At 69.2% G+C, this 115,343-nt stretch carries 96 protein-coding genes (1 of these 96 running past the window's edge); 33 read left to right on the plus strand and 63 right to left on the minus strand.

From position 1 onward, the window contains the following. The first annotated feature begins 175 nt into the window (after positions 1–175). The 4 genes from DCE93_RS11910 (at position 176) to DCE93_RS11920 (ending at position 4,981) form a co-directional block, all read left to right on the plus strand. Positions 176–886: a hypothetical protein gene (locus DCE93_RS11910; RefSeq protein WP_108596064.1), complete on the plus strand. Its 711-nt coding sequence runs from the start codon at positions 176–178 to the stop codon at positions 884–886. 420 nt (positions 887–1,306) lie between these two features. Beyond that, the gene (locus tag DCE93_RS11915) at positions 1,307–2,290 is read left to right on the plus strand and encodes an SIR2 family protein (RefSeq protein WP_108596065.1); all 984 of its coding nucleotides are present in this window, start codon (positions 1,307–1,309) and stop codon (positions 2,288–2,290) included. After that, positions 2,290–2,853: a hypothetical protein gene (locus tag DCE93_RS14455; protein WP_146184991.1), complete on the plus strand. Its 564-nt coding sequence runs from the start codon at positions 2,290–2,292 to the stop codon at positions 2,851–2,853. Before DCE93_RS11915 ends, DCE93_RS14455 begins: the two co-directional genes overlap by 1 nt. After that, positions 2,804–4,981, plus strand: coding sequence for an AAA family ATPase (locus DCE93_RS11920; RefSeq protein ID WP_108596066.1), 2,178 nt, complete (start codon positions 2,804–2,806; stop codon positions 4,979–4,981). Before DCE93_RS14455 ends, DCE93_RS11920 begins: the two co-directional genes overlap by 50 nt. A gap of 197 nt (positions 4,982–5,178) precedes the next feature. Here DCE93_RS11920 and DCE93_RS11925 read toward each other — a convergent pair whose 3' ends face one another. The 3 genes from DCE93_RS11925 to DCE93_RS11935 form a co-directional block, all read right to left on the minus strand. After that, positions 5,179–6,345, minus strand: a complete 1,167-nt coding sequence (locus DCE93_RS11925) for an HNH endonuclease family protein (RefSeq protein WP_108596067.1) — start codon at positions 6,343–6,345, stop codon at positions 5,179–5,181. After that, positions 6,342–7,523 carry an adenine-specific methyltransferase EcoRI family protein gene (locus tag DCE93_RS11930; RefSeq protein WP_108596068.1) on the minus strand — a complete coding sequence of 394 codons (1,182 nt, stop codon included), beginning with the start codon at positions 7,521–7,523 and terminating at the stop codon, positions 6,342–6,344. Before DCE93_RS11930 ends, DCE93_RS11925 begins: the two co-directional genes overlap by 4 nt. Positions 7,524–7,641: 118 nt before the next feature. Beyond that, entirely contained in the window at positions 7,642–8,715 is a 1,074-nt protein-coding gene (locus tag DCE93_RS11935) for a restriction endonuclease (protein ID WP_108596069.1), read from the minus strand. Between the two features lie 178 nt (positions 8,716–8,893). Here DCE93_RS11935 and mobF point away from each other — a divergent pair, with 178 nt between their 5' ends. Both mobF and DCE93_RS11945 read left to right on the plus strand, forming a co-directional pair. Beyond that, a complete protein-coding gene (gene mobF / locus DCE93_RS11940) occupies positions 8,894–11,599 on the plus strand; it encodes a MobF family relaxase (RefSeq protein ID WP_108596070.1) in 2,706 nt (901 codons plus the stop codon). 292 nt (positions 11,600–11,891) lie between these two features. After that, entirely contained in the window at positions 11,892–14,951 is a 3,060-nt protein-coding gene (locus DCE93_RS11945; RefSeq protein WP_146184992.1) for a hypothetical protein, read from the plus strand. Positions 14,952–15,372: 421 nt separating this feature from the next. Here DCE93_RS11945 and DCE93_RS11950 read toward each other — a convergent pair whose 3' ends face one another. Then, on the minus strand, positions 15,373–16,215 hold the full coding sequence (locus tag DCE93_RS11950; RefSeq protein ID WP_146184993.1) for a hypothetical protein: 843 nt from the start codon (positions 16,213–16,215) through the stop codon (positions 15,373–15,375). Positions 16,216–16,920: 705 nt separating this feature from the next. Here DCE93_RS11950 and DCE93_RS11955 point away from each other — a divergent pair. From DCE93_RS11955 to DCE93_RS11975, 6 genes are all read left to right on the plus strand, one after another. Beyond that, a complete protein-coding gene (locus DCE93_RS11955) occupies positions 16,921–17,622 on the plus strand; it encodes a hypothetical protein (RefSeq protein WP_146184994.1) in 702 nt (233 codons plus the stop codon). 67 nt (positions 17,623–17,689) lie between these two features. After that, positions 17,690–17,848, plus strand: a complete 159-nt coding sequence (locus tag DCE93_RS14635; protein ID WP_168186218.1) for a hypothetical protein — start codon at positions 17,690–17,692, stop codon at positions 17,846–17,848. 188 nt (positions 17,849–18,036) lie between these two features. Next, positions 18,037–18,345 carry a hypothetical protein gene (locus DCE93_RS11960; protein ID WP_108596074.1) on the plus strand — a complete coding sequence of 103 codons (309 nt, stop codon included), beginning with the start codon at positions 18,037–18,039 and terminating at the stop codon, positions 18,343–18,345. A 109-nt stretch (positions 18,346–18,454) separates the two neighbouring features. After that, positions 18,455–19,021, plus strand: a complete 567-nt coding sequence (locus tag DCE93_RS11965; RefSeq protein ID WP_146184995.1) for an RNA polymerase sigma factor — start codon at positions 18,455–18,457, stop codon at positions 19,019–19,021. Then, on the plus strand, positions 19,018–20,073 hold the full coding sequence (locus DCE93_RS11970) for a hypothetical protein (protein ID WP_108596076.1): 1,056 nt from the start codon (positions 19,018–19,020) through the stop codon (positions 20,071–20,073). The genes DCE93_RS11965 and DCE93_RS11970 overlap by 4 nt, the downstream gene beginning before the upstream one ends. A gap of 336 nt (positions 20,074–20,409) precedes the next feature. Continuing rightward, complete coding sequence (locus tag DCE93_RS11975; RefSeq protein WP_108596077.1) at positions 20,410–20,841, plus strand: DUF4279 domain-containing protein; 432 nt, start codon at positions 20,410–20,412, stop codon at positions 20,839–20,841. Positions 20,842–20,941: 100 nt separating this feature from the next. Here DCE93_RS11975 and DCE93_RS14640 read toward each other — a convergent pair whose 3' ends face one another. From DCE93_RS14640 to DCE93_RS12005, 7 genes are all read right to left on the minus strand, one after another. Beyond that, entirely contained in the window at positions 20,942–21,082 is a 141-nt protein-coding gene (locus DCE93_RS14640; RefSeq protein WP_168186219.1) for a hypothetical protein, read from the minus strand. Positions 21,083–21,321: 239 nt separating this feature from the next. Then, positions 21,322–21,579, minus strand: coding sequence for a tetratricopeptide repeat protein (locus tag DCE93_RS14460; RefSeq protein ID WP_146184996.1), 258 nt, complete (start codon positions 21,577–21,579; stop codon positions 21,322–21,324). 473 nt (positions 21,580–22,052) lie between these two features. Then, complete coding sequence (locus tag DCE93_RS11985) at positions 22,053–23,165, minus strand: acyltransferase family protein (protein ID WP_108596079.1); 1,113 nt, start codon at positions 23,163–23,165, stop codon at positions 22,053–22,055. Between the two features lie 30 nt (positions 23,166–23,195). Then, positions 23,196–24,488: an O-antigen ligase family protein gene (locus tag DCE93_RS11990; RefSeq protein ID WP_108596080.1), complete on the minus strand. Its 1,293-nt coding sequence runs from the start codon at positions 24,486–24,488 to the stop codon at positions 23,196–23,198. Between the two features lie 404 nt (positions 24,489–24,892). Next, positions 24,893–25,390, minus strand: coding sequence for a DUF4383 domain-containing protein (locus tag DCE93_RS11995; protein ID WP_108596081.1), 498 nt, complete (start codon positions 25,388–25,390; stop codon positions 24,893–24,895). A gap of 121 nt (positions 25,391–25,511) precedes the next feature. Then, positions 25,512–26,261, minus strand: coding sequence for an alpha/beta fold hydrolase (locus DCE93_RS12000; RefSeq protein ID WP_108596756.1), 750 nt, complete (start codon positions 26,259–26,261; stop codon positions 25,512–25,514). Between the two features lie 112 nt (positions 26,262–26,373). Further along, positions 26,374–26,688 carry a DUF7882 family protein gene (locus DCE93_RS12005; RefSeq protein WP_108596082.1) on the minus strand — a complete coding sequence of 105 codons (315 nt, stop codon included), beginning with the start codon at positions 26,686–26,688 and terminating at the stop codon, positions 26,374–26,376. Between the two features lie 218 nt (positions 26,689–26,906). Here DCE93_RS12005 and DCE93_RS12010 point away from each other — a divergent pair, with 218 nt between their 5' ends. After that, positions 26,907–27,821, plus strand: a complete 915-nt coding sequence (locus DCE93_RS12010; RefSeq protein WP_108596083.1) for an alpha/beta fold hydrolase — start codon at positions 26,907–26,909, stop codon at positions 27,819–27,821. A 39-nt stretch (positions 27,822–27,860) separates the two neighbouring features. On the opposite strand, the gene DCE93_RS12015 is transcribed toward DCE93_RS12010, so the two are convergent. After that, positions 27,861–28,238 (minus strand): DUF2255 family protein, encoded by a 378-nt coding sequence (locus DCE93_RS12015; protein WP_108596084.1) that lies wholly within the window; start codon positions 28,236–28,238, stop codon positions 27,861–27,863. A gap of 167 nt (positions 28,239–28,405) precedes the next feature. Here DCE93_RS12015 and DCE93_RS12020 point away from each other — a divergent pair, with 167 nt between their 5' ends. Then, positions 28,406–28,618 (plus strand): hypothetical protein, encoded by a 213-nt coding sequence (locus DCE93_RS12020; RefSeq protein WP_108596085.1) that lies wholly within the window; start codon positions 28,406–28,408, stop codon positions 28,616–28,618. Between the two features lie 56 nt (positions 28,619–28,674). Here DCE93_RS12020 and DCE93_RS12025 read toward each other — a convergent pair whose 3' ends face one another. Continuing rightward, a complete protein-coding gene (locus DCE93_RS12025) occupies positions 28,675–29,697 on the minus strand; it encodes a PHP domain-containing protein (protein ID WP_108596086.1) in 1,023 nt (340 codons plus the stop codon). Positions 29,698–30,124: 427 nt separating this feature from the next. Here DCE93_RS12025 and DCE93_RS12030 point away from each other — a divergent pair, with 427 nt between their 5' ends. Further along, entirely contained in the window at positions 30,125–32,848 is a 2,724-nt protein-coding gene (locus tag DCE93_RS12030) for a lamin tail domain-containing protein (RefSeq protein ID WP_108596087.1), read from the plus strand. Between the two features lie 78 nt (positions 32,849–32,926). On the opposite strand, the gene DCE93_RS12035 is transcribed toward DCE93_RS12030, so the two are convergent. Together DCE93_RS12035 and DCE93_RS12040 are read right to left on the minus strand one after the other, a co-directional pair. After that, the gene (locus DCE93_RS12035; RefSeq protein WP_108596088.1) at positions 32,927–33,970 is read right to left on the minus strand and encodes a zinc-dependent alcohol dehydrogenase family protein; all 1,044 of its coding nucleotides are present in this window, start codon (positions 33,968–33,970) and stop codon (positions 32,927–32,929) included. Between the two features lie 83 nt (positions 33,971–34,053). Beyond that, the gene (locus tag DCE93_RS12040; protein ID WP_108596089.1) at positions 34,054–36,531 is read right to left on the minus strand and encodes an HAD-IC family P-type ATPase; all 2,478 of its coding nucleotides are present in this window, start codon (positions 36,529–36,531) and stop codon (positions 34,054–34,056) included. A 107-nt stretch (positions 36,532–36,638) separates the two neighbouring features. On the opposite strand from DCE93_RS12040, the gene DCE93_RS12045 reads away from it, so the two are divergent. Beyond that, positions 36,639–37,604, plus strand: coding sequence for an EamA family transporter (locus DCE93_RS12045; protein WP_108596090.1), 966 nt, complete (start codon positions 36,639–36,641; stop codon positions 37,602–37,604). Positions 37,605–37,907: 303 nt separating this feature from the next. Further along, positions 37,908–39,452 (plus strand): sugar transferase, encoded by a 1,545-nt coding sequence (locus tag DCE93_RS12050; RefSeq protein ID WP_108596091.1) that lies wholly within the window; start codon positions 37,908–37,910, stop codon positions 39,450–39,452. A 55-nt stretch (positions 39,453–39,507) separates the two neighbouring features. Here DCE93_RS12050 and lhgO read toward each other — a convergent pair whose 3' ends face one another. After that, positions 39,508–40,722 (minus strand): L-2-hydroxyglutarate oxidase, encoded by a 1,215-nt coding sequence (lhgO, locus tag DCE93_RS12055; RefSeq protein WP_338027575.1) that lies wholly within the window; start codon positions 40,720–40,722, stop codon positions 39,508–39,510. After that, on the minus strand, positions 40,719–41,168 hold the full coding sequence (locus DCE93_RS12060; protein WP_168186220.1) for a VanZ family protein: 450 nt from the start codon (positions 41,166–41,168) through the stop codon (positions 40,719–40,721). Before DCE93_RS12060 ends, lhgO begins: the two co-directional genes overlap by 4 nt. A 234-nt stretch (positions 41,169–41,402) precedes the next feature. Here DCE93_RS12060 and DCE93_RS12065 point away from each other — a divergent pair, with 234 nt between their 5' ends. Both DCE93_RS12065 and DCE93_RS12070 read left to right on the plus strand, forming a co-directional pair. Further along, positions 41,403–42,056, plus strand: coding sequence for an acyltransferase (locus DCE93_RS12065; protein ID WP_108596758.1), 654 nt, complete (start codon positions 41,403–41,405; stop codon positions 42,054–42,056). Between the two features lie 10 nt (positions 42,057–42,066). Continuing rightward, positions 42,067–42,993, plus strand: coding sequence for a glycosyltransferase family 2 protein (locus tag DCE93_RS12070; protein WP_108596093.1), 927 nt, complete (start codon positions 42,067–42,069; stop codon positions 42,991–42,993). Between the two features lie 74 nt (positions 42,994–43,067). On the opposite strand, the gene DCE93_RS12075 is transcribed toward DCE93_RS12070, so the two are convergent. From DCE93_RS12075 to DCE93_RS12090, 5 genes are all read right to left on the minus strand, one after another. Further along, positions 43,068–44,456 (minus strand): O-antigen ligase family protein, encoded by a 1,389-nt coding sequence (locus DCE93_RS12075; protein ID WP_168186221.1) that lies wholly within the window; start codon positions 44,454–44,456, stop codon positions 43,068–43,070. Between the two features lie 7 nt (positions 44,457–44,463). Continuing rightward, positions 44,464–45,309 carry a hypothetical protein gene (locus DCE93_RS14645; protein ID WP_168186222.1) on the minus strand — a complete coding sequence of 282 codons (846 nt, stop codon included), beginning with the start codon at positions 45,307–45,309 and terminating at the stop codon, positions 44,464–44,466. Continuing rightward, on the minus strand, positions 45,306–46,007 hold the full coding sequence (locus DCE93_RS12080; RefSeq protein WP_108596095.1) for a hypothetical protein: 702 nt from the start codon (positions 46,005–46,007) through the stop codon (positions 45,306–45,308). The genes DCE93_RS14645 and DCE93_RS12080 overlap by 4 nt, the downstream gene beginning before the upstream one ends. Before the next feature lie 84 nt (positions 46,008–46,091). Further along, positions 46,092–46,745, minus strand: a complete 654-nt coding sequence (locus tag DCE93_RS12085) for a polysaccharide deacetylase family protein (protein WP_244284165.1) — start codon at positions 46,743–46,745, stop codon at positions 46,092–46,094. Next, complete coding sequence (locus DCE93_RS12090) at positions 46,742–47,611, minus strand: glycosyltransferase family 2 protein (protein ID WP_108596096.1); 870 nt, start codon at positions 47,609–47,611, stop codon at positions 46,742–46,744. The genes DCE93_RS12085 and DCE93_RS12090 overlap by 4 nt, the downstream gene beginning before the upstream one ends. Before the next feature lie 75 nt (positions 47,612–47,686). Here DCE93_RS12090 and DCE93_RS12095 point away from each other — a divergent pair, with 75 nt between their 5' ends. Further along, positions 47,687–48,556, plus strand: a complete 870-nt coding sequence (locus tag DCE93_RS12095; RefSeq protein WP_205647432.1) for a hypothetical protein — start codon at positions 47,687–47,689, stop codon at positions 48,554–48,556. 1 nt (position 48,557) lies between these two features. Here the strand turns inward: DCE93_RS12095 and DCE93_RS12100 are convergent, their stop codons facing one another. From DCE93_RS12100 to DCE93_RS12170, 15 genes are all read right to left on the minus strand, one after another. Beyond that, positions 48,558–50,048 carry a DUF4082 domain-containing protein gene (locus DCE93_RS12100; RefSeq protein ID WP_168186223.1) on the minus strand — a complete coding sequence of 497 codons (1,491 nt, stop codon included), beginning with the start codon at positions 50,046–50,048 and terminating at the stop codon, positions 48,558–48,560. 240 nt (positions 50,049–50,288) lie between these two features. After that, positions 50,289–52,076, minus strand: coding sequence for an asparagine synthetase B family protein (locus DCE93_RS12105; RefSeq protein WP_108596098.1), 1,788 nt, complete (start codon positions 52,074–52,076; stop codon positions 50,289–50,291). A 4-nt stretch (positions 52,077–52,080) separates the two neighbouring features. Continuing rightward, positions 52,081–52,338, minus strand: coding sequence for an acyl carrier protein (locus tag DCE93_RS12110; protein ID WP_108596099.1), 258 nt, complete (start codon positions 52,336–52,338; stop codon positions 52,081–52,083). Positions 52,339–52,356: 18 nt separating this feature from the next. After that, positions 52,357–53,583, minus strand: a complete 1,227-nt coding sequence (locus DCE93_RS12115) for a pyridoxal-dependent decarboxylase, exosortase A system-associated (protein ID WP_108596100.1) — start codon at positions 53,581–53,583, stop codon at positions 52,357–52,359. Next, positions 53,580–55,184, minus strand: coding sequence for an acyl-CoA ligase (AMP-forming), exosortase A system-associated (locus DCE93_RS12120; protein ID WP_108596101.1), 1,605 nt, complete (start codon positions 55,182–55,184; stop codon positions 53,580–53,582). The genes DCE93_RS12115 and DCE93_RS12120 overlap by 4 nt, the downstream gene beginning before the upstream one ends. After that, complete coding sequence (locus DCE93_RS12125; protein ID WP_108596102.1) at positions 55,181–56,584, minus strand: glycosyltransferase family 4 protein; 1,404 nt, start codon at positions 56,582–56,584, stop codon at positions 55,181–55,183. The genes DCE93_RS12120 and DCE93_RS12125 overlap by 4 nt, the downstream gene beginning before the upstream one ends. Continuing rightward, entirely contained in the window at positions 56,581–58,101 is a 1,521-nt protein-coding gene (locus DCE93_RS12130) for a lipopolysaccharide biosynthesis protein (protein ID WP_108596103.1), read from the minus strand. The genes DCE93_RS12125 and DCE93_RS12130 overlap by 4 nt, the downstream gene beginning before the upstream one ends. Then, complete coding sequence (locus tag DCE93_RS12135) at positions 58,098–59,318, minus strand: rhamnosyltransferase WsaF family glycosyltransferase (protein ID WP_108596104.1); 1,221 nt, start codon at positions 59,316–59,318, stop codon at positions 58,098–58,100. Before DCE93_RS12135 ends, DCE93_RS12130 begins: the two co-directional genes overlap by 4 nt. Beyond that, a complete protein-coding gene (locus DCE93_RS12140; protein WP_205647433.1) occupies positions 59,315–60,514 on the minus strand; it encodes a glycosyltransferase family 2 protein in 1,200 nt (399 codons plus the stop codon). The genes DCE93_RS12135 and DCE93_RS12140 overlap by 4 nt, the downstream gene beginning before the upstream one ends. Next, the gene (locus DCE93_RS12145) at positions 60,511–61,794 is read right to left on the minus strand and encodes a glycosyltransferase family 4 protein (RefSeq protein ID WP_108596106.1); all 1,284 of its coding nucleotides are present in this window, start codon (positions 61,792–61,794) and stop codon (positions 60,511–60,513) included. The genes DCE93_RS12140 and DCE93_RS12145 overlap by 4 nt, the downstream gene beginning before the upstream one ends. Further along, entirely contained in the window at positions 61,791–62,966 is a 1,176-nt protein-coding gene (locus DCE93_RS12150; protein WP_108596107.1) for a DegT/DnrJ/EryC1/StrS family aminotransferase, read from the minus strand. Before DCE93_RS12150 ends, DCE93_RS12145 begins: the two co-directional genes overlap by 4 nt. Next, positions 62,963–63,595 (minus strand): NeuD/PglB/VioB family sugar acetyltransferase, encoded by a 633-nt coding sequence (locus DCE93_RS12155; protein WP_108596108.1) that lies wholly within the window; start codon positions 63,593–63,595, stop codon positions 62,963–62,965. Before DCE93_RS12155 ends, DCE93_RS12150 begins: the two co-directional genes overlap by 4 nt. Position 63,596: 1 nt before the next feature. After that, the gene (locus DCE93_RS12160) at positions 63,597–64,751 is read right to left on the minus strand and encodes a DegT/DnrJ/EryC1/StrS family aminotransferase (protein WP_108596761.1); all 1,155 of its coding nucleotides are present in this window, start codon (positions 64,749–64,751) and stop codon (positions 63,597–63,599) included. After that, positions 64,748–65,743, minus strand: coding sequence for an NAD-dependent epimerase/dehydratase family protein (locus tag DCE93_RS12165; RefSeq protein WP_108596109.1), 996 nt, complete (start codon positions 65,741–65,743; stop codon positions 64,748–64,750). The genes DCE93_RS12160 and DCE93_RS12165 overlap by 4 nt, the downstream gene beginning before the upstream one ends. After that, positions 65,740–66,801 carry a Gfo/Idh/MocA family protein gene (locus tag DCE93_RS12170; RefSeq protein WP_108596110.1) on the minus strand — a complete coding sequence of 354 codons (1,062 nt, stop codon included), beginning with the start codon at positions 66,799–66,801 and terminating at the stop codon, positions 65,740–65,742. Before DCE93_RS12170 ends, DCE93_RS12165 begins: the two co-directional genes overlap by 4 nt. 322 nt (positions 66,802–67,123) lie before the next feature. Between DCE93_RS12170 and DCE93_RS12175 the strand changes: the two genes are divergently transcribed. Next, positions 67,124–71,866: a DUF4082 domain-containing protein gene (locus DCE93_RS12175; protein ID WP_146184997.1), complete on the plus strand. Its 4,743-nt coding sequence runs from the start codon at positions 67,124–67,126 to the stop codon at positions 71,864–71,866. Positions 71,867–71,943: 77 nt separating this feature from the next. Here DCE93_RS12175 and DCE93_RS12180 read toward each other — a convergent pair whose 3' ends face one another. The 6 genes from DCE93_RS12180 to DCE93_RS12205 all read right to left on the minus strand — a co-directional run bounded on the left by DCE93_RS12180 (position 71,944) and on the right by DCE93_RS12205 (position 78,268). Next, the gene (locus DCE93_RS12180) at positions 71,944–72,954 is read right to left on the minus strand and encodes a TolB-like translocation protein (RefSeq protein ID WP_108596112.1); all 1,011 of its coding nucleotides are present in this window, start codon (positions 72,952–72,954) and stop codon (positions 71,944–71,946) included. Further along, a complete protein-coding gene (locus DCE93_RS12185) occupies positions 72,951–74,402 on the minus strand; it encodes an MFS transporter (protein ID WP_338027576.1) in 1,452 nt (483 codons plus the stop codon). Before DCE93_RS12185 ends, DCE93_RS12180 begins: the two co-directional genes overlap by 4 nt. Before the next feature lie 3 nt (positions 74,403–74,405). Beyond that, positions 74,406–75,059, minus strand: a complete 654-nt coding sequence (locus tag DCE93_RS12190) for a hypothetical protein (RefSeq protein ID WP_108596113.1) — start codon at positions 75,057–75,059, stop codon at positions 74,406–74,408. Between the two features lie 583 nt (positions 75,060–75,642). Then, positions 75,643–76,518 (minus strand): KPN_02809 family neutral zinc metallopeptidase, encoded by an 876-nt coding sequence (gene ypfJ / locus DCE93_RS12195; RefSeq protein ID WP_108596114.1) that lies wholly within the window; start codon positions 76,516–76,518, stop codon positions 75,643–75,645. Between the two features lie 34 nt (positions 76,519–76,552). Next, entirely contained in the window at positions 76,553–77,602 is a 1,050-nt protein-coding gene (gene pip / locus DCE93_RS12200; RefSeq protein ID WP_108596115.1) for a prolyl aminopeptidase, read from the minus strand. 9 nt (positions 77,603–77,611) lie between these two features. Then, positions 77,612–78,268 (minus strand): hypothetical protein, encoded by a 657-nt coding sequence (locus DCE93_RS12205; protein WP_146184998.1) that lies wholly within the window; start codon positions 78,266–78,268, stop codon positions 77,612–77,614. A gap of 229 nt (positions 78,269–78,497) precedes the next feature. Between DCE93_RS12205 and DCE93_RS12210 the strand changes: the two genes are divergently transcribed. Together DCE93_RS12210 and DCE93_RS12215 are read left to right on the plus strand one after the other, a co-directional pair. Further along, the gene (locus DCE93_RS12210; RefSeq protein ID WP_108596117.1) at positions 78,498–79,511 is read left to right on the plus strand and encodes a malate dehydrogenase; all 1,014 of its coding nucleotides are present in this window, start codon (positions 78,498–78,500) and stop codon (positions 79,509–79,511) included. 23 nt (positions 79,512–79,534) lie between these two features. After that, entirely contained in the window at positions 79,535–79,720 is a 186-nt protein-coding gene (locus DCE93_RS12215) for an HPP family protein (RefSeq protein WP_108596118.1), read from the plus strand. A gap of 7 nt (positions 79,721–79,727) precedes the next feature. Here the strand turns inward: DCE93_RS12215 and DCE93_RS12220 are convergent, their stop codons facing one another. The 6 genes from DCE93_RS12220 to DCE93_RS12245 form a co-directional block, all read right to left on the minus strand. Next, positions 79,728–80,513 carry a TetR/AcrR family transcriptional regulator gene (locus DCE93_RS12220; protein WP_108596119.1) on the minus strand — a complete coding sequence of 262 codons (786 nt, stop codon included), beginning with the start codon at positions 80,511–80,513 and terminating at the stop codon, positions 79,728–79,730. A 90-nt stretch (positions 80,514–80,603) separates the two neighbouring features. Next, positions 80,604–82,730 (minus strand): acyl-CoA dehydrogenase family protein, encoded by a 2,127-nt coding sequence (locus DCE93_RS12225; protein WP_108596120.1) that lies wholly within the window; start codon positions 82,728–82,730, stop codon positions 80,604–80,606. Positions 82,731–82,937: 207 nt separating this feature from the next. Continuing rightward, complete coding sequence (locus DCE93_RS12230; RefSeq protein WP_108596121.1) at positions 82,938–83,336, minus strand: DUF7144 family membrane protein; 399 nt, start codon at positions 83,334–83,336, stop codon at positions 82,938–82,940. Beyond that, positions 83,333–83,746: a DUF7144 family membrane protein gene (locus DCE93_RS12235; RefSeq protein WP_146184999.1), complete on the minus strand. Its 414-nt coding sequence runs from the start codon at positions 83,744–83,746 to the stop codon at positions 83,333–83,335. Before DCE93_RS12235 ends, DCE93_RS12230 begins: the two co-directional genes overlap by 4 nt. Positions 83,747–83,845: 99 nt before the next feature. Beyond that, complete coding sequence (recQ, locus tag DCE93_RS12240) at positions 83,846–85,888, minus strand: DNA helicase RecQ (RefSeq protein WP_108596123.1); 2,043 nt, start codon at positions 85,886–85,888, stop codon at positions 83,846–83,848. Between the two features lie 163 nt (positions 85,889–86,051). Continuing rightward, positions 86,052–90,614, minus strand: a complete 4,563-nt coding sequence (locus DCE93_RS12245) for an ExeM/NucH family extracellular endonuclease (protein WP_244284166.1) — start codon at positions 90,612–90,614, stop codon at positions 86,052–86,054. 223 nt (positions 90,615–90,837) lie between these two features. Between DCE93_RS12245 and DCE93_RS12250 the strand changes: the two genes are divergently transcribed. Continuing rightward, positions 90,838–91,755, plus strand: a complete 918-nt coding sequence (locus DCE93_RS12250) for an EamA family transporter (RefSeq protein ID WP_108596763.1) — start codon at positions 90,838–90,840, stop codon at positions 91,753–91,755. A 63-nt stretch (positions 91,756–91,818) separates the two neighbouring features. Here DCE93_RS12250 and DCE93_RS12255 read toward each other — a convergent pair whose 3' ends face one another. Further along, positions 91,819–94,305 (minus strand): DEAD/DEAH box helicase, encoded by a 2,487-nt coding sequence (locus DCE93_RS12255; protein WP_108596764.1) that lies wholly within the window; start codon positions 94,303–94,305, stop codon positions 91,819–91,821. Between the two features lie 157 nt (positions 94,306–94,462). Next, on the minus strand, positions 94,463–95,185 hold the full coding sequence (locus DCE93_RS12260; protein ID WP_108596125.1) for an LGFP repeat-containing protein: 723 nt from the start codon (positions 95,183–95,185) through the stop codon (positions 94,463–94,465). A 332-nt stretch (positions 95,186–95,517) separates the two neighbouring features. Here DCE93_RS12260 and DCE93_RS12265 point away from each other — a divergent pair, with 332 nt between their 5' ends. Further along, positions 95,518–97,638: a hypothetical protein gene (locus tag DCE93_RS12265; protein ID WP_108596126.1), complete on the plus strand. Its 2,121-nt coding sequence runs from the start codon at positions 95,518–95,520 to the stop codon at positions 97,636–97,638. Positions 97,639–97,757: 119 nt separating this feature from the next. Next, positions 97,758–100,238: a phosphoketolase family protein gene (locus tag DCE93_RS12270; protein WP_108596127.1), complete on the plus strand. Its 2,481-nt coding sequence runs from the start codon at positions 97,758–97,760 to the stop codon at positions 100,236–100,238. Between the two features lie 94 nt (positions 100,239–100,332). Here DCE93_RS12270 and DCE93_RS12275 read toward each other — a convergent pair whose 3' ends face one another. Beyond that, entirely contained in the window at positions 100,333–101,025 is a 693-nt protein-coding gene (locus DCE93_RS12275) for a hypothetical protein (RefSeq protein ID WP_108596128.1), read from the minus strand. A 403-nt stretch (positions 101,026–101,428) separates the two neighbouring features. Between DCE93_RS12275 and DCE93_RS12280 the strand changes: the two genes are divergently transcribed. After that, positions 101,429–102,820 (plus strand): MFS transporter, encoded by a 1,392-nt coding sequence (locus tag DCE93_RS12280; RefSeq protein WP_108596129.1) that lies wholly within the window; start codon positions 101,429–101,431, stop codon positions 102,818–102,820. A 25-nt stretch (positions 102,821–102,845) separates the two neighbouring features. On the opposite strand, the gene DCE93_RS12285 is transcribed toward DCE93_RS12280, so the two are convergent. After that, the gene (locus DCE93_RS12285; protein WP_108596765.1) at positions 102,846–103,835 is read right to left on the minus strand and encodes an aldo/keto reductase; all 990 of its coding nucleotides are present in this window, start codon (positions 103,833–103,835) and stop codon (positions 102,846–102,848) included. Between the two features lie 92 nt (positions 103,836–103,927). Between DCE93_RS12285 and DCE93_RS12290 the strand changes: the two genes are divergently transcribed. Next, positions 103,928–104,557, plus strand: coding sequence for a GyrI-like domain-containing protein (locus DCE93_RS12290; RefSeq protein WP_108596130.1), 630 nt, complete (start codon positions 103,928–103,930; stop codon positions 104,555–104,557). 105 nt (positions 104,558–104,662) lie between these two features. Here DCE93_RS12290 and DCE93_RS12295 read toward each other — a convergent pair whose 3' ends face one another. Genes DCE93_RS12295 through DCE93_RS12305 form a run of 3 tightly spaced genes read right to left on the minus strand, consistent with a single transcriptional unit; the run spans position 104,663 to position 106,048 of the window. Continuing rightward, positions 104,663–105,103: a VOC family protein gene (locus DCE93_RS12295; RefSeq protein ID WP_108596131.1), complete on the minus strand. Its 441-nt coding sequence runs from the start codon at positions 105,101–105,103 to the stop codon at positions 104,663–104,665. Positions 105,104–105,131: 28 nt separating this feature from the next. Further along, entirely contained in the window at positions 105,132–105,608 is a 477-nt protein-coding gene (locus tag DCE93_RS12300; RefSeq protein WP_108596132.1) for an SRPBCC family protein, read from the minus strand. Then, positions 105,605–106,048, minus strand: coding sequence for an ArsR/SmtB family transcription factor (locus DCE93_RS12305; RefSeq protein WP_108596133.1), 444 nt, complete (start codon positions 106,046–106,048; stop codon positions 105,605–105,607). Before DCE93_RS12305 ends, DCE93_RS12300 begins: the two co-directional genes overlap by 4 nt. Before the next feature lie 209 nt (positions 106,049–106,257). On the opposite strand from DCE93_RS12305, the gene DCE93_RS12310 reads away from it, so the two are divergent. Beyond that, a complete protein-coding gene (locus DCE93_RS12310; RefSeq protein ID WP_108596766.1) occupies positions 106,258–106,680 on the plus strand; it encodes a VOC family protein in 423 nt (140 codons plus the stop codon). 80 nt (positions 106,681–106,760) lie between these two features. Here DCE93_RS12310 and DCE93_RS12315 read toward each other — a convergent pair whose 3' ends face one another. From DCE93_RS12315 to DCE93_RS12330, 4 genes are all read right to left on the minus strand, one after another. Then, entirely contained in the window at positions 106,761–107,189 is a 429-nt protein-coding gene (locus tag DCE93_RS12315) for an Hsp20/alpha crystallin family protein (protein WP_108596134.1), read from the minus strand. Positions 107,190–107,388: 199 nt separating this feature from the next. Next, positions 107,389–107,757: a TFIIB-type zinc ribbon-containing protein gene (locus DCE93_RS12320; RefSeq protein WP_108596135.1), complete on the minus strand. Its 369-nt coding sequence runs from the start codon at positions 107,755–107,757 to the stop codon at positions 107,389–107,391. Positions 107,758–108,044: 287 nt separating this feature from the next. Beyond that, positions 108,045–108,251 carry a cold-shock protein gene (locus DCE93_RS12325; RefSeq protein WP_022893778.1) on the minus strand — a complete coding sequence of 69 codons (207 nt, stop codon included), beginning with the start codon at positions 108,249–108,251 and terminating at the stop codon, positions 108,045–108,047. A 140-nt stretch (positions 108,252–108,391) separates the two neighbouring features. After that, complete coding sequence (locus tag DCE93_RS12330) at positions 108,392–109,486, minus strand: fatty acid desaturase family protein (protein WP_108596136.1); 1,095 nt, start codon at positions 109,484–109,486, stop codon at positions 108,392–108,394. Between the two features lie 143 nt (positions 109,487–109,629). On the opposite strand from DCE93_RS12330, the gene DCE93_RS12335 reads away from it, so the two are divergent. Continuing rightward, positions 109,630–110,499 carry an NAD-dependent epimerase/dehydratase family protein gene (locus tag DCE93_RS12335; RefSeq protein WP_108596137.1) on the plus strand — a complete coding sequence of 290 codons (870 nt, stop codon included), beginning with the start codon at positions 109,630–109,632 and terminating at the stop codon, positions 110,497–110,499. Between the two features lie 82 nt (positions 110,500–110,581). Here DCE93_RS12335 and DCE93_RS12340 read toward each other — a convergent pair whose 3' ends face one another. Next, positions 110,582–110,785, minus strand: a complete 204-nt coding sequence (locus DCE93_RS12340; RefSeq protein ID WP_022893782.1) for a cold-shock protein — start codon at positions 110,783–110,785, stop codon at positions 110,582–110,584. 363 nt (positions 110,786–111,148) lie between these two features. Here DCE93_RS12340 and DCE93_RS12345 point away from each other — a divergent pair, with 363 nt between their 5' ends. Then, on the plus strand, positions 111,149–111,697 hold the full coding sequence (locus DCE93_RS12345; RefSeq protein WP_108596138.1) for a VanZ family protein: 549 nt from the start codon (positions 111,149–111,151) through the stop codon (positions 111,695–111,697). A gap of 57 nt (positions 111,698–111,754) precedes the next feature. Then, the gene (locus tag DCE93_RS12350) at positions 111,755–112,579 is read left to right on the plus strand and encodes a sulfite exporter TauE/SafE family protein (RefSeq protein ID WP_244284167.1); all 825 of its coding nucleotides are present in this window, start codon (positions 111,755–111,757) and stop codon (positions 112,577–112,579) included. Between the two features lie 166 nt (positions 112,580–112,745). Here DCE93_RS12350 and DCE93_RS12355 read toward each other — a convergent pair whose 3' ends face one another. Then, positions 112,746–113,984 (minus strand): RNA polymerase sigma factor, encoded by a 1,239-nt coding sequence (locus DCE93_RS12355; protein WP_108596139.1) that lies wholly within the window; start codon positions 113,982–113,984, stop codon positions 112,746–112,748. A gap of 65 nt (positions 113,985–114,049) precedes the next feature. Beyond that, a complete protein-coding gene (locus DCE93_RS12360; RefSeq protein WP_108596140.1) occupies positions 114,050–114,424 on the minus strand; it encodes a YciI family protein in 375 nt (124 codons plus the stop codon). Positions 114,425–114,584: 160 nt separating this feature from the next. Here DCE93_RS12360 and DCE93_RS12365 point away from each other — a divergent pair, with 160 nt between their 5' ends. Beyond that, on the plus strand, positions 114,585–115,343 hold the 5' portion of the coding sequence (locus DCE93_RS12365; protein ID WP_108596141.1) for a carboxylate-amine ligase. Its footprint extends 366 nt past the window's final position; the window shows 759 of its 1,125 coding nt (coding positions 1–759); its start codon is at positions 114,585–114,587; the stop codon falls past the right edge of the window.

A 115,343-nucleotide genomic window follows, 5' to 3' on the forward strand; every position in this document is an offset into this window, starting at 1 on the left:
AGCTCAGGTACTCGACCCTCCACCCGGTGTCGGCCATGACGCTCCCCCTCGACTCATCGGCCGCCGGCTGGCATCTCGTGCATGCCGACACACACGCGGCTATTTGCAAGTACCTGAGATTACCACCGCACGCGGGTTGCGGCAAGTATCTGAGTTGTTTGGCTAGACTCGACGCATGCCCGGCACCCCGCGTCGCCCAGCCGATCAGTCGCACGACGACCTCCTGCACCAAGACGACCTCCCCGAGGGCTGGTACCTGCACGTCGGCTTCCCGGGCGACCGCGCCGAGGACCCGTCGCTCGAGATCGACGAGCTGCTCGGCTACAACCGCTGGCTCATGATGGAGCACGAGCAGTACCGCGTTGCCGAGTCCGACCAGAACGAGACGATCGACGGCCGCTGGCGATACATCGTACACACTGCGACGCGCACACGCGTCATGATCCGCCTGCAGCGCCAGACGTTCGCCGTACCGGAGGAGGTGCGCATCACGGGCGTCATCTACCTCCCCTGGCGGGCCGGCGACCCGATCACGAGCCAGCTCCTCCGTGAGCTGCCGACCGCCCGCATCGAAGCCACGATCAACAAGCGTCTCTTCGCGATGAAGCGCACCGAGACGATCACCGGCGGCAAGATCGTGCTGCCCTCAGGCCACAAGGTCAGCGAGCGCGACCTGCTCAACCCGCTCGGCGAGCCGAAGAAGACGCCCGACTTCTACGAGCTGGTCGCTCTGCAGCACGGCCACCTCTCCCGGAAAGGCGACAAGAACCCGAGCGCGACGATGGCGGAGATCAACGGCGTGGCCCTCTCCACTGCTCAGGGCTGGATCACGAAGGCCCGCGAGCGCGGCTTGCTCCCGCCCGGGCGGCGCGGCCGGGCCGGGTAGCGCCAGAGCACACAACACCCGGGCGTGCAACTCGCGCTTCCGGCATCGGCCGCGCATGGTCCAATAGTGTTGGCGGGTGAGCCACATCCCTTCACCCGTCGCTGGCGGCGCGACACCCTATGCGGTGGATCTGGTTGAGCGTGGCCGATCGGGACGCCTCGCGATATACGCTGGGGCCGGGTTGAGCAGGGCTCAACCGGCCGGAATCCCGCCAGGCAATGATGTGGCCGCCCGAATCGTGGCTAGGCTCAGCCCTGCGTTCCCGGTTCTCGACAGCGTCGATTCGACAAACTTGGTTGCGGTTGCTGATGCGATTGCTGGACTCGAAGGCGGAGAGTCCGCGCTTCTCCAGGCGATCGTCAAGGTGGCAGAGTTCACGTCAGCACCCCGAACTACGCCCACCGATTGCTCTCCGCTCTGATGCTGGAAGGCATCGTGGATGTTCTTACGACAAACTGGGACAACTGCATCGAGCGGGGCAGCTCCGACGAGCGACCTTCAGCCGTGGTGACGAGCCAAGATCTATCCAATGTAACCCCACCCTCGGTTCTGAAGATTCATGGGTGCGCTACTCAGCCTCAATCCCTCCTTGTAACCTCAAATCATCTCGCTGCGCCACCTCAATGGGTGATCGACGAGACTCGCCATCGCCTTGGCGCCACGACTGTCGCATTCGTGGGAATCGGCGACATCGCCGGGTACGTCAAGCTCCGCATCGAAGAGGCCCTCCACGATGTCGGAGTCATAGACAACATCCGAGTTGTCAGCCCCGGGATCGTGAGCGGGTGGGCGTCTTCGCAGTGGGCGGGGCTCGTCCCCGACCTCGGCGCCGGCCAACGTATTGCCGCTACGGCCGACGACTTTCTCGAGCAGCTAGGGCGCGCCTATGTGCTCGGGGTGTTCGGCGACATCGCTCTCGAGTTCTCGGATCATCCGAAGTTCTTGGCCGCGGTCAAGAATGCTCAGAACTCGATCACCGCGAGCGATGCGCTGAAAGTCGTCGTATGGGCACGCCGGGCAGCGGTGACGCCCCACGCAGGAGTCTCAGTCTTCGACTCCGAGTCAATGACGACGATGCTCTGCGCTCTCGGCGTGCTTCTGCCCGACGGCTTCGCCGTAGAGGCGTCAGGGGCCGTACGCACGCCTGAAGCGTATTGGCAGGTTCTGGTCTCGTCGGGTCGCACGTCCGCATCTCGAATGCAGCGCGAGGCGCAAAACCGCCTGTCAGCGGCGCGGACTGAAGGCCGCGAAGTACCCAAGTATCTGGTCGCCGGAGGTATTGGTTGGGGGCTTGGCACGACACTTCCCTCCGACATACTGAACGAAGGGCGTGGAGACGACGTTCTCGATGGCCCGTTGAATCTGATGCCTGAGATCCTGCGAGCGGAAGAGGTGCTGGCCTGATGTCTGGTAACGGTACTGCATTCTCCGACGCCGATCTGCTGCAGTTAGCAAGCGACGTGCTACTAGAGGCAGGATTCGCGCTAGAGACCATCGACGGCGAGCCCCGCCTTGTTCTCGCCGAGAATCAATACTTCCTTGTCGCCATTGCCGCCACGCCCACAATTGAGCAGCTCCTGGTCGCCGAGAGTTTGACGGAAAGCGTTCTCGCCCACCGGCTTTCAGAAAGCGACGTCGGCGCCAAGGTCTGGGACGTCTACGTCGTCCTCCTGACCCAAGAACGCTCACTCGAGAGCGAGAGCTCCGCGCGCGCGTTGTACCAGATCAACTACGACACCTCACGTGTCCGTCGAATCGCACGTGATGCAGTGCCCCCAACCATTGATGGTGTTCGCGCTGCCCTCGCTCCGTTCGTAGCTCCACGCGAGATTACAGAACCATCTGTAACAGCGGATCCCCTAGCCCTCCTTAGGGTCGAGTTGCAAAGTAGCGGGGTAAGCGCCGACCTTTCTTCGCGTGCAGTTGCCGCCTTCGAGCAGGGAGCGTCTCTTGCCGACATACTTTGAGCCGTCGATTAGAACCCTGCGAGTCGAGGCGTTTCGAGGGTTTCGCGACTATCAAGAGTTCGACCTATCCGCCTCAGCGGTGATCGTCACTGGCCCGAACGGCACTGGCAAGACCAGCTTCTTTGACGCGCTGCAGTGGTGCCTTGTGGGCTCGATCGAGCGACTGGAGGGCCTCCGGTCCCGTAGACGCGTTGAACACATCGTCAACCAGTTCCGAGTCCCTGCCCGGGCGGTAGTGGAGTTGGATTTCGTCGCTGTGGGCAAGCACTTTACGGTCCGGCGAACCGGTGATCAATCGGGAAGCACGCTGGAGTTTCGAGAGGCCGGAGAGCCAACCCGTTTTGGCGACGAAGCTACTCGGGCCATTCACCGCGCATTGGTCGGTGAGAGCGAACTGACTCTGGAGGCCCTTCTCTCGACGTCAGGGCTAATGCAGCAAGATGTGATGCGGAGTGTTCTGGAGGCGAAGCCGGCCGAGCGTTACAGACATCTCAGCGCCGTGCTCGGCTTGAGCAGGTTGGAGGACTTCGAAGAAGCAGTACGAGAAGCTGCCCGCGATGCTAAATCGAGGGCGGAAGGCGCTCGGTCGAATCTCGAAAGGGCCGAGTCAGATCTCAAGCAGGCTCGGTCCAGTCTCGAGGCTCAGGAACGCTTGGCGCTCGCCAAACCTCAGTTCGACTCCATGCGTCAAGCCGTGCTCGATGCCATCGCATCGCCGTCGAGCAACGTACAGATCGACGTTTCGGCATTTAGCTACTTGCAGAGCGTCGAGAATTTCGCTGGTCTGGCCGAGCTCATCTCCTCGGCAATCGAAGCAGTCGAACAACTAGCTCGCAGTAGAGAACGGGCAAAGCTTCTATCGGACGAGTCGCTAGGTGGGATGGATTTCGACCTAGATTCAGCGACCGCAGCACGAGATGATGCAATTCGCAACGTTGCTCTCAAGCGGGACGCCGTTATCGAGGCGACTCGAGCGCTGGAACTAGCCCGCGAGGCCGGCGAATCGATGGCACGCCTAGCTGCAGCTGCTCTCCCCTTGCTCTCGGAGAACTGCCCCGTGTGCGGTCACCACATCGATCGAGCGCACATTGAACGTGAGTTGCTTGCGGTGTCAGCAGAGACCCGACCTGTGCTGACGCTCACCGAGGCGCTCGCGGGAGCTCGCGAGGAGTTGAAAATAGCCGAGTCTCAACTCTCCGCAGCGGAACACACCGTGCAGGAGTACACGCATGCGGCGCGACGGAGGACAGAGCGAGACCAGGCAATCGAGCGGGTCAGCCGCGACGAGATTGCAGTTCGTGCGTTCAAGCCAACCATGACCTTTGACGGGGACGGCGACCGATTGCTGGCTGAGAGCACGAGTGTCGTAGTAGATCGTCTCCAGGTCATCCGAGGGCGTATTCGGGACCTGATCTCATCGGTGGAGAGCACTGGAACCCAGTCTGGGATCGAGCGAGCACGCTCGGAGATCCAAAGTCTGGAGGACGCGATCGCTACCCGAAGAGAGCCAGCTACTTCTGAAGCGAATCGGGCGCGTGAGCTGAAAAAGCTTGCCGACGCCGCAGTGGAAGCTCGAGTTGCGGTCACCAACAAACGCTTCGATGCAGTACAACCACTCGTAGCCGACATTTACCGCCGGCTTGATCCCCACCCCGTGTTCAAGGAATTCGAGTTCGAACTCGATACCTACTATCGACGGGGCACGACCACCCCAGTAGTTCGGGATCAAGTCACCGGCGTAAGCGCAGACCCGCTACTCGTATTCTCGACGTCGCAGGCCAACATTGCGGCTCTGTCCTATTTTCTAGCGATGGGTTGGTCAGCTGGGTCAGGAGCTCTTCCCTTCATCCTTCTCGACGACCCGGTACAGTCCATGGACGACGTGAACGTGCTCGGATTCGCAGACTTGAGTCGCCACCTTCGTCAAGACCGACAACTGATCATCTCCACTCACGAACGCCGCTTCGCGAATCTTCTCGAACGCAAACTGGCGCCTCGTTCTGAGAACGAGACGACGAAGGTGATCCAGTTTGTCGCGTGGGACCGAGGTGGGCCGGTCGTAGAGCGCCGGGAAATCTCGTCGCAGCGAGAGTTGAGTTCGCTGAGACTGGTCAAGAGCGCCAGCTGATACGAACGCGGCGCCAGAGTTCCTTGGGGATCGTCGGCGATACTCGACAAGCAAGCCAAAGCGTCGCTTGAAAGAGTTGCGCACTCGTACGGATTTGATGGCTATCTCAGTGCGAGTCTGCCTGTCGCCGCCCGTATTGCCCGATCTTGTTTAGCTACTTGCGGAACTAGATCACTCCCACCGGCTCCAGAGATGAGCTATTTGTTGCCCTTGGCGCGGTTGTGCGGGACACAAAGCATCTCGCAGTTCGCGAGGTCAGTGGCGCCACCCTTCGACCAGGCGGCGACATGGTCGGCGTCCATCTCGTTCTGCTTGTAGATGCGGGACTTGTTCGCGTTCTCGCCTACCGCGCAGAGCGGGCAGTTCGACTTACCCGACTTCGTCGCAGCGTCGGTCTGCTGCTGGTACACGAGCTTCTTAGTCTTGTCGTCGAAGAGGCGTACTTCCAGCAACTCCGGGCACTGCTCCCCGCCGAGCAGGTATTCGAAAATCCCCTTGCGACTGTGCACGAACGGGTCGCCGATCAGCCGCTTGACCCCGGCGTCGATCTTCGCCGGGTCGTAGGCGGTGGTGTGGAAGGCCTCATAGAGGCGCCCCCAGGCGAGGCCCCGCATCTCCTTCTCGGGCGAGGCGGTGAAGACGCTGTCGATCCAGTCGATGACCGTCGTAAAGTAGGTCTTCAACTCGGCGATGCTCGTGTCCTGCCGGTGGCGAGCCATGTACGCATCGACTTCGAGCCCCTGCGCGACGGCTACCCAGTCGAGGGCGACGGCGAGGATTTCCTGTCGCTTCGGGTCGCCCTTCACATAGGCTGACCACTTCTGGAGGTTCGCGTTCTGCGAGTTGCTGAACTCCGCCTTCGCCTTCGTCACGAACGGCCCCGAGTAGATCGCGTTGAGCAACTCCTGAGCGTTCAGCGGAACCCCGGCGATGTTGATCGTCCGGAACCAGTCCTTGATCTCCTTCTCGGTGCCGGTGCACACGTACACGAGCAGTTCGCTGTCCATGATCTTGTCGCGCTCCTCAGCCGGGAGCGATGAGAAGGTCTGCTCCTTGCCGTCCAGGAGGATGGCGAACTTGCCGGTGACGAACCGCCCGACACTAGTGATGCGCTGTTGACCGTCCAGTACTTCGAGATTTATCCCGGCATCGTTGAAGTAGATCAGGCCGAGCGGGTAACCCTTCAGCAGAGAGTCGATGACGGCGACATCCTTCTTGCCATCGTTGTAGATGTAGTTCCGCTGGAACTCCGGCTGGATGACGAGCTGCCCGGACAGGCCGAAGAGCCCCTTCCCCTCGAACTCGTTGTAGACGAAGCCCTCGACGATCTCACGGACGGTGTAGTGCCGCAGTTCGGCCTTCATAGAGTCTCCCTTCGCCGAACAAGCACCCTCATATACGGCACGACCGGTCGACCATTGCTGTCGTAGTAGCACAGGTCGGGGTGACCCTCGCTGATTTGTCCTGTCTGACCGGACGCATAATAGGCATCGACGAACTCCTTCGACATGCCCTGAGTCTTCGTGTATCTGCTCAATCCCACGATCTCGAACTGGTCGGGGTCGTACCTATCAAGAAAGGTGATCGGCACGCCCATGACGCCCTCGCAGTCATTCGGGATGGCATCGACGAACGGAACCTCGATGGCGTCGTAGTTGTCGTAGCCCCGGTACCCGAGCCCGCGAATCTCCTTATGCCTGCTGAATTTCACGTTGTCGGCCTCGGTCATGAGCTGGAGAGGCTCGTGACGCAGGCCGTGGTCGACGTTCGTGAACCAGCACGAGTTGCCGAGTCGAGTGAAGTCATAGTTTTCGGTGCTCGGGTACCCGAGCTTTTCCGCCTTCAGGCGATCGGCTTCGGCCACCCCTGCGCCCTTCGGAACGCCGAAGACCATGTCGGTCGTGTTTCCAGTCGCTCCTTTCCACATCCGGTTCTCCTGGATCAGCGGAAAGACTTCTTTGTACGTCGTAGCGTTGCTGTTGCCGATCACCGCGAACTGCGTCCCACCAGCCACGAGCCACACGAGGAACTCCCGAAACAGGCTGAACGGGGGGTTCGTGATGATGAAATCGGCTTCGTCGCGTAAGTCGGTCACCTCTGCGCTACGGAAGTCGCCATCGCCTTCCAGGTAGGACCAGTGCAGATCGTCGATGTTGATGGTGTCGTCGGCGTCGACGTCAGTGGAGTCCAGCACGAAGAGCTTCCCGTTGAGGCGCGTCTTCGTCGGATCGAAGCGCGGGTCCTCCAGCTCGAACAGCGTCGGTGCGTACTTGTCGCGGGCGGGCGTCTTCGCAGGCTTCGCGTCCGGGGCTAAGGACGTCGAGATCAGCTTTTTGAGCCCGAAGTCCATGAAGTGCAGCGCGAAGAACTTCGTGAAGTTCGACCACTCGGGGTCGTCGCAAGGCAGCAGAACGACCTTGTCGCGGAACACATCCGGGTCATACTCGAGGTAGGCGTTCATCTCCCGCTCGATGTCCGCCCACTGGGTATAGAACTCGTCGTTCTTCGCGGCTTTCGCCGCGGTGAGGTTTTCCTTCGCCAATGCTCAACCCCCCGCACAGACGCGCGCGGTACAAAGGTCGGAAACCAGAGGAAGCATGCACTCCATATTGCCAGTGACCGCCGACGTTCTCAGGCAACGTGGCCGCGCCCGCCCGCGATCAGGCGTCGGCGGCCTCGTCGATGAGCCAGACACGCTTGAGCGGAATCTTCGCCTGAATGTCGTCCGGCAGGACTTCGTAGTGCTTGAGCAGGCGGCGGAGCACCTCTTCGGTGTCCCAGACGGCGACCTTGAGCTGCTGCGCGGCGACCTTGTCCCTGGCGTCCTTCGTGAGATCACTGAGCGTCACGAGCAGGCCGTGGTCGGCGTTGTGCTGACTCACCACCCCGCCGAGCTGGTCGAGCACCTGCGAGCCGATGGTCCCAGCCTGCGCCTTCACCTGCACGATGATCGTCGGCGCCGAGATGCCGAGCACGCCCGAGCCGGCGATGATGTCGATGCCTCCGTCCTTGCCCTTAGGCGGCACCTTGCAGGTCATACCCTCGGCTTCGAGGAGCGCGGCAACGAGGCCCTGAAATCCATAGCCGTCGAACTGCTCACGGAGGCGGCTGCGGATGCGGTCACGGGAGAACTGCTCGATGTCCTGCCCGTCGCTGGCGATTGCCTCATCCGTATCGACGACGTCGTCACCGACCTTTGGCAGCGATAGCGGAACCCCGGCGCGGGCGCCAGGATCGGTCGCTGCACCGTCGAGCACCCTGCCGAGCCGGTACGCAGCGTCGTTCCGGCTGATCTGGACGACCGTGCTGAACGCGCCGAGCGAGTAGAGCAGGTCCTGGTTGATCGCCGTCCGGGCGACGTCGGGGCGCTTCCAGTCCACCTGTCGGACGTGGTTCAGAGTGCCACTCCCGGGCAGATACTCATATCCGCCAGTGACGACACCGAAGGCGAGGCGGCTCTGCTGCTTGAGCGGGAGCACGACGATGTCGCCGACTGCCATCCGGTTGGCGAAGGCATTGAGCTGCGCGGCGTAGTTGCCGATCGCCTTCTCAGACTTCCCCGGCATCGCAGGCCCAAGGAGTGCACGCATTGCCGCAAGGTCGATTGCTGGGCGAAGGTCACCAACCTCGGAGAAGTCGACTGCGGTGTAGCTGTTGTCGAGCATCCACTGGTCGTAGGCCCAGTTCTTCGACCCACGGACCAGCCAAGCTCTCGGCTCCATCTTCCCGTTCATGCCATCAATTCTGCCCGGCCCGCCGTGGCCCTGCTGCCTGCTCCGCGGGCTGCGAGCCGAGCTGCGTACGGCGCATCCGTCGAACGATCACCCAACCGTCAAGCGTCGCTCTCCTGGAGGAATGTACGTATGCTACCGTAGGTAGTTGCAAGAACCTGAGCTAGCTCGGAGGAAGGCGATGCGAGGTGGAGTGATCCTGTACCGGGGTTCGGGGGCCGACGCGCGCCGGTACCTCGAGTCAGATCGCTCCCGCGCCGACGACTACTACCTCGAGGGCGGCACGGCGCTGGCTGAGTTCTCCGTCGTCGACGGCAATGGTGCCCTGATCGGCGAAGGCGCACTCACCCCCGACCAGTACGCCCAGTGGGTCGACTGGATCAACCCGCTCACCGGCGAATCGATGGGCACGCCCCGCCATGCCGGCGACGCTCGCCATGGATCGCCACGGTTCGCCGAGATGGTCGTCAACGCGCCGAAGTCGCTGTCGATCGCCGCGGCGCTTCACCCCGAGATATCCGATGCCCTCGATGTGGCGCAGCGCGATGCGGTCGCCGAGATCCGTGTCTGGCTCGGCCAGCACTCGGTCACGCGTGTCGGCCCGCGCGGAGCGCAGCGGGTGGTTCCGGTCGAGCAGCTCGAGACGGTCGCGGTCTCGCACAAGACCTCACGGGCCGGTGACCCGCACCGGCACATCCACTTCCAGATCGGCACCCGAGTGTGGGCGGATGCCGCGTGGCGAGGTCTCGATACAGCGGCGTTGTTTCGACAGCAAGGCGCGATTCGCGCGCTCGGCACGGCCGTGATCGCGGCGCACCCGCCGCTCGCGGCCGCGCTCGACGCGCGTGGTCTCACGCTCGATCCGGTGACAGCCGAGGTCACCGAACTGCAGCCGTTCAACGCCGCGATGAGCAAGCGTGCCGAGCAGGTTGCGCGCAACCTGGCGCACTTCGAGAAGGACTGGCGCGCGGCACATCCGGGCCAGGAACCCCGGCCAGCGGCGATGTCGCGACTAACCGCGATGGCGTGGGATCACGAGCGACCGCACAAGAAGCCGACCCAGCTCGGCAGCGAGGATGCGTGGCGACGCGAGCTCGAGGCATCCGGCTATCGACCTGATCTCGAGCGCGTGGGGGCGCAACGGGCCGTCGCGCTCGATGGGCTGAGCGTGCAGGATGTCGCATCCCGCGCGCTCGATCGATGCGCGGCCGCCGCGTCGACGTGGACGGTGCACGACATCCAGGAGCACGTGTCGCACTTCGTCACCGAGGCCGGCGTGCGTGCCGAACCAACGCCGCTGCGCGAGTTCGTCGCGCTCGTCACAGAGCTCGCCGAGGAGAACTGCCTGTCGGTGCTGCCGCCCGATGGGCCGCATCCTGAGCACGTCGCGCACCTGACGAGCGTTCACGTCATCGCGGTCGAGACCCGGCTGCGCGATCTGCTCACGGCCCGTGCCGAGCGACCGCCGCAACGCACGCCGGACCTCTCGCGCCTTGCACAGCGGCTCCGACTCGACCCGGCACAGGCGCGCGCGGCTGCGGCCGTGGCATCCGCTCAATCGCTCGTCGTCGTGGAGGGTGCAGCCGGCGCAGGCAAGACGACGATGCTCGCCGCCGCGATCAAAGCGGCGGCCATGCTGGGTCGCAAGACCCGCGTGGTCACGCCGACGAAGAAGGCTGCGGACGTTGCGCACCAGGAGCTCGGGGTTGCAGCCGACAGCGTCGCCAAGCTCGTACACGAGCACGGGTGGCGGTGGAGTCGAGACGGCGTTTGGACGCGACTCGCCATTGGCGACCACGACCCCGAGACGGATGCCGCGTACGCCGGCCCCTCGGCATCCGCTCGACTGCGCCGCGGGGAGCGAATCGTCGTTGACGAGGCGGGCATGCTCGACCAAGACACGGCGCTCGCGCTGTTGACCGTTGCCGATGAGGCGGGCGCCACCGTCGCTCTCGTCGGCGATCGTGCGCAGCTCGCCGCCGTCGGTCGAGGTGGCGTGCTCGACATGGCCGCGCAACTACTCCCCCGCGTGCATCGCATGACGGCCGTGCACCGATTCGTCGACCCCGAGTACGCCGCGCTCACCGTGCTGATGCGGCGAGGGGATCATCCGGATGCGGTCTTCGATCGACTCTGCGCGCTCGGCCTCGTTGCGATTCACGAGAGCCCGGATGCGCAGCTCGGGGCGCTTGCGCGCGCGTGGCGCGAGGGCTGTGCGATGAGCGTTGCGACGAACGACGAGGCGCGCGAGTTGAATGCGCGAGTTCGCGAGGAGCGCGTGCGGGCTGGCGATGTCGATGACAGCCGCACGGTGATGGGCAGCGACGGATTGAGCATTGGACGCGGCGACGTGATCCAGACTCGACGGAACCACTCGAGCGTGCGAGTGGCGAACCGGCAGATTTGGGTCGTACAGTACGTGGCCGAAGGTGGCGCGGTGTGGGCGACGGAGAGCAGCATCGGGCGCGTGCACGGGCGGCGCACAGTCCGGTTGCCTGCCGAGTACGTGACCGAGCACACGCACCTCGCGTACGCCTCGACCGCGTACGGGGTGCAGGGCGCGACGGTTGCCGAGTCGCACACGGTGGTCGGCGATGCGATCGGTGCCGCAGGTGTCTACGTGGGGATGACCCGCGGGTGGAGCTCCAACCGCCTGCACCTCGTCGCGGCTGACATGGATGATGCGCGGGAGCAGTTCGTCGTCGCAACGGGACGCGACCGCGCCGATCGCGGGCTCACGAACGCGACGGCCGCTGCGCGAGAGTCCGTGAGAGGGCTCACGACCGGCGCGGAGAAGCGCCACCGCACGATGCACCCGATGGACGAGACCACCTTCGGTCGAGACTCCGCGTCGAGTGCGGCGCCGGAAGCTGGGCTGCGGCGATGAGGACTCCGGCTCACTCGCCCTCGTAACAGGTTGCGCGGCTGGGACCAGATGCGGATCGCCATAGGCGACACTCCCGTCCGCGTGCGCTCCCGCTGAGCGATGGACAGCGCATTGCGGCTTGCGTTTAGCGGCTGCCTCAGGATTCCGAAAGGAATCGGCCGAGGTGGTTCATATCCTGCGCGGCTGGGTGCACTGCGATGAATCAGTGGCTCTCGCGAACGAAGATGGGCGCTCTGGTTGCGGTATCCTCGCCTCGCAGCGCGGCGGACGCCCGCCAGATGTGGGGGATGTGGTGACCGACTGGAAACCGGTGCGGATCGATTCGTTGTTGATGCGAGCGCCCGTCGCCCTGGCTAGCGCACCTGCGATACCGAACCTCGACCTTCTGCCATTCACCGCACTGGATTGGCCAACGTTCGAGAAACTTCAGCTGCGGGTCATGACGGACGTCCTCGGCCTTCGCGACCCCCGTCAGTACGGAGACCCCGGGCAAAATCAACAAGCAATCGACCTCATCGCCACCGCAGCTGACGGGACCGGGACCGCGCTGCAGAGCAAGAACTACACGTCGTTCGTTTTGAGCGACCTGAAGGCGGCAGTAAAACGCTTTCGCGATACGGAACGGCCCTTCGCGGTCGGCCACCTGGTAATCGGCGTCAGCAGCCTGGTCCGGCGCACGGAGATCATCGCCGAATTGAAGAAACTGCAAGGCGAACTGGCACCTGTCCGCCTCGATCTATGGGACGCTCAGCGCCTCTCCGATCTGCTTCGGAACCAGCACGAGATCGTTGCCCAGTTCTTTACCGTGGAGACCGCCCGGCAGTTCTGCGGTGACTTCGAAGTAAACGTCCCCATCATCCCCAACGTCGATGCCCGCATCATCAGCGATGCCGTCACAATGCCGCCGGAGACGCTCACCGGAGCACAAGAGTTGCTCGATGAGGCCGAAAAATCGACGGACCCGTCCGAGGCGATCAGCCTGATGGAACAGGCGCAGGAGAAGCTCCGAAAGGCTGGCTTCGATGCCTACGCAAGCCGCCACGAGCCGGCTCGAGCGAAGTTGATGGTTCAGGTGGGTCGGGAGCAGGAAGCTGCGCGCCAGATCCTCGACGAAGTCTGGGCGGCCCTGGACCGCGGCCGCACCGGTAACGCGCAGATCACATTCAATCGGATGCGCACGCTTGCTGAGATGCTTCCCGACTCAACGGTCCTCAGTGATTACGAGCAGGTGGGGAGCGCGGCTTTTGAGCTCTACATGCAGCCACTGGGCTACCTGCCAGAACCATCCTCGCTGCTCATCGGTGCGCACGTCGACCGCGTGCGGTTGATGCTGCTTGCAGGCGAAACGGCGCTCGCATTGGACAACCTGCACTGGCTGAGATCAGCTTCCGGTGAAATAGCCGTCCTGGCCGAGGACCGGACGCTACCAGATGTGCTGCGGGTGAGACTGCGACTACTTGTCGCCGAGGCGAAAGACGACTGGGCACCGCTGCTAGATGAAGCACGCCGAAAGCGTCTTCGCTCCGAACTGACCCCTCTGGTCACCGCCCGCTACGCGCGCTACTGCGCCATCCGCCAACAGTTTCAAGCAGCGGATGAAAACTGGGAGCAGGCCGCTTCCCTCGCGTCGCTTGTACGGCAGTGGGACGACGCCGGAACATGGCTTCTCAGCAAGCGCGCCTATCTCAGCAACTGGAGGCCATTCAGCGAAAACGACCTCATCGCCATGGAGATTGCACTGGGCGAGCAGCAGTATCCGACGCCGCCGGTGATCCCCCGCGCGGTCCGAGCATACGAAGAGGCGCATGAGGCGAGCCGGCAGGGCAATGCCCGTTCCGCTGCCATCGCCGCGCAGCGCGCCTTGCGCGACGCTGTCGCTTCCGGCGACTGGTCAGGGGAGCGAAAAGCTCGCACCGTGCTGGCGGCAGTGATGCAGGCAGCAGATGAGCCACAACGAGCAGCCATCCATTTGGCACGTGCCGGCGAGGGCAAGAAGGCGGAGGCGCTCGGGAAGGCTTACCCCAATCGGTTCATCGACGTCATCGGTGAGCTCGGGGCGGAGACTTACTGGAACGTCGGGACGGCGTACCGCCTCATCGCCACACAAGCGGATGTGGTGCCCGACGCCCGGGTGGACGAGATCGCCACACACATCATCTCGGATCTGAGGGCTGCCGGAGCCGGCAAGCTGATCGACGTCACCTTCTTCGCGTCCTCCCGTTACAACAACGCGATCAAAGCCCTCGCAGGCCTGGGTCTCCGGCTATCGAAGACCGACGCCGACGCTGCCCTCGGTCACTTCGAGGACCAACCAGAGGTTCAACCGAACCATTACCGCTATCACGACGAGGACGAGGCGGTAGCGGTCGCCCGGATAGCACGCGCGCACCCCAGCCTCGCCCCGCGCGCTATCGCACACCTAGTAGCGCTGCTGGCACGGGCCTCCGGCGCTCGGAAGAACGTGGCACTCGAGGCGCTCGCCCAGTACCCGGACCTGGCCCGGCCAGCCCTCAAAGCGGTAGACGTCGGAAACGGATGGGCTCAGGAGATGTTGGCCTACGCCGACCCCACAGATATCGACGAGACGGCAGCGGCTGCGGCGCTGGGACGTCTGACCACGCCGCTCGAACACGTTGAGGGATTGTCCACCGTCGGATCGAACGCCATCGGTGATTCCCTGCTTCTTGCCGGTCAGCCGCAGGATGCGCTGGCTCGCGTTATCCGAGAGATGATGGGTCGCGCCGACGACGCCCGTGTCAGCGGCTTCGACCGTGGAAGCTATCTGACCGCGGCTGCGAACCTCGCGCGCGGTCTCGGTGACGAGTCCAAGAAGCAGCTGTTCCCGGACGCTGCACGCCTTGCCGAGAAGTCGACCCCGTCCACCCTGGATGAGTTCGACCGACAGTTCTCTCACCCGCTGGGCACGTTCCGCTTGAATATATCCGGCAGTGACAGGCGCGGCCACGCGACCTTTCTCGCGAGCCTTCTGGTCGTCTCGGACAATGACCGCGAGGAGGTGCGGCGGCTGGCTTACCTTCTGCTCGGGTCGGATTCGGACTTCTACCCGACGCAGGCGTTGCAGAATCTCGGGGAGGTTGTAAAGGACGATATCGCTTTCCTCGCCGGACAGGGCTGGGCGATGCGCAGTCTCGCGTCCATACTCTGGGTCCGCTACGGTGGCCCGCCGCATGTCGGCGCGCGCCTGGCCGCAGACGAGGATGCGCGCGTGCGTCAAGCGCTCGCGAGTTCTCTTGCCGAGGCCCACGCTGAGCCGTCCCAGGAGTTTGTACGAGCTCAGCTCGCGACCGACCCATCATCCCGAGTGCGCCGCGCCCTCGGTGGCATGGACTGATTACAGGGCGACCCCTACCGCAGTTGAGTCCCTGCTCCTTTGGCGTGCTGATCTTCGAAGTTCGCCATCTTCCGGCGGCACCAGCCGAACCAGATGAGTGCGCCCACCAGCCCCGCGACTTCAACGACGCTGTACCAAGCGCGAGAAGCCACCGGAACGGCTCGAACGTTATCACGCCAACGAGGAGACATGCCGCACTCGAGAGCATGAGCGCGATTGGCGCCCACCCTCCGCCGTTCGATCGCCATCCACTGCGTGATCAGCGAGGTCATCAGTCTCCGGCTACTACGAGGGGATCACAATCAATGCGATATGCGCCCGACGACGCAACGGGCCACATTAGCCTCCTTGCCGACGCCGCGCGGTTACGCAGTTGGGCCGGTACGCCCGGCGCAGGCGGGACCACCACACCCGCCGACGATCACGCGGACGCTTGGTTAACGAGCGTCGTCAGACGCTCGGTCAGCTGCCTCCGCAACGTTGCACGATCGCCGGTGCCCAACCCGTACCGGAGGTAGCGAATCGACTGCAGGTCGAATGGCACGTCGGCGGGGTCCTGTGTCAAGAGAATCGTGGGGCGAGGCAACGCATGAGCGAGGCCAGCCTCGTAGAACACATTTGCATTCTTTCCCGTTAGGTCGGCTACGACGACCTGCGATCGCCAGAGTATAGACAAGACGTCACCCATGACATGGTGGTGCTCCCAAATGTTGTCCGCGCGCACACAGCTAAGGCCAGCATCGGCCACGGCCTCTTGGATCGTCTCGTAGACGACGTCAAAAGAGGCCGTGAAAGGCATCATGACCGCGACGAGCCTGGGATCACGTGGTGTGTCGGCCGGAAACTGGACCGCGGCGGACGGGCCGTAATTAGAGGACGTCTGAGCGCCGGCCTGATGTGCGAGGAGCACCTCGAAAAGGTCCACGTCCTTGACGGCCCAGTGCGTACGCCGGAGTCCCCACTCCCCGATAGCCAACTCTCCCTCAAGATCCTGGATCGTTGTGAGCGGTATTGGTGGAAACTTTGGATTCCGAACGAATGAGAATCGATGTCCGCGTCCATCCGGCTTTACCGAAGTGACCGTGCCAATGTGCGCTACCTGCTCAAACCCGTCATCGCCGACTTCCGGCATCGCGAGCACAGGCAGATCTTGGAGCGCCCTGAAGTCAGTCAGGAGCGCGCTGCGGATGGCGTTATCCGTACGTTCGAGAAACCTTCCTGCTGGGACCGTTCCGCCACTCAAGCCAACCTGCAAGCTGTACATCCATTGCCTCTCGTACCCGACCGTCTACGAACTCTAGCGATGAAGCGCGAGCAGTCCGCTCCATGGAGCGATCCGCCGAGCGGCACTCTGCGCGGGCAGCCTGAGGTCGCTGAATCGACGTTCGATGCGCCGACCGGTATGGGTAGAGCCAAGAGCATGTACATCACCGGCCCCCGACCCCGGTCGTATGGGCTGGAATCTGTGCCATTAATGTGCCATTAAATGTCCGAAAACGAACTGAAGCCAACTGAGACCATTCGAAAGAATCCCTGATCAGCGCGATATCATGCCCATAAGAATTGAGCAAAAACGGCCCAGGCTCACTGAAAATCGAAAGGTCACCGGATCGATGCCGGTCGGAGCCACCATCGAAACCCCCGGGAGACCGGGGGTTTTCTTGTTTCAGCGGGAGATTCCGCCGGGGCGACGGTGAGGCTGTGCCATTGAGGTCGGCGGGGGTTCGCCGTCTGGTTCGTTTCGATGGTTCGCCGGCTGCGCTCTTGAGCGCGTCCTTGAGAGCGGCGCCGGCACGAAGTGCGACGCCCTCGCGGTCGCGCGAGTAGCGCTCGGTGACCTGCAGGCTCGAGTGCCCGAGCGTCGCCTGCACGGTGGCGTGATGCGCACCCTCGGAGAGACCGGCACCGCTTGGTCGGCGGCCGCGGCCGATACCGTCCTGGGCCATCCGGCCGTGGCATACTCGCCATTGTGACCTGGAACGCACTCACCGTCGTCCTCGTTAGCGTGCTGACCTTCGGCGGACTCATGGTCATGCTCGAGCTCACCACACCCGGGGGGCTCATCTTCAACCGGCCCGACGCCGAGATCGCGGCGCTCGCCGATGAGGCGTTCCTCACGGCGGAGGGGCGCCAGATCTTCTTCGATGCCCGGCCACGCTTTCGCGACGAAGACGAGTTGTCGCAGGCTTGCGACCAGCGTGCGTTCGAGCCCGATGACTCCGACGGCGGCACGACGGTGGGGTGCTACACCGGGTACGACGTCATCTCGATCTTCAAGCCCGACGATGCGCGACTGCGACCGATGATGGTGACGACAGCAGCGCACGAACTGCTGCACGCCGCATATGCCCGACTGGATCCCGCAGAGCGCGATGAGGTCGATGCGCTCGTCGAGGCGGAGCTCATGCGGGTGCCCGCCGACGACGGCGTGCACGGACAGATCGCGGCTTCGGTCGGCGACCGGTCCGAGAACCGTGCCAACGAGCTGTTCGCCTACCTCGGTTCCCAGGTCGTGCTCGACGAGGGGTTCGACCCCGAGCTCGAGACCTACTACGCGCGGTACTTCACCGACCGAGATGCACTCGTCGACGTTTTCCTCGCGTTCGAGTCGACGCTCGACGGAAGCGGCGTCGAGCTCGAGAACGGCTGGGCTGATACGGGTCGCTCGTGACGTCTGACGGATCGCGAGCGCGAAAGAGAGCGCGGCTAGGGCCGGCGCCGCCACGTTGACTACAGGGATGAACGCGATCACAGCGGCAGCGATGGGGCGCCCTCATCGGATCGAGTGGCCTCTTGATGAAGAGCCCGCAACGTCGATCATTCAGGACAGCGTTCAGGACGACATCCAGGGCAATCGCATCGTCGTCGACCCAGCCGAGCAGCCCGACCCGCGCTGAACCGGATACGACCGGTTCGCCCTCGTGGCTCTCTCGGCAGCTGTTTCCCGTGCTCGAGCCCGAGCTCGCGAAGAAATCTCGCCAGGATCTGTAACGAAACCCCCTTCGTCGACAACTACCAAGGTAGAGACAGAAATGGGGTGGGGCGGATGTCGGCTGGCAAGAAGCTCATGCGGGTGGGTGGAGCTATGACGATGCTCGGCATGGTCGGCATGGTGACCGGGGCTGCGATGCTGGCGTTCTCATCGGCGTTCGGCGCCGCGGCACAGAGCAGCATCGCGCTCATGGTGGCCGCCGGTGGAGCGGCAGTGTCGATTGCGGGAGTGGCTGTCGTCTGCATCGGCCTCGTGCTGCGGCCGAGCCGCGCAGTGGAGCACGGCCGGCTCTACGTGCCTGTGCACCACCGGACGACCTACGCTCGACCGGGGCGGCGCCGCCGCGACGGAGCTCGCGCGCAGAGCCCGGTCACCGCGGAGCAGCCGGTGGTCGCAGGCTGAGGCCGGCCTGACGGGCGCAGCCTGAGCCAGAGAACGCGACCAAGAGCTAGGGTCATCGGATGCGCCGAAGCGGAAGTACGCCGGCGCCTGACGGGAATCAGAACAGCACGTGGAGACAGGCACAGACGACGCCGAGATGGTGCTCGCGCATGAGCGCGCATTCGAGACGACCTTCCGCGCCCACTACCCGACCATCTTCAACGCCGCGTACCACCGGCTGAACAACCTCCGCGACGCTGAGGATGCCGCGGCTGAGGTGTTCAGCGTCGCGTGGCGACACCGTGCTGAGGCGCCAGTCACGTACACACTGCCGTGGCTCTACGGTGTTCTTCGCAACGTCGTCGGCAGCGAGTACCGGCGACGCGAACGTGTGAGCCTTCACGACGACGACCACGAGGAAGCCGGCGCCGTCGTCGACCCAGGCTCGGCTGACGCAGCCGCAGCCGCAGCCGACGACGCGCGCCAGGTGCGACAGGCGGTCGCAACCCTCGAGCTGGCCGACCGCGAGCTGATCTGGATGGCCTACTGGGAGGACCTCACTCGCGAGGAGATGTCCGTGATCCTCGGCTGCTCACCGGCTGCGGTTCGGGTGCGCCTCCTCCGCGCGCGACACCGCTTGAAAGTCGCCCTCGACGCGCAGAATGCTGATCCGGGACCGAGGCAGAAGAAGCCATGAACGACGAAGAACTCACGAACCGAATCCGGGCGGCGCGCCCGGTGCTACCGCGCCTGGACTCGGAGCGCGCAGAGTCGACGCTCCGCTCGATCATGCGCGAAGACGAGCCCGACAGCACCCTCGCCAACCCCCTCCTGGGCATCGGCGCCACCGTGACGCCGATCACCAGCGCGAACAGCATGTCCCGCAGGCTCAGGCCGGTCTACCTCAGCGTCGCAGCCGGACTCCTCGTGCTCATCGTCGCGGCGATCGCCATGGTCGCGGTGCCTCGCGGAGGCGCGAGCACAGCGTGGGCGGCGACGCCGCCGCAGCTCGCACCCCAGCCCATTCCCGGAACCTCGAAGGAGCTGCTCATGGAGATGAGCGAGGCCGTCCGCCTGAGCGACCTGCCCGCCGCACAAGGCGGCCGGACCGTGCTCTCCCAGTCCTGGGCGCTGTCGCTCACGCCGGGGAGCGACGAGCTGCCGGTCGCGATCGTTCCCGAGGATCGCGAGTTCACGCGCCGGGCCGACGGCTCTGTGGCAATAGAGGTGCGCGCCGGCGTCCCGTACGACGCCGAAGGCAAAGAGATCATCTCGTTTCTTCAAGTCCAGCCCGGTGAGCTGGTCTGGCGCGATGACGTGCCGCCGGGCGAGTACCTGTTCATGTACCCGGACGCGCCGCCGGTGGATGCCGCAGCGTATGCGCAGTACTTCCGCGAGCACAACCCGATCAGCTCAGAACCGGCCTCCGCCGTGCCGACGACGGGCAACTACTTCAACTGGACGCAGCAGCTCTTGAACGAGTGGAACATGAACCCTGCCCAGCGCGCGGCGCTGCTGGAGTTCCTGGCGGGGCTGCCCGACATCGCGGTCGACGGCACGGTCAACGACCGTCTCGGCCGCCCGGGAGTCTCGTTCTCGACGAACTTCAGCGACGTCAGCGGCGAGTACCGCGACATGCTCGTGATCTCGCCCGAGATGGGCGTGCTCTCCTATGAGAGGGTCTACGTGGGCACCGGACGCACCGACATCGAGGCTCCCGCGGTCGTGCACTACGTCGCATGGCAGTGAGAAGCTCAGCGCGGCGCTGAGCGGCGCCGTGCTGAGAACCACAACACCGAAAGGCACACCGCTCCATGAAACTGAAGACCCGTCTCCTCGCCGTCGCAGCGGAGGCCTGAAGGGGCGATTCTGTGCTGGGTGGCTCGTACCTTCGAGATAAATCGCCGCGACTGACGCGCGATCAGGTCCGTGGAATCGAGATCGCGTACACCGGCGAGATGTGGACCCTGAAGCGTCTTGATCTACGCAACGACGTAAAGCCCGAGAATCCGCGAGCGGGTCGCTCCGCGGACCGGCGGTGACATCCGCAACGCAGCAACCGCGGATCAGTTCTATGCTCGCGTCATGATTCAGTCCGGTCGCGCGTCACTCACTGTTGTCTCAACCGAGACCGACCCCGCTCTGATCTCGGAGATCCTCGGCCTGGTCCCGACACGCGTCGCGCTTCGAGGGTCAGTGCGCCGCTCAGGTCGCCCTTTGGAGCACAACGTCTGGACGATCGACGTTGAACAAAGCCCAAACGCGGACGCGGACGCAGACGAGACGGGCACCCAGGCGCTTCGCGATCTTGTCACCGGCGCCCGACCGGCGATCGGAAAACTCTCACGCCTCCCGGATGACTGCGACGCCAAAATCTGGTGGTCCGCGGATTCTGACTCGACACAGGGCGGCTTTGTCCTGCGCGCGGAGCTTGCAGCAAGCATCGCCGAGCTCGGTGTAGACGTGTATGCGACCGTCTATCTCGAAGGGGGAGAGTCGACTGAGGCCGAGCAGTAAGTCCCACAGACCGATCCCTCATCGGTTTGAGGTCGGCTCGGTGCGAGTGTCACTGCTGCGCGAACACCGAAGCACCGGCCCGCCGTTCTGCATAGTACGACTATGCCTGCATCAGCTGCGTGACGAGCACGAAGGTGCCGGTCACGGTCACTCCGGCGAGGAGCAACGTCACCGCGGTTAAGGCGACGGCCGCACCGCGCGAGCGCCGGATCCACGCCGAGCCGGCGAATCCAAGGACCACCGCCGCAATCGAAGCGAGGCAGGCGAGTCCGCCGAATCGTGCGATTGTGACGGCGCTGCCTGCACCCAAGACAGTGAAGAGGTAGACGAGGAGAAGCGTGAAGAGTGCGAGCACCAGGAACGCGATCGCGGCAATGCTGACCAGCGACCCCCATGGATCGATCTCGGCCTGCTCGCGTCGTCGGTCGGCCAGTTCCGAGAGGAAGTCTTCAGGGATATCCCAATTGGCCGGCAGATTGCTCAGCTGGCGGATCCGTGCTTCATCAGCGTCGGCCGCGACGAGAGGTCCAAATATGCTGCCCGCTCGGCCCGGCTCGACCGGGTCAGGAAGAACTCGTACCGGCCTGCCTGCTCCGGGTGATTGGTCTCGCGGTAGATCCGCGCGATCGCTTGCCTGAGTTCTGCGTTTGCCGGGTCCTCGGCGAGATGGGCACGAAGGAGACGTCCAGCGTCGCGAACGCGTCCCGCCAGCGCGAGTGAACGTGCCGTCTCAATCACTGTTGCATCTATCGGCACTCAGCAATTATCCGCGCCATCAAGGGCACGAGCGACTCATCGATCACACCTTCACCGCGTAGTCGCGGCCAGACTCTCTCGCCGAGGTCATGAGCCGTGGATCTCCGTTGGGGATCGCCATACCGGCGGCGGGTGCGCCCGCGCCGTCATCCGTCGCGAAGTGCCTCGGCGCTCGCGAAGGCCGCCTCTCCGGGCATTTTCTGCATGGCATTGCCCCACGTGCTTCGCAAACGTGCCGTCAGCGTGTCGCCGTCAGGACGCTTCGATGAATTTCGACCCTGAGGACGTGCGGCCATTTTGTCTCTACCGCTCAGCGACGCGTTCCGCGGCTCGCTATGAGAGGGTCTACGTGGGCACTGGACGCACCGACATCGAGGCTCCCGCGGTCGTGCACTACGTCGCATGGGAATGAGACGTCGGCGAGAACCAGATCACCATGGGTCTGATGCGGACGGTCAGGCCGGTTCCGGTTGAACTCGCGGGCGAATCGATCCGACTGCTCGTGCGAGTCGGATGCTCGGCTTCTCAACGGCGACGTAGAAGATGGGTGTCACGAGCGCGGTGGCCACAACCGCTGCGACTGCGGCGAGCAGGGGGTCGCGCGGCAACGCGAACCCGGCTGCGACGATGATCGGCTCGTGTACGAGGTACAAACTGAACGAGACACGGCCGACTGTTCGTAGCGGGGCGATCTGCAGGAACCGACGAGCAGCCGACCATTCCAGCGCCATCACGACAAAGAGTGTCGCCCCTACGAGCATGATTCCCGTGGTGGCCCCGAGGAGGAATCCCGGGGCACCGAATGCCATGATGAGCCAACGCACAGATACCGCGAAGACTCCGAAGATGAGCAGCGCGATCCACACCGATCGATTCGCGCGAGAGAACCATCGGGAGATCTGCTCCTGGCGCATCGCCAAGATCACTCCGAGCAGGAACATCGGCGGGTACATCAACGCGCTCTCGTGGAAAATGCCTCCCGCCGTCGTCACTGCGATGCTCAGAGCCGCGAGCACGCCGTGTGCGGGGCGGAATTTGAACGCCACCCAGATGACCAGCGGCAAAGCCAGGGAGAAGAGGATCTCCCAGGTAAGGGACCACAGGGGCGACGCGAGGCCGCCGTTGCCGGCCACGAGCGTGAGGTCGCGCACGAGGGCCATGAAGGTGATGCTCCGGGGTCGCTCATCGAGCCAGAGGCTGGACACCTCCTCGCTTCGGGGCACCAGCAAGATGGTCGCCGCAGCAAACACGACGGCGGCCCACACCGGCAGATAGAGGCGCAACAGACGCCTCGGATAGTATCTCCGCCAGTCGTAGCCGCGCGGGGTGAGCGCGGGCAGGGTGAGCACGAAACCGCTGAGGACGAAGAATACGTATACCCCCGCCTTCCCCTCCCACAATGCGTGGATCGGCGTGTGAACCGCCAGCCACTCGAGGGAGCCGAATCGGGCAGGCTCACTGGAGTAGTGCGGTTCGGCTAGCGCGGGGAACAGCAGCAGCGAGTGGTGCACGAGTACAGTCAGGGCAGCGAGTCCTCGAAGGCCGTCGAGGGCCGTAATGCGATGCACGGGATGAGCGTATCAGCCAGCAAAAGCAGGTTACCGGAGGTTGCTGACCCTCGCCGATGGAACCGTGGGCTCTCTCGTCATCAGGTGCCGTGGATTGCAGAGCGCCACGTTCGCGACCATCAGCGGAAGCCATACCGCCCACATGTGCCCGGGTGCCTGAAGGTAGGGGTTCGTTGCATTGCCGATGAGCATGCCGAGCGCGCCGGCCGAGGTGACGAGAAAGATCGACACGAGGTCAGGGCGGACCTTCACCGCGCGAGCGATCGCGCGCACAGCGAGCACGACCACAGCCCCAACGATCAGCATGCCGACGAGCCCGACCTGGAACAACAGCAGGTGGTACTGAAGCTCGAAGTTCCACGGCCTCTCCTGAGACCGGTAATACCCTTCGATGGTCGCACCCCACCCGTGGCCGAAGTACGGGGCCTCCTGCCACGCGTCCAACAGCCTCGCCGCCTGCTCGACGCGGATCGACTGGTCGCCCCCGTCTTCGAAGAACGCGAGCACATTCTGCACAGTGCGTTGCACGACAGCGTTGCCCGCAACGGCTTGGATCAGGAACGGGCCAACCGCGAGGAGCAGCAACCCCGTGAGGACGGCGCCAGGGTGGACCCTCGTGGAGCGCCGACGCATCGCCCGCCAGACCAGCATCACCGCGGGCACAGCCAGCACAACGAGGACGATCGCGTTTCGCCCGCCGAGCATTGCCGCGGATGCTGCAATGACCGCGGCGATGACACGCACCGCACGTGGCGGAAGCAATGGGTGGTCTGGCAGGAGCGCTGCCGTGATCCACATCGGTGCCGCGGCGACGAGCGTCGACAACCCGTACAGGCGGATCGCGGTCGTCTCGTCCTCGAACGCGAATCCTGCCCCGGTCTCCTCAACCAGCCATTGCGGGACGATCTGCGGGATCACCCCGAGCTGCGTGCCGACGAACAGCACGATCAATGCGGACAAGGCGATGGTGCACCAGGCGGCAGTCGTCAGCACCGACCGAAGCATGCGTTCATCAGCGGCGAGCACCCACGCGCCGAAAATCAGCGGCGCACCGAGCCAGACGAGCGCGTTCTGCGACATGCCCGGGTTGTCCACTCCGATGACGGTCCCGTAGAGGCCCACCACCATCACGAGTCCGATCACCGAGACGACCTCGAACGACACACGCCGCCGGCCGACGATCAGAGCGACCACGGAGCTCACTGCGATCAAAGCGAGAAGTGGGTACAGGATCTCCCCGTGGCCGACCGGGCGCAGCAGGAAGTAGCCGAACGCCACCGAGGTCAACGCCCGGAACAGCCAGCTCGTCCCCCGGTCCTCCATGCGAGCAGTCTACGGCCGATGAACTTCTCGTTGAGGACGCGCTGGTTGCCGACGAACACGGAGTCGCCGAACTCGACGACGTCACCGTGGGCGGATCGGGAGACCGGGACCAGACGGCCAGGCGAGGAACCTGCCCGCGTATCCGGAGTGATTCCCCCGGCTCGCGTCACATCCTGTCATGAGAGCGGGGCCATAGGGGGCATCCCGCCTGTTCGTTTTCGTCGTCGCCGGTTCGACGTCAGACTGTCTGCGAACCGTTTCCCCTGCGGTTCTGCGCGCCGCGACGGCCTGGTGAACCCTTCTCGTCGCGGCGCGCGATTCGCACTTGAGAGACAGACGCGGCCGAAGGCGAGATCCGTTCGCCGCGGCGAGTGGATCTCTTCGACGGCATTGATCCGTTTCGATCAGCGCCCCGTACGCGTCCCTCCTGTCGTCGTGCCCGCACGGACACCGCGGTCGCGACGGCCGAGCAGCACGCCGAGCGCGATCATCGCCACGGCGAGGAATCCGTGCAGCCAGTTGTCGGCGGAGTTCAGCGGGACGAAGTTCGCAGGGTGGTCGCCCGAGAGGAAGAGCCCGTACAGGAGCAGCAGTGCGTATACGACGCCGCCCCAGATCAGGTAGTTCTTCGCGAACGCGAAGCTCGCCGCAGCGGCGAGACCCACGATGCCATAGAGCAGGTGCACGAGGTTGTGCAGGATCGACACTTGGAAGACGCCGAGAAGAAGTGCCTGCGATTCGTGGCCGGCGAACTGGATCGTCTCGAGGCCCGTCGTCAAGCCGGGGATGAACCCCGCGATGCCGACGACCACGAAGACGATGCCGAATGCGAGGGCAACCTTCTGCACGGGCGTCTCGGCGTAGCTCGTGCGATCCCCTGTGGGACGGACAGTGCTGTGCATGTCAACCTCCTCGTCGATTGCGGCGCCCGGCGAAGCGGGGGCCGCGGGACCTTGTGAGTCCCGTTTCGGTCATGTTCCCAACGACCGACGAAGTGCAGCAAGGGGGTTGACGCGCGAGCGGTCACGTCGCCGGGATCGGCGAATGTTGCTGTTTCGAATGCTCCGTGAGCCACGCCCGGACTGCTGCGGCGACGGCGCGGGGCGCGGTGTACTGCACGACATGGCGATTGCGCGGGACGATCACGAGCGATCCATGCGGGGCGTGATCCCGCAGTCGGCGACACCACTCCGTTCCGGCGATGGGGTCGTTCCCGCCGCGCACGACGAGGAGCGGCATCGCGAGGTCCTCGACGCGGCGATCGAGCCGGTACTCCACCATGTGGCGAGTCTGACGCAGGTACCACCTCGGTCCGCACCGGAGGTAGTCCGCGAACACCACGCGGTTGACGTTCGGTGGTTCGCCGACCGTGTCGACGGCGAGTGCGATCAGCTGGGCGGCGAGCGACCGGTGTCGGCTGTCGGTGACCGGGCCGATGATGACGACCCCTTTCGCCAGCTGCGGGCGGGCGGCAGCGAGTTCCACGACCCATTGGGTACCCATGGAATGGCCGACCAAGACGACGTTCGTCAGCCCCAGAAGGTCGAGCACGTCGCCGAGTGCGGCCGCCATGCCCGCCACGTCCACGTCACCGTGCGGTTTCGGGAGCCCCCCGAACCCCGGCAGGTCGATCGAGAACACGTCAGCGGTGCGGGCGAGTTCTTCGTGCAAGCGGGCAAGGGACCGGTGAGACACGCCGACCCCGTGGACGAGGACGTACGTGCACGGTTCCGATGCATCCTCTGCCGCCGTGGCGAGAACCCGGAACACCATGCCGTGCACGACGGTCGTCGTCGTCGTCCTGCCTGGTTGCTGCACGTATTCGGCCTCGATGCTGCTCTCGTCGTCAGAGGGGGGTCGCGATCATGCGCCGGCGCCGGCGCCGTCAGTCTTCCTCGGGCATGAGCGGAACGTCTTCGGCCATGATCGTCAGACCGCCGCCTTTGCTCGCCTGGTCGGCGAGTTTCTCCGCCCAGGCCATGTTCAGCCTCAGCTCTCGCCCTCCGGCGTACTCGAAATAGATCGGAACGCCGTTGTCGATCCAGATGGCACGCCGGCCCTCGCCGGAGGAGGCGGGCGCCTTCCAGGCCATGAAGAAGTTCTCTCCGCGGCGAAGCTTCACACCGATGATCAGTTGGAGGTGGGCGAGCATGCGGTCGTCCATCTCGAATGACTTGCCGTCGTAGTGAAGTTTTCCCACGTCGTCCTCCCGGAGTTTGGCCTCCGGGAGGAAACGGTACGCGAAGCCCGGCTAGCGGGTCGGAACGCGCTAGGGGGTTGATGATTGCGGTCAGCTCTGCTAGCCGCCGGGCACGCGTCAATCGACGACTGCGAGCAATCCTGGGTGATCGCAGCTCAGAAGAGAACACCCCTTGGCATTTGTTGACGACTGCGCGGGCGGCGAGGATCATCGTCGGTATGGGCACGAAGACCGCGCCCGGCCTGCGTCCCAGGCGGCTTCCCAAGCACCCGGCGTCGAGCTTGGCCGAGCGGTGGACCACCGTCGATGACATCGACGTGTTCTATCGCGAGTCGACGGTGCCACCGGATGCCCCCGCGATGATGCACCTGCACGGTTTCGGCCTCTCGGGCCGGTACCTCCTGCCGACGGCCGAACGACTCGGCGACGAGTTCCACACCTTGGTGCCCGACCTGCCGGGATTCGGTCGCAGCGGGAAGGCAGCGAACGCGCTCGACGTGCCCGACCTCGCCCACGCCGCGGTGCGGTTCCTCGATGACCGCGGCATCGATGCGGTCACGCTCGTGGGCAATTCGATGGGATGTCCCGTCATCCTCGAGTTCGCGCATCACCATCCCGAACGCATCGAACGCGCCATCCTCGTCTCACCGGCGGGCGGGATCTACAATCAGCCGCTACGCCGTGCCGTCGGGCAGCTCACGCGCGACGGCAGGCGCGAACCGCCGCGGATGATGCGGGTCGCGGTGCCGGACTACCTGCGATTCGGCGTGCCGAGCACGTTCAAGATGTTCCAGGCGCTGACCCAGTACCCGTCGCTCGAACGACTGCTCGCACTGCGGATCCCGACGCTCGTCGTCATCGGAGATCGTGACCCGCTGATGCCCGGGCCGGCCCGCGTGCAGGAGGTCGCCGCCGCCACCGACAACCACGTGCTGCTCGTGAAGATCGAGGGCGCGGCGCACGCGATCAACTTCAGCCACTCCGGTGAGCTCGCCCACCTCATCCGCCTCTTCATGGCGGATCTGCCGATCGTCGACGATCCCGACTCGCCAGGGCATGCCCGGCTGTACGAGATCCATCGGAGCCCGCACCTGCCGCCGACGATCGGTCCGGAGCCGCAGCGTCGATCCTGATCGCGATCCGGCGCGAACCCGCGGGGGCGGGCCGAACGGTCAGACCACCGGCTCGAGCCGGATCGTCGTGGCCACGACCTGAGGGCCGACGACGGTGCCGACGATCTTCGCGCCGTAGCCGTCGTACTTCGCGTGATAGGCCGCGTCGATCGCGGCGTGCACATCGGGGTCGGGTTCGGCGAACGAGACATCCCGCTCGACGCCGCCGGCACGGATGCGACCGGTGCCGCTCGCCTGCGCTCGGACGAACCACGGGTTGTCGGGTCCGTACGCCGAGCGCACGTAGAGGTCGTCGCCGACGCGCACGACCCAGATCGTGACGTACGGGCGCAGTGAGCCGTCACGTCGGCGGGAGGCGATCTGGAGCTCATCCGCCTGGTCGATGCGGTCGAGTTCCTCGACGGTCCAATCGCTCACGGTGCGTCCCCCTCCGAACCCGATGTCGCTCAGCCTGCCCGCCGAATACGGCGATTGTCAACGCATCGCGCAGCAGCGCCGTCCGACTCGGTGCGGGTTCGCACTGCACGGCCCGCGGCACCCGTCAAGGGGTTGGACCGCTCACCGCCCGATGCGAGTATCGGAACATGGACGCGCAGAATGAACCGATCGAAGACGGCCACGACGACGCGACCCTGCATGAGAAGGTCGTCGGACTCACCGCCCAGGTGAAGAGCGACCTCGAACTCGGGGCGGTCGACGACCTGCACACGATGGTGCGCCAGCGGCTCGAGGACGCGGGCCTACCCGCCGCCGAATCCGACGTCGACGCCATCGTCTCCGAGGTGCGCGCCAGGTAGCTCGCACGACGGCCGACGACGGATGCGCCCGCGACCGACTACAGTCGCGGTCGGACTCAGCCGTTGCGGTCGCGGCTCCACTCCAACAGCCGCTCGACCGGCCACGTCGTGACGATGCGTTCGGCGGGCACGCCGTTGGCCGCGGCACGCGCGGCACCGAGCTCGAGAAACGTCAGGTGCCCCGGGGCATGCGCATCGCTGTCGATCGAGAACAGGCAGCCCGCCTCGAGGGCGAGCCCGATGAGTTCGTCGGGAGGATCCTGCCGCTCGGGCCGTGAGTTGATCTCGACCGCGACGCCGTGCTCGGCGCAGGCCTCGAACACGGCGTGCGCGTCGAACGTCGACTGCGGCCGGGTGCCGCGCGAACCCTCGACGAGCCGGCCGGTGCAGTGCCCGAGCACGTTGGTGTGCGGGTCGGCGATGGCGCGCAGCATCCGCTTCGTCATCTCGGGTGCATCGGTGCGGAGCTTCGAGTGCACGCTCGCGACGACGAGGTCGAGACGGCCGAGCAGCTCGGCCGTCTGGTCGAGAGCGCCGTCGAGCAGGATGTCGACTTCGATGCCGTGCAGCAATCGGATGCCGCCGACCGTCGCCTGCACCTCGTCGATGACGCCCTGCTGCGCGATGAGGCGCTCGCCGCTGAGCCCGTTGGCGACGCGAAGGCTCGGCGAATGGTCGGTGACGGCGAGGTACTCGAGGCCGAGCGCCTCGGCGGCGCGGGCCATCGTCTCGAGACTCGTCGTTCCGTCGGACCAGTCGGTGTGGCTGTGCAGATCGCCCCGCAGCTCGGCACGGAGACCCGTCGGCGTGCCCGAGGGCGAGAGCCCCGTGCGGGTCCGCAGCTCGGCGAGGTAGGCGGGAACCGCGCCATCCGCCGCTTGCGCGATCACCGTGAACGTGGTGTCGCCGATGCCCCTGGTGCGCTGCAGCCGGCCGTCGGCGATCCGGGCTGCGACCTCATCGGCCCCGAGTGGTCGAATGACGTCGGCGGCCCGTCGGAACGCCTTCGACTTGAAGGCCGAGGCACGGTCTCGCTCGAGCAGGAACGCGATCTCCTCGAGCGCCGCCACTGGGTCCATCGCCCCATTCTGGCGCGTCTCGCGGCCGCCGACCACTGTCAGCCCCGTTGCTGCTCCGGTGACGCGCGCGTGTTCGCGGATCCCCGTATGCCAGTTCCCCCTCATCGGTGCGCCAGCTCCCTCATCGGTGCGCCAGCTCCCCCATCGGTGCGCCTACCCGCCTCGTCCATTGGCCAGTTCCGCCTCATCGGTGCGCCAGCTCCTCTCATCGGTGCGCCAGTTCCGCCTCAGTGAATGAGGGGGAACTGGCACATGCGAATTCCGGAAGCACGCGGGGGGAAAAATCCGGAAGCACGCGGCGAAGAAACGGGGCGGACAGACACCACGCGCGATGCGTCGTTCGCCCCGAGTTCACCCTGCGTTCGACGGCGTCGGCCACTGTTGCCCTGCCGCGAGCCGCCTGAGCTCGCCTGCCGAAGGAGCCCCCATGACGTCGTTCCGGCGCCGCCCCGTCTTCAGTCTTCTGGCCGCGACCGCGGCGATACTCCCGCTTCTCGCGGTCGGCGCACCGGCACATGCCGTGTCGAGTGTCGTCGGCGACGGCGTGCGCATCAACGAGGTCGAGTCCGACGGCGGCACGCCGGGCGACTGGATCGAGCTCGTCAACACCGGCGGAGCGCCGGTCGACGTCTCCGGCTGGGTGGTGAAGGACAACGAAGACAGCAGCGCCTCGAAGCTCCCGGCTGCCACCACGATCCCCGCCGGCGGCCACCTCGTGCTCGAGAAGCCGGTCATCTCCTTCGGCCTCGGCAAGGACGACCAGGCGCGACTGTACCTCGCCGACGGCACCACCCTCGTCGACTCCTACAGCTGGACGGCGCACGCGAGCACGAGCTACGGACGCTGCGCCGACGGAACCGGCGAATTCGCGGTCACCGTCACCACCACGAAGGGCGCCGCCAACGACTGCGAACCGGATGCCGCAGAGTACCTGCGTCTCAACGAGGTCGAGTCGAACGGCGGCACGCCGGGCGACTGGGTCGAGCTCGTGAACATCGGAGACTTCGAGCTCGATGCCTCGGGCCTCGTGATCAGGGACAACGACGACAGCCACGCGCTCACGGTGCCGGCCGACACGATCGTGCCCGCCCACGGGTATCTCGCGGTCGACACCGAGCCTGCGTTCGGACTCAGTGGCAATGACTCCGCACGCCTCTTCGACACCGACGGCACGACCCTCATCGACCAGACCTCGTGGACCTCGCACGCCGCCACGAGCTACGGCCGCTGCCCCGACGTGATCGGCGCCTTCGAGGCCACTCGCTCGACCACCAAGGGCGCGGCCAACGACTGCGAGCCCCCCGTCGCGGCCGACATCCGCGTCAACGAGGTGGAGTCGAGCGGCGGCGCGCCGGGCGACTGGGCCGAGCTCTTCAACCCGGGCGCCGACGCCGTCGACGTCAGCGGCTGGATCGTGAAGGACGGCGTCGACGACCACGTCGCCGTGCTCCCGGGCGGGTCGACGATCGCGGCCGGCGGCTTCCTCGTCGTCGAGGAGTCGGTGCTCGGCTACGGCCTCGGTGCCGACGACTCGGTGCGACTCCTCCTGCCCGACTCGGTGACCGTGGTCGACAGCTACTCATGGACGGCTCACGCCGCCACGAGCTACGGACGCTGCCCCGACGGCACCGGCGAGTTCGTGCTGACCGCTGCCACCACGAAGGGCGCGTCGAACGACTGCGCCGACGTCGCGCCGGGTGGACCCGGCACGCCCGCCGACGCCTGGCCGGGCGGTTCCGACGTCTCGACGGTCGACACGGCCGGCGTCTTCAACGGCAACATGAGCGGCCTCACCTTCGAGCCGGCGGACACGACGGATGCCGAGGCATCCGACACCCTCTGGGCCGTGAAGAACGGGCCCGGCACGCTCTTCCGCTTGCACGACTCCGACGGCGTCTGGGCGCCCGACAGCGGCGACTGGGCAAACGGCAAGGCCCTGCACTACGCCGACGGCACCGGTGACGTCGATGCCGAGGGCGTCGCCCTGACCGATGCTGGTGCCGCAGGCGGCATCTTCGTGTCGAGCGAGCGCAACAACGCCGCGAACGGAGTGAGCCGCCCGTCGATCCTGCGTTTCGACGCCGGCGCCAGCGGCACGAGCCTCTCGGCGACGGCCGAGTGGAACATCGCCGCCGACCTGCCGACGATCGCGCCGAACAGCGGACTCGAGGCCATCGCCTGGGTTCCCGACGCCTGGCTCGTCGAGCGCGGACTCGTCGATGCGAGCACCGGAACGGCCTACGACCCCGCCGACTACGCGGGTCACGGCAACGGCCTGTTCTTCGTCGGGCTCGAGGCGAACGGCATGGTGTACGCCTACGCCCTCGACCTCACGGGCACGGTGTACCACCGCGTCGCCGCGTTCGCGAGCGGCTTCCCGGGCGTAATGGATCTCGAATTCGAAGCCGAGACCGAACTGCTCTGGGCGGTCTGCGACGACACCTGCGACGGCCGCACGGCGACGCTCGACGTCGCCCAGTCGGGAGCCGCTGCCGGCACCTTCGCCGTGACCGCGCTCTACGAGCGACCGACCGGAATGCCGAACCTCAACAACGAGGGCTTCGCGATCGCCCCGCAGGAACGCTGCACCGACGGTTCCAAGCCCGTGATCTACGCCGACGACGCGGCGACCGGCGGGCACGCCCTGCGCGCCGGCACGATCGACTGCGTCGCGTCGGGCGAGCCCGGCACGCCGGTCACGCCCGCGGAGGAATCGCTCACCGACGGTGCGCGCGGCTCGATCACGGTGCCCGGCACCGTGCGCGCCGGGGCGACGATCACCGTCGTCGTCGGCGCACAGCTCGCCGGCGACATGCTCGACGCGTGGCTGTTCTCCACGCCCGTGCACCTCGGCACGGTGACCGTCTCGCCCGACGGCACGATTCGCGTGACCATTCCGGCGGACACCGCGGCCGGCGCGCACCGTCTCGCGGTCCTGTCGGCCGACGGCACGCTGCTCGGCTGGGACGACCTCACCGTGACGGCCGCCGGCACCGGCGGAGCCGGCACCGGCACCGCCAGTGCCGGCACCGGTGCCGCGGCGCTCGCCTCGACCGGCGCGACCGTCGCACCGCTCGTGATCGCCGCGTCGCTCGCACTGCTGCTCGGAGCGCTCGCGCTCGTGATCCGGGCACGTCGCCGAGCGAGCTGAAGCAGGGCCGCGGAGACGCGGCCTCGAACGACGAAGCGAACGGGCTCCTCTGCACGAGGGGCCCGTTCGCCGTTGGTGCTACAGCTCGACCACCGTCATGCCCGAGCCTGCTCCCCCGGCCTTGCCCATCGCGGCGAGCGCCGTCGGCACCTCGTCGAGCGTGATGCGACGCCCGACGAGCTCGATCGGGCGGAAGTCGCCCGACGCGACGGCGCTCAGCATGAACGGGTACTCGTGGGCCGCCATGCCGTGGCTGCCGAGGATCTCGAGCTCGCCGGCGATCACGGCGTCCATCGGCATCGCGGCGAGCGCGGAGTCGCCGACCATGAGCCCGATCTGCACGTGCCGCCCGCGCTTCTTGAGGCTGCGCACCGACGCGAACGACGTCTCCGTCGAGCCGAACGCGTCGACCGAGACATCCACCCCGCCGCCGGAGGCCTCGAGGATGCGCTCGGCCGCCCCCTCGCCGCCCTGCACGGGCACGGCGCCGAGGCCCTTCGCTGCGGCGAGCGCGGCATCCGACACGTCGACGCCGTAGACCTTCACGCCGGCCGCGACGGCGATCATGATGGCCGAGAGGCCCACCCCGCCGCATCCGTGCACCGCGATCTGCTCGCCGGGCGCGAGACGGCTGCGCGAGACGATGGCCCGGTAGGCGGTCGCGAACCGGCAGCCGAGCGAGGCCGCCTCGACGAAGCCGAGCGAGTCGGGCAGGCGGATCAGGTTCAACTCGGCCTCGTCGATCGCGACGTACTCGGCGAACGACCCCCAGTGGGTGAACCCGGGCTGCGACTGCGCGTCGCAGACCTGTTCGTTGCCGGAGCGGCACTCCTCGCAGCGCCCGCACGCGCAGATGAACGGTGCCGTGACCCGGTCGCCGACGGCCCAGCCGGAATCGGCGGCGAGCTCCGAGCCGAGCACGGCGATCTCGCCCGCGAACTCGTGCCCCGGCACGTGCGGCAGCGACACCGTGTCGTCGTGGCCCATCCAGGCGTGCCAGTCGCTGCGGCAGACGCCGGTCGCACGCACCCGGATGACCGCGCCGCGCGGCGGGCATTCGGGCTCCGGCACCTCCACGAGTTCGGGGTTCTCGCCGAAGGCGTTGAAGAGCACGGCGCGCACAGGAGGGCCTTTCCGTTTCGGGTCGACGGATGTCGCATGGCGCGCGGCATCGTCGCCGCAGCGCGCTCGCGACATCCGCGAGCTTATCGGCCTCCGGCGTGCCGCCTGCGACGCTCGGGCTCTGCGATCTCCGAGGCCGTGCCGAACCGGCGGCGATGCCAGAACCCGATCGCCTCGATGAGGATCCACGAGATCGGCACGACGATCGCCAGATCGACGAGCGTCTCGACCGGCAGCGGCTCGAACTCGAGGAACTGCACCGCGATGGGCACGGTCGTCACGAGCACGAGCCCCACGACCATGGCCGCGAGCACCCCGGTCTTGATCCACGTGAACGGGCGCGAGAGCACCGCGAGGATCCAGAGTCCGATCAGGGCGAGCGTGATCGTGCAGGCCGTGCGCACGACCGCCTCCTCGAAGCCGAGCGCGCGGGCGTGTCCCGAGACGACCGCGATGGCGACGGCGACGACGAGTCCCGCCGGAACGGCGAACGACAGCGACCGACGCAGGAACCCCGGCACGTAGCGTCTCGCGTTCGGCAGCAGGGCGAGGAGGAACGCGGGGATGCCGATCGTCAGCCCGTCGGTCACCGACAGCTGTCGCGGCAGGAACGGGAACGGCCAGAGCAGGACGCCGAAGATCACCGCCATCGCGATCGCATACGCGGTCTTGGAGAGGAAGAGCATCGAGACCCGTTCGATGTTCGCGATCACCCGGCGCCCCTCGACGACGACGCCCGGCATGTGCGAGAACCTGCTGTCGAGCAGCACGATGCGCGAGACCGCCTTCGTCGCCGCCGAACCCGACTCCATCGCGATGCCGATGTCGGCCTCCTTGATCGCGAGCGCGTCGTTGACCCCGTCGCCCGTCATCGCGACGGTGTGGCCCCGAGCGCGCAGCGCACGCACCATCTCGCGCTTCTGCACGGGAGTGACCCGGCCGAAGACGAGGTGCTGCTCGAGCACCTCGCCGAGCTCGTCGGGGTCGTCGGGGAGCTCACGCGCGTCGAACCCGTCGCCGGCGTCGAGGCCGACCTCGCGGGCGACCGCGGCGACCGTGCGCGGGTTGTCGCCCGAGATGATGCGCACCGCCACGCCCTCCTGAGCGAAGTAGCGGAGCGTCTCGGCAGCGTCGTCGCGCACGGCCTCGCGGAACGTCAACAGCGCGACGGGCGTGAGCCCATGGGGCAGGCGGGCGGCCTCGGCATCCGCTTCGCCGAGCGGGTCGGGGGCGTGCGCGAGCAGCAACGTGCGCCGCCCCGATTCGGCGAGCGCACCGGCGCGTTCGAGGGCAGCGGATGCCGCGGCATCCGCCGAAGCCGCATCGCGCAGCACGAACTCGGGGGCGCCGAGCACCCACGTGCCCGGGGCGCCGGCCCCCTCGCCGAAGGCGACCGCGCTCCACTTGCGCGCCGAGGAGAACTCGATGCGGGAGGCCGCCTCGAGCGGTGCCGCGAGCGGGAACTCGTCGCGCAGACTGCGCGCCGTCGCATTCGCGTCGGGCTCCGCGCCGTTCCAGGCCAACGCGAGCCGCCAGCCCGCGGGCTGGGCATCGTCGAGCGGGTGCACGCCGTCGAAGCGAACCTCGCCGCTCGTGAGCGTGCCGGTCTTGTCGAGGCAGATGAGGTCGACCCGGGCGAGGCCCTCGACGGCCGGCAGCTCCTGCACGAGCACGTTGTGCGAACCGAGCTTCACGGCGCCGAAGGCGAAGGCGATGCTCGTCATGAGCACGAGGCCGAGCGGGATCATCGCGATCACGGCGGCGACGGATGCCACGGCCGCGTCGCGCCATTGCCCTGTCTCGATGGCGCGGCTCCAGCCGCCCGCAGCCACCATGTTGGCGTTCACGACGATGATCATGATCGGGAAGATCGCCCAAGCGATCCACTTCAGGATGCGGTCGATCGAGCTGCGGAGCTCGGAGCCGACGAGCGAGAACCGCTTCGCCTCGGCGGTGAGCTTCGATGCGTAGGCGGCATCGCCGACGTCGGTGACGATCGCCCGGCCCTGCCCGCCGACGACGATCGAACCCGAGAGCACCCGGTCGCCCGGCGCCTTGTCGATGGGTTCGGATTCGCCCGTGAGCAGCGACTCGTCGACCTCGAGGCGCACGCCGTCGACGAGCCGGCCGTCGGCCGTGACCTGGTCGCCCGAGCGCAGCACGAGCACGTCGTCTTCGACCACTCCGCGCACGTCGATCTCGCCCTCGACGCCGTCGCGCACGACGCGGGCGCGCGGCGCATGCAGCAGGGCGAGCCGGTCGAGGGCGCGCTTGGCCCGATACTCCTGCACGACGCCGATCGCCGCGTTCGTGATCGCCGCGATGCCGAAGAGCGCGTCCTGCCAGCGGCCGAGGATCAGGAGGAGCAGGAACCCGGTGACGACGATGCCGTTGAAGAGGGTGAAGACGTTGGCCCGGAGGATGCTCCAGATGCTGCGACTCGACGCGTCGTCGGCGACGTTCGCCCGGCCGTCGCGCACGCGGGCCTCGACGTCGGCGGCGGTGAGGCCGCGGCCCGGATCCGTCACGGCCTGCTGCGCTGCGAGCTGCTCATCACCCATCGACGCCCCCGTTCGACCCGCCCCGGATCGAGTCTCGCACAGCGTTCCGATGGGCGGGAGGGTGGCGGGCGAGAGACGTCGGCACGCGGATTGTGTAACAATATGCCATGCGATTCGTGACCGCCGTGCTGCTCGCGGCCGTCTGCTTCGGCACCACGGGCACCGCGCAGGCGCTCGGCCCCGAGGCGAGCGCCGCCTCGGTCGGCGCCGCTCGCATCCTGATCGGCGGCGGCGCCCTCGGGCTCGTCGCGCTGATCCTGCACTTCGCCGGACGCCGGCACGGTGCGGCCGGGACACCCGCCGCGCCGGCGCCCGGCGTCGGCACGCGGCATCCGCTGCCCGCCTGGCTGCTCGTCGCCATCGGCGCCGCGGGCGTGCTCGCCTATCAGCCCGCCTTCTTCGCCGGCACCGCCGCGAACGGGGTGGCCGTCGGCACGGTCGTCGCGCTCGGTTCGGCGCCCGTCATCACGGGCGCGCTCGACTGGGCGATCCGACGCCGGTATCCCGGGCACCGCTGGGCGATCGCGACGGCGATCGCGACCGTCGGCGTCGGCATCCTCGCCGCCGCCACCGGTGGCGGTGAAGGCGGGTCGGTCGGGTCCGAGCCGCTCGGCCTCGCCGCCTCGCTCGGCGCCGGCGCCTCGTACGCGGTCTACACCCTCGCGGCGAAGGCGCTGCTCGATCGCGGCTGGAGCAGCTCCTCGAGCATGGGTGCGCTCTTCGGCACGGCAGCGCTCTTCAGCATCCCGGTCTTCGCGGCGACGGATGCCTCGTGGCTCGCGACCGGCCCCGGCCTCGCGATGGCGCTCTGGCTCGGGCTCGTCACGACGACCGTCGCCTACCTGCTCTTCGGCTACGGGCTCGGCGGTCTCGCGCCGGCCACGGTCTCGACCCTGACGCTCGCCGAGCCGCTGACCGCCGCCATCCTCGGCGTCGCCCTGCTCGGCGAGGCGCTCACGCCCGGAGCGCTGCTCGGCCTCCTCGTGCTCGCCGCGGGCATCGTCGTGCTCGCGTCCTCCGGCGGGAGCCGTCGCGGCCGTCGGGGCCGTCGGGCGAGCGTCGCAACCGGCTGAGCCGCGGGGTGAGCCGCGGGTGAAACCACCCCCCGATCGGGGGAGACCCCGAAAGGGGGCTGCTGCGCTCGCGCGATCACTCGTAGTCTCGCAACTGCGGGACGAGCAATGCTCATGCTCGGTCGGAACTCCTTACCCAGGGCCCGACGCCTCGCAGTACCCGATAGCGCCCAACGCATACCCGAAATGCAGGTGGATACCCGTGAGCGATTCGCTTCAGCGACGGCATTTTCGGCCGTCTTCGCCCCGAATCCGACGTGCCCGAACCCGTTCCCTGCTGCGGCAGAGTCGCGGGGGCATCCGATGACCTCCACCCGCGCGATCCCGTCCCGGCGTGCGCCGGCCCAGCGCGGACGCGCCCAGTGGCGATCGCGGGAACTCGGAGACGTGGAGGCCCCGCCGCGGCTGCGCCGTGTCAGCGAGGCGGCCATCGAGCCCACCGCGTGGGATCGCCGGTTCAGGACCCGGCTCGTCATCACCGACGCGATCGTGGTCGTCGCGAGCGTCGTCGTGTCACTCGGCGCCGCCATCGTGTTCGAACCCGCGGCAACCGCCTCGCCGCTCGCGTTCGGTGTCATCGCCGCGTTCACGGTCGCCACCTGGTTGACCTTCCTCGCGGCCGCGCACACTCGCGACGAACGGGTGCTCGGCATGGGGGCCTCCGAATACCGTCAGGTCGCGAACTCCACCGCGCTCGCCTTCGGCCTGCTCGCGCTCGTCTTCGTCATCACCCGAGTCGAGTTCGCACGGTCGTTCGTGCTCGTGGCGCTTCCGATCGGCCTCCTCGGCATCCTGATCGACCGCTGGCTGTGGCGCAAGTGGCTGCTGCGCCGCCGGGACCGCGGCGACTACCTCTCGCGCGCGATCATCGCCGGCTCCCGGCGAGAGGTCGAGTACGTGGCCCGGCAGATCCTCGAACGCTCAGGCGCGGGCTACCACGTCGTGGGCGCCGCCATCGACGCCCCCGGCCAGTCCTTCATCGATGCCGGCGGCGAGCGCGTTCCGATCGTCGCGGGCCTCGACGAGGTCGCGCAGAGCGCACGGGACCTCGGCGCCGACGCGGTGATCCTCGCGGGCCTCACCCGTGACGAAGACGACTACGTGCGCCGGCTCAGCTGGCAGCTCGAGGGCACTCGGGCCGACCTCGTGCTCTCGAGTCGACTGACGGACGTCGCCGGCCCGCGCATCCACTTCCGGCCGATCGACGGCCTGCCGCTCATCCAGGTCGAGATCCCCCAGTTCGACGGGGGCAAGCACGCGCTCAAGCGCGGGTTCGACATCTTCGCCTCCGCGCTCGGCCTCCTCGCGATCGCACCCGTGCTGATCGGCATCGCACTGGCGATCAGGCTCGATGGTCCGGGTTCGATCCTCTACACGCAGGAGCGCGTCGGCCGCGACGGCAAGACGTTCAAGCTCATGAAGTTCCGCTCGATGATCCCCGACGCCGATCGGGTGCGGGCCGAACTCCTCGAGCGGAACGAGGCATCAGGCCTGCTGTTCAAGCTCAAGGACGACCCCAGGGTCACCCGCACCGGGCGCTTCCTGCGGAAGCACTCGCTCGACGAGCTCCCCCAGCTCTGGAACGTGCTGCGGGGTGACATGAGCATGGTCGGGCCCCGGCCGCCGCTCGCGGAAGAGGTCAACGGATACGCCGAGCACGTGCACCGCAGACTGCTCATCAAGCCGGGCCTCACGGGGCTCTGGCAGGTAAGCGGCCGGTCGGACCTCGATTGGGACGAGAGCGTGCGGCTCGACCTCTACTACGTCGAGAACTGGTCGCTCACCGGCGACCTCATGCTCATCTGGCGCACGGTGCGCGTGGTCGTTCGGCCGGTCGGCGCGTACTAGACGGTCGGCGCGTACCAGAGCGGCGCCGCCCCGCGGCCGAGCGCGAGCCGGCGGGTCAGGCCGCCTGCTCCACCAGTCGCTCGGCGATGAGGCGGCCGATCGGAATCGCCGACGTCGCCGCCGGTGACGGCGCATTGCAGACGTGCAGTTGCCGGGCCGTGCGCTCGAAGAGGAAGTCCTCCACGAGCGTGCCGTCACGGCGCACGGCCTGCGCCCGAACGCCGGCGAACCGTTCGCCGAGGTCGTCGAGGCGCAGCTCTGGCGCATAGCGACGGCACTCTGCGAGGTAGCTCCGGCGCAACAGCGAGTTGCGTGCCTCGACCACCGCGGCGCGACGGTGGCGAACCGCCATGCGCCAGAACCCCGGGTACCGGAGGTAGTCGAACGTATCGGCCGGCGAGATCGCGCCCCGCCGGTAGCCCTCGCGGGCGAAGCCGAGCACCGCGTTCGGCCCCACGGTGATGCGGCCGTCGATCGTCGGGCTGAGATGCACGCCGAGGAAGGGCATCGACGGGTCGGGCACGGGGTAGATCAGGTGTCGCACGAGCTCGGCTCGCCCGTCGAGCTCGAAGTACTCCCCGCGGAACGGGATGATCCGGAAGTCGGCTGGAAGCCCGCCGAGCCGGGCGATGCGGTCGGCCTGCAGGCCGGCACACGCGACCAGCCGCTCGGCACGGTACTCGGCGCCGTCGGCCGTGCGGACGCGCACCTCGCCGCCGCCCGCCCCGCTGCGTTCGTCGATCGACACGACGTCGGCGCCGAAGACCACGCGCACGCCCGACGCCTCGAGCTGGGCCTGCATGGTTCGCGCGACGAGACCGTAATCGACGATGCCAGTTCCGGGCGACAGCACGGCGGCGCGACCGCTGATGTTCGGCTCGAGCTCGGAGAGGGCCTCGGCACCGATGCGCTCGATCTCGATGCCGTTCGCGGCGGCTCGAGCGGCGAGCGCGCCCAGGCGCTCGACCTCCAACTCGTCGGTCGCGACGACGAGCTTGCCGATGCGGCCGAGCGGAACGCCGTTCGCCTCGCAGAACTCGATCGTCGCGAGCCGGCCCTCGCGACAGAGTTCGGCCTTCAGGGAACCGGGTGCGTAGTAGAGGCCCGCATGCACGACCCCGGAATTGTGGCCCGTCTGTCCGGTCGCGACGGCGTCGGCCTTCTCGAGGATCGTGATCTTCGCGTCCGGAGTGCGCTCGAGCACGGCGCGGGCCGTGGCGAGACCCACGATGCCCGCCCCGATGATGAGGAGCTCGTCGATGTCGCTCACCGCGAAGCATCCGTTGCCGCTCCGACACCGGTGCGGGCCTCGGCCCTCGATCGTCGCACGGCGGTGATGATGGCGGCGATGAACGTGCCGACGACGGCTCCCAGCACATTGGCCACGACGTCGCGAAGGCTCGCCACACGCGACGGGAGGAACACCTGCACCAGCTCGGCACCGGCCGAGAAGGCGACGGCGAGGGTGAATCCGAGCCAGAATCGACGCACTGCGAGACCCAGGATCACCCCGATCGGAACGAAGAGGGCGACGTTGGCGGCGAACTCGATCATGCCGTCTCGAATGCCGAGCCATCCCAGCTGCTCGCGAGCCCACAGCCCGATCGCCCCGACCGAGCCGCCGAAGGAGACCGGAAGGAGGAGCAGGAGGGCGGCGAGCACGACGTACCCGATGAGCGCCCAGCGCAGCCATCGCGGACGTTCCAGTTCCAACATTCGCCTCGTCTCGCGTCGCCCCTGGCAGCGATCGGCGCGCGGCACGATCCCTGCCATCCTCCAGCTTCGTGCCAACGGGCCGCGCGCGGCATCCCCACTCTGAGGGTGACCCGCTTTGGGGGAGGTGGAACGACGGCATTCCGCGTATCGTCGCTCGAAGCAGCCATCGGTCCATGCGCCGAACGGCGTCGGACACCCGAATCCCGCCGAAGGAGCCTCCCGATCATGCCGGCGATGCCTGATGACGTGAACCTCGATCACGAGCCGGAAGTGCGCGTCGCGGCGAGCGCCCAGATCGACCCCGACTGCTCGATCGGCGACGGCACGACCGTCTGGCACCTGACCCAGATCCGCGAGCGCGCGGTGATCGGCGAACAGTGCACCATCGGTCGGGGCGTGTACATCGGGCCCGGCGTCGTCGTCGGCGACCGCTGCAAGGTGCAGAACGACGCCCTCGTCTACGAACCCGCCTTCCTCGAGGACGGCGTCTTCATCGGCCCCGCGGTCGTGCTCACCAACGACGAGTACCCGCGCGCGGTCAATCCCGATGGAACCGCCAAGACCTCCGACGACTGGAACAGCGTCGGCGTGACCGTGCGCCGCGGGGCCTCCATCGGCGCCCGCGCCGTCTGCGTCGCTCCGATCACGATCGGTCAATGGGCCCTCGTCGCGGCCGGGGCGGTCGTGGTGCACGACGTGCCGGACTACGCGCTCATGGTCGGCGTGCCCGCCCGCAGAGTCGGCTGGGTCGGCACGGCGGGTGTGCCGCTGCGGCATGACGGCGGCGACCAGTGGATCTGCCCGCGCACCGGGGAGCGCTACGAGGAATCCGACGGAGTCCTCTCGATCGCGCCGGTGAACGGCCGGCATCCGCTCCGACCCGTCTGAGACGCGCGCCATGACCGAGCCCAGCATCGCCATCTGCGTCGTCACCTACAACAGCGCCGACCTCATCGAGGAGTTCGTCGGATCGCTCGCGGCGGGCGCCATCGGCACGGACTGGCACCTCGTCGTCGCCGACAACGCCTCGGCCGACGGCACGATCGCCGAGCTCGAGCGCTGGGCCCCCGATGCCACGGTCGTCGAGGTGGGCGAGAACCGCGGCTACGCCGCGGGCGTCAACGCCGCCGTTCGCGCCGCCGGACCACGGGACGCCTACCTCATCGTGAACGCGGACGTGCGGTTGAGTGCCGGATGCCTCGCCGTGCTCTACGCCCGACTCTCGCCCGAGATCGGGATCGCGGTGCCTCGACTGCTCGACGCCGAAGGCGAACTGATCTGGTCGTTGCGGCGAGAGCCGACGCTCGCGAGGGCATGGGCCGACGCGCTGGTCGGCGCCGAACGGGTCGGCGCCTCGCCCGTGTTCGGCGAGATCGTGACCGACCGACGGCTCTACGATGCGGCCCGCAGCACCGACTGGGCCGAGGGTTCGACGCAGCTCGTCAGCTCGGCGTGCTGGGCGGCGTGCGGCGACTGGGACGAGTCGTACTTCCTCTACTCCGAGGAGACCGAGTTCGACCTGCGTGCGAGGGACCTCGGCTTCGCGACCTGGTACGAGCCGCGGGCGACCGCGATCCACCTCGAGGGCGGGTCCGCGGACTCTCCGCGTCAGTGGTCGTTGCTCGTCGCCAACCGGGTTCGACTGTTCCGGGCACGGAACGGCCCGGCGGCGACCGCGGTCTTCTGGCTTGCGACCGTCGTGCGGGAATCGACGCGGACGCTGCTCGGCAAGCGGGCGAGCAGGGCGGCGATCCAGGATCTGCTGAGTCCGCGGCGCCTCCGCCAGACGCGGAGTCCGGAATGGCTGGGGGGCGTCCGCGTCTGAGGCTCGCCGCTCGCCGCTCGCTGGTCGCTGCTCGCTGCTCGCTGCTCGCTGCTCGATCGGCGTGCGCCGCGCGATCAGCTCAGACGACGATTCGCCGCTGGAACGAGGGCCGAACCGAGCGCCGCATCCGCGGCACCGATCGTTCGGACGCTGCCGCACAGGCCGATGATGAGGAACAGCAGGCCGCCGGCCATCGGGAAGGCCAGTCCGTCGAAGAAGGCGAAGAGCAGCGCGACCGTGAACACGGATGCCGCCAGCGCGTGCCCGATCAGGCGCACATCCGCCTGCCCCGACTGACGACGAGCGACCATCGCGCTCCAGATGGCCGTGAAGATCACCGCCGCGAAGGCCAGGACGCCGAGGATCCCGAGCTCGACCGCGATGAGCACCCACTGGTTGTCGAAGATGTAGTACCGCGGCAGGAACGTGCCGAATCCCGCCCCGTAGAAGGGCGAGGCCGCCACGAACTCGGGGGCGCGCTCGAGGCCGCCGGTTCGGGACTGCGTGCTCGGGTCGTTCGCGGCGCCGACGAACAGCGACGACGTCAGCGAGAAGAGGCCGGGCACGGCGACGATCACGGCGACGACGAGCGTGGCCCCGCCGCCGATGACCCAGCCACGCGCGCGCCGCGGGAACGCCGGGATCATGAGGAGCGAGGCCACGGCCAGTCCGATGATCGCCGACCGCGAGACGCCGAGCAGGGCCGAGATCGCGATGAGCGCCACCGGCACCCACCAGATCACCGACCCCTTGCCGCGTTCGAAACGGAAGCCGTGCGAGATCCCGGCCGCGATCACGAACGGCAACGCGGCGTTCAGCGCCGTCGCGTACTCGAGGGGATGCAGCGCGGTGCCCGAAGAGCGGGCGAACCCGCCGCGTTCGGCGACGCTCCCGTCACCGCCCTCGATGCCGCTGAGCCCCGGGATCGACCCGAAGAAGTCGATGAACGACTGACCGGACACCGCCTGCGCCACGCCGAGCCCCGCGAGCAGGCCGGCGGCGATGCCGATCCGGCGGAGCATCCGCTTGAGGTCGTTCATGGTGCGGATGCCGTCCATCGCCGTGAACAGCACGCCGGCCCACGACAGCAGACGGATGACAGCCGTGGTGGCCGGGCTGATCTGGTCGGCGGGCTGGCCGCGGAGCATCGCGGCGGCGAAGCTCACGAGCGCGATCACGAGGAGCGCGACGAACGCGAACCGGATGGGCTGCGATACCGGCGCCACGTCGAGCGCCTGCGCCTGCAGTCGCGAGATGACCCACCAGCCGAACAGCACGACGCCCCACACGAGCGATGGGCGTCCGAGTTCGCCGAGCGCCGTGATCCTGATCGCCGAGGGCACCGCCATCAGCAAGACCAGGTAGACGGTCAGGAGCGTGACGGCGTCCACGCCGCGCCAGGCGATGATGCCCTGGTGCTCGAGCGCTCGGACCGGCCGCCACGGGGCCTCCGGTGCCACCATGTCGGCCTCAGCTCGACCGTGGCGTGGGGGGCGATGCCGGCCACCCTTCGAGCACGGAGGAGTCGTCGTCGCCGTCGGAGTCGTCGGACCTGTCGGACTCGTCGGGGTCGTCGGCGGGCCGGGACCTCGCCGACGTTCGAGGGGGACGCGGCGCATGGTCGTCGCTCGGCCCCGCTGCGTCGTCGTCATCGCCGCCACCGGGTGTTCCGGGGTCGGGGTGGTCGGCACCCATCCAGTCGACGGCCGCCCGACGCCGGCGCCCGCGGATGCTGAGCCCATCGACGAGGGCGGCGAGGAGGAGGGCGAGCACCGCGATGACGACGCCCACCCCGGCACTCGCGACGATTCGGCTGCGCTGCTGCAGCACGCTCTCGTCGTCGATCGTGAGCGGCACGACCGTGATGCGATTGTCGGGGAGGATCTGTTCGCTCTCCTGCAGCTCGTCGAGCACGATCGCCGTGCGATCGACGAGCTCGGCCAAGACCTCCTCGGCGACCTCATCCGACTTCGCGGTCACGGTGATGAGGATCACCGGTCCGGACGTGGAGCTGTCTCGCAAGATCTCGACCTCGACGTCGGGATGCTCCTTCGTGATCTCGCCGATCACGTTCTCCGCTCCGACCGCGCGCACGAGCACGTCCGCGGGCTGGGAGAGTCCGCCGAGGAAGAGATACGGGTTTCCGCCCTCGGGCAGGCTGACCGCACCGGGGAGGAGCAGCTGCGTCGCGCTCCGCTCGTAGCCGGGGCTCACGAGGAACCACGCCGCGAACGCGGCGCAGGCGGCGATGATGATGCCGGGAAAGACGATGTACCAGCGTCTCCAGAGGCCGCGTAGGGTTTCGGCGAGGTTCACGTTGTCTGCCCTTCCAAGAGTCGGCTGGAGGGGCGCCCTGCGGGCGCCCTCCGCCGGGTCCTTCTGGCCGAGCGCCATCGCTCGACCGTCACGCAGAGCCACCCGCTCACGATGAGCGCTGCGGCGAGCATCGCCACACCCGCGGACACCATGCCGCTTCGTGTCGCGGCGACGTGCTCGATGTTGAGGGTGAGGGGGACGACGGCGGCCGTGATCCGCGAGCCGGGCGCCGCCACCGCCGACTGCTGGGTCTCGGCGACCTCCAGCACCCGGTCGACCAGTTCGGTCTGCTTCGCCTCGACCCATTCGCGGGTGCGCCCGACGATCTGGATGTCGATCTCGGCTCGGGGATAGTACGGCATCCACTGGTTGCCCGCGTTCGGCAGCCCGACGATCACGCCCTCGCGGACTCCGGCGCCGTAGAACGGTGCATCGTCGGTCGAGTACCGCGCCGGCGGGCGGCCGTTGTTGATCTCTTGGGCGACGGTCCCGGCGAACGCGATGATGCTCGTGTCCCTGATTCCGTTCGACGGCTGCAGGCTGGTCGCCGCCGGCAGCATGAACGAGACGACCGTGCGGGTCGTGTAGATGCCTCCGTCTTGGGCCAGCATGACCGTGAGGAGGCCGGTGCCGGTGAGCAGGAGGAGCGGAATGTACCAGTGCCGGAGCATGGCGATCAGAATCTCTCGAACGGTCACGATCGCCTCCTCCCACCTGTCATCGCGGTACTAGGGTACCGACACCGGCCGTAAAACCGATCATGCCTCAAATCGGCGGGCTGATCAGCGAATCCGCTTCACCATGCTGGCGATCGCATTGCGAGCGTCCCGGGGCCCCGGCGAGTGCGAGACGATCTGCCGGATCGTCTCCGCCGTGTCGTGTTCGGTCACGCTGTATCGCGGCTGGAGCCAGGCGGAACTTCGCGCCGGGAATCGGTCGCTCGTGTAGACCGTGCGGTACCCGGCGTGCCTCAGCCGCCCGAGCAGTCGCCGGTCGTACCGACCGAGCGGCAATGCCGCCTCCTCGATCGGCCCCCTGCTCGCCTCGGCGAGCGCCTCGCGGGCGTCGAGGAGCTCGCGCCGCGCCTCGTCGTCGTCGAGCCCGCGCCACGGCACGTGCGACCACCCGTGATTGCCGATCGCCATGCCCGCGTCGCGCAACTCGCGGAGGTCGCCCGGGCCGAGGCTCGCCGGATCGTCGAGTCTCCCGGCGAGCGCGAAGAAGGTGGCCCGCAGGCCGCGTTCCCGCAATGCGGGGAGGCCGACCTCGAGGTCGGATCGGTTTCCGTCGTCGAAGCTGAGACGGACGTGAGGATGCGCCTGGACGACGTCGAGCACGTCATGGAAGACGTCACGCGCCATCCAGTAGTGCGCCTCGCCGGGCTCGCGCTCCCGCCCGGGGGTTCCGATGCCGTGGAAGCACACGTGGATCGTCACGACTGGGTTCCTTCGACGGGGCTGCCCGCCCGGCCTCGAGTGCTCTCGTCACGCCCCCAGGCGCCGGCCTTCGCCGCACGTCGCGCGAGCAGGGCCGCGGTCACCGTGATCGCCAGGTAGGGGATGGCGGCGAACGCGAGCCGCGGTGCGGGCAGCACCACGTCGCGCAGCCAGGCCCAACGGTCGGACGGGCGCACCTGCACGTCGACCTGACCGGAGGCCGCAGCCGCACGCAGCTGCGCGTTGCCGCGCCGCACCCGCACCAGCCGGCGGAGCAGGTCACGGGTCGTGAACGGGGTTTCGACGACGACTTCGACGTCGCCGGCCTCGACCTTCTCGCCGTCCGTGAACTGGGAGTCGAGGAACAGGTCGTCGGCGATCAGTGCGGGGAACGTCGTGAACCTGGCGCGACCGGCCTCCGACACGGCGATCGTGCCACGGCCGAAGAGACCGCGGCGGAACGCCGGGAGTCGCTCGTTGATGGTGAAGTACGCACGAACCGGCCAGGGCCGGCCGCCGATGTCGAGTCGCCGCCGGGGCACGACCACGAGCGCAGCCGGGTTCTCGGAGAATCGTTCGAGGATCGCCGCGAGGCCGCCCTCGGGCACGACGATGTCGGCATCGAGGTAGATGCGAGGAAAGCCGGTCGCGATCGCATCGCCGGCGTTGAGCGCTCCGGCCTTACCCGGCTCCGGCCGGTCGACGACGGTGACCCCCGGCCGATCCGCCACCTGCGCAGTCCGATCCGTGCAGCCGTTCGCGACGACGATGACGTCCCAGTCGACGACGTCCTGCCGAAGGACGGCATCGAGGACGGGCCCCAGAACCCGTTCCTCGTTGTGCGCGGCGATCACGACGCTCGGCATCGGATTCCTCCCTGATCATCGACTCAAGGAGCAGGATACCGGGGCGCCCTCACGGGTGCGGGTACGATTCGGAACATGGATCGTGCCTCGGTCGAACTGCGACCCATCCGCGATGAGGATGCCGAGGTCATCGCAGCATTCCTCCATGCGCATCTCAACACTCGCGTGCCCGTCGCCGGCTGGCGGAGGCTCCTGTCGCCGCCCTGGGAGACCGACTCCCCCAACCACGGTTTCCAGCTCGTCTCCGACTCGGCCGTGGTGGGCGTCTACGTGGCCGTGTACTCGCGGCGCCCGGGCGACCACGGGCGGTTGCCGGTCTGCAACCTCGCCGCGTTCTGCGTGCTGGAGCCGTATCGGGTGCACAGCTTCCGGCTGCTTCGCGCGATCATCGGGCAACGCGGATACGACTTCACCGACCTGTCTCCGAGCGGCAACGTCGTCGCGCTCAACGAGCGACTCGGCTTCGCGCGGCTCGACGGCCGCACGCGTCTGACGCTCAACCTGCCCGCGCCGGGCCGGCGGGGCATCCGCGTGTCGGATGACCCGGCGGTGATCGAGCGCGTGCTCGACGGGCAGGACGCCGTCGTGTACCGGGACCATCGCGCCGGCGCCGCCCGGCACCTGGTCGTCGTCGGCGACGACGGCGAATACAGCTACCTCATCGTGCGCAAGGACCGCCGGAAGGGCATCCCCGTCTTCGCGACGCCGATCCATGTCGGCGGCAGCCGCCGGCTGCTCCGCGACGCCTGGCCCCGGGTGCGATCCCACCTGCTGCTGCGGCACGGTGCGATCGCCACGCTCGCCGAGCGGCGGGTCCTCGGTTTCGAACCCTCGCTCGGCGTCGACGTGAGCGCCCCCCGGCCGAGGATGTTCCTCAGTCGGGGGGCGCGTACAGAAGCGGAGGTCGACTACCTCTACAGCGAGCTCGCGCTCGTCGAGTGGTAGCTCAGTTCGCTGCGCGAACCGCCGTTCCGTCTTCCCAGGTGTTGTTGGTCCACACGTTGCCGGGCTTCGAGGAGTCGAACGACGTGATGGGGCCGAAGGCGCCGCACTTGCCGTTGCTCCCGCGCTGCCAGACGTTGTTCGTGAACCTGATGTTGTTGGTTCCGCTGGAGTACGGCTTGCCGGCAGACGACCCGCCGTAGGCGCAGTATCCGCCCGAGCCCGCGATGAACAGGTTCCCGTCGATCGTGTTGTTCTCGACCACCGCGAAGTCGCCGTAGCCGGTCAGCGCGGCCGAGCAGCCGGCGTCCGGCGGAACGTCGGGGGCGTCGCAGGCGATCGTGTTGCCACGGATCACGCTGTTCGCACCCATGCGCACACCCGACTCGTGGTACACGCCGGTGTCGTCGCGGAACTGGCCGTGCAGGTACGACTTCTCGACCGTGCAGTCGAGCGCGCAGTTGACCGAGCGGTTGCCGCCGGTCACGTGCACGCGCGTCGCGGTGAACATGCCGTCGCCGATGCCGGTGCCCGGGCGGGCGCCGATGTTGACATTGCTGTCGGTGATCGTGAACGACGAACGGCCGTCCATTCCGCCGCTCACGGTGCCGTTGATCACCGAATTGCTGATCACGACCCCTTGGGCCCGGATCGAGAGCGAGCAGTTGACGGTGCTCGCGTTGATGACCGTGCCTGCGGTCGTGATCGTGCACGGGCCGGAGTACGGAGTGAGCGCGGTGCCCGCGGGCACTCCGGTGTTGGCCGCCGACGGGAATCCGGTGGACGGCTTCGGTGTCGGAGCCGGTGTCGGGGTCGGAGTGGGCGTCGGGGTCGGAGTGGCCGTCGGCGTCGGCGTGGGCGCCGGCGTTGCCGTCGGAGTCGGGGTGGCCGTCGGCGTCGGAGTCGGCGTTGCCGTCGGCGACGGGGTCGGCTTCACGGCGGCCGGCTCGTACAGGACGTCGACCCAGTACTGGCTGTTCTTGTACGTCTGGGTCGGGAACTTCGTGCTCCGCCCGTAGGCGTACACCCCGCCGCTGCCCTCGATGCGCAAGGCCGCACTCGTGCTCGTGCTCTTGTAGTCGTGCGTCGCCGCATACCGCCCGTTGGGGGCGTAGTAGGAGACGACGTAGCTCTTGCCGGCCGCCAGGGCCACACCCGGGGCGAACCGGGCGGTCTGCCAACCCGACGAGGTCTCGCCGCTGAACGTCACGCTCGCGAGCTTGACGCCGTTCGACGACCAGAGGGATCCATTGTGCGACGACGTCGCCCCCGGAACCTTCCAGAAGCGCATGCCGGTGGCCGTGCCGTTCTCGACGACAGTGAACTTCGTACCGACCTCGACGCCGGCGCTGTCGGTGTGATCGACGAGACGTGTCGGCTCCGTGCCGAGCAGGACCGCTGCCGAGGCGGGAGTCGTCGGCGCCCATGGCAGAGCCGGTGCGATCAGCACGGCGCCGATCGCGAAGACTGCAAGCACGCGGGCGAGACGGGACATTCGTGGTGTGGGGGCGACATGACGTGCTCTGAAATGAGAGCGGCGCATAAAACGTCCTTTTCGAATCTGGGGTCCTGCACATCTGCCGCCGCGTGATCCGCTGGGATCGTCGCCGAGGTACTCGCGTGCTGAGCAGCCGGTACCCCGAACGGGGGCACACGGACTCAATTAGACCCGATGGTGTTCCACCCGCGCAAGGATACTTGAGCAGTTCTCAAAGAAAATGGCGACGCCCTCAGTTCAGTCCGTCGAGCCCCCTGCGACGATGAGGTTCGTCAGGAACCCCACGGAACTCGGCCGAGGCTGTGAATCACCTCCAAGCATGGAATCGACCCAGTCTCGTCGGACGAAGTCGAAGATCGGCGCGTCCGACACGAGTTCGGGATGCGACCGCCAGTGCTCGACGACCTTGTCGGCGAGCACGGCACCTCCGGCCGGGGGCCGGTTGCCCCGCCGCAGGCGTTGCACGACCTTCTTCGCAGCCCGACGACCGGTGCCCACCGCGCGGGTGGTCAGTCGCCACGGACTCGGATCGGCGTAGGAGACCGGCGCCGGTCGGCCCTCCAGCGGGATGCGGCCCAGTTCGGGGTCGAGTTCCACCTGCAGACGGGCGAGGAACCTCGAGTGGGCCTTGTCGTCAGGCCGCAGTCGCGATGCGATGGAGATGAACTGCTCGTCGAGCATGGGGTTCAGCACCACCCGCTGATACCCGACGGCGGTGTCCGTGGCTCCGGCCCATCGCTGCATCCGGTGCCGAACGTAGAGCTCGTCGGTCGCGCGGAACCACTCGGCTCCGGCGGCGGTCATCGCGGCGTACACCTCGGCTTCCGCAGCCCGACGGGCCCATTCCGCATATTCCGCATCGAGCATGCCCGGCTCGACCGCTTCGTTCGCGAACATCCGCCACGCCGCGAGCTGCGCGACATCCGCTCGCGTGTAGGCGCGATCGTGCACGGGCCCGACGTAATAGAAGCCGCGGGCGACCTCGCCGCCGAGACCCGAGATGCGCACGCCCTGGTCGAACGCGCCCTCGGCGACGGTGAGGGCCGCGAGGGCGATCGGATCGCTCATCGCGTCGAGCTTGATCGATGCGGCCCGCGCGTGCGCCCAGGCCTCGGCCGGTTCGAGCCCCGCGAGGTCTGCGAGGTCGTGGACCTCGTGCCGAAGCCCGTCTCGTGCGGCGAGTGCCGACGCGACGACGACATCGCCGCTCCCCGCGATGCCCAGCGTCATCGCCCGAAGGCCGCGGCGGCGGGCCGGCGGCACCGCACTCAGGAGGATGCGGGAGTCCTGCCCGCCGGTGAGCTGCAGCACCGCGTCGGGATGGTCGTCGAGCAGCGCCTCGAGCGACGTCCGCAGCAGTGCGGCGGCCGAGCTGACGGCCTCGTCGATCGACAGCTCCTCATCGCGACGGCCGGCGGCGGCCTGGAGTCGGACCCCGTCGGCGTTCAGCTCGGCCGTCGCCCCCGGGGGCAGCTTGTCGATGCCCTGGAACACGGTGCGCTGGCCGAGCTGCCAGCCGAGCAGCGACTGCACGGCCACCGCGGTCGAGTCGAATGCCGTCCGCCCTGCCCGACCCGCCCGGGCCGCCAGGATCGCCGAAGTCGAGAGGACCGACGTGCCCGTGTGCCCGGGCGTGCTGTGGAAGAGCTGCCGGAATCCCATCGAGTCGGCGATCATCGACACCCCCGCCGCACTCGCGCGCACCGCGGCGAACGGAGGCAGCAACCGGGCCAGCGCACGGGGGTCATCACGCAGGGCGCCGGCGATCTCGTCGGCGGGGACTTCACCGCGTGCCCGCCGCCGCACCTGGGACAGCGCGAAGGATGCCTCGCCGGACGAGCCGGAGGAGCTGGACGAGCCGGGCGAGCCTGACGAGCCCGGCTCGAGCGGCTCGATGCCCCAGTACGCGAGCTCCGCCGGACCGGCGAGGATGCGGGCGGTCTGCGACGCATCGCCGACCGCACCGTCGAGCGCCGCGCCACGACTGATGGCGAGGAAACCCGGGAGCGCGCCGTGCGGACCCATGGGACTACCGGGAGGCGAGCTTCGCGTCGACGAACTCGGTCAACGCGCCGACCGTGTCGAAGAGCTCGGCACCGAACTCGTCATCGTCGATCGTGATGTCGAAGCGGTCTTCGATCGCGGCGACGAGCTGCACCACGCCGAAGGAATCGAGCTCGGGAAGAGCCCCGAACAGCGTGGTCTCGGGCGTGAGGTCCTCGGGGCGATGCTGCAGCTCGAGGGTGTCGATCAGCACGGCGCGGACGTCATCCATGGTGTCGGTCATTTCGCTCCTTGTTCGGGGTCAGACGAGCACTTCGGCGGGCGCAGGGTGCCCGAGGAAGGCGGTGGGGCTGGCGGTGAGGCCGTACGCTCCGGCTTGGAAGATGACGACGAGATCGTCGATCTGCGCAGCCGGAAGCTCCACGTCGTCGCCGAGCAGGTCGAGCGGGGTGCACAGGCACCCCACGACGGTGACCGTCTCCGAAGATGGAGCGCCGGCCCGGTTGCCCACGATGAGCGGATAGTTCCGCCGGATGGCCTGGCCGAAGTTGCCGGATGCCGCGAGCTGGTGATGCATCCCGCCGTCGACGACGAGGTAGGTCTTACCCCGCGACACCTTGCGATCGACCACCTGCGTCACGTACACGCCGCATTCTCCGACGAGGTAGCGGCCGAGTTCGATGACCGGGGTCGCGTCGGGAAACCGCTCGGCGATCGGACCGTCGACGAGTGCGTGCAGGTCGCTCGCGACCGCGTCGAGGTCGAGCGGCCGGTCGCGTTCGACGTAGGGGATGCCGAATCCGCCGCCCAGGTTCAGGTAGCGCACGGGCGCGGCGAGATGCTCGGCCAGCGTGCCGATGAGGTCGACGGTGCGCCGCTGCGCCTCCCCGATGATCGCGGCGTTCAGGTTCTGCGAGCCGGCGAAGACGTGGAAGCCGACGACATCGATGCCCGAGGCGGCGTACTCCCGGAGCACGCCGGGCACCTGCTCGGCGTCGATGCCGAACTGCTGGGGCCCTCCGCCCATGCGCATGCCCGAGCCCTTCACCGCGAAGTCGGGATTGACGCGCACGGCGACCCGCGGAACGAGACCGAGTCGTTCGCCCGCCTCCGCCACCCGCCCGAACTCCGTTCCGGACTCGACCTCGACGATCACCCCGGCCGCGACGGCCTGACGGATCTCGGCGGCCGTCTTGCCCGGACCGGCGAAGCTGACCTGCGCGGCGGGGATGCCGGTGTCGAGGGCCGCGCGCAGCTCGAGCGCCGAGGCGACGTCGATCCGGTCGACGCGACCCGCCAGGTGCTGGACGACCGCCGGCATCGGGTTCGCCTTCATCGCGTAGCTGAGCTCCACCCGGGCGGGCAGCGCGGCGCGCAGCCGATCGACGCGCTCGTCGAGCCGGCCGCGATCGTAGGCGAAGAACGGCGTCGACCCGACGCGAGCGGCCAGTCGCGACAGCGGTATGCCGCCGAGCTGCAACTCCCCGCCGATCGTGCCGAATCCCTCGAGATGCTCCTCGGGCGTCATCCGGAGACCTCCACCGTGGTCAGGAGCTCCGTGCGAATCAGAGCCCGATCGAACTTGCCGTTCGGCGACCGAGGCAACTCGTCGCGCACCTCGATCTGCGACGGGACCATGTAGAAGGGAAGCAGCCGGCGCAACGCGGCGATGAGGCCATCGCCGTCGAGAGGCGCGCTCGTCGCCGTCGCGGCGAGCGCGATCCGCTGGCCTAGCGCCTCGTCTTCGACGCCGATCGCGACGACATCGCGAACGAGTCCGGTGCGGTACGCGGCATCCTCGATCTCGGACGGGCTCACCCGGTACCCGGAGGTCTTGATCATCTCGTCTCTGCGCCCGACGAAGTACAGGAAGCCCTCCTCATCGGCCACCACGGTGTCGCCCGACCACACGACCGTCTCGGGCGTGCGCCACGACTGCGCGAGGCCCGGCAGCGGGCGGAAGCGCTCGGCCGTTCGCACCGGATCGTTCCAGTAGCCGAGCGCGACCAGTGCGCCGCGGTGCACGAGCTCACCCTCTTCACCGGGTTCGCACGGCGATCCGTCGGGGCGCAGCACGAGGATCTCCGCGTTCGGGATCGCCTTGCCGATCGAGTCGGGGCGCCGCTCGACCTCGGCCGGATCGAGGTACGTCGAACGGAACGCCTCGGTCAGCCCGTACATCAGGTACGGGTCGGCCTCCGTGAAGATGCCGCGCAGCTCGTCGAGCGTCGTCCGGGGCATCCGCCCGCCCGTGTTCGCCCAGTAGCGGAGGCGCCGGGCCGCAGCCTCCGGCCACGGGACATCCGCGAGCTGCCGCCAGAGCGGGGGCACGCACGTGAGCCCCGTGACGCCGTAGCGCTCGCAGAGCTTCGGCACCTCGCGCGGGAGCAGGTAGTTCATCAGCACGCAGTGCGCGCCGACCGCGAAGGCCGTCGTCACCTGGCTGAGGCCGGCATCGAAGCTCAGCGGCAGCACGCTCAGGATGACGTCGTCAGCCGTGTTGCCGAGGTAGCCGCTCACGCTCTCGGCGCCGGCGATGAGGTTGCGGTGGCTCAGCACGACGCCCTTCGGGGCGCCCGTGCTGCCCGAGGTGTAGAGGATCGCCGCAGGGTCGAGGTCGATCGAGCTCGACCGCACCGAGCGGGGTTCGAGGTCGACGTCGGATGCATCCGCCCAGCCGTGCAGCCGGAGGCTCGCGTCGGAGCTCGCGCGCGCGCTCGCCTGCGCGTCGCCGACCACGACGACGTCGGCGACGGAGGAGTCGGGAAGCACCGACTCGAGCTGCGCGAGGCGGTCGGCGGAGGTGATGAGCACCCGTGCGCCGCTGTCGCCGAGGATGTGGCTCACCTGCGCCGGCTTCAGCACGTGGTTGATCGGCACGAACACGCCGTCGGCGGCGGAGACCGCGAAGATCGACACCACGGTCTCGATGCGCTTCTCGAGGTAGATCGCCACGCGTTCGCCTCGCTGCACGCCCAGCTCGACCAGGCTCGCAGCGACGCCCGCCACCGACCGGCGAACCTCGCGGTAGTCGAGTGTGCGGTCGCGGTACGTGAGGGCGGGCGAATCGGGGGCCGCAGCCGCGGCCCCGTCGAGGAGGTGGTGGAGACTGGTGCGGGCCGCCGTCATGGTGCGCTCCGTTCGACGAGGTAGCGATCGAACTCGGCCGGGTCGTCGAGGTCGACATAGCGGCGTCCCTGCGGATCGCTCCCGGGCTGCGAGGCTCCCGCGGGAACCGCCGGGCCGGGGCGCGAGAACCCCGAGAGCTCGTCGTACACGGTGACGTACGCCTCGGCCTGCGGCCGCCAGTCGAGGAGCGTGGCGACACGCTCGCGCGCACGCCGGCCCAGTCCGGTGCGCAGCGCCGGGTCGTCGATCAGGCGCTCGACGGCATCAGCGAACGCCCCGATGTCACCGGATGGCGTGTAGAGCAGCGCGTCGCCGCCCGAGACCCGCGTCTCGGCGAGATCGAACGAGACCGCCGGCAGCCCGTACGCCATGTACTCCATCGTCTTGTTCATCGTGGAGTGGTCGTTGAGCGGGGTCTTCAGGTCTGGGCAGAGGCCGATGTCCGAACGGCTGAGGTGCTCGGCGATCGCCACTCGATCCACCCGGCCGGTGAACGTCACCCGGTCGTCGAGCCCGAGCGCGGTCGACTGCGCCTTCAGGTCTTCGAGGCAGTCGCCGAATCCCAGCATCGTCGCGGTCACGTTCGTGCGGCCGCGACGACGCACCAGCTCGTCGATGACGAGCAGTGCCTGGTCGACCCCGTCCTGCGGACCCATGATGCCAAGGTAGACCAGGTTGATCTCGCCGGCCGGTCGCGGACGCTCCGGATGGATCGGGCGCATCTGCGCGGTGTCGGGCCCGCTGCGCACGACCGTGACTTCTGCCGGCGTACGACTCCCGCGTCGCACGGCGACCCGCTTGTAGGACTCGTTCGTGGAGATGATGCGGTGGGCGGCCCGGAACGTGCGCCGCTCGAGCCAGCGCAGACCGCGGTACTCGAGCAACCGCAGCCCGCCCTTCGGTTCGCCGAACCGCGAGATGAAGAGCTCGGGGTTCAGGTCGTGGTGATCGAAGACGAACTTCACGCCGAACGGACGCCACAGCAGGGCCAGGAGCCAGTACGTGTCGGGCGGGTTGCAGGCCTGCATGATGTCGAAGCGGCCGTTGCGCCGAACCCGGAGCGAGAGCCACGCCGTGCGGACCCAGCTGTAGGCGAACTCCCACGCGAATCCGAGAAGCCCCTCCGCCTCGGGCGCCGGCGCGTACTTGTAGATGTCGACGCCGTCGAGATGCTGCCGGGCCGGGTCCCCCGGGCCCTTCGGGCAGATCACGCTGACGCGGTATCCCCGTGCGACGAGCGCCTGGCACTCGAGCCACACGCGGCGGTCGAGCGGCACCGGGAGGTTCTGCACGATGATCAGCACGTGCGGCGGCCGGGCGGCGCGCCACCGGGCGCTCCCCTGCTCGACGCGGGCGGGGTCGCCGGCGGTGAGTGTCGTGGATCGGTCGGTTCGGGTCATGATCCCTCCTTCGTCGCGAGTCGGAGACGGCCGGTGCCCGACCGGCGCGATCGTCTGAGGAATCCGGCGACCTCGTCGATCACCGGCCGCACGAGCAGCCGGACGACCACGAGGTGCACCAGCAGCACGGTCAGGCCGACCAGCACCAGCCGGACGAACGAGTTCAGCTCGCCGGTCAGGGTGAGCACGCCCCATCCGGCCGCCCCCGAGACGAGCACCGACACCGCCGGGAAGATGAACGGCGCCGCCGTCATGCCGGGCGACGCCTGGATGAGCCGCGCGACCAGGAACCATCGACTCGCGGTCGCGACGACGGCGACGGCGAGGAAGCCGAACGCCACCGCCACGAGGCCCGATCGTGCGGTCAGCGCCGTGACGGTGACGGTGATCGCGTCGATGACGAGCGCGTACGTGAACCAGCGCCCCGGCTTGCCGAGTCCGTAGAAGAGCCCGTGGTCGAGTGTCGCGCCCACGACCATGATGCCGGCCAGCGCGAGCACCTGGGCCACCGGGATGCTCTCCTGCCAGCCGTCGCCGAAGATGATCGGGATGATGAGCGGAGCACCGACCGCGATGAACGTCAGCGGCGGCGTCAGCAGCGCGTACGTCATCCGCAGGGCGCGCAGGTACGCCGCCTGCAGGCGCCCGACGGAGTCGCGGATCTTCGCGAACGCGACCGTCGAGACGGGCACCACCGCGGCCCCGGTGAGGTCTTGGACGATCTGCACCAGGCGCTGGGCGATGTTGAGGTACCCGAGCGCCGCGATGCCGAGGACTCCCGAGATGATCGCGGCCTCCGCCCATGCCCGGCACATCGCGACGAACTCGACGCCGAGCACCTGGGAACCGAATCGGGTCATGGTGGTGAACTCGGCGCGTGAGAACAGGAAGGCGGGCCGCCATCCCGCCGCGAACCACGCCAGCACGGCGACGACGAGCTGCGTTGCGAGCGCCTGGCCGACCAGCGCCCAGACGCCGAGCCCGGTGAGCGTCATCGCGATGGCGACGACCTGGGCCACGAGCGCGGCGATCGTGCCCTGGATCGCCAGCGCACGGAACCGCATCTCGCGGCGGAGCAGTGCGGTGGGGACCGACGAGACCGCGGTGAACACCACCGCGATCGACATGACCTGGAGCACCGGCACGAATTCGTCGGAGTCGAAGACGAGGCCGAACAGCGGCGCGACGGCGACGATCACCCCGCAGAGCAACGCCCCGGCCAGCGCCGAGAACCAGAACGCGGTGCTCAGCATGCGCCGGTCGGTGCGGTCGACCTGCACGATGTACGCGGCGAAGCCGAGGTCGGCCAGCAGGTAGAAGAAGGGCAGCACGGTCGAGGCGGCCGCGACCGTGCCGAAGTCCTCGGGGCCGAGGAATCGGGTGAGGATCGCGATGGTCACGAAGCCAGAGAGGCGCACGGCCCATTTCTGCACGGTGAGCCAGACCGCCCCGGTCGCCGCACTCCGGCCGACGGAGCCGGCCGGCCCGGCGGAATCGCGGGATTCCGGCTCGGTCATGACCCGTACACCTCGTGCTCGATCACGCGGACGACGTCGGCCTGCGCCTTCGCCCAGCCGAACTGCCGTACCGATCGGGATGCCGCGAGCGCCGCCGAAGCCCGATCTGCGCGGGTCACCGCAGCGCTGAGCGCCTCGGCGATGCCGTTCGGCGTGGGCGTGGCCCATCCGACATGCTCGTTCACGAGGTCGGCGCGCGAGTGCAGCGAATCGTTCACGATCGGGATCGTGCCCGCGGCGAGCATCTCCTCGGCGACGAGCGAGATGTTCGTGAACGACATCGCGAGGCCCGCGATGCTCCGGTTGTAGAGCTCGTTGAGCTCCGCGGGGGCGAGCCGGCCGTGCTGGGTCGCGGGGAACCGGAGATCCTTCACCTCCGAGCCGTAGAGGTGGATCTCGATGTCGGGATGCAGCTCGTGGAAGCGCTGCAGCGCGAGGCGTGCGAGCCAGAACCCGCGACGCGGCACACTCGGTCGTGCGTACAGCACGACCCCGGTGCGCTCGCGTCCGGGAAGCGGCCGGTACACCGAGGTGTCGCATCCGAACTCGGTCACGTCGGGGGTGATGCCGACTTCGGATCGGAGCAGCTCGGCGACCATGTCGCCGAGGGCGATGCAGCGGAAGCCGAAACGATAGCTGTCTTCTGCGAGCTCGTACATCGACCCGCGCGGATAGAAGAACGGCTCGAAGTCCTGGATGAAGTACAACCGCTGCATCGGCGAGGTCCCGCGGCGGGCGAGCACATGCGCGGTGTCCCACGAGGAGGCGATGCAGGCGTCGAGCCCGGGGATCCCGGCGGCGGCGTCGTGCACCCCGGCACGGATCTGCGGCCACCAGGTTCGGATGATGCGCTCGTGAGCCTTGACGTCGCCGCCGTACCGGTCGTAGAGGTAGAGCTCGCAGGTGTGACCCGCCTGCTCGGCCGCTTCGATCATGCGGAACAGGGTCGTGTGCCCTCCCGAGCCCGCGGCCGGGGGCACCATGAGCCATCCGATGCGGAGCGGCTGCGAACGTGACGGTCGCTCCGCGGGGACCGGCAGGTCGACGCGGGTGGAGTCGGCGATGTCGTCGTCGAGCAGCGGCTCGACCAGGCTGGCCGCGTCCAGACGCTCGTACGCGTGCCGGGCGAACCGCTGGGCGAGCGCCCGCGGTCCCTCGTTCCGTGCGACGGCGAACGCCCGGGTGACCTTCGCACCGAGCTCGCTGCCCCCGCTCATGCGACGTCTCCCGCGTTCGACGTGATGCCCGACCCGGGCGTCGCGGGCAGCCCCGCCCTGTGGGTCGCCGGCCGACCCGCGTCGTACGCGGCATCGCGAGGGCGAGCACGGACCGGCTCGAACACGCCGGCCCGGTGCCAGCGGTGCATGCGGAGCCGTCGTCTGACCCAGCGCCGGCCGCGGGGCACGACGCCGAGCGCGATCGCCGCTGCTGCGGGCATCGCCGAGGCCGACCGACGATCGAGTCCCCGCCACACGCTGGTGGAACGGATCTCGGGATCGACCTCCGCCGCGAACGCCAGGAGGCGCACCGCCTGATCGGTGGCCCGTCCGCGATCGAGCAGTCGACGTGCTTCCGCGATCGCCTCGAGCGCGATCGCCCGGCGGGATGCCGCGTGCAGTTCGGCTCCGCGCTCGAATGCCCCTCCGAGGCCGTCGAACAGCAGGTCGAACGCGTCGCGGATCTCCGCGAGGATCACGAGGGGATCCTCGGCGCGCGTGGAGAGGCTGCCGGGATGCTCGCGGTGCCACGCCTGGTCGGCACCGACGATGTACGCGATGTCGGAGTGGGCGGCGATCCGGAGCCACATCTCCATGTCGTGCGTGTGCGCGAGCGGCAGCTGGCCGCCGACCACGTCGACCACGCTGCGCCGCATGACCACCTCGGGCGAGGTGATGACGTTCGTGCCGTCGACGCAGCGGGCGGCGAGCCAGTCGCTGCCCGCCCACACCGTCCACTCGAGCGGGTCGGTCCTGGCAGGGGGCGGGACGTCGCCCGAGAAGTGGATCGGATGCCCGTACACGAGGCCGACGCCGGGAAGGTACTGCATCACGGCGACGGCGCGGCGGAGCGAACCCGGCGTGAGCAGGTCGTCGGCATCGAGCCGCACGAGGTACTCGCCCGTCGCCTGCTCCAGTCCCCGGTTGAAGGTCGCGACCGCGCCCAGGTTGCGGGGGTTGGCGAGCACGCGGACCCTCGGGTCGTTCGCGGCGATCTGCTCGGCGACCGCGAGGCTGTCATCGGTGGAGGCGTCGTCGACGACGACGACGTCCACCGAGACCGACTCCTGGCCCAGCACGCTCGCGACCGCCTGCGGGAGGAAGCGGGCGTAGTTGTAGCACGGGATCACCACGGTGACCGTGGCACCGTCGATCTGCGTGCGCGGGGCGCGACGCTCGGCTGTGGACGCGTTCACGACCATGACGGCCCGACCCGGGTCGGCGGCTTCGGCGCCGGAGCGAAGCGGTCGACCAGCGGAATCGCTCGCACGCGGCGCTTCGCCCCGCGCACGACCCGGCCGGCCTCGATCCGCGCGAGGAACATCGTCATCGACGCGGAGCCGCGGATCCGCTCCCGCATCGGGTGGCTGCGGCCAGCGACCCGGCGATAGATCTGTTCGAGCTCGTCTGCAGCGCGCTCGATATCGTAGTGGTCCAGCACGACGCGCCGCCCGAGCTCGCCGTTGCGGGCCATGTCGGCCGGATGAGCGATGAGCTCGTCGAGCAGGCGTGCCAGCTCGGGGGCGCCGTCGGTTCCGTCGCCGAGACCGAACCAGCCCTGCCATCTGAACGTCTCGACCGTGCCCGCGTCGAGGGTGCTCCAGAAGCCCGCCTCCCCTTGCACGATGACCGGCTTGCCGAACGACATCGCGCGGAGGATCGAGCCGCCCATTCCGAGCACGACGTCGGCGGCGTCGTACGCGGGTCTCGGGTCCATCATGAGGCCGGCGAGGGTGACCAGTCGGCGCGGAGCCGACGCGTTGACCTCGTCCACGAGCGCCTGCACCGCTTCCCGGTCGGGGCCGTCGCCGACGACGAGCAGGTGGGCGCGGTGCCGCTCGTCGAGCAGGGCCATGGCCCGGATCGCTTCGAGCACCCCGCCGAGCTTGAGACCCTGCGCGAGCCTGCCGACGAGCACGATGAGCGTCTCATCCGACGGGATCCCCCACCGCTCGCGAACGGTCTGCGTGCGACCATCGTGTTCGACGAAGGGTGCGATCCCCGGGGTGTTCGCGGCGACGTCGATCGGCGGCTCCATGAGGTAGACCTCGGGACGCCACTTCGATTCGGCCTCGTACAGCTCGTTCGTGCCCACGACGACCGGCACCGACGCCGGGATGTACTTGGGGACGACCATCGAGAGCACCGTCGAGACCACCGGTGTGCCCGCCATCCAGCCGGGCCCGTACATCGTGTCGAGGGTCGCGCTCCACTCGTAGGAGTGCACGACGTCGAACCGGCGGGATCTGACTAGGTCGACGAGCCGCGCGGCAGACGCCGGCGACGGGGTCATCCGCCGGGTCGACGGAGCGAGGATCAGTTCGAGGCCGCGGCGGTGCACCTCCTCGACCAGTTCGCCGGGCGGCGCGTACAGCACGACCTCATGACCTCGACGGCGCACGGCGTCGGCCAGCTCGATCGCGTTGAGCTGACTGCCACCGACCTCCATGAGATGCGGGTGGACGAGGATCTTCATCGGATCGCCCCGCCCTTCGCCGATCTCCCGTTCAGGGTGGCCGGAGCGGCGAGGCCGGGTTTCGGCGCCGCTCGGATGCAGGACTCCAGCGCCTCCGCGACGCGCCCCTGCTGCTCGGCGCTCAGGTGCGGGAACATCGGAAGGGAGAGGATGCGCAGAGCGGCCGCCTCGGCAACGGGGAACTGGCCCGCGCGATAGCCCAGGGACTCGTATGCAGCGGTGAGGTGGATCGGCGTCGGGTAGTGGATGGCCGCGCCGACGCCTTCGGCCGCGAGTCCGGCGAGCACGCGCTCGCGCTCCTCGAGCTGCACGACGTAGAGGTGCCAGACATCCTCGTTGCCGGGACGCGTCGCCGGAAGGCGCACGCCCTCGAGGTCGCCGAGCAGCTCGGCGTAGCGGGCGGCGGCCGCACGTCGCGCGGTGTTCCAGCCGTCGAGACGCCGGAGCTTGGCGCGGAGCACCGGAGCCTGCACCGCGTCGAGGCGCGAGTTCATGCCGGCGCGGTCGTGCACGTACTTGACGGAGCTGCCGTGCGCCGCGAAGTTGCGAACGAAGTCGGCGACGGCGGGATCGCTCGTCAGCACGGCCCCGGCGTCGCCCGCCGCGCCGAGGTTCTTGCCCGGGTAGAAGCTCGTGGCCGCGACGCGTCCGAGCCCGCCGGCCCGACCTGCCGGCGACGACGCCCCCTGCGACTGGGCGGCGTCCTCGACGATCACCAGGCCGTGTCTCGCCGCGATCGGCGCCAGCGCCTCGACGGGGGCCGTCTGTCCGTAGAGGTGCACCGGGATGATCGCACGCGTGCGTGCGGTCACCGCCGCCTCGACGGCGGCGGGGTCGATGAGGAGGTGCTCCTCGTCGACGTCGACGAGCACGGGCGTGGCACCGGCGTGGGTCACGGCCTCGGCGGTCGCGATGAAGGTGTTGACGGGAAGGATCACCTCGTCGCCCTGGCCCACCCCGACGGCGCGCAGCGCGAGCTCCAGCGCGTCGGTGCCGTTGCCGACGCCCACGCAGTGGTCGACGCCGATGTAGGCGGCGTACTCGCGCTCGAAGGCCTCGACCTCAGGGCCGCCGACGAAGGCCGCCGCCTCGAACTGGGCCCGCCAGACGGGCAGCACCTCGTCGGCGATCTCCGCCTGCTGCGCTGCGATATCGAGGAATGGGATCTTCACGCGGTCACTCCCAGCTGTCGCGCGGGCACGCCCGCCCAGGTCTGGCCTTCCGGCACATCGGCGAGCACGACGGCGCCCATGCCGACGCTCGCGCCGGCACCGAGCACGCGTCCCGGATGCACGGAGGCGTTCATCCCGAGGGTCGCGCCACGGCCGATGCGAACGCCGCCGCCGAGCGAGACGCCCGAGGCGAGCGTCGCGAAGTCCTCGACGAGGCAGTCGTGGGTGATGGTCACCTGCGGCATCGCGACGACGTGCGCGCCGATGACGGCGTCGGCGGTCAGCGACACGTTCGCGAGCAGGATCGACCCCTCGCCGACCGGGCAGCCGCCGGGGTTGCGCACCGACGGATCGATGACGGTGGCGTACCTCGACGAATCCACCCCCGCTCGGGACATCCGCTCGACGATCGCGGCCCGGGCGAGGCCCGAGCCGACGCACACGAGCACCTCGGCGTCGGGAGAGAGCGCGACGTCGTCGATGCCGCCGAGCACCGGCACCCCGTCGATGGTGCGCGGCAGCGCCGCGTGCCGGTCGTCGAGCACGCCGAGCAGCTCGCGGTTCGCCTCGCGCAGCACGGGAACGACCTCCCGGAAGAGGCCGCTCGCCCCGACGAGCAGCACAGCCATGTCAGCGTTCTCCTGCCTCGCGGATCACCCGGGCGACGCGCTCGAGTTCCTCACCGGTCAGCTGGTGGAAGAGCGGCAGGATGAGCGTGCGGTCGGTGAGCTGCTCGGTGATCGGGAGCGGCGCACCGCCGGTGTCGCGGTCGGCGTACGCGGGCTGGCGGTGGGCGGCCATGATGCCGCGCCGGGCTGAGATCCCGGCCTCGGCGAGGGCGAGCAGCAGTGCCTCGCGGTCGAGCGGGTACTCCGGCGCCACCTCGAGCCAGAGCGACTGGAAGTTGCTCGTTCCCCATGCGGGATCGTCCACGAGCCGGATGCCGGGGACGCCGGAGAGCAGCTCTCGATAGCGCGCAGCGTTCGCCCGACGCCGCTCGACGACCTCGGCGAGCTTGCCGAGCTGCACGAGCCCGACCGCGGCCTGGAGGTCGGTCATGCGGTAGTTGAAGCCGATCTCGCCGTACTCCTCCGCCGGCGAGACGAGGCTCGCGTGACGGTCGGCCGCCGACACGCTCATCGAGTGCTCGCGGAGCCGGCGTGCGCGGGCCGCCCATTCGGGATTGCTCGTCGTGAGCATGCCGCCCTCGCCCGTGGTGAGGATCTTGCGCGGGTGGAACGACCAGGTCGCGAGCTCCGCGCCCGCCCCCACGGGACGCCCGTCGTAGCTGGAACCGGCGCCGCACGCGGCATCCTCGATGACGACGATGCCCTTCGGGTCGCAGAGCGCACGAATCGGGCCGAGCTCGACCGGGACGCCGCCCTGGTCGACGATGATGACCGCTCGCGTCGCCGGGGTGAGCGCCGCGGCGAGCGTGCCCGCGGTCACGTTGCCGGTCGCGGCATCCACGTCGGCGAAGACGGGCCGGGCGCCGACGTAGGTGGGGGCGTTGGAGGTCGCGATGAACGAGAACGACGGCACGACGACGTCGTCACCGGGGCCGATGCCCGCGACGACGAGCGCGAGGTGCAGGGCGGTCGTGCAGTTCGAGACGGCGACGGCATCGCCGGCCTGCATCGTCTCGGCGAAGGCGCGCTCGAACGCGGCGACCTTCGGCCCCTGGGCGACCCAGCCCGACTCGATGACCTCCGTCACGGCGGCGACCTCGTCGGCGCCGAGCCACGGCTTCATGACGTTGAGCCTGGTCACCTGCGCGGTACTCATGTCGCACTCACCGACCGGCCCGCCGCGATCTCGTCGCGGAGGGGCGCCCACCAGTCGACCAGGAGCCGGAGCCCCTCTTCGAGACCGATCGTCGCCTCGAACCCGAGGTCCCGCTTCGCCGCGGCGGTGTCGGCGAGGCGACGCACGACGCCGTTCACCGCGCGCTCCGGCCCGTGCTCGACGCCGAGCTCGGAGCCCATGACGTGCAGCAGTGCCTCGGCGAGCTCGAGCAGGCTCGTCTCAGAGCCGCTGCCGATGTTGTACACGCCCTCGACGACGTCGCTCGTCGCAGCGAGCACGTTGGCCCTCGCGATGTCGGGGACGCACACGAAGTCCATCGTCTGCGCACCGTCGCCGAAGATGAGGGGCGGAACGCCGTCGGCGATGCGCTCCATCCACCGCACGAGCACCTCGGTGTACACGCCGTGCACGTCCATCCTCGGCCCGTACACGTTGAAGTAGCGCAGCAGCACGTAGTCGAGTCCGTACATCGCACGGAAGCTGCGCAGCATCCCCTCGTTGAACGACTTCGCCGCCCCGTAGAACGTGTCGTTGTTGTGATGGTGGTGGCGTTCCCCGGTCGGGAACTCCTCCGCCATGCCGTAGACCGAGGCGCTCGATGCCGAGACGAGCTTGGCGACCTTGTGCTCCACGGCGGCCTCGTAGACGTTGAACGTGCCGTCGACGAGCACCTCCAGCGCGAGCCTCGGTTCCTCCGCGCACTGCGTGATCCGGATCGCGGCCTGGTGGAACACCACGTCCTTGCCGCGGGTGGCGTCGTGCACGAGGTCGCGGTCTCGGATGTCGCCGTCGATGAGTTCGACCCGACCCGACGCGATCGCCGGCTCGAGGTTCGCGAGTCGTCCGCGCACCAGGTTGTCGATGATGTCGACGCGGGCCACGCCCGCTTCGAGCAGCTGGTCGACGAGCGTCGAGCCGATCGTGCCGGCGCCGCCGGTCACGAGCACCGTCGCTCCGCTGAGTTCGCTCATGCCAAGTCTCCTGCCAGTTCCTTCTCGGGCTCGAGGCGGCTGGGGTCGCCGCCGCTCTCGAGGCTCCGGCTGGCCGCCTCGAGCACCGCCAGCACGCGAAGGCCGGCCTCGCCATCGGTTCTCGCGTGGCGACCCTCGCGAATGGCGGTGGCGAATTCGGACGCCATCGCGTCGAGCGCCTCGCGCTCCGACAGGGCCGGGGCCCAGGTGTCGCCGAGACGGTACGAGACCGTCGCGGCCCGTCGCTCGAGCCCGTCGAGCGCCTGCGTCTCGAGATCGATGCCGCGGTCGTAGACGCTGAGGCGCTGCTGCGGGTTCAGGTCGTCCCAGACGAGGGTGCGGCGCGAGCCGCCGATGATCATCTTGCGGATCTTCGTCGGGCTCAGCCAGTTCACGTGCACATGGGCCACCGCGCCACTTGGCAGCGGCAGCGTGAGGTAGCCGATGCAGGCCTTGCCTGCGCCGAGCGGATCGGCGCCGTGCGCCGCCGCCGACAGCGGCTTGAGTCCGCCCGGCAGTACGAAGTCGATGATCGAGAGGTCGTGGGGGGCGAGGTCCCAGAACACGTCGACGTCGGGCTGCACGAGTCCGAGATTGATGCGCACCGAGTCGACGAAGAGGATGTCGCCCAGCTCGCCTGCCTCGATGAGCTCCCGGATCTTCAGCACCGCCGGCGTGTAGCAGTAGGTGTGATCCGTCATGAGCACGACGCCCGCCGTGCGTGCGGCGGCCACCATCTCGCGGGCCTTCTGCTTCGAGTCGGCGAGCGGCTTCTCGACGACCACGTGCTTGCCCGCGGCGATGGCCGCGAGGGCGACGGCGTGGTGGGTTCGCGCGGGCGTCGCGATGGCGACGGCGTCGATGGAGGGGTCGGCGAGAACGGCGGCGAGGTCGGTCACCGCTTCGGCGCCGGCGAATCGGTGCGCGAGTTGCTCGGCGCGGGCGAGGTCGAGATCGCAGATCGCTGCGAGACGCCAATCGGGGCTGCCGGCGAAGTTCCGGGCGAGGTTCGGCCCCCAGTAGCCCGCGCCGACGACGGCGACGGAGAGGGTGTTCATAGGGTGGGCTCCTTGTCGGTTCGGGTCGGAGCTGCGCCGGGTCGATCGCGATTCACTAGGGGGTGATCGGGTGCGATCTCACCGGAGGAGTCGCACGCCGGGCTGCGCACGACCGAACCTGATTCTGTCTCGCCCGGGCTCGAGGCCGGCAGTCCCAGTAAGGGGGGTTCCTGCGCGAAGGGCCGCGTCCGCCGCCCGAACGGCGGGGCCCGACCCCGAACTGGGGGGCGCATCGGCACGCGGATCCGCGATAGGACGGACTCGTCACCCCCCTCGACCCTCGGGGTGCCCGTCACCTCCACCCGCCATCTGGGGACAGCCGATGACCGTTGCCCGACCGCCCGCACCCGACATGCAGTCCGCCCTGCGGCGACGTCTTCGTCGCCTCGCGGCCACCATCGCCCTCACCACGCTGCTCGCCTCCGCCGGCCTCGTCGCCGCCACCGGGGCATCGGCCGAGACCTGCGCCAACCCCGTCTCCTGCGAGAACCTCGTCCCAGGGGCCGAGCCCGAGGAATGGGACCTCGAGTCCGGCGCCGGCGATCCGTCGATCCAGGGCTTCGCGACCGACATCAGCGTCGACGTCGGCAATCGCATCGACTTCAAGATCGACACCGACGCCGCCGCGTACACGATCGACGTCTACCGCACCGGTTGGTATCAGGGCCTCGGGGCGCGCAAGTGGGACGCCGTCGAACCGAGCGCCGCCCTGCCGCAGCACCAGCCCGAGTGCATCCCCGAGGGGGCCACCGAGCTCTACGATTGCGGCAGCTGGGCGGTGTCGGCGAGCTGGGACGTGCCGTCGAACGCCGTCTCGGGCGTCTACATCGCACTGCTCACGCGAGGCGACACCGGCGGCCGCAGCCACATCACCTTCGTGGTGCGCGATTCGGCGAGCACGAGCGACATCCTGTTCCAGACCTCGGACACGACGTGGCACGCGTACAACACCTACGGCGGCGCGAGCTTCTACCAGGGCGGTGCCAACGGGCGCGCCTACAAGCTGAGCTACAACCGCCCGTTCTCGACCCGCGAAGGCACCACCGCGCGCGACTTCTACTTCGCGTCCGAGTACCCGATGGTGCGATTCCTCGAGCGAAACGGCTACGACGTCTCGTATGCGAGCGGCGTGGACACCGCCCGCTTCGGCCAGAACCTGCTCCAGCACGAGGTGTTCCTCTCAGTCGGGCACGACGAGTACTGGTCGGGCGAGCAGCGCAGCAACATCGAGGCGGCACGCGACGCCGGCGTGAACATCCAGTTCCTCGGCGGCAACGTCGCCTACTGGCGCACGAGGCACGAGCCCTCGATCGACGGCTCCTCGACGCCGTACCGAACGCTCGTCAGCTACAAGGAGACCTGGTCGAACGCCAAGATCGACCCCTCGGCCGAGTGGACCGGCACCTGGCGAGATCCGCGATTCGCCTCGCAGGCGAGCGGTGCCGGCAGGCCCGAGAACGCCCTCCTCGGCACCATGTACATGTCGAACTACTCCGACCTGCCCGTCACGGTTTCCGATTCCGAGGGCAAGACCCGGCTCTGGCGCAACACCGGACTGGAGTCGCAGCAGGCCGGCACTTCCACGGCGCTCGCCCCGCACACGGTGGGATACGAATCCGACGAGGACGTCGACAACGGTCACCGCCCGCCGGGTCTCATCCGGCTCTCGACGACCGTCGGATCGGTCCCCGAGTACCTCCAGGACTTCGGCAACGTCGTCGCGCCCGGCGAGACCGAGCACCACGTCACGCTCTACCGCGCGCCGAGCGGTGCGCTCGTCTTCTCCTCCGGCAGCGTCCAGTGGTCGTGGGGGCTCGACGAGACCCACGACGGCGACGGCGCGCCGGCCGACCTTCGCATGCAACAGGCCGAAGTGAATCTCCTCGCCGACATGGGTGCGCAGGCCGCGACGTTGCAGAGCGACCTGGAGCCGGCGGTGAAGAGCACCGACACCACGCCGCCGACCGTGGAGATCAGCGCTCCGGCATCCGGGGCGAACGTCGCGAACGGGTCGTCGATCGAGATCTCGGGTACGGCGAGCGACGTCGGCGGCGTCGTCGCCGGCGTGGAGGTGTCGACCGACGGCGGCGGCACGTGGCATCCGGCCGTAGGCGCCTCGACGTGGAGCTACGAGTTCATCGTGCACCGCATGGGCGACGTCGCCGTGCAGGTGCGCGCGATCGACGACAGCGCCAACTACCCGGCGACCGGGGCCTCGGTCGTCGTGCACGCGACCGGCCCGTACTCGGCGTTCGGCTCGGAGGCCCCGAAGCGGGTCGACGCGGGCGACCCCTCGCCGGTCGAGCTCGGGCTGCGGTTCGTGCCGACGACCGACGGATTCGTGCAGGGCGTGCGCTTCTTCAAGAGCGAGGCGAACACCGGCACCCACACCGGTTCCCTGTGGGGGCCCGACGGCGCGCAGCTCGCGACCGGCACCTTCGCGAACGAGACGTCGAGCGGATGGCAGACGCTGACGTTCGACACGCCGGTACCGCTCGATGCCGGGCAGACCTACACGGCGTCGTACTGGGCGCCGAACGGCCACTACGCGGCCGACGACCACGCGTTCAGCGCGGGGCCGCTCGACCGCGACCCCCTGTTCCTCCCGGGCGGCTTCGGCAACCCGGTCGCCGGCGTCTACGGCGTGCAGGGAACACGGCCCATCTCGACCTGGGGCGACACCAACTACTTCGTCGACGTGGTCTTCGAGACCGGCGAGACCTCCCCGCTCTCCGCGACGTCGCGTTGGCCGCTGCCCGGCTCGACGAGCGTCGCTGCGGGCGCGACCGTCTCGGCGACCTTCACGAAGGCCGTGACCGAGTACTCGGTGGCCGTGCGCAACGAGCTCGGCGAGTCCGTCGCCGGTGCCACCGCGTACGACGGGGCGACGCGAACGGTCACCTTCACGCCCGCCGCCGCACTCGACGGCTTCGTCACGTACACGGTGGAGCTCTCCGCGCGAACGGCGAGCGGCGTGCCGCTCACGAGCGGTGCCACCTGGAGCTTCCGCACTGCGAAGCCCGATGCCGCGCCGGGCCAGTGCCCGTGCGGGATCTTCCCGGAATCGACGCTGCCCGGCATCCTCGAGGATCCCGAGACGGTGCCGGTCGTGCTCGGCACGGCGTTCACGCCCACCATCGACGGCGTCGTGACGGGCGTGTCGTTCTACAAGTCGATCGGCAACGCGGGTCCGCACACCGGCAGCCTGTGGACGGCCGCCGGCGAGCAGCTCGCGAGCGGCGCCTTCACCTCCCAGGTGACGAGTGGATGGCACACCCTCACGTTCGACGAACCGGTTCCGGTCACCGCCGGGACCGAGTACGTCGCTGCGTACCGAGCGCCCGCCGGGCGGTACTCCGCGACGATCGGCGCCTTCGCCGCGCCGAAGACGGTCGGCCCGCTCACGACGGCCGCCGGCGCCGGCGCCTACAGCTACAGCGGCGACTTCCCGGCCAGCCGGAGCACCACGAGCTATCTCGTCGACGTCGTCTTCGATGCCGCGCCGCCCTCGATCGCGGTCACGTCGGTGACCCCGGCGGCGAACGCGGTGGGCGTCGACCCGAACGCCGACGTCTCGGTGACCTTCAGCGCACCGATCGCCGCCGGCGCCGCGCTCACCGCGACGGCGGGCGGGCAGTCGATCGCGGGCTCGCTCGCGTTGTCTGCCGACGGCACCTCGCTCACGTTCGATGCCGCGGCCGCGCTGCCGTCGGGCGCGACGGTGACGGCGTCGTTCTCGGGGGCGACCGCGCAGAGCGGCGGCGGAACCGTGCCGGCGCGCACGTGGGCCTTCACGGTGGCCGAGGCGACGCCCGACGGCACGGTGAGCCTCCTCACCGGCGCGACGCCCGACGTGGCCGCCGCCGGCGACGATCCCGCCTCGGTCGAACTCGGAATGGCCTTCACCACGGCCGTCCGCGGTGAGGTGCTCGGCGTTCGGTTCCACAAGGGGGCCGGCAACGTCGGCACGCACACGGGTTCGCTGTGGGATGCCACGACCGGCGCCGAGCTCGCCTCGGTGACCTTCGCCGACGAGTCGTCGACGGGCTGGCAGCAGGCGCTCTTCGACGAACCGGTCGAGATCCTGCCGGGCCGCGAGTACGTCGTGTCGTACCTGGCCCCGAACGGCCACTACTCGTACACGCCCGGATTCTTCGCGACCTCCGCGACGAGCGGACCGCTCGTCGCCCCGGCAGACGTCAACGGGCGGTACCGCTACGGCGACGGCACCGCCATCCCGGCCTTCTCGTGGAACCGCACGAACTACTTCGTCGATGTCGTGTTCGATCCGGCCGATACCGTCGTCCCGCCCGCCGTCACCTCGTCGAGCCCCATCGGCGGCGCCACGCTGATCGCGACCTCCACCGCCGTCTCCGCGGTGCTCACCGGCGACATCGCCTCCCCGCCGCAGCTCGCGCTCACGGGGCCGAACGGGGCGGTCGCGGGTTCGTCGACCTGGAACGCCGCGAGTTCGACGCTCACGTTCACTCCGGCCGCCGCGCTCGCCGGCGGCACGGGCCACACCGCGACGGTCACGATCGGCGGGCAGCCGGTCGCCGACGGCGAGTGGACGTTCACGACCGTCGACGCGGCCCCGATCGGCGCGATCTTCGACGACGCCACGCCGACGAACACCAGCTGGAACGACGCGACCGCCGTGCAGCTCGGCGTGCGGTTCAGCGTGACCGAGCCCGTGAGCGTCGCCGGCATCCGCTTCTTCAAAGTCCAGGGCGACTCCGCGACCTCGCACCAGGTGCTGCTCTGGGGCACCGACACGGGCAACCCGATCACGACGGCCGTGTCGAGCGACGAGACCGCGTCGGGCTGGCACACCGTGCGGTTCGACTCGGCGGTCGAGCTGACGCCGGGGGTCGAGTACCGCGCGACGTACCTCACGACGACCGGGCGCTACGCCGCCGACGTCAACGCCCTCATCGGCTCGATGCAGAGCGGTCCGTTCGTCACGGTGCCGGGCGGCGGCGTCTACGTCTACAGCTCGGGTGCGAGCTACCCCTGGTCGACCGCCGGCCACAACTACTGGGCGGACGTCGTGCTGGTCGGCTGACCCGGGCCGGCCGTCGCGTCACGCGCGGCGTCGGGCGAGGCGTCCAGCGAGCGTCACCCCACGAAGACCCCCGGGAGTCACCGAACGACCGACGGCGACGACCCATGCGCGATGAAGAGAACCGGCGCATTCGATCCATCGGCGGCGACCGCCCAGACATCGCTCTCGCCGGCCGCGCCGTCGCGGGGCATGCCGTAGAGGAGCGTGTCGTCGTCGAGCCACTCCACCTGGTCGTCGACGTTCCGGTGCTCGGGCAGCACGGTCTCGCGGCCGGTCGCGAGATCGAGCACCGCGATGGTCCAGCGGGTCTCCGGCGCGGTTCCGGCGACCTGCTTGAAGGCGATGCGCGTGCCGTCGGGAGAGATCGACGGGCACTCGACGCCATCGCGGATCGCCACGAGCGTGCGGTCGCCCACGTCGCCGCGAACCAGCCAGGTGCGGCCGCCCGACGCTGCCGTCGCATAGAACTCGTCGCCGCCCGGCACGAATGTGACGCCCCAGAAGTTGCGGTCGGCGCTCGTGAGCGCCGCCCCGTTGACCGTGAAGTCGAACCCCTCGAGGTTGCCGTGCTCGGTGCCGTCGGCACCCGTGATCACGGTCGCGGTCGAGAAGTCGATCGTCGCGTACGAGTGGCCGGTCACGAAGGCGGTCGACGCCCAGTACCGGGAGTCGTCGGCGATTCGCGTGCGGCTCGGCACTCCGGGCAGCGGCACGCTCCACACCTCGTCGAACGCGGCGTCGGTGACCTGCCACTCGAAGGTGGTCACGATGCCCCGGATGGTGCGCAGGCACGACACGTAGTCGGATGTCGCGTCGACGCGATCGCACGCGAGGTCGTGCACGGCGCGGGGAGCGGCCGGATCGTCTGCCGGCACCGCGGCGAGCAGGCCGTAGTCCTCGCCCGCGGCCGTCGAGCGGAAGAGGACCTGCCCGGGCTCGACCCGGTCGAGGGCGACCGAGTCGACCTCGCTGGGGGCGTTCGTGCGCGCCTCGAACCGCACGAACGCCGTGACGCCGTACGCGAGCGCACCGCCGATGAGCACGACGGCGGCCACGATCACGAGGCCCCACTTGAACCGCTGCGTCACAGCGTGCGCTCCGGGGCCTCGTCGTCGATCTGCTCGCCCGTCTGCTCGCGGGTCTGCGCATCGGCGTGCGCCGTGGGTTCACCTGCGCGCGCCGCCCCGCGGCCGAACAGCACCCACGCGGCGATCGGGATGGCGACCGCGAGCAGGATCGCGACGAGCACGACCGCCTCGACCCGGCCGACCAGGAACCAGAGCAGCCCGAAGCCCGTCGAGGCGACCAGCCGGGTGAGGGCGACGACGGTCTGCGCCGCGGCGATGCCGCTCGCGCGCGACTCGGCGGGTGTCGCCCGGCTCGCGAGTGCGGCGAGCACGCCGTCGGTCGCCGCATAGAAGGCGCCGAGCAGGCCGAGGCACGCGATCGTCACGCCCCAGCCCGCGACCGGGATCGCGGCGAGGATGTACGTCGCGAGGAGCGCGAGGTGTCCGATCACGAAGACCCGCGCGGTGCCGACGCGATCGCTCAGCCGCCCGAGCGGCACGGCGAGGGCGAGGAAGGCCACGTTCGTGCCGACGTACAGCAGCGGGAACCACTCGGCGGCGAATGCGCTCCGGCTTTGCAGCACGAGGAAGATGAACCCGTCGCCGACCGTGAGCAGCCCGAAGAGGCCTGCGACGACGAGCACGCGGCGCAGCTGCGGGTTCGCGAGATGACGCCAGCGGAACGGCGCCGGCGCGTTGTCGCGACCTGCGCCCTCCGCCCGCGGGTGCCGGTTCGGCACGAACAGCCCGAGCACGATCACGCCGAGCACGGCGAAGGCGAGGGAGATCACGAAGACCGTCGTGTAGCCGTCGGGGATCAGCAGCAGCACGATGAACGCGAGCAGCGGGCCGATCGCCGCACCGACCGTGTCGAGCATTCGGTGCACGCCGAACGAGCGTCCGAGATTCTCGGGCTCGGACGACGCCGAGATGAGCGCGTCGCGTGGTGCCGTGCGGGCGCCCTTGCCGAGTCGATCGACGACGACGACCGTCGTGAGCGCGGCGAACCCGCTCGCGAAGAGCAACCCGACCCGGGCGATCGCCGAGATCCCGTACCCGAACATGGCGACCCACTTCGGGCTGTCGCCGCGGTCGGCCGCGTATCCGGCCGCGATGCGCACCACCGCGCTGACGCCCTGGTAGAGGCCGTCGATGAAGCCGTATGCGACGGTCGAGAGCCCGATGACGCCGGTGATGTAGAGCGGCAGGATCGCCGACGTCGCCTCCGAGGAGATGTCGGTGAACATGCTCACGATGCCGAGGGCGATGACGACCGACGACACTCGGGCCGACGCCGTGCGCACGGTCCGTCCGGCGGGCGACGACCGGGTCGTCTCGCCGAGGGCGCCCTCGGCGGGTGCTGACGCACCGCCCTCGACCTCGCCCCCGACCTCGCCGTCGACCTCGCCCTCTATCTCGGCATCCGGGCGTTTCAGCTTCCCGCGCAGATCCGAGAATGAGAGGTACACGCGCTATCCCTTCGCAGCGGTGAGCGTTCCGAAGACGGTATAGCGCGTGCCGGCGCCGGCGCCGGTCACCGTCACGACGAGCGAGTCGTTCTCGCGAACGAACGCGAGCGCGCGCGATCCGCCCACCGCGGGCGAATCGGTGCCCTGCAGTCCGAGCGCGCCGAGCCGGGCGACGTAGAAGTCGAGCACGGCCTGCGGCGCGACATCCGCTTCGGCCTCGAGCGCCGCCTGCATGCGGTCGCCCGCGATGCTGACCGAGCTCGTCACGATCTCCGAGCCGTCGAAGACCGGCACCTTCGCGGGAAACCCTTCGACGATGGCCCCGGTCGCCGCGGCGGTCGGCGGGAGCGGCATCGTCACGAGCGGTGCGTACTCCACCGGCGCCGGGAGCCCGGCCGACCCGGTGATCGGCGGCAGCACCTCGGTCGCGATGCCGTCGTCTCCCGATGAGCCGCGCTCTTCGGCGTCGTCGGGATCGTCACTGCCGGCTTCGGAACCCGACGCGGGATCGTCTGAGGTGCCCGGTGCCGACGTCGATTCGGCCGCCACCTCGCGCCGGTCACCGGCTGCGACGTTGTCGAGCACGAGGGCTGCGCCGAGGATGACGACCGCAGCCGCCACGACCGCGATGAGCACACGCCGCATGGTGGCGGTCATATCCCCTCCTCGTCGTCCCATCGGAGAACATCGCGCCGCGCCTGATCGGCGTGCGGACGAGCGAGTGGTTCGGGTGCTGACTTCGGGAGTCGTGGTCGGTTCGGTGCTCGTTGCGCAGGGTGCACTCCACGGTCAACAGCAGGGTAGCGATCACCGCCGGCCGCACGCTCCCCCCAAAGCTGGGGTCGCAAAAGCCGGGGTCGCAAGGCCCGCGCCGCCCGCGCCGCCCGCGAGCTTCAGCGCCTGAGGGCGGGTGCTGCCAGCGGGCGCCGCGCACGGGCAGACGATCGGGGGCCCGGCGCGCTCGTCCGGATCGGCTGCGCGTACCAGTGGTCGGCTCCCCGCCCGCAGGCGCACGGCGTCGCGATCACCTCGTCGAGGCCGACGGGCCGGAAGAGTTCGCGGTGCGGAATCGGGTGGTCGGATCGTTGCATGGGTCGTTGCATGGGTCGGGTCCCTCGCGTCGACGACGCGCGTTTCGGGCACGCGCCGCTTCGTTGACGGCGCGCATTCGGGCGCGCGCCTCTTAATAGAGAGACGCGGTCACCCTCGGATCATGACGCCGGCGACGCGAGGAATCTCCCTAGAGCCCGGCGCCGCCCACCGAGAAGGTGTCGCACGCCCCGGCCCCCTGCTCGAAACCGGTCTCGAACCACCGCACGCGCTGCTCGCTCGTGCCGTGCGTGAAGGTGTGCGGCGTCACCTGGCCCTGCGTCGCCTGCTGGATGCGGTCGTCGCCGACGGCCGACGCCGCACTGAGCGCGTCCTGGTACTGCGCCCTCGTGATCGTCTGCAGGAAGGGCACGCCGCTGTCGTCGGGCACCTGCGATGCGCTCGCCGCCCATGCACCGGCGTAGCAGTCGGCTTGAAGCTCGACGCGGACCGCGTTCGACGTCGGTCCGGTCTGGCCGTCCTGCGAGCGCTCGAGGGTGCCGTCGATGTTCTGCACGTGATGGCCCCACTCGTGCGCGATGACGTACATTTCGGCGAGCGGACCCGCGTTCGCCCCGAACCGGTTGCGCAGCTCGTCGTAGAAGCTCACGTCGAGGTAGATGGTCTGGTCGGGCGGGCAGTAGAACGGCCCGGTCGCCGACGAGGCGCTGCCGCAGCCCGTCGTGGTCGCCTGGTCGAAGAGGATGAGGTTCTGCGGCGAGGAGTACGCGAGTCCGAGTTCCGGTGCCTCGGTCTGCCAATAGGCCTCGAGCGACGCCGACGCCCCCTTCATGCGGCACTCGACGTTCTCGTTCGCATCCTGACCGGTGAGGCACTGCTCGAGCCCCGAGTCGCTCGCCTCGGGCTGGCCGCCTCCGGCGAGGCCGGTCAGGTCGATCCCGAGGAACTGCGAGAGCAGGAACAGGGCGATCACGCCCACTCCGCCGCCCGCGACGGCGATGCCGGTGTTGCGTCCGCGTTTGGAGGCCTTGCCGCCACTGATGTTCGCGTCGGGATTGAACGTCATCCTCCGACGCTACTGCGTGACGGGGTGGTCCGCGCTAGCGCTTCCCCTCGTCATCGTCGTCATCGTCATCATCGTCGTCATCGTCGTCATCGTCGTCGCGATGCACGGCGTCGCCCCCGAAGCCGTCGCCCCCGGCGAAGCGATCGGTCGCCGTGATCAACGCGTCGAGGATCCCCGGCTCGTCGAAGGCGTGACCGGCGTCGTCGACGATGGTGAGCTCCGCCTCGGGCCATGCCCGGTGCAGATCCCACGCGGTCATCGCGGGAGTGCACATGTCGTAGCGTCCTTGAATGATGACGGCGGGGATGCCACGGAGCCGCGAGGCATCCCGGATCAACTGACCCTCCTCCCACCACCCGCCGTGCCGGAAGTAGTGGTTCTCGATGCGCGCGAACGCCGTCGCGTACTCGGGTGCCGTGAACCTGGCGATGTTCGCCGCCTGCGGCAACAGAGTGATGGTCGAAGACTCCCACCGTGCCCACGCGATGGCCGCCGGTTCGTGCACCTCGGGGTTCGGGTCGGCGAGCAGCCGCGCGTACGCCTCGATGAGGTGAGTGCGCTCGAGCAACGGGATCGGCGCGATGAACTCCTCCCACAGATCGGGGAAGACCGCGGATGCGCCGCCCTCGTAGAACCAGTCGAGCTCCTGCCGCCGCAGCGTGAAGATGCCGCGCAGCACGAGTTCGGTCACCCGCTCGGGGTGGGTCTGCGCGTAGGCGAGGGCCAGCGCGCTTCCCCAAGAGCCGCCGAACACCTGCCACTGATCGATGCTGAGATGGCCGCGCAGCCGCTCCATGTCGGCGACCAGGTGCCACGTCGTGTTCGCGCCGAGGTTCGCCGCGGGTTCGCTCGCGTGCGGGATCGACAGCCCGCATCCGCGCTGGTCGAAGAGCACGATCCGGTACCGCTCGGGGTCGAAGAGGCGGCGGTGCTGCGGCGTCGTTCCGGCACCCGGTCCCCCGTGCAGGAACACCACGGGCTTCCCCTGCCGGTTGCCCGACACCTCCCAGTAGATGTGCTGGCCGTCCCCCACATCGAGCATGCCGGTGTCCAGCGGCTCGATCTCCGGATACATCTCTCTCATGGCGCCACGCTAGCGATCGGCGGATGCCTCGGCCGGGAGCCGCGCCGAGGGCCCGGCCCTGCCCGTCACACGACGGCCCCGGGGGGCGCGCCGGAACGGGATCGAGCCCGCCAGGCAGTACACGGTCAGGAGTGCAGCGAAGTAGACCGTCAGCCACGCCCCGCGCGGCCGGGCGAGCGCGAACGCCGGCCCTGCGGCACCCGGCAGCACGGTGACGAACACCACGACGGGCACGATGGCGAGAAGGCCGCCGAGGAGCCTCGACCACAGCGGCCCGGTGCCCGAGAGGGCGACACCGCCGACGGCCGCGATCACCGTGAGCGCGAGGCCCATGACGGCCGCGGCGCCGGCGTCGCTCCAGGTGGCGACGCCGGTCAGGCCGGCGAGGCCGAACAGGAGAGGCGCGAGGGCGAACCACCGCCGCCACGGCGGCCCGTCGAAGCGGCGCAGATGCTCGGCCCAGCCGTAGAGACCGCCGACGACCGCCGCGGGGGCGAGGATCTGCACGAACGTGCCCGACCACTCGACGGTCGACGACACCCCCGCAATGGTCGACATCAGTCCGCGAAGGCTCGCCGCCCAGGTCGTTCCGAGCATGGCGCCGAGCGCGACGAGGCGCCACGGCGCGTCGATTGGTGACGCAGGTGACACGGCACGTTCCGTCATTCCCGACTCACTCCCCATGCTTGAAGGCACGGGTGCAGGGCTCCCGAGTGGGCGTCACGCTACTCGGCTCGGGTGCGCGGCGTGAATCCCCAGTTCGGGGCCGCGGGCTTGCCCGCACCGGGTCGTCGGTCACCGCCGACCCGGCGGCCTCCGAGCGAGCCGGCAGACCGCGGAGCGAGCCGGCAGACCGCGGAGCGAGCGCCCTCCGGGCAGCGGTTAGGCTCGGAGCATGGCTGCGAAGAAGCCGATCACCGTCACGCTCACGGGCGCCGGCGGCCAGATCGGGTACGCCCTCTTGTTCCGCATCGCCTCGGGCGCCATGCTCGGGCCCGACACACCCGTGCGGCTGAACCTGCTCGAGATCCCGCAGGGCGTTCGCGCCGCCGAGGGCGCGGCCCTCGAACTGCAGGACTCCGCCTTTCCGCTGCTCTCCCACGTCGAGGTCTACGACGACGCACGGTCGGCGTTCCACGGGGCGAACGTCGCGCTGCTCGTCGGCGCGCGACCGCGTTCCGCCGGCATGGAACGAGGCGATCTCCTCACCGCGAACGGCGGCATCTTCGGGCCGCAGGGTGCGGCGATCAATGCGGCCGCGGCCGACGACGTCCGCGTCATCGTGGTCGGCAACCCCGCGAACACCAACGCGCTCATCGCGGCCTCGCATGCGCCGGATGTCCCGGCCGAGCGGTTCACCGCCCTCACCCGACTCGACCACAACCGCGCGCTCGGCCAGCTCGCCGCCACCGTCGACACGCCCGTCGGCGACATCCGCCGCGTCACGATCTGGGGCAATCACTCGGCGACCCAGTTCCCCGACATCGCCCATGCCACGGCCGCGGGTGATTCGGTGCCGGCGCTGCTCGCCGCCCGCCTGGGCGGCACCGATTCGGCCAGGGAATGGCTCGTCGACGAGTTCATCCCGCGGGTGGCCAAGCGCGGCGCCGAGATCATCGAGGTGCGCGGCTCGTCGTCGGTCGCGTCGGCGGCGAGCGCCACGATCGATCACATGCGCGACTGGGTGGCGGGCACGCCGAACGGGTGGACGAGTGCCGCCGTCGTCTCCGACGGCTCCTACGGAGTGCCCGAGGGGCTCGTCTCCTCGTTTCCGGTGGAGTCGGTCGACGGCACCTGGCGCATCGTGCCCGACCTCGAGCTCGACGAGTTCGCCCGGCACCGCATCGCGGCATCCGTCGCCGAACTCGTGGAGGAGCGCGACGCGGTGCGCTCGCTCGGCCTCATCTGAGCCGACGACCGTAGGCTTGGCGCATGGCCCAACGCATGACTCCCGCACGTCGCACGCAACTCATCGTCGGACTCGTCGTGGGCGCGATCGTCGGGGTCGGCATCAGCCTGTGGACAGGCTTCTGGCTCTGGCTCGCCGCCGGACTCGTGGTCGGCCTCGCCGCCGGGGCGCTGATGAAGCCGCCGTCGGAGCAGCCGCCGGCGAAGTGACCCGTCGTCAGGCGATCACGGCGCGCGAAGCCGACGCCGACGCCGACGCCGCGTAGTCCTCGATGCCGTCGATCACGCGGGCGAGCCCGAAGGTGAAGGCTTCGAGCGGATCGGCGAGCACCTCGCCGGCCGCCTGACCGACCCGGCCCGAGATCGGGTACCGCGAGGGATCCATGATCTGCTCGAGCAACGGCGCATTGCGCTCCCACCACTCGATGTCGGATTCGGCGCTCGACCGGCGGTGTCGCTGCGCGTCGAGGTGCGCGCGTGCCGGACCGCTGACGAACCCGAGCAGCAGGGTGATGACCCGGTCCATGTCGAGGTCGGCGAGTCCGAGTCCGTCGATCGCGTCGAGGCACCACTCCCAGTGGTCGGAGACGTTGGGGCCGAGCGGCGGCCGGCTCGTGTCAATCGCGAGCAGCCAGGGATGCCGCAGGTATTCGTCCCACTGCAGCCGGGCGATCACGGTGAGGCGTTCGCGCAGTCCGCCTTGCAGCACGGGAAGCGCCACCTCTCCGGCGACCTGGTCGACCATGAGGTCGATGAGCTCGGCCTTGCCCGGCACGTAGGTGTAGACCGACATCGGCTTCAGGCCGAGTCGATCGGCGATGCGCCGCATCGAGAGGGCCTCGATCCCCTCGTCGTCGGCGATCTGGATCGCCGACTCGACGACGTCGTCGACGCTCGAACGCTGCTTCGGGCCGCGGGAGCCGAGCGGCTCGCCGAGCCGCCCGCGCCACAGGAGCCGGAGTGTGCGGTCGGGTTCGCCGCGCCCGGCGGATTCGGTCGACATCGCGCCAGCCTACATTCTTCGTATGGTGTACGGGGTACAGCGAAGGCCGGGTTCCCGCGGGAACCCGGCCTTCGCCCTGCAGCCTCTGTGCTACTTCTTCGACTTCTCGGGCACGGGCATGGTGCCCGCCGCACGCTGCGCCGCGTAGTAGGCGCGCGCCTCGTCCTGCCGCTCCAGCTCGGCACCCGAGGCGATCTTCGCGCGCAGGTGCTCGGGGCCGTAGCCGAACGCATCGACCAGGTCTTGCGCATGCGGCCGCAGGCGCTCGATGAGCCGGTCGATGTAGGCGCTGACCGCCTTCGCGCGCTTCGGCGAGAGCCGCCCGTTGATGAGATACCACGCGAGGTGCTTCTCGATGAGGCCGAGGCCGAAGAGGTCGCGCACCCAGGTGAGCACCTGCTTCGTGCCGGGGTCGTTCGTCTTGGCGAGCGCCCGCGTGAACGCCTCCCACTGCAGCAGTTCGCCGTGCGCGCGGGCCGCCTCGATGAGCTCGTTCTGGTTGCGGTTGAACGCCGCTGCGGCGTCGGCCTTCGGCAGCTTCCGCGCATCGCGAAGCCGCCCGGCGATCTCGGCGATCATGGCCTCGACCCGGTCGGTGAGCAGCTCCCGCTGAACCCGCTCGTCGCGGAGCCCCGCGACCGAACGCGCGGTCGAGCCGAAGTCGCCGATGGTCTGCGCGAGGCTGCGCAGGCCCGTGCCGTGGTACGCGCGATCGGCGGTCTGCTGCACGACGAAGCGCGCCATCGCACCGGCGTCGGCCTTCGCGAACTGCTTCGAGTAGTCGGTGAGCAGTCGCTTGGCGACGAGCTGCAACAGCACGTTGTTGTCGCCCTCGAAGGTGACGTAGACGTCGAGATCCTGCCGCAGCCCGACCATGCGGTTCTCGGCGAGGAAGCCCGCACCGCCGGATGCCTCGCGGGCCTCCTGCAGCGTCTCGAGCGCGTGCCACGTGGAGAGCGGCTTCAGCGCTGCGGCGATCGTCTCGAGGTCTTGGCGGTCGTCGTCTGTGTCGGCCGCGCCCGAGAACACCGCGTCGAACTTCACGAGGAACTCGTCGTGCGCGAAGACCTGCGCGTACGTCGTCGCGAGCTTCGGCAGCAGACGGCGCTGGTGGCGCTGGTAGTCGAGCAGCACCTCTTCGTCGGTGTCGCTCGCCGCGTTGAACTGGCGGCGCTGGTTGCCGTAGGTGATCGCGATCGTGAGGGCCATCGCGGCCGCGGTGGTCGCAGCGCCGTCGAGCGAGACGCGGCCCTGCACGAGGGTGCCGAGCATCGTGAAGAACCGTCGGCCCGGGCTCGCGATCGGGCTCGAGTAGGTGCCGTCTTCGGCGACCGAGCCGTAGCGGTTCAACAGGTTCTCACGCGGAACCCGCACGTTCGTGAAGTGCAGGCGCCCGTTGTCGATGCCGTTGAGGCCGCCCTTCAGTCCGTCGTCTTCACCGCCGATGCCCTTGAGGAAGCCGCCCTTCGCGTTGCGCAGCGACATGTAGAAGGCGTGCACGCCGTGGTTGACGCCCTTCGTGATGAGCTGGGCGAAGACCACCGCCGCGGTGCCGTGCAGGGCGGCGTTGCCGAGGTAGTCCTTCCAGGCGCCGCGGAACGGCGTGTTGATCACGAACTGCTGCTTGGCTTCGTCGTACGTGGCCGTGGTGCCGATCGCCGCGACATCCGAGCCGTGGCCGGTCTCGGTCATCGCGAACGCGCCGGGCACCTCGAGCGACATGATGTCGGGCAGGAAGGTCGTGTGATGGTATTCGGTGCCGAGGTGCAGCACGGCCGCACCGAAGAGCCCCCACTGCACCCCCGACTTGATCTGCAGGCTCGGGTCGGCGATCACGAGTTCCTCGAACGCGGCGATGTTGCCGCCGTGGTCGTCATGGCCGCCGAGCGCCGTCGGGAACGCACGGTGCACCGCACCATGCCCGACCAGGATCTTCAGCTGACCGAGCACGCGCTCGCGGTGCTCGGCCATCGTCTGGCCCTCGATGCGCTGCAGATCGGGTTGCGCGGCGCGGTCGCGCGCGTCGAGCCGGATGTCGGCCCAGGTGCCCAGCAGCTGACGGCCGAGCGCTGCCACGTCGATCGTCGGGTGCGTCGGCGCGGCAGACTGCGGGGCGGATGCCGCGGAGCCGGCCGGCTTCGGCCGCGCCGTGCCGGCCGAGCGGTCGGGCGCGATCGTCTGCTTGTTCGAAGTCGTGCGGGGTGCCGTGTCAACCATCGTCGGTATCTCGTCCTTCGTGTGCGGTCTGGGCTTCATTGCCACGGTAGGTCGGGGCGCGGCATCGCGGAAACCCTGCATCCGTGCCCTACAAACCCGCCCGGGCCCCCCTCGATGTGAGCTGTCCGCACTCTACAAACCGGCCACGCGGCATCGATGGGATACCGACAAGCTCTGCCACGCCGACACCACAAGCGAGCACACGCCTCACTCGCGGAAGAACGCGTTCGCCCGGCCCGACCACAACAGGGCGAGCACGATCACCGAGATCAGCATGCTGAAGTACTCGCCGATCGCCCCGGCCGGGTACGCGATCGCGAGGAAGATCGAGCTCGCGATGGAGAGCACCTGGAAGATCGTCACCACGACGCGTGCGCCGGCGCTGCCGCGAAGCAGCCCGCCCGCCACCGCGATGACGATGGCACCGATCAGGATCGTGACGATCGCCGAGGCGATGAGCTGACTGGCGCCGCCGAACTGCTCGACGGTCGCCGCGGCGCTCGTCTGGAAGAGCAGGATCGTGCCGCCGACGATGTCGAGCAGGCCCGAGATCCAGGAGAGCACCGCGACGAGCGTGACCCCGCCCGGGCGCCGCGCCCCCGTCACGCGCGGCTCTCGCTGTTGAAGTACGCGCTGGCCCGATGCGTCCAGAGCAGCAGGACCACCGCGAGCGAGACCGCGATGCCGAGCCATTCTCCGACCGCTGCGCCGAGGTACGCGAAGGCGAGGAAGAGCGAGCCGATGATCGAGAGCACCTCGAGCACGGTGATGATCATGCGCGCCACCCAGTTGCCGCGGAGCAGGCCCGCGGCGACGACCACCACGATGAGGCCGAGCACGATCGAGCCGATCGCCGCGGAGTAGAGCGGTCCGGTGCCGCCCAGCCCGTCGGCCACGGAGTCGGCGCCGGCCTGGAACAAGAGGATCGTTCCCGAGATGATGTCGAGTGCGCCGGCGATCCAGGCGAGGATCGCGACGACCGTCACCCCTGCCGGTCGAGTCGTTTGGTCGGACATGCGAACCCCCTCGTCCCGCGAGCCGCCGACACGGCGCCTCTGCGCTGATGCTAGCGCTGTCGAGGCGCGGATGTCTCCCCCGACGGGGTGCGCAGAGCTTCAGGCGGCCCCGACCACGGCGAGCAGCGCCTGCCCGTAGGCCTCGCGCTTCTTCACGCCGATGCCGGTGATGCCGTCGAGCTCGGCGAGGCTCGCAGGCCTGGCGACGGCGACGGCGCGCAGGGTGACGTCGCCGAAGACGATGTAGGCCGGCACGCCCTGCTCTTTCGCCTCACCCGCACGCCAGGAGCGGAGCAGCTCGAAGAGCTCGGCCTGCGCCGGTTCGAGGTCGGCGGCGGCCGGCGCCGCCCTCGGGCCGCGGGACCGCGCCGCGCGCTCGGGTTCGGTGCGGAGCCTGACCGTGCGCTGGCCCGAGAGCACTTCGGCCGCGGCATCCGTCACCGTCAGCGTGCCGTACTCGCCGTGGGTGGCGAGCAGGCCCTGGGCGAGCAGCTGCCGCACGACTCCGCGCCACTGCTGGTCGCTGAGGTCTCCGCCGATGCTCCACGTGGCGAGGGCATCGTGGCCGTACTGGCGCACCCGCGGCGTCTCTTTGCCGCGCAGGATGTCGATGAGATGACCGGCGCCGAACTTCTGCCGTCGCTCGCGCTGCAGTCGCACGATCGTCGACATGAGCTTCTGCGCGGGCACGGTGCCGTCCCACGAGGCGGGCGGCTCGAGGCAGGTGTCGCAGTTGCCGCACGGCGTGCTCGGCTGGCCGAAATAGCCGAGCAGGTTCTGGCGGCGGCACTGCACGGTCTCGCAGAGGGCGAGCATGGCCTCGAGGTGCTGCCCGAGCCGGCGCCGGTGCGCGAGGTCGCCCGGGCTCTCGTCGATCATGCGGCGCTGCTGCACGACGTCTTGCAGGCCGTAGGCGAGCCACGCGGTCGCCGGGGCGCCGTCGCGGCCGGCACGACCGGTCTCCTGGTAGTAGCCCTCGACGGACTTCGGCAGGTCGACGTGGGCGACGAAACGCACGTCGGGCTTGTCGATGCCCATGCCGAAGGCGATCGTCGCGACCACGACGACGCCCTCTTCGCGCAGGAACCGCTCCTGGGTTCGACGGCGCACACCGGCATCGAGACCCGCGTGGTACGGCAGCGCGTTGATGCCGTGCTCGGCGAGGAATGCGGCGATCTTCTCGGTGCTCGCCCGCGAGAGCGCGTAGACGATGCCCGAGACGGGGTCGCCCGCGGCATCCCGCCCCTCGCTGCGGATGAACTCGAGCAGCTGCTTTCGCACCTCGAGCTTCGGGTCGATGCGGTACTGGATGTTCGGCCGGTCGAAGCTCGAGACGAAGTGCTCGGCACCGCCGAGGCTCAGTCGCTCGGTGATCTCGCGGTGGGTGGCCTCGGTCGCCGTGGCGGTGAGGGCGATGCGGGGCACATCGGGCCACCGTTCGGCGAGCTCGGAGAGCGCGAGGTAGTCGGGGCGGAAATCGTGCCCCCACTGGGCGACGCAGTGCGCCTCGTCGATCGCGAAGAGCGCGACAGTGCCCTGCTCGAGGAATCGCTTGGTCTGCTCGCCACCGAGTCGCTCGGGGGCGACGTAGAGCAGGTCGAGCTCGCCCGCGAGGTACGCGCGCTCGACCTCGGCGCGCTCAGGGGACTGCTGGCTCGAGTTGAGGTAGGCGGCGCGCACGCCGTTGCGCACGAGTGCATCGACCTGGTCGTGCATGAGCGCGATGAGCGGCGAGACGACGACGCCCGTGCCCTCGCGCAGGAGCGACGGGATCTGGTAGCAGAGGCTCTTGCCGCCGCCGGTCGGCATGAGCACGACGGCGTCGCCGCCGCCGGCGACCTGGGCGATGATCTGCGCCTGCTCGCCGCGGAAGCTGTCGTAGCCGAAGACCGTGTGGAGGGCCTCGGCCGCGGAATCGAACCGCGCTGCGGCAGCGCGGCGCGGCGCGGTGAGCGAACCGGGCGGGCGAGCGGCGGCGCCGCCCCCGCGGTTCGACACCCCGCGGTTCGGCGCCGGCGAGATGGCCGGCCCGCGACCCGAATCGTCGACCGGCGGCACCCACTCGTCGTCGGGCGGCGGAGCCAGCTCGTCGGGATCCCACGGGACCTCGTCGGCCCAGTCGGGTTCCGTGTTCCAGCTCATCCGTCGAGTGTAACGAGCCTCGCCGAGCGCGCCGCCCGTGCGCCGCAGACCGGGCGCACGGGCGAGCTCGAACGTTGGGGAGGACGGGTCGAGCCGTTCCTCGACGCGAGCGGGGCGGCGGTCATGCGACCGCCGCCCCGCTCGTTCGTCTGGCCGGTCGGGGCTACCAGACGAGGATCGGCACCGCGAACGACCGGGAATCGGTGTACGGCGCTGCACCATCGAAGTTCGAGCGCAGCAGGTGCAGACCGCGGGCGAGCTTCGGCAGGTTCACCGTGAACCGACCCTTGTCGGCGGCATCGATCTCGACCGTCGCGATGACCTTCGATCCGTCGGTGATGGTCACCGTGCCGACCGCCTTCGAGCCGTCGTGCGCGATCACCACGCCCTGGTACTTGATCTGCGTGCCGGCCTTGGCGATCAGCTTGTTCGGCACGCCGACGATCGTCGTGCCGACCTCGGCGACCGGAGCCTCGATCGTGATCGGCACGTCGATGCTCGTGCCGGTCGACGCCACCGAGATGGTCAGCAGCTGCGCTCCATCGATGCCCTCGGGCACGGTGATCGAAACGGTCGCACGACCGACCTCGTCGGTCGTGTTCACGAGCGTGCGGGAGACCGGCGCGGTGCCCAGCACCGTGCCGCCGATCGAGACCGAGACCTCGCCGGCCGCGACCTCGTTCGTCGAGAAGTCGAGCGAGCTGAGCGCGAGCGAGAGGGTCTCACCGGGCACGTAGGCCGAGCCGTTGGCCGGGGCCGGCAGCACGAGTCCGACCGAGCGCTGCGCGACGTCGGGCGTCGCCGAGCCGTTCGCCGCGAACCAGTCGACCATCGACTGCAGGTCGACCCGGCCGGTGTCGGCGCGGTTCGTGCCCTCACGCAGGGTGACGAAGTTGTCGCCGCCCGTCGAGAGGAACGAGTTCGCCACGACGCGGTAGGTGGCCGCAGGGTCGATCTCGGTGCCGTTCAGGAGCACATGCGTGACGCGCGAGCCTGCGGCGGCAGTCGGGTCGTAGACGACCTCGACCTCCTTGTTCACACCGAGCTTCAGGAACGGACGCGAGGAACCGGCGGGCTGCCACTGCTCCTCGAGCACCTTCTTGACCTGCGCCCCCGTGAGGTCGAGCGTGATGAGCGTGTTCGCGAAGGGCTGCACGCTCGCAGCCTCCTGGAACGTGACGTTGCCGGCAGGGTCTTCGGCGCCGGTCGAGGCGAACTTCAGGTCGGTGCGCAGACCACCCGGGTTCATGAAGGCGATGTCGGCCGCGGCATCCTGCTTCGCGGCCCACAACTGCACATCGGCGACGAAGTTGCCGAGCGTCGACTCGCCGCCGCGGTTCTCGTCGAGGATGACGTTGCCGTTCGCATCGAGCACCGGGTTGCCGTTCACGTCGAGACGCGGGTGGCGGGCCCGGTTGAAGTCGGCCGTGATGTCGCCGACCTTCTGCTTGCCGAGCACGTCGGAGACGACCTTCGCGTCGGCGACGATCTTCGCGACCGCGGGAACCGACGGGTAGAGCGGCGTGCTGCCGTTCATGAGCGGCTTCAGCTCGTTGGTGATCGAGAGGAGCTCCTTGGTGACCGAGTCGACCTGAAGCTGCATCAGGCCGAAGCGCTCGCCGTACTGGCCGGCCGAGACGACCGGGCGGCCGCCGACGACGTGGTTGTACGGCAGGTGCGTGTGGGCCGAGACGATCGCCGCGACATCCGAGTCGACGCCCGAGACGATCTGCGCGAAGGCCGAGCCGTCGCTCAGGCTCGCGATGTCGGTGCTCGTGGCACCCTCGTGCACGAGCAGGATCAGCACGTCGGCCTCGCCGTTGGCGGGGTCGCCGTCTTTCAGGTCGTCGGCCACGGCGTTCACCGAGTCGACGATGCCGCGCACCTCGAGGTCGGCGATGCCGGCGGGGCTCACGAGCGAGTCGAGCTCTTCGGTCACCGCGCCGATGAAGCCGACGGTCACGCCGTCGAACGTCTCGGTGTAGTACGGCGCGAGTGCCGTGTCGTCGGTGCCCTTCAGGAACACGTTCGCGCTGATGTACTCCCAGTCGGCGCGGTCCTGCACCTGGTCGCGGAGGTCGGCCCAGCCCTGGTCCAACTCGTGGTTGCCGGCGGCGCTCACATCGAGGCCGGCGGCGTTGAGCGCGTCGATGGTGGGGTTGTCCTTCTGGATGAAGGAGGTGAACGTCGAGGCGCCGATGAGGTCGCCCGCGGCCGCGAAGACCGTGTTCGGGTTCGCCGCCCGGACCTGCTCGACCGCTCCGGCGAGCACTGCCGCGCCCGCAGCGGGTGCGGCCTGCTCGATGCGGCCGTGGAAGTCGTTGATCGTCACCACGGAGATGTCGACCACGTCTTCGAGCTCGGCGAGATCGATGCCGATGAGCGTCGGGTCGTGGTCGCTCGAGCGGAAGACCGATCCGTCGTCGGCCGCGGCGAACGGGTACTGGCGCGTGCCCCACTCGGGCGCGTTGATCGCCCAGCGGCCGATGCCGGTGACGGCTTCGAGCCCCTTGCCGTTGCCGAGCGCGTGGTCGAGCGAGCCGAGCTCGCCGTCGAAGGTGTAGGTGTACTCGCCCGGCGCGAGCGTGGGCAGCAGGTCGGTGTACCCGGCGCCGGTCAGCACCTGGATCGGGTCCTCCTGGGCGTAGGCGTTGAAGTCGCCGAGGAGGAACACCTCACCGGCCTGGGCTTCGAGCTGACCCGCGAGCGTGAGCAGCGAGTTCGCCTGCGCGACCCGGTTGGCGTTGAAGTGCCCCTGGCCGTCGGCGGGCTCTGCGCCGCTGCCGCTCTTGGACTTGAAGTGGTTCGCGATGACCGAGAGGTCGGTGCCGTTCTCGAGCTCGAACACCTGGGCGATGGGCTCGCGTGCGTTGCCCCACACGGCCTCGTCGGTGATCGTCTGCGCGTCGCCCTTGGGTGCGACGGCGTCGGAGCGGTAGATGATCGCGTTCTGGATGACGTCGGTCGTGGCCGGCGTGAGCGCGGCCGGCGTGGGCACGAAGTCCCAGACGTCCGAACCCTCGGCGTCGTTGAGCGCGGCCACGAGCGTCGCGATGGCCTCGTCGGCGGTGCCGTCGAGCTTCAGCGAGTTCTCGATCTCCTGCAGCGCGACGATCTCGGCGTCGAGCGAGGTGATCGCCTCGACGATCTTCTCCTCCTGCAGCTCGAACTGGGCGAGCGTCTCGGCGCCACGGGCCTCGGGGTTCTGCGTGGTGAGGGTCGTGAAGTAGTTGAGCACGTTGAACACGCCGATCTGCACGTCGCCGCCGACCTCGGGTGCGCCGGCCGGCCGCGGGTTCTGCGTCTCGAACGCGGGCTTCACGGATGCGTCGCTCGCGCTGTCGATCGGGGTCGTCGGCTGCAGGCGCCACGCGTTGAAGCCGTAGCTCAGCACGAACGGCGTCTGGGGGAACACGACGCGGTCGCCGTTGCGCACGATCGCTTCCTCGGTCAGGTACGGCTGCTCGTTCGGGTGAGCGGCGGCATCTGCGCGGGTGTTCCAGCCGTCGTCGAGCACGAGCAGCCGGCCGCGGTTGGCCACGGCGATCTCGGTGGCGGCGGGGCCGGCATCGACCTGCTCGGTGCTCTTCACGGGCAGGCTGTCACCTGCGGCGAGCCACAGCGAGCCGAAGCTCGAGGCCTCGTGGGTGCTCGAGACGAGGTACGAGCCGGTCGGCGCGACGAGCATGCTCTCAAGCGACTCGCGGGCGGCGCCGACGGTCGTGTCGGGCAGCGGCGTCGCCGCGGGAACACCGGCCGCGGGGGTCACGACCTCGACGCCCGAGGCGCTCGTCGTGATCTGGGTGAGCCCGAAGTACTCGCTCACGGTGCCCGTCACGCGGACGAGGTCGCCCACCGCGCCGACGGCCGGCATCTGGAAGACGAAGACCGCATCGGAGGCGCCGGGCACGTCGTCGGCGACGGGCGTCTGGATCGTCACGCCGTTGTAGCCGCCGGCGCGGTGGTCGGCGGTGATGACGCCTTCGACGATGACGGTCTCACCGACGAGCGGGCTCACGTCGCCCGCGCCCTGCACCTCGCCGATCGTCGCCTCGTTCTCGACGGGGGGCTCGGTGTCGCCATCGGATGCCTGCGGCGTGACCGTAGCGGAGAAGACGAAGTCGGCGGAGTTGACATCGGTGTCGACGAAGTCGGTGCGCACGATGCTGCCGGGAGTGCTGTTGCTGCCCTGGTAGGCGGCCGCGGCGCCTTCGAAGTTGAGGGAGGTGCCGTAGCCGACGTAGTCGACGACCTGCGCGTTGTTCACGATGGAGCCGGTGCCCGGGTTGATCGCCCCGGCGACGTTCGAGAGGAAGATCGAGCCGGTGGTGCCGCTCGGCGCCCAGCCGAACGCGGCATCCGTGGCCGGCAGCGCGGCGCCGCTCGCCCCGTTGCTGTTGAGGCCGATGAGGTAGTAGCTGTTCGCCTCGATCTCGCCGGCGAGCGCACCGACGCTGCTCGCAGCTCCCGTGCTCGTCGCGGCGCGGTACTGCAGCGACCATCCGTCGAGCGAGACCGCCGAGTCGGTGGGGTTGTACAGCTCGACGAACTTGTTCGTGAACGGCTGGTTCGCACTGCCGCCCCGCGTGTACACCTCGTTGATGACGACGCCGGAGCCGTCGACGGCCGCGACGGCCGGCGGAGCGCCGAGCAGCCCGGCGACGAGGGCTCCGATCGAAGCGGCCGAAACGGCCGCGAGACGTTGGATGGTGCGGCGACGATGCATGACTCTCCCCTGAGCGGTCGGGTTCCCAGCGGGGCGTCGCTGACGCGCGCCTTGCATGGGGGACATTGCCCGTAGCCTACGAGCGCGTCGTACCCGTGCCAAGGGCCGGGCACGATTCATCCGCGCGATTTCACGCTTCGTTCACGGATGTCAGCAGATGAGCATTCCGGGCCGGTTCAGCTGCTCCAATGAGCGGCGCGACGCCCCCGATACGCTGACGAGCATGCTCACCGCCGTCTTCTCGCTCACGGGGGCGCTCGTCTTCGGTGCGGCCGACTTCCTCGGCGGGCTCGCCGCGAAGCGCGTCAGCGCGGTGCTCGCGACGGCGGTCGCATCCGGCGTCGGCTTCGTCGTGCTCGCCGCGGCGTACCCCCTGTTCGGCGGCGCATGGAACCTCCACGACGTCTGGTGGGGCGCACTCTCCGGCGTCGCGGGCGCCGTCGCGATCTCGCTGCTCTATGCGTGCCTCGCGATCGGGCCGATGTCGATCCTGTCTCCGCTGACGGCCGTCGTCTCGGCGATCGTGCCCATGGTCTGGGGCCTCTTCGGCGGCGAGCGCTTCACCGCGCTCGGATACTGGGCGCTCGGCCTCGCGCTGCTCGCGGTCGTGCTCGTCGGCTTCGTGCCCGAGAAGGGCGCCGTGCGGCCGAGCTTCCGCGGCATCCTGATGGCGATCGGCTCGGGCATCGCGATCGGCGGCTTCTACATCACCATCGACCAGACCTCCGACGAGAGCGGCGTCGTGCCGCTCCTCATGAACCGCGGCGTCAACGCGGCGATCATGTTCACGGTCGTCGGGGCCGTTGCGCTCGTCGGCGTCGCGCGGAGACGAGCGGCCACGGGCGAGCGGATGCCGCAGCAGTCGTCGCTCGGAGCGTCGGCCGCCTCGCAGGGCGGGTCTGCGACCGCGACCGGCATCCGCCTCGCGATCGCATGCGGGGTGGTCGACGTCGTCGCGAACGGCCTGCTGCTCGCGGGGATCCGCGCGGGCGACCTGTCGGTCGCTGCGGTGCTCGGGGCGATGTATCCGGCGGGCACGATCCTGCTCGCGGCGCTCGTGCTCGGGGAGCGCATCGCGCCGGTGCAGTGGGTCGGTCTCGTGCTCGCCCTCGCCGCGGCGGGCCTGCTCGCGCTCGCCTGAGCGGGGGCGGGGCACGAGCGGGACGGGAGCCGAAGGCGGGCGGGAGGGGAGCGGGGCCGGCGACTAGAGCCGCACGACCTCGGTGACCCGCACGACCGCCGCGCCCTCCTCGGCGGAGGCATCGAGGTCGACCTCGGCGCGGATGCGCCAGTCGTGGTCGCCGGCGGGGTCGTCGATCGTCTGCTCGACGCGCCACATGCCGCTCGCGGCATCCGTCTCGTCGATCGTGACGAGCCGCGGCGATCGCGCGGCCGGTCCGGTGCCGATCGCGTCGTGCTCGGCGTAGTAGCGGTCGAGCGCCTCGGGCCAGCCGACCTCGGGGTCGAGCTCGGCGAGTTCGTCGTCGCGCTCGAGCGCCGCGAGCTGCACGCGGCGGAAGAGCTCGTTGCGCACGAGCACGGTGAAGGCGCGCCGGTTGGTCACGACCGACGGCGGGGCGGGCGGCACGACCGCGGCCTCGTCTTCGGGCAGGTGGGCGGAGGGATCGACGAGTTCGTTCCACTCGTCGACGAGGCTCGAGTCGACCTGGCGCACGAGCTCGCCGAGCCACTCGATGATGTCGAGCAGCTCTTCGTTCTTCGCCTCGGTCGGCACGGTCTGGCGGATCGCCCGGTACGCGTCGGAGAGGTAGCGCAGCACGAGCCCCTCGCTGCGGGCGAGCTGGTAGAAGCCGACGTATTCCCCGAATGACATGCTGCGCTCGAACATGTCGCGCACGACCGACTTCGGCGACAGCTCGAAGTCGCGCACCCACGGCTGGCTCGACGCGAACACCTCGAACGACTGCGCGAGCAGCTCTTCGAGCGGCTTCGGCCAGGTGACCTGCTCGACGAGCTCCATGCGCTCGTCGTACTCGATGCCGTCCTGCTTCATGCGGCCGATGGCCTCGCCGCGCGCCTTGAACTGCTGCTGCGAGAGGATCGGGCGCGGGTCGTCGAGCGTCGACTCGATGACGCTCACGACGTCGAGCGCGTAGTGGCCCGTGCCGACGCCGGTCTCGGCGGTGGCGTCGGGGTCGAGCAGCTCGATCGCGGCGAGCGCGAACGGCGACAGCGGCTGGTTGAGCGCGAAGTTCGGCTGCAGGTCGACCGTGAGCCGAACGATCGGCATGCTCGCACCGTCGGGCGCGGGCACGAGCTCGACGACGCCGGCGTCGCGCAGGGTTCGGAAGATCTCGAGCGCCCGCCGGGCGAGCTCGAACTGCCTGGCCCGCGGTTCGTGGTTGTCGAACACGAGCGAGCGGATGTCGCCGATCACGTCTCCCCCGCGGCCGATCACGTTGATCAGCATCGCCGCGGTGAGCTTCAGCTGCGGCACGAGCGGCTCTGGCTCGGCAGAGACGAGCCGTTCGTAGGATCCCTCGCCCCACGTGATCTGCCCGGCCGGCGCCTTCTTGCGCACGATCTTCTTGAGCTTCTTCGGGTCGTCGCCCGCCTTGCGGACAGCGGCCTCGTTCTCGATCTCATGCTCGGGCGCGAGCACCACCACGGTGCCGGCGGTGTCGTAGCCGGCCCGCCCGGCGCGCCCCGCGATCTGGTGGAACTCGCGGGCGGTGAGCTGCCGCATCCGCTGCCCGTCGAACTTGGAGAGCGCGGTGATGAGCACCGTGCGGATGGGCACGTTGATGCCGACGCCGAGCGTGTCGGTGCCGCAGATGACCCGCAGCAGCCCGCGCTGCGCGAGCGTCTCGACGAGCCGGCGGTAGCGCGGCAGCATGCCCGCGTGATGCACCCCGATGCCCGAGCGCACGAGCCGCGAGAGGGTCTTGCCGAACGCCGTCGTGAAGCGGAAGCCGCCGATCGCCTCGGCGATCTCGTCGCGCTGCTCGCGCGTGATGACGCGGATCGACGACAGCGCCTGCGCCCGCTCCATCGCCGCGGCCTGCGAGAAGTGCACGATGTAGACCGGCGCCTGCCGGGTCTCGATGAGCTCCTCGACCGTCTCCTGCACGGGCGTCTTCGCGTACGAGAAGTGCAGCGGCACCGGGCGGTCGACGCCGGTGACGAGGGCGGTCTCACGGCCGGTGCGCCGCTTCAGGTCGGCGGCGATCGCGGTGACGTCGCCGAGGGTCGCCGACATCAGCACGAACTGCGCCCGGTGCAGGATGAGCAGCGGCACCTGCCAGGCCCAGCCGCGCTCGGGGTCGCCATAGTAGTGGAACTCGTCCATGACGACCTGGTCGACGTCGGCGTCGGGGCCGTGGCGCAGGGCGAGGTTCGCGAGGATCTCGGCCGTGCAGCAGATGATCGGGGCATCCGGATTCACCGAGCTGTCGCCCGTGACCATGCCGACGTTCGCCGCCCCGAAGATCTCGGCGAGCTGGAAGAACTTCTCGGAGACGAGCGCCTTGATGGGCGCCGTGTAGTAGCTGCGACCGCCCCGGGCGATGGATGCCGCGTGCGCGGCGACCGCGACGAGCGACTTGCCGGTGCCCGTGGGCGTCGAGAGAACGACGTTCGCGCCCGAGACGATCTCGATGACCGCCTCGTCTTGGGCGGGGTAGAGCGAAAGACCCCGGCCCTCGGCCCAGCCGACGAACACGTCGTACATCGCATCCGCGTCGTACGGGCTCGGGGCGAGCTCGGGCAGCGTCAGGGTCACCCGTCGAGTCTGTCACGCGGCCGGGACACCTCGTGTCGCACGGGCGACACGATATCCGCGGTCGCGTGCGACACGAGTGGTCCGGCGGCGGCGCGGCCGGGCCGCCTCAGGCCCCCGGGGCGAAGTCGGGCCGGATGCGATCGAGGGTGTCGCGGCCGGCGCCCGGGAGCGACTCCCCTGCACCGATGACGACGACCGGCCCGGTCGACGACGACCACTCGACCCGGCCGTGCTCGAACTCGCCGTGCAGCAGACCCGATTCGGGATCGAGCTCGACGTCGCCGACGGGCATGCCGAGCGGCGACCGCTCCCAGCCGAGCAACGCCCAGATGTCGCGCACCATGCCGTACACGATCGCGGGGCCGTGCACGGGGGTCCAGTAGATCGAGCCGCCCTCGAAGTGGGCGAACCCGCCCGCGATCCGCGCGCCGGACTCCGACGCTCGGAGAGGCTGCTCGTCGGTCGTCGGGAAGCCGAGGAACGAGGCCTCGGCGCCGACCGCCTGCCAGTGCTCGGCGATGAGCCCGTGCACCTCGTGGGCGCCGGTCCGCTCCGACCAGTACACGCCGCCGCGCTCGAAGTCGCGACGATACATCTCACCGACCCCGATGCGCGTGTGCGGCGCGGTGGCCTCGCCGAGCCAGGGATGCTCCGCGTGCTTGGCGCTGATCGCCGGCACCGCGAGCAGCAGCCGGTTGGCGGGGTCGTAGCGCACGGCGGTGCGGAAGTCGCTCCAGCTCAGTGCGCGATCGAGATGGGCCGAACGCAGTTCGCGCCGGGCGGGCAGGGCATCGCCGTGGCGCGTGGGTCGCGTCAGCTGCTCGTTCATCGCTCGACTCTTCTCTGCTGGTGCGCCATGGGCGCTGAAACGGGGGAAGCCGGCCTGCACGTCGTTTCGGGACTCGGTGCTGACCGGCTATCCGATCGCCACTCCGCGGTGACAGTTCCCCCTGCGGTCCACGGAGTGGTGATCGCTCTCCACGATATGAACGGCGATGGATGCCGCGAATCAGGGCTAGCCCTGAAGTTCGAGTCATCGATCGGGCCGACGGGTTCGAGAGGTCAGGGGTGACCCTGACGCCGAGCTCCGCGACGGCACAGGCGACAACCGGGCAGCGAGCCGCTAGCGTTCGCTCAGACGCTCTCGCCCGAGGAGAATCAATGCGGATCGCACCCAGCCCGGCTGCACCGGCCCCCGCTTCCCCCATCGACGCCAACGCTGACGCCGACGCCCGCGACGCCGCGGCATCCGATGCCGGCACCTTCGACCGTGCACTCGTCGTCGTGCACGGCATGGGCAACGCCTACCGCAGCCAGATCCTGCTCGAGTGGGCGGAACCGCTGCTCGGCCGCATGGACTGGCTCGCGAGGGACAAGGTCATCGGCGCCGCCGAGCGGCATGGCGTCGAGATCCACGGGTCCGACCTCTCGGGCGAGCTGCCGATGGTCACGGCGACCGTGCGCTACCCGGGCCCGCGAGCCCAGGCGAGCGGCGAGGCATCCGACGCCGACGACGACGTGGTGCTGAAGATCGCGATCCTCGAGGCGCGCTGGTCGGAATCGTTCGTGCCGATGAGCCGCGGGCAGGTCTTCCAGTGGGCCGTCGTCTTCATGTGGCGCACCGTCTGGCGGGTGCTCGACCTCTTCCTCGGCACGATGGTGCTCGTGCCCTGGTACACCCTCGTGCGGCACTGGACGAAGTCGCCCGCCGAACCCCGCGAACTGCCCAAGGCCGTCGACCTCGTCATCGACCTCGTGCGGCTCACCGTGTGCTGCGTCGCCTTCGCGGTCACCTGGGTCTTCCTCGTGCTGCTCGCGGTGGTGCTGACGCCGATCCTGCCGCTCATCAGTCCGCTGCTGCTCATCCCGTGGTTCAAGAACGTGGCGCAGGGCGTCATCGACGGGGTCATCGAATCGATCGGCGACGTCGCGGCGTGGAAGCAGCGGCCGCTGCGCGCCTCGGCGATGCGCCTCGTGGTGCGCAACGCCCTCACCCGCGCCAAGGAACTCGTCGGCGACGGCGACGTGCACCTCTTCGCGCACTCGCAGGGGGCCGCCGTGGCGACGTTCACCCTGTTCGAAGAACTCGAGCCGAGCGACTACAACGTCACCCGGCTCACCACCGTTGGCGCGGCGGTCGTGCTGCTCGGGCGCGAGCAGTGGCTCGGCCGCCCCGACGAGTACACGCCCGTGGCCAGGTGGATCGAGCGCAACACCGGCGTCGACGACGACCGCAAGGTGCGCTGGGCGAACCACTGGGCGATCTGGGATCCCTTCTCGGCCGGCCCCATCGCCGACTCGGCACCGGGCCGGCGCGAACGCTGGCGCAACGCCTACTTCCCGGGGCGGGCGACGGCGATGGGACCCGAGGAGCACGCGGTGCACAACACGAGCCAGCCCTTCCTCGACCACTCGGTGTACTTCGAGAACACCGTCCAGGTGGTGGAGCCGACCGCTCGGCTCCTGCTCGGTCCGGAGTTCCCGGCGGCACCGTCTGCCGTCGCCTACGTCGAGAACCGGCTCTCGGTGATCGACAAGAAGTCGCTCGGCACGAACCTGCTCGCCTCGGTCGTGATCGCCGGCATCCTGCCCGGACTCCCCGGCGTCTACGCCCTCTTCGCCACCCTCGCGAGCTGGATCGCGGGCGCGATCGGCTTCGTCATCGGGGTGTTCCCCGGTGGTCAGGACGTCGAGGAGGCGGTGCCGGCCGCGATCGCCGCGGCGTCGATCGTCACCGATCCCGAGGGCCTCGGCCCCTGGAGCTGGCTCATCGCGTCGGGCTTCACCCTCGCCGTGCTGATCTGGCTCAACCAGGTGCTCTCGACCGTCACCCGGCGCTCGCGCGAGTGGGACCGGTGCCCGATCGAACCGCGGCACTGGCTCGTGCTGAGCTCGATCCCCCGCGCGGCGTACGTCGCCGGGGCATTCCTCTGCGTCTGGTTCGCGATCCTCGCGTGGGCGAACCCGCCACTCGAGTGGCTGCTGGTCGACGCCGTGATCCTCCTCATCGGCGCGGTGTTCGTGTTCGTCGAGCCGCTCTACTCACCGGTGCCCGTCGTCGTCGCCGCTCGCGTCGACGCCGACGAGGCGAGATCGCCGACCATCGCCGCGGCCACGACGCCGATGAAGCTCCGCGACGCGGTGCGCACCGAGGAGTTCCGGCGCGATCTCGCGGCGCGGCGCCGGCTGCTCAGTCCGCAGGGCTGGCGGGCACGGCTCTGGGCGCGCTGGTTCCACGCCTGGCGGGCGGCGACGGTCACCGCCGACGAACCGTCGGCCTGAGCACGCATCCTCCCGTCGCCGGCGCAGCGCCGCCTGCCCCGGTTCGTCGCTCGCCTTCCTTCCGCATCGCCGTGCTTCGACCTAGGCTCGAAGGGCACGCTGAGTCGACGGGGGAAGACATGGCCCAAGCAGGCGAGCAGCATCAGCAGCACCAGCACGACCCGCGGGTCGCGTCGAGCGAGCGCCGGCGCGAGGCATCCGTACCGCTCGAAATCGTCGACGCGTGGTGGCGCGCCGCCAACTACCTGAGCGTCGGCCAGATCTACCTGATGGCGAACCCGCTGCTGGCCCGCCCCCTCGAACCGGCCGACATCAAGCCGCGGCTGCTCGGGCACTGGGGCACCTCCCCCGGCCTGAACCTCGTGTACGCGCACCTCAATCGCGCGATCGTCGAGCGCGGCACGCCCACGATCTACGTGTGCGGGCCTGGCCACGGCGGGCCCGCGATGGTCGCGAACACGTGGCTCGACGGCACCTACTCCGAACTCTTCCCGGCGGTGAGCGCCGACGTCGAGGGCATGGGCCGCCTGTTCCGGCAGTTCTCCTTCCCCGGCGGAATCCCGTCGCACGCGGCGCCCGAGACGCCCGGCTCGATCAACGAGGGCGGCGAACTCGGCTACTCGCTCATGCACGCCTACGGCGCGGCACTCGACAATCCGGGGCTCGTGGTCGCCTGCGTCATCGGCGACGGCGAGGCCGAGACCGGCCCCCTCGCGGCGAGCTGGCGCGGTCACTCCTTCCTGAACCCCGTGACCGACGGCGCGGTGCTGCCGATCCTGCACCTGAACGGCTACAAGATCGCGAACCCGACCCTGCTCGCGCGCATCCCCGAAGCCGAGCTCGTCGACTTCTTCCGCGGCAACGGCTACGAACCGCTGCTCGTCGCCGGCGGGTTCGACGGCGAGGACCCGATGGCGGTGCACGGCCGCATGGCCGACGCGATCGACGTCGCCTACGAGCGCATCGCCGCCATTCGAGTGGATGCCGCGGCGGGCGCGTTCGCCGACGTGGCGCCCCGCTGGCCGGCGATCGTGCTGCGCACCCCGAAGGGCTGGACGGGACCCGGCGTGGTCGACGGCGTGCAGGTCGAGGGCACGTTCCACGCCCATCAGGTGCCGCTCGCGGGCGTGCGCGAGAACCCCGAGCACCTCGCGATGCTCGAGGCGTGGCTGCGCTCCTACCGGCCGGAGGAGCTCTTCGACGGCGAGGGCCGCCCCGTCGCCGAGCTCGCTGCCGCGCGCCCCGACGGGGCGCTGCGCATGAGCGCGAACGAGAGCGCCCACGTCAACGGCGGCATCGCGGCCCCGCTCGAGCTGCCGGCGATCGAACCGCTCGCGATCGAGGTCGCACCCGGCAAGCGCGGCACCACCGGCGAGGCCACGAGGGTCTTCGGCTCCTGGCTCGCCGAGGTGATGCGCAGGAACCCCGACGATTTCCGCCTCTTCGGCCCCGACGAGGTGGCCTCGAACCGGCTCGGCGCCGTCTTCGAGGTCACCGATCGGGTGTGGGCCGAGGCGCTGCATCCGCTCGACGACCACCTCGGGCGCTCGGGCCGGGTGGTCGAAGCGCTCAGCGAGCACCTCATGCAGGGGCTGCTCGAGGGGTACCTGCTGACGGGGCGGCACGGGCTCATCACGAGCTACGAGGCGTTCATCCACATCGTCGACTCGATGTTCAACCAGCACGCGAAGTGGCTCGAGTCGGCAAAGCAGGTGCCATGGCGCGGGGATGTCGCAAGCCTCACCTACCTGCTCTCGTCGCACGTGTGGCGGCAGGACCACAACGGCTTCTCGCATCAGGATCCGGGCTTCCTGAACGTCGTCGTCAACAAGCAGGCCGAGATCGTGCGCGTGTACCTGCCGCCCGACGCGAACACCCTGCTCGAGGTCATGCGGCACGCCTTCGACACGCAGAACCGGGTCAACGTCGTCGTCGCGGGCAAGCAGCCGCAACCGCAGTGGCTCTCGCACACCGAGGCGCGAGCGCACGTCGAGGCCGGTCTCGGCGTGTGGGAGTGGGCGGGCAACGAACCTGGCTTCGAGCGAGCGGATGCCGCGGCATCCGTGCCCGACGTCGTCATCGCGTGCGCCGGCGACGTGCCGACGACCGAGGCGATCGCGGCGGCGCAATTGCTGCGCGGGCGGTTGCCCGAGCTGCGGGTGCGGCTCGTCAACGTCGTCGACCTGATGCGACTGCAGGACCCGTCTCACCACCCCCACGGGCTGCCCGACCGGGCGTTCGACGCGATCTTCACTCGCTCGGCGCCCGTGATCTTCGCGTTCCACGGCTACCCGCCGCTGATCCACCAGCTCGCCTACCGGCGCACGAACCACACGAACCTGCACGTGCGGGGCTTCATCGAGCGGGGCACCACGACGACCCCGTTCGACATGCTGCACCTGAACGACCTCGACCGGTACCGGCTCGCGCTCGACGTGCTGCACCGCGTTCCGGGGCTCCACAGCCGGCCGGGTGTCGCCGAGATCGCCGACGAGTGGCACGCCGCCCGGAACGCCGCGCGGGAGCATGCGTACGAGTACGGCGCCGACCCCGAGTGGATCACCGGGTGGCGGTTCGCTCCGCGGGCCGCCGCCGAGTGATCCTGCCGCGCACCGCGTCGGCGGGGCGGCCGGCGAACCCCCGTCAGGCCGATGGGCGCCCGGTCGCCCGGACGCCCATCGGAATCGGTCGCTGCTACGCGGCGCAGCCCCACACGTACTTGCCGTTGTAGTACACCGGGTGCATCTCCTTGCCGGTGCAGGGTCCGCAGTCCTCGTCGCGCGGAGCGGCGGGCAGGCCCGGGTAGAACTCGGCGGTGTACGGGTCGGCGGCCGCGGCGGTGCCGGCGCTCGCCCCACCGGCATCGGAGCCCACCGAGACATCCGCCGACCAGGAGTCGTCGGCAGCCTCGGCGGCGGCCTGCTCTGCCGCCACTCGAGCGGCTTCCGCCGCTGCCGCGGCCTCGGCGGCGAGCCGGGCGGCGACGGCCTCGCGATGCGCGGCGAGGGCCGACGAGACGGCGACCTGCTCGGTGCGCAGTGCGCGGACGGCGCTCGTGACGGCGACGGCCGACCCGCCGACGCCGACCTGGCCGATCACGCTCCGGCGAAGGGACGCCAGCGCAGTGACCCCGCCGTCACCGAGCTCGGCGCCCGCCTCGGCGGCGAGTGCCTGTGCGTCGCGGACGGCGCCCGCGGCGAGACTCGCCGCTGCGGCATCCCGGATGCCGGTGACGTCGACTCCCGCCGCACCGATGCCCACCCGATCACCGACCTGGGCGATGGCGAGCTCTTTCGCGCGGGTGAGTTCGGCCGCCTGCGCGCTCTGCGCCTGGGCGGCGACCCCGAGGGTGACGACGATCAGGCCGACGAACGCCAAGCCGAGCATCCGGTTCACTCGAACCCGACCGGGCACCCCCGCGTGCTCGAGAAGCCCTGCCCCACTCTGTTCGAACGGTGAAACTCGTTGAGTGATCATTCGATTCCTTCCTTCGTACGGACCGAGCGTTCGGAACTGCGCCCGCCGTGGCGACGGGTCGAAGGGAGGAAGGCGGCGACGATCTCACAGGTTCGCGCAGCGCACCGCGGTAGCGATCGCCTGCGTCGCACCGAATTCGTCACTGTCAGCCCCCCGCTAACACCACATTCGTGCAGCGTAGCGACGTTGCACCCCGTTCGGGGGGAATTTCACGGGTTTCGATGCGGAGTGTCGATGCGGAGTGTCGATGCGGAGTGTCGATGCGGAGCGTCACAGATCAATGGGAAATGTTCTTTCGCGATAAAGTCACCACGTGTCGATCACGAACGTCTCCAGCGCCCGTTGGTCGCTCATGGTCCAGTTCGCCCTGTTCGGTCTCGTCATGTCGGCGTGGACGAGCCGGATGCCCTCCGTGCAGGCCTCGCTCGGCATCGGGGCGCTGCAACTCGGGTCTCTGCTCATCGTCGGCGGCATCGGCGCGCTCATCGGCGCGCTGGTCGTCGGCGCCGTCATCGCGAGATTCGGCAGCCGCACGACCCTGCTCGCCGGCACGATCATCAATGCGGTCGGGTTCGGCCTCGATGCCATCGGCCTGGCGAACGCCGACCTCACGGCATTCATCGCCGGCCTCTTCGTCAACGGCCTCTGCGGGGCCCTCATCAACGTGCCGATCAACATCAACGCGGCAGCGGTCGAGCAGCACGTCGGGCGCGCGGTGCTGCCGCACTTCCATGCGGCGTTCTCGATCGGCGCGGCGGGCGGAGCGCTCGTGGGCGCCGGCTTCGCATTCGCCGAGGTGCACATCGCGACGCAGATCGTCATCGTCACGGTGATCGTGACGGCGGTGCGGCTCTGGCTGCTGCGCGCGTCGACCGCGCTCACGGCGCACCGCCCCGTCGCCACTGCGACGGGATCAGTCGGCGCTGTGACGGGCTCCGTCGCTGCTGTCACGGGCTCGGTCTCTGCTGTCACGGGCTCGGTCGCCGCGCAGTCGACCGGCGACCGCACCGGCGGGGCGGTGCGCTCGGCTCTCGCGGCATGGCGTGAACCGCGCACGCTGCTGCTCGGCGTCGTACTGCTCGCCGCGTCGCTCGCCGAGGGGTCGGCGACCACGTGGCTCTCCCTCGCGGTCGTCGACGGGTTCGCCGCCGCCGAGGCGGTCGGCGCGGTCGCCTTCGGCACCTTCGTCGGCGCCATGACGGTGTTCCGCTTCCTCGGCACGCGGCTCATCGATCGCTTCGGCCGGGTCGCGGTGCTCCGCGCCTCCGGGGCCTCGTCGCTCCTCGGCCTCGCGCTCTTCGGCTTGGGTCCGAACCTCACGGTGGCCTGGATCGGCATCGTGCTCTGGGGATTCGGCGCAGCGCTCGCCAACCCGATCGCGATCGCCGCGGCATCCGACGACCCGGCCAAGGCCGGCCAGCGCGTGTCGGTCGTGACCTCGTTCTCGACGATCGCCTCCCTCGGCGCCCCGCCGCTGCTCGGCATGCTCGCCGATGCTGTCGGCGCCCGCCACGCACTGCTCGTCATCGGCGCAGCCGTCATCGTGAGCTTCGCCGTCGCCGGTCAGGTGCGCAAGCAGCCCCCCGGGCGGGCAGGCGCGCCCGGCGCGGAGAGCGCTCAGGATCACTCCCTTCGCACGGGAGCGGCGATATCCGGTGTCCAGCGCGATACGAGTGGTCCCGACGGGAACGGGCCGGGCGCGTAGCGCGGCGGGCGGGGCGCGGCGCGCGTTACCAGCGGGCGTGCACCGAAGGTCGGATCTCCCGGTCGTAGAGCTCGTGCACGGCCGCGTCGACGGTCGGCGGCAGGCTCAGCGACCCGGCCGCGGCGTTCGCCCGCGCCTGCTGAGGTGAGCGCGCCCCGGGGATCACCGAACTGACGCCCGGCTGCGCGGCGACCCACGCGAGGGCGAGCTGCGCGGCCGAGGCGGACGGCGCCGCGTCGCGGCCGATCGCGGTGAACTCCGCTGCCGCGCGCACCCCCGTCTCGTAGTCGACGCCCGAGAAGGTCTCGCCGACGTCGAACGACTCGCCGTGCCGGTTGAAGCTGCGGTGGTCGTTCGCGGCGAAGATCGTGTCGCTCGTGTAGCGGCCAGAGAGCAGGCCGCTCGCGAGGGGCACCCGGGCGATGATGCCGACCCCGGCAGCGGCGGCCGTGGGAAGCACCTCGTCGAGCGGCTTCAGCCGGAACGCGTTCAGGATGATCTGCACCGAGGCCACGTGCGGCCGGGCGATGGCGGTGAGCGCCTCCTCGACCCGTTCGACGCTGACCCCGTAGTTCGCGATCGCGCCGTCGGCGACGAGCGTGTCGAGTGCGTCGGAGATGCGATCGTCGGAGTACACCGAGGTCGGCGGGCAGTGCAGTTGCACGAGGTCGAGCGTGTCGACCCCGAGGTTGGCCCGAGAGCGGTCGGTCCACTCCCGGAAGTTCGCGAGCGAGTAGTTGGCGTGCTCCTGCGGCATCCGTCGGCCCATCTTCGTGGCGACGGTGACGCCCGAGTCGGGGTTCGAGCGCAGCCACCTGCCGATCAGGGCCTCGCTGCGGCCGTCGCCGTAGACGTCGGCGGTGTCGAAGAAGGTGACGCCGGCCTCGCGGGCGGCATCGAGCACCGCGAGCGCGTCGGCTTCATCGATCTCGCCCCAATCGGCGCCGAGTTGCCAGGTGCCGAGGCCGATGACCGAGACGGTGCGACCGGTGCGGCCGAGGGTGCGAGTCTGCATGATGCTCCAGTCGTCGGATGCGCGGGCGGATCGAAGCATCCCGACGACAGCGTAGCGACCGCCGTGTCGGTGGTGTGAGCGAAAGTGGGGCCATGCCTGACACGCACGAGGTGAAGCGCAAGTACGACGTCAAGCGCGAACTCGCGTGCTACACCGCCCCGCGCGGCCGCTTCGAGCTCATCGACATGCCAGAGCTCGGGTACTGCATGGTCGACGGGCACGGCGATCCCAACACCGCCCCCGAGTACGCGGCCGCCGTCGAGGCGCTCTACGCCGTCTCGTTCACGGCGAAGTTCCAGTGCAAGCGCGAGCTCGATCGCGACTACGTCGTCGGACCCCTCGAGGGCCTCTGGAGCGCCGACGACCCGGCGACGTTCATCACCCGCGAGAAGTCGGCCTGGTCGTGGACGATGATGATCTGGCAACCCGACTGGCTGCCTCCCGAACTCATCGCCGAGGCGATCGGGCGCGCGACCGCGAAGGCGCCTGCGGCCGAACGGGTGCGCTTCGAGCGGCTCGCCGAAGGGCGATCGGTGCAGACGCTGCACCTCGGTTCCTACGACGACGAGGGTCCGACCCTCGCACGCCTGCACGACGAGTTCATGCCCGAGCACCGCCTGCGGTTCAACGGCCGGCACCACGAGGTGTACCTCGGCGACCCGCGGCGCACCGCGCCCGAGAAGCTGCGCACCATCCTGCGACAGCCGGTCGCGCCGGCCTGAGCTGCGCCGCTCAGCACGGGTCGCGCAGAACCGGTGTCGGGCGCCGCCGAGGGGATGCCGCGGGGGCCCGCCACCAGATGGTGGCGAGCCCCGCGGCATCCCCGTTCAGAGCTCTTGTTCGGCGCCGAAGCGCTGACGCGCCTCGACCGGGATGAGCGGCTTCTCGGCACGGGCCCGGATCTGCTGCACCGCCCACGTGTTGCCGTCGGGGTCGGCGAAGCCGAAGAACGTGCCGCCGTCGCGTTCGTCGAAGACGGTGATCGCACTGGCCTCGACGCCGCGGCCGATGAGCTCGGCACGGGCCGCCTCGGCGTCGGCGACGACGAGCTGTAGACCGTGCAGCGATCCGGGAGCCATCTCGTTCTGCGACGGCAGCGAGCCGATCACGATCGAGCAGCCCGAGCCGGGCGGGGTGAGCTGCGCGATGTGCATGTGCTCGTTGCGGGTGTCGTGGTCGAGCGCGAATCCGAGCTGGTCGCGGTAGAACGCGATCGAGCGGTCGAGGTCGCTCACCGGCACGATGACGACTTCCAGGGTCCAGTCCATGGTGTGCTCCGTTTCGTGAGGCATCGGCTCAGGCCGCGAGCAGGCCCTCGAGCCGCTCGTAGCCCTCGCGAACGCCGAGCTCCATGTTGCTCTGGATCATGCCGTCGCGGGCCTCGAGGCTCGGGTAGGTGGAGTGGATGCTGAGGCGGGTGCGACCGCCGCCGAGATCTTCGAACCGCAGGGACTCGATGGCCACGACGTCGGGGAAGCCCTCGTACTCGAAGGTCTGGATCGCGAACTCGTTCTCACGCACCGAGTGGAACGTGCCGTTGAACGCATAGGCCTCCTCACCTCCGGGCTGGGTGTGCAGGTAGCGGTAGCCGCCCTGCGGCACGAAGTCCCAGCGTTCGATGGTCATCTCGTAGCCGTTCGGCCCGAGCCACTGCTTCACGAGCTCGGGGTCGCGGTGCGCGTTGAACACGGCGGCCACTGGCACGTCGAACTCGCGCTCGATGTCGATGAAGGGCAGCCCCTCGGGGGCGGTGATGGTGACGGGGTTCGTCATTGTCCTGTCTCTTTCGTGATGGGGCCGGTCTGCTGGCCGGCTGATGGGGTGTCGCCGCGATGCTCGATGGGCACATCGAGGGCGACGGACGCCGCGGCGTCATGGCCGGGGTCTTGAGCGAGCAGCGCGTCCAATGCGCGGAACTGCTGCTCGTGGATCAGCCGGTATCGGTCGATCCACGCGGTGAGGGCTTCGAGCGTGGCCGCGTCGAGGTGCACGGGGCGGCGTTGCGCGTCACGCGTTCTGGTGACGAGCCCCGCGCTCTCGAGCACCTGGATGTGCTTCGAAACGGCCTGCTTGGTGATCGCGAACGGTTCGGCGAGCTCGTTGACCGTGGCCGGCCCCCGGCTCAGTCGGGCGATGATGCCCCGGCGCACCGGGTCGGCCAGCGCCATGAAGGCGCGGTCGAGACGGTCGTCTGCGCTGGGATCGAGGATCATCGCTCGCCTTTCTCAACTCGTTCTTTGATCAACCTTTTGGTTGATTACAAGGTATGACGAACGGATGCCGCTGTCAACCCTTGATCCGACCGCCGAGAGATCCTTCCGGCCGCCGCGAGTGCATCGTGCCGCCGGGAGATGCTTCTTGCCGCCGGACGCGCGAACGAGGAGGATCGGCCAGTACGCACGAGTCGAAAGGTCACAGGCGCATCATGGTCACGCTCAACCCGTATCTCAACTTCCGCGACAACGCGAAGGAGGCGATGGAGTTCTACCAGTCGGTCTTCGGCGGTGAACTCACGTCGAGCACCTTCGCCGAATACGGCCAGGCCGACAACCCGGCCGACGCCGACAAGATCATGCACAGCCAGCTCGAGGCCGAGGGCGGCCTGGTGCTGATGGGCGCGGACACCCCGAGCTACCTGGAGTACACGGGCGCCGGCAACGTCTCGGTCTCGCTCTCGGGCGGCGCCGAGCAGAATGCCGAGCTGCGCGGCTACTGGGAGAAGCTCTCGAACAGCGGCGCCGTCACCGTGCCACTCGAGGTCGCTCCGTGGGGCGACGCCTTCGGCATGTGCGTCGACGGCTACGGCATCGCCTGGCTCGTGAACATCGGCGGCAGCACGGCGTAGCCTCCGACGCGGTTCGGGGCATGCAGCGGGCCCGCATCGTCGTGCGATGCGGGCCCGCTGTCGGTGCGTTCGGCGTCAGCTCACTTGTTCGACGCGACCTGCTGCCGTTCAGGCGCGCTCACCACTTCGACCTTGCGCGGCTTCGCGCGTTCGCTCATGGGGATGATCACGCTCAGCACGCCGTTGTCGTAGTGCGCGCTGATGCCTGCGGTGTCGATGCCCTCGCCGAGGGTGATCTGACGAAGGAACGAGCCGCTCGGCCGCTCGTGCGCGAGCCACTTCACGTCGCCATCCGTGCGCAGCGTGCGCTCGGCGCGAATCGTGAGCAGTTGGCCGTCGACATCCACGTCGACCGATCCGGGGTCCACGCCCGGCAGGTCGGCGGCGAGCACGTAGTGATCGCCGTCGCGGTGCAGGTCGATCGGCATGACTCGCGGCCCTTGGCGAGAATCGAGCATGTCCGCAGCGAGGCGGTCGAGCTCACGGAACGGGTCCCACATCATGGCCATTGACTTCTCCTCCCTGGAGCCGCCGGAGCGGCTGCTTCAAGAGTTGAGTCACTTCGACTCAACTACGTCGATTTTAGCACTCTGTTTTCGAGAGTGCCAAGGCCGCGGGGACGGAATGCGCGACGAATTCTGCGGCCGCAACGCCAGCCGAAAGCAGCGCTCTGGTACTCGCGCACGCTCGGCATCCGTTCGCACAGGATCAGTCGAAGAGTTCGGAGAGCCAGCTCTCCTTTTTCTTCTTGCGCGGGTAGCCCTGGTCGCCGTACCCACGGTTGTCATGTCCACGGGCGTCATGTCCACGGTTGTCATACCCGCGGTTGTCATACGGCTGCTGGTACGAAGGCTGTCCGTACGCGGGGGCCGGCGGCTGTATGGGTGCGGCAGCAGGCGCGGCCTGCGGAGCAGATGCGGCCTGGGGCTGCCCGCCGAACTCGCGCGCGCCACGCTCGACGATCTTGTCGAGCTCGCCCCGGTCGAGCCAGACGCCGCGGCAGTTCGGGCAGTAGTCGATCTCGATGCCGCTGCGCTCACTCATCACGAGCAGGGTTCCGTCACTGGGGCACTGCATGGGGGCTCCTCCTTCGGGGCCGACCGGATCGATCGGGCTGTCGGCGTGCCCGAGCCTAGGGAGCGAAGCTTTGAAGACGCCCTGCGGTCTCGATACGGCCGGTCGGCCGGCCACTCGACCGACGGAGACTGGCGGGCCTGATCGACCGAGCGACCTGACCCCCAAACGCAGCGAGCGGATGCCGCGGCGCCTGCCTCACGAAGAGGCGGCTGCCGCGACATCCGCTCGTGGACCGGGTGTCGACACGCTCAGCGCGCCGACCCCCCGATCGAAAGGGATTCGAGAACTTACGAAATGACCGTGATGTTCTCGGCCTGCAGGCCCTTGGGGCCGCGAGCGGTCTCGAATTCGACCTTCTGGTTCTCCTCGAGCGAGCGGTAGCCGCCCGATGCGATCGCGCTGAAGTGCGCGAAGACGTCGGCCGAGCCGTCGTCAGGAGCGATGAAGCCGAAGCCCTTGTCGGCGTTGAACCACTTGACGGTTCCGGTTGCCATATTCTTTTCCTTCTGTAAAGCCGAGCCGCCGAAACGGCTGCGACGTGCACGACCTCAGGTCGTGCGGGGTTCCGACGGCGACGTCCGCCGCCGGAAGTGTGTGGGTGCGGGTCTCGACGAGTGCGAGCCGCACGGGATGATCAGACTCGACGGAATTGGTTCACCATCGGGCAATCGAAGGGATCGCGGGCGGAGAGGCCCACGCGGTTGAGGTATTCGATGACGATACCGTACGACTTCATGAGCGTCGTCTCGGTGTAGGGCACGTCGAGGGTGCGGCAGTGCTCACGCACGATCTCGCGCGCCCTGGCGAGGTGCGGCCGCGGCATGTTCGGGAACAGGTGGTGCTCGACCTGGTAGTTGAGTCCGCCGAGGAGGGCGCTCGCCCACAGGCCGCCCGAGACGTTGCGCGAGGTGAGCACCTGCTTCGAGAAGAAGTCGAGCTTCGCGTCGGCCGGGATGATCGGCATGCCCTTGTGGTTCGGCGCGAACGAGGCGCCCATGTAGACGCCGAACACGGCGAGCTGCACGCCGAGGAAGGCGAAGGCCATGCCGAGCGGCAGCACCCAGAAGATCGCTCCGAGGTACACCGTGAACCGCACGGCGATGAGACTCAGCTCGATCCAGCGGCCTTTGACAGGGCCCCGCTCGAAGAGCGTGCGGATCGAGCGGTAGTGCAGGTTCAGGCCCTCGAGCATGAGCAGCGGGAAGAAGAGGTACCCCTGCTTGCGCGTGATCAGGGCGAGCAGCCCGCGCTGCTTCGCGGCATCGGTCTCGGTGAACGAGATCGTGTCGAAGTCGATGTCGGGGTCTTTGCCGATCTTGTTCGGGTTGGCGTGGTGACGCGTGTGCTTCGTCATCCACCACGAGTAGCTGATGCCCACGACCCCGGCGGCGAGGATGCGGCCGACGCGGTCGTTGTTGGGGCCCGACTCCAGCACCTGACGGTGCGAGGCCTCGTGGGCGAGGAAGGCGAACTGCGTGAAGATCAGGCCGAGCGCGCCGGCGATGAGCAGCTGGAACCAGGAGTCGCCGAGCAGGATGAAGCCGGTGACGGCGCCGCCGAGGGCGAGAACGAGGAGGGAGACGAGAGCGAGGTAGAACCAGCGAGTGCGGTTCAGCAGGCCTGATTCTCGCACGACCCGGGAGAGTGCGGTGTAGCTCCGCGTGATATCCGCGGATCCGGTGCGGGGCTTCGTCGCCCGAATCGCACCGAGAGTTTCAGTGTCAGAGATGTTGCTTGGTCCCGACTGGTAATCGACTTCCCAGCCGTGTCACGCGGGTAGAACACCCGCTGCAGATGATTCGACTCTAGCCGATTCCCATGGGAAGGCGCTGAGAACATTCAGACTCGGCGCGCCGATGACAGACTGGGCGCATGCGCATCGTCGTCACCGGAGGCTCGGGAAAGCTCGGCCGCACCGTCGTCCGCACCCTCAGCGACGAGGGACACGAGGTCGTGAACCTCGATCAGCAGGGGACCCCCTGGACCTTCACGCGGATCGATCTCACCGACTACGGCCAGGTGATCGACGCCATCGCCGGCGTCGACGATCGCCACACCGGCGTCGACGCGATCGTGCACCTCGCGGCGATCCCGGCACCGGGGCTCTCGAGCGACATCGCGACCTTCCACAACAACATCACCTCGACGTTCAACGTGTTCCAAGCGGCACGCCGACTCGGCATCACGCGCATCGTGTACGCCTCGAGCGAGACGGTGCTGGGCCTTCCGTTCGACGTGCCGCCGCCCTACATCCCCGTCGACGAGGAGTACCCCGCGCGTCCGGAGAGCACGTACTCGCTCGTCAAGCACCTCGAGGAACAACTGGCGATCGAGCTCGTGCGCTGGAATCCCGAGCTCTCGATCACCGCGCTGCGCTTCTCGAACGTCATGGACCCCGCCGACTACGCGGCCTTCCCGTCGTTCGACGCCGACGCGATGCTGCGCAAGTGGAACCTCTGGGGCTACATCGACGGACGCGACGGCGCGCAGGCCGTGAGCCTCGCGCTCGCGAACGCCGGGCCGGGTTTCGAGCGGTACATCATCGCCGCGGCCGACACGGTGATGTCGCGGTCCAACGACGAACTCGTCGCCGAGGTGTTCCCCGGCGTCGAGGTGCGCGGCGAACTCGGCGTCAACGACACCCTGCTCTCCATCGAGAAGGCGCGGCGTCACCTCGGGTTCGAGCCGAAGCATTCATGGCGCGATGAGGTGGATGCCGCGGCATCCTCACCAGCGGACTAATCGTGCACTGACCGCGCGCCGCGAAAGGCGAACGCCCCCGCAGCGCGTGCTGCGGGGGCGTTCTCGTGGTGCGCTCCGAGGCTTAGAGGCCGCGGATGTTCTCGGCCTGCAGACCCTTCGGGCCCTGTGCGACCTCGAACTCGACCTTCTGGCCCTCTTCGAGCGAACGGTAGCCGTTGCCCGAGATGGCGCTGAAGTGCGCGAAGACGTCGGCCGAGCCGTCGTCGGGAGCGATGAAGCCGAAGCCCTTTTCGGCGTTGAACCACTTGACGGTTCCGGTTGCCATACTGCTGTCCTTCTGTCGTATGGGCTGCTGGTGCAAGCCCGATGCGATCGACGGTCGATCGCTGCCCCGCTGGCGGGTTGCCGACGGAGCGGGGGGCGAGGGGCGGAATGCACTCCGGCATCCGTCGTCTCGTATCGGGTCATGCCACGCGGATCGGTCCGCCTCCGGGCAATCAGATGGAGGCACGGGCGAGCGCCCGCTTGATGGAGGAATCAGTGAACACACCCTATCGGGTAGCGTTCAGGTTCACACGCTACGCGATCGAATCGTGACCTGGGAAGAGTTTCGGCCGAATTCTTCGCCACGAACCGACACTCGGCGAAATGCCAGCGGGCCTCCAGCGAGAAGGTGGACAATCGGGGGATGAACCGCCGCCCCCTCGGTCTCGTCGCTGCTGCATACGCGACGGCCGTGCTGTGGGCGACGATCGGACCGGCGCCGTGGCGCACATCAGGGCACCAGCTCGACGGCGGCATCCTGAACCCGGCGGCCTGGACCGCACCGGTCACCTGGACGACCGGATACCTCGCCGAGATCGCGTTCAACGTGGCGATCTTCGTTCCCGTCGGCATGCTGGCAGCATTGCTCATCTCGCGCCGCCGGTGGCCGCTCGCGATGCTCGCCGGCTTCGGCTTCACGGCCGTCATCGAGCTCGTGCAGGTGCCGGAACCCGAACGCATCTCCGACCCGCGCGACCTCGTGATGAACACGGCGGGCGCGGTGCTCGGCGTCGTGATCGTGATGGTCGCCCGCGGCGTGCGACGTGCGGGTCTCGTCGCCGAGTCGCTCCGCGAGAGCCGCCTCACCCCGGTGACGGATGCCGAGTTCGACCCGATGCCCGAGCCTGCGCCCACGCCCACGCCCGAGCACGAGCCCGCCCTCGCAGCCGCGCTGCCCGATCGGGCCGCGTGACTCTGCGCGGGCGCCCGCACAGAAGAGCTCAGGGCCTCCCGCCAGTACAGTAGGCGGGTGACCACCGCCGACTCGCCCGCCGCGGCCGACCGACGCGTCACCTGGCTGCGCCTCGCGCTGATCGGCGCGATCGGCGGGCTGCTGTCGGGCATGTTCGGCGTCGGCGGCGGCATCCTCATGGTGCCGTTGTTCGTGACCTTCGCCGGCATGGACCAACGCCGGGCCTCGGCCACCTCGCTCGCCGCGATCGTGCCGACGGCGATCGCCGGCTCGATCGCCTACTTCGCGAGCGGCGAGGTCGACCTGATTCCGGCCTTCTTCGTGGCGGCGGGCGGCATCATCGGCTCGTGGGCCGGAGCCCGGCTGCTTCGCCGTCTGCCGCTCGGCTGGCTGCGCTGGATGTTCATCGCCCTGCTCGTCGCCGTCGCGGTGCGCATGCTCCTCGTCGTGCCCGAACGCACAGCCGCGCATCTCGAGCTCGACGCGCTCACGATCCTCGGCATGGTCGCGCTCGGTCTCGTGATCGGCGTCGCCTCCGGCCTCTTCGGCATCGGCGGCGGCCTCGTCATGGTGCCGGCGTTCATCCTCTTCTTCGGCATGAGCGACCTGGTCGCCAAGGGCACCTCGCTCGCCGTGATGATCCCCACCGCGGTCAGCGGCACCATCACGAACGCCCGCGGCGGCGTCGTCGACCTTCGCGCCGGCATCATCGCCGGCATCGCGGCGACCGCGGCATCGTTCGGTGGCGTCGCGCTCGCACACCTGCTCTCGCCCGAGTGGTCGACGTGGTTGTTCTCGGCGCTTGTTGTGATCGCGGCGGTGCAGCTCGCCGTGCGCGCCATCCGGCTGCAGAAGAAGGAGCGGAACGACCGGGTCGCGTGAGCCCCGGCCCGCTCGTCGCATTCGCCCTGCTCTCGCTCTGCTCTCGCTCTGCTCTCGCTCTGCTCTCGCTCTGCTCTCGCTCTGCTCTCGCTCTGCTCTCGCTCTGCTCTCGAGCATCGTCTCGGGATCGCGAACTTGATGCTCCCGCGCTGACCGCGTTCCGCGCTTAGCTCCGCGCCCGCAGCCGCTCGGCCTTCGACGCGAGGTAGCGCTGCTCCGGGCCGTTCAGGGTGCGGCGGGCCGCCTCGGCGAACGCGAGCGATGCGGCATCCGCGGCGCCCGATCGTTCGAGCAGGTGGGCGCGCACCGCCCAGGTGCGGTGATGCTCGGCGAGCGCGGCGCCCGCGGCCCCTGCAGCCGATTCGGATGCCTCGAGCGCCGCCAACCCCGCCTGCGGCCCTTCGACCATGGCGAGCGCGACGATGCGCCCGAGCGCGACCATGGGGCCGGGCGCGAGGCGATCGAGCAGCTCGTAGAGGCCGAGGATCTCGATCCAGTCGGTGTCGACGCTCGACGGAGCCTCGTCGTGCACGGCCGCGATCGCCGCCTGCAACTGGTACGGGCCGATCGGGGCGTGATCGAGCACCTCGGTGATGAGGGCGACGCCCTCGTCGATCATGCCGCGATCCCAGCGGGCGCGGTCCTGCTCGTCGAGCGGCACGAGCCCGCCGGCCCCGTCGGACCGGGCGGCCCGGCGCGCATCGGTGAGCAGCATGAGGGCGAGGAGCCCGGTCGTCTCCCCCGAAGCGTCGGGATCGGACGCCTGCAGCTGCCTGGTGAGCCGGATCGCCTCGGCAGAGAGGTCGACGCGCGCGAGCTCGTCGCCCGAGCTCGCCGTGTGGCCCTCGGTGAAGATCAGGTAGAGCACCTGCCGCAGCGCCGCGAGGCGCCCGTCGAGTTCGGTCGGCTGCGGCATCCGGAAGCCCTCGCCGCTCGCCCTGATGCGGGCCTTCGCGCGCGAGATGCGCTGGGCGACCGTCGCCTCGGGCAGCAGCAGGGCGCGACTGATCTCGGCGGTCGAGAGTCCGCCGACGGCGCGCAGCGTGAGCACGAGCTGCGCCGGCCGGCTGAGAGCCGGGTGGCAGCACAGGAGGAACAGGGTGAGCGTGTCGTCGACCGCGGCCACGGGGGCCGGCTCGGGTTCGAGCTCGACGGCGCGCGACTCTCGGCGGCGGCGCGCGACATCCGCTCGCACCTCGTCGATGTAGCGGCGCGAGGCGACGCGCACGAGCCACGCCCGAGGACTGTCGGGCACCCCGTCGCGCGGCCACTGGGCGGCGGCCGCGATGAGGGCCTCCTGCACGGCGTCTTCGCAGGCCGCGAAGTCGCCGTACCGCCGCACGAGCACCGCGAGCGCCGATGGTGCGGCTGCTCGCAGCGCCCGGACGGCGTCGGACTCAGGCATTCCTCGTCACGCCTCCTCAGGTCGTGCCTCAGGTCGTGTCTCCGGTCGCGTCTCGTCCCGCCTCGTCACACGTCGGAGCCCGAGGCCATCTCGAGCACGGGGCGCACCTCGACGAGGCCGAACTGCGACTCGGGGAAGCGTGCGGCGATCTCGACGGCTCGCGTCTCGCTCTCGCAATCGACGAGGTAGAACCCGGCGAGCAGCTCCTTCGTCTCGGCGAACGGCCCGTCGCTGGCGACCGTGCCGGCGTCGTCGTGCGTGACGCGCTTGGCGAGTGAGATGTCGGCGAGCGCCTCGCCGGCGACGAACTCCCCGCTCGAGGCGAGATCGTCGCTGATGCCCTGGTAGTACTCGTATCCCTCGGCCTGCTGCTCGGGCGTGAAGCCGTTCCACACGGCCCGCGAGGCGGGGTTGCTGTAGATCTGGATCAGGTACTTCATCGGAATCGCTCCTTCTCTCGGGAGGCAGAACCGCGCTCCCACCAGTATGTCGAAGCCGGGGCGCGATTCTCGACTGACGAGGCCCTCCCTTCTCTCAAGGGCTTGACACTCGCGGGCGGGTTGAGCAGAGTTCGAGCAGCGCCGGGAGGAGGTACCTGCAATGTCGAGTGAGCCGAGGACGTTCGGCCTCGAGGAGGAGTTCGTCTTCCTCGACCCCGAGACGCTGCGACCTGCGGATGTCGCGGCGGGCGCGTTCCGCAGCCTCTCGGGCCGAGCGGCGTTGAAGCCGATCACGCACCGCGAGTTCCTCGCGTCGCAGGTCGAGCACGCCTCGACGGTGTTCACCTCGATGGAGGAGGCGCACACCGCGCTCGTCGCGTTCCGGCGGGAACTCGCCGCAGAAGCGGGTCGACTCGGCGTGAACGTCGCGAGCATCGGTGCGCCGCCCGATGCGCAGGCCTTCCCCACGGTCACCGATCTGCCCCGCTATCTGCGCATCGTCGACGACATGGGCGGGGTGATCGCCGACCACCAGATCCAGGGTCTTCACGTGCACGTCGGAATTCCCGATCATGAAGCGGGCGTGCGGGCGCTCAACGTGTCGCGCACGTGGCTGCCGTTCTTCTCCGCGCTGACCGGCAATTCGCCAATCTGGCGCGGGCACGACACCGGCTATGAGAGCTGGCGCAACGTCGCGCAGCGGCGGTGGACGACCACCGGGTGCCCGCCGGTCTTCCGTGACGGCGCCGACTACGACCGTCGGCTCGAGCGGCTCATCGGCATCGGAGGCATGAAGGATCGGGCGATCATCATGTGGAACGCACGGCTCTCGCCGCACGTGCCGACCCTCGAGATCCGCGTCGCCGACGCGCAGCTTGAGGCGTGGTCGTCGGTGCTGCTCGCGGCGCTCTGCCGCGCA

This window comes from Agromyces badenianii, from assembly GCF_003070885.1.
GTDB lineage: Bacteria > Actinomycetota > Actinomycetes > Actinomycetales > Microbacteriaceae > Agromyces > Agromyces badenianii.

What these genes read in the sequence shown, in the direction of transcription:
- DCE93_RS11910 (WP_108596064.1), top strand. Translation starts at nt 176, where the DNA reads ATGCCCGGCACCCCGCGTCGCCCAGCCGATCAGTCGCACGACGACCTC.
- DCE93_RS11915 (WP_108596065.1), top strand. Translation starts at nt 1,307, where the DNA reads ATGCTGGAAGGCATCGTGGATGTTCTTACGACAAACTGGGACAACTGC.
- DCE93_RS14455 (WP_146184991.1), top strand. Translation starts at nt 2,290, where the DNA reads ATGTCTGGTAACGGTACTGCATTCTCCGACGCCGATCTGCTGCAGTTA.
- DCE93_RS11925 (WP_108596067.1), bottom strand. Translation starts at nt 6,345, where the DNA reads ATGAAGGCCGAACTGCGGCACTACACCGTCCGTGAGATCGTCGAGGGC.
- DCE93_RS11935 (WP_108596069.1), bottom strand. Translation starts at nt 8,715, where the DNA reads ATGAACGGGAAGATGGAGCCGAGAGCTTGGCTGGTCCGTGGGTCGAAG.
- mobF (WP_108596070.1), top strand. Translation starts at nt 8,894, where the DNA reads ATGCGAGGTGGAGTGATCCTGTACCGGGGTTCGGGGGCCGACGCGCGC.
- DCE93_RS11950 (WP_146184993.1), bottom strand. Translation starts at nt 16,215, where the DNA reads ATGTACAGCTTGCAGGTTGGCTTGAGTGGCGGAACGGTCCCAGCAGGA.
- DCE93_RS14635 (WP_168186218.1), top strand. Translation starts at nt 17,690, where the DNA reads ATGAACGCGATCACAGCGGCAGCGATGGGGCGCCCTCATCGGATCGAG.
- DCE93_RS11960 (WP_108596074.1), top strand. Translation starts at nt 18,037, where the DNA reads ATGACGATGCTCGGCATGGTCGGCATGGTGACCGGGGCTGCGATGCTG.
- DCE93_RS11970 (WP_108596076.1), top strand. Translation starts at nt 19,018, where the DNA reads ATGAACGACGAAGAACTCACGAACCGAATCCGGGCGGCGCGCCCGGTG.
- DCE93_RS11975 (WP_108596077.1), top strand. Translation starts at nt 20,410, where the DNA reads ATGATTCAGTCCGGTCGCGCGTCACTCACTGTTGTCTCAACCGAGACC.
- DCE93_RS11990 (WP_108596080.1), bottom strand. Translation starts at nt 24,488, where the DNA reads ATGGAGGACCGGGGGACGAGCTGGCTGTTCCGGGCGTTGACCTCGGTG.
- DCE93_RS11995 (WP_108596081.1), bottom strand. Translation starts at nt 25,390, where the DNA reads ATGCACAGCACTGTCCGTCCCACAGGGGATCGCACGAGCTACGCCGAG.
- DCE93_RS12000 (WP_108596756.1), bottom strand. Translation starts at nt 26,261, where the DNA reads ATGGTGTTCCGGGTTCTCGCCACGGCGGCAGAGGATGCATCGGAACCG.
- DCE93_RS12010 (WP_108596083.1), top strand. Translation starts at nt 26,907, where the DNA reads ATGGGCACGAAGACCGCGCCCGGCCTGCGTCCCAGGCGGCTTCCCAAG.
- DCE93_RS12020 (WP_108596085.1), top strand. Translation starts at nt 28,406, where the DNA reads ATGGACGCGCAGAATGAACCGATCGAAGACGGCCACGACGACGCGACC.
- DCE93_RS12025 (WP_108596086.1), bottom strand. Translation starts at nt 29,697, where the DNA reads ATGGACCCAGTGGCGGCGCTCGAGGAGATCGCGTTCCTGCTCGAGCGA.
- DCE93_RS12030 (WP_108596087.1), top strand. Translation starts at nt 30,125, where the DNA reads ATGACGTCGTTCCGGCGCCGCCCCGTCTTCAGTCTTCTGGCCGCGACC.
- DCE93_RS12040 (WP_108596089.1), bottom strand. Translation starts at nt 36,531, where the DNA reads ATGGGTGATGAGCAGCTCGCAGCGCAGCAGGCCGTGACGGATCCGGGC.
- DCE93_RS12045 (WP_108596090.1), top strand. Translation starts at nt 36,639, where the DNA reads ATGCGATTCGTGACCGCCGTGCTGCTCGCGGCCGTCTGCTTCGGCACC.
- DCE93_RS12050 (WP_108596091.1), top strand. Translation starts at nt 37,908, where the DNA reads ATGACCTCCACCCGCGCGATCCCGTCCCGGCGTGCGCCGGCCCAGCGC.
- DCE93_RS12060 (WP_168186220.1), bottom strand. Translation starts at nt 41,168, where the DNA reads ATGTTGGAACTGGAACGTCCGCGATGGCTGCGCTGGGCGCTCATCGGG.
- DCE93_RS12065 (WP_108596758.1), top strand. Translation starts at nt 41,403, where the DNA reads ATGCCTGATGACGTGAACCTCGATCACGAGCCGGAAGTGCGCGTCGCG.
- DCE93_RS12070 (WP_108596093.1), top strand. Translation starts at nt 42,067, where the DNA reads ATGACCGAGCCCAGCATCGCCATCTGCGTCGTCACCTACAACAGCGCC.
- DCE93_RS12075 (WP_168186221.1), bottom strand. Translation starts at nt 44,456, where the DNA reads ATGGTGGCACCGGAGGCCCCGTGGCGGCCGGTCCGAGCGCTCGAGCAC.
- DCE93_RS12090 (WP_108596096.1), bottom strand. Translation starts at nt 47,611, where the DNA reads ATGCCGAGCGTCGTGATCGCCGCGCACAACGAGGAACGGGTTCTGGGG.
- DCE93_RS12095 (WP_205647432.1), top strand. Translation starts at nt 47,687, where the DNA reads ATGGATCGTGCCTCGGTCGAACTGCGACCCATCCGCGATGAGGATGCC.
- DCE93_RS12100 (WP_168186223.1), bottom strand. Translation starts at nt 50,048, where the DNA reads ATGTCCCGTCTCGCCCGCGTGCTTGCAGTCTTCGCGATCGGCGCCGTG.
- DCE93_RS12105 (WP_108596098.1), bottom strand. Translation starts at nt 52,076, where the DNA reads ATGGGTCCGCACGGCGCGCTCCCGGGTTTCCTCGCCATCAGTCGTGGC.
- DCE93_RS12110 (WP_108596099.1), bottom strand. Translation starts at nt 52,338, where the DNA reads ATGACCGACACCATGGATGACGTCCGCGCCGTGCTGATCGACACCCTC.
- DCE93_RS12115 (WP_108596100.1), bottom strand. Translation starts at nt 53,583, where the DNA reads ATGACGCCCGAGGAGCATCTCGAGGGATTCGGCACGATCGGCGGGGAG.
- DCE93_RS12120 (WP_108596101.1), bottom strand. Translation starts at nt 55,184, where the DNA reads ATGACGGCGGCCCGCACCAGTCTCCACCACCTCCTCGACGGGGCCGCG.
- DCE93_RS12125 (WP_108596102.1), bottom strand. Translation starts at nt 56,584, where the DNA reads ATGACCCGAACCGACCGATCCACGACACTCACCGCCGGCGACCCCGCC.
- DCE93_RS12130 (WP_108596103.1), bottom strand. Translation starts at nt 58,101, where the DNA reads ATGACCGAGCCGGAATCCCGCGATTCCGCCGGGCCGGCCGGCTCCGTC.
- DCE93_RS12135 (WP_108596104.1), bottom strand. Translation starts at nt 59,318, where the DNA reads ATGAGCGGGGGCAGCGAGCTCGGTGCGAAGGTCACCCGGGCGTTCGCC.
- DCE93_RS12145 (WP_108596106.1), bottom strand. Translation starts at nt 61,794, where the DNA reads ATGAAGATCCTCGTCCACCCGCATCTCATGGAGGTCGGTGGCAGTCAG.
- DCE93_RS12155 (WP_108596108.1), bottom strand. Translation starts at nt 63,595, where the DNA reads ATGGCTGTGCTGCTCGTCGGGGCGAGCGGCCTCTTCCGGGAGGTCGTT.
- DCE93_RS12160 (WP_108596761.1), bottom strand. Translation starts at nt 64,751, where the DNA reads ATGAGTACCGCGCAGGTGACCAGGCTCAACGTCATGAAGCCGTGGCTC.
- DCE93_RS12165 (WP_108596109.1), bottom strand. Translation starts at nt 65,743, where the DNA reads ATGAGCGAACTCAGCGGAGCGACGGTGCTCGTGACCGGCGGCGCCGGC.
- DCE93_RS12170 (WP_108596110.1), bottom strand. Translation starts at nt 66,801, where the DNA reads ATGAACACCCTCTCCGTCGCCGTCGTCGGCGCGGGCTACTGGGGGCCG.
- DCE93_RS12175 (WP_146184997.1), top strand. Translation starts at nt 67,124, where the DNA reads ATGACCGTTGCCCGACCGCCCGCACCCGACATGCAGTCCGCCCTGCGG.
- DCE93_RS12190 (WP_108596113.1), bottom strand. Translation starts at nt 75,059, where the DNA reads ATGACCGCCACCATGCGGCGTGTGCTCATCGCGGTCGTGGCGGCTGCG.
- ypfJ (WP_108596114.1), bottom strand. Translation starts at nt 76,518, where the DNA reads ATGACGTTCAATCCCGACGCGAACATCAGTGGCGGCAAGGCCTCCAAA.
- pip (WP_108596115.1), bottom strand. Translation starts at nt 77,602, where the DNA reads ATGAGAGAGATGTATCCGGAGATCGAGCCGCTGGACACCGGCATGCTC.
- DCE93_RS12205 (WP_146184998.1), bottom strand. Translation starts at nt 78,268, where the DNA reads ATGACGGAACGTGCCGTGTCACCTGCGTCACCAATCGACGCGCCGTGG.
- DCE93_RS12210 (WP_108596117.1), top strand. Translation starts at nt 78,498, where the DNA reads ATGGCTGCGAAGAAGCCGATCACCGTCACGCTCACGGGCGCCGGCGGC.
- DCE93_RS12215 (WP_108596118.1), top strand. Translation starts at nt 79,535, where the DNA reads ATGGCCCAACGCATGACTCCCGCACGTCGCACGCAACTCATCGTCGGA.
- DCE93_RS12220 (WP_108596119.1), bottom strand. Translation starts at nt 80,513, where the DNA reads ATGTCGACCGAATCCGCCGGGCGCGGCGAACCCGACCGCACACTCCGG.
- DCE93_RS12225 (WP_108596120.1), bottom strand. Translation starts at nt 82,730, where the DNA reads ATGGTTGACACGGCACCCCGCACGACTTCGAACAAGCAGACGATCGCG.
- DCE93_RS12235 (WP_146184999.1), bottom strand. Translation starts at nt 83,746, where the DNA reads ATGTCCGACCAAACGACTCGACCGGCAGGGGTGACGGTCGTCGCGATC.
- recQ (WP_108596123.1), bottom strand. Translation starts at nt 85,888, where the DNA reads ATGAGCTGGAACACGGAACCCGACTGGGCCGACGAGGTCCCGTGGGAT.
- DCE93_RS12245 (WP_244284166.1), bottom strand. Translation starts at nt 90,614, where the DNA reads ATGCATCGTCGCCGCACCATCCAACGTCTCGCGGCCGTTTCGGCCGCT.
- DCE93_RS12250 (WP_108596763.1), top strand. Translation starts at nt 90,838, where the DNA reads ATGCTCACCGCCGTCTTCTCGCTCACGGGGGCGCTCGTCTTCGGTGCG.
- DCE93_RS12255 (WP_108596764.1), bottom strand. Translation starts at nt 94,305, where the DNA reads ATGTACGACGTGTTCGTCGGCTGGGCCGAGGGCCGGGGTCTTTCGCTC.
- DCE93_RS12260 (WP_108596125.1), bottom strand. Translation starts at nt 95,185, where the DNA reads ATGAACGAGCAGCTGACGCGACCCACGCGCCACGGCGATGCCCTGCCC.
- DCE93_RS12265 (WP_108596126.1), top strand. Translation starts at nt 95,518, where the DNA reads ATGCGGATCGCACCCAGCCCGGCTGCACCGGCCCCCGCTTCCCCCATC.
- DCE93_RS12270 (WP_108596127.1), top strand. Translation starts at nt 97,758, where the DNA reads ATGGCCCAAGCAGGCGAGCAGCATCAGCAGCACCAGCACGACCCGCGG.
- DCE93_RS12275 (WP_108596128.1), bottom strand. Translation starts at nt 101,025, where the DNA reads ATGCTCGGCTTGGCGTTCGTCGGCCTGATCGTCGTCACCCTCGGGGTC.
- DCE93_RS12285 (WP_108596765.1), bottom strand. Translation starts at nt 103,835, where the DNA reads ATGCAGACTCGCACCCTCGGCCGCACCGGTCGCACCGTCTCGGTCATC.
- DCE93_RS12290 (WP_108596130.1), top strand. Translation starts at nt 103,928, where the DNA reads ATGCCTGACACGCACGAGGTGAAGCGCAAGTACGACGTCAAGCGCGAA.
- DCE93_RS12295 (WP_108596131.1), bottom strand. Translation starts at nt 105,103, where the DNA reads ATGGACTGGACCCTGGAAGTCGTCATCGTGCCGGTGAGCGACCTCGAC.
- DCE93_RS12300 (WP_108596132.1), bottom strand. Translation starts at nt 105,608, where the DNA reads ATGACGAACCCCGTCACCATCACCGCCCCCGAGGGGCTGCCCTTCATC.
- DCE93_RS12305 (WP_108596133.1), bottom strand. Translation starts at nt 106,048, where the DNA reads ATGATCCTCGATCCCAGCGCAGACGACCGTCTCGACCGCGCCTTCATG.
- DCE93_RS12315 (WP_108596134.1), bottom strand. Translation starts at nt 107,189, where the DNA reads ATGGCCATGATGTGGGACCCGTTCCGTGAGCTCGACCGCCTCGCTGCG.
- DCE93_RS12320 (WP_108596135.1), bottom strand. Translation starts at nt 107,757, where the DNA reads ATGCAGTGCCCCAGTGACGGAACCCTGCTCGTGATGAGTGAGCGCAGC.
- DCE93_RS12325 (WP_022893778.1), bottom strand. Translation starts at nt 108,251, where the DNA reads ATGGCAACCGGAACCGTCAAGTGGTTCAACGCCGACAAGGGCTTCGGC.
- DCE93_RS12335 (WP_108596137.1), top strand. Translation starts at nt 109,630, where the DNA reads ATGCGCATCGTCGTCACCGGAGGCTCGGGAAAGCTCGGCCGCACCGTC.
- DCE93_RS12340 (WP_022893782.1), bottom strand. Translation starts at nt 110,785, where the DNA reads ATGGCAACCGGAACCGTCAAGTGGTTCAACGCCGAAAAGGGCTTCGGC.
- DCE93_RS12345 (WP_108596138.1), top strand. Translation starts at nt 111,149, where the DNA reads ATGAACCGCCGCCCCCTCGGTCTCGTCGCTGCTGCATACGCGACGGCC.
- DCE93_RS12355 (WP_108596139.1), bottom strand. Translation starts at nt 113,984, where the DNA reads ATGCCTGAGTCCGACGCCGTCCGGGCGCTGCGAGCAGCCGCACCATCG.
- DCE93_RS12360 (WP_108596140.1), bottom strand. Translation starts at nt 114,424, where the DNA reads ATGAAGTACCTGATCCAGATCTACAGCAACCCCGCCTCGCGGGCCGTG.